98 protein-coding genes and 1 pseudogene (2 of these 99 running past the window's edge) are annotated in these 115,343 nt (G+C 68.6%); 70 read left to right on the forward strand and 29 right to left on the reverse strand.

The genetic code is table 11. The features are described from left to right. A protein-coding gene (locus R2707_01780) for a diguanylate cyclase (GenBank protein MEZ5243799.1) crosses the window boundary here: on the reverse strand, window positions 1-1,269 show its 5' portion. Its footprint begins 438 nt before the window's first position; 1,269 of the gene's 1,707 nt are visible here — the first part of the coding sequence; it begins with the start codon at window positions 1,267-1,269; its stop codon lies off the left edge, out of view. A 337-nt stretch (window positions 1,270-1,606) separates the two neighbouring features. Here R2707_01780 and lpdA point away from each other — a divergent pair, with 337 nt between their 5' ends. From lpdA to R2707_01825, 9 genes and pseudogenes are all read left to right on the forward strand, one after another. Next, the gene (gene lpdA, locus R2707_01785) at window positions 1,607-3,043 is read left to right on the forward strand and encodes a dihydrolipoyl dehydrogenase (protein MEZ5243800.1); all 1,437 of its coding nucleotides are present in this window, start codon (window positions 1,607-1,609) and stop codon (window positions 3,041-3,043) included. Window positions 3,044-3,089: 46 nt separating this feature from the next. Next, window positions 3,090-4,520 (forward strand): annotated as a pseudogene (gene sucB, locus R2707_01790) (2-oxoglutarate dehydrogenase, E2 component, dihydrolipoamide succinyltransferase). Between the two features lie 19 nt (window positions 4,521-4,539). Next, a complete protein-coding gene (gene lipA / locus R2707_01795) occupies window positions 4,540-6,270 on the forward strand; it encodes a lipoyl synthase (GenBank protein ID MEZ5243801.1) in 1,731 nt (576 codons plus the stop codon). 10 nt (window positions 6,271-6,280) lie between these two features. Then, window positions 6,281-7,390: a Xaa-Pro peptidase family protein gene (locus R2707_01800; GenBank protein MEZ5243802.1), complete on the forward strand. Its 1,110-nt coding sequence runs from the start codon at window positions 6,281-6,283 to the stop codon at window positions 7,388-7,390. Next, a complete protein-coding gene (locus R2707_01805; GenBank protein ID MEZ5243803.1) occupies window positions 7,387-8,241 on the forward strand; it encodes a hypothetical protein in 855 nt (284 codons plus the stop codon). Before R2707_01800 ends, R2707_01805 begins: the two co-directional genes overlap by 4 nt. A gap of 54 nt (window positions 8,242-8,295) precedes the next feature. Then, window positions 8,296-9,234 carry a Ku protein gene (locus R2707_01810; GenBank protein MEZ5243804.1) on the forward strand — a complete coding sequence of 313 codons (939 nt, stop codon included), beginning with the start codon at window positions 8,296-8,298 and terminating at the stop codon, window positions 9,232-9,234. Between the two features lie 16 nt (window positions 9,235-9,250). Continuing rightward, window positions 9,251-10,156, forward strand: coding sequence for a non-homologous end-joining DNA ligase (ligD, locus tag R2707_01815; GenBank protein ID MEZ5243805.1), 906 nt, complete (start codon window positions 9,251-9,253; stop codon window positions 10,154-10,156). A 38-nt stretch (window positions 10,157-10,194) separates the two neighbouring features. Next, window positions 10,195-11,112, forward strand: a complete 918-nt coding sequence (locus R2707_01820) for an alpha/beta hydrolase (protein MEZ5243806.1) — start codon at window positions 10,195-10,197, stop codon at window positions 11,110-11,112. Between the two features lie 71 nt (window positions 11,113-11,183). After that, window positions 11,184-12,623, forward strand: a complete 1,440-nt coding sequence (locus R2707_01825) for a leucyl aminopeptidase (protein ID MEZ5243807.1) — start codon at window positions 11,184-11,186, stop codon at window positions 12,621-12,623. A gap of 64 nt (window positions 12,624-12,687) precedes the next feature. On the opposite strand, the gene R2707_01830 is transcribed toward R2707_01825, so the two are convergent. The 4 genes from R2707_01830 to R2707_01845 all read right to left on the reverse strand — a co-directional run bounded on the left by R2707_01830 (window position 12,688) and on the right by R2707_01845 (window position 15,233). Next, complete coding sequence (locus tag R2707_01830; protein MEZ5243808.1) at window positions 12,688-12,873, reverse strand: Flp family type IVb pilin; 186 nt, start codon at window positions 12,871-12,873, stop codon at window positions 12,688-12,690. Between the two features lie 125 nt (window positions 12,874-12,998). Further along, window positions 12,999-13,613 carry a hypothetical protein gene (locus tag R2707_01835; GenBank protein MEZ5243809.1) on the reverse strand — a complete coding sequence of 205 codons (615 nt, stop codon included), beginning with the start codon at window positions 13,611-13,613 and terminating at the stop codon, window positions 12,999-13,001. A gap of 49 nt (window positions 13,614-13,662) precedes the next feature. After that, window positions 13,663-13,932: a hypothetical protein gene (locus R2707_01840; protein MEZ5243810.1), complete on the reverse strand. Its 270-nt coding sequence runs from the start codon at window positions 13,930-13,932 to the stop codon at window positions 13,663-13,665. Beyond that, window positions 13,932-15,233, reverse strand: coding sequence for a hypothetical protein (locus tag R2707_01845; protein MEZ5243811.1), 1,302 nt, complete (start codon window positions 15,231-15,233; stop codon window positions 13,932-13,934). The genes R2707_01840 and R2707_01845 overlap by 1 nt, the downstream gene beginning before the upstream one ends. 175 nt (window positions 15,234-15,408) lie before the next feature. Here R2707_01845 and R2707_01850 point away from each other — a divergent pair, with 175 nt between their 5' ends. From R2707_01850 to rfbD, 8 genes are all read left to right on the forward strand, one after another. Continuing rightward, on the forward strand, window positions 15,409-16,176 hold the full coding sequence (locus R2707_01850; GenBank protein MEZ5243812.1) for a Sir2 family NAD-dependent protein deacetylase: 768 nt from the start codon (window positions 15,409-15,411) through the stop codon (window positions 16,174-16,176). A gap of 48 nt (window positions 16,177-16,224) precedes the next feature. Next, window positions 16,225-17,391, forward strand: a complete 1,167-nt coding sequence (gene moeB / locus R2707_01855) for a molybdopterin-synthase adenylyltransferase MoeB (GenBank protein MEZ5243813.1) — start codon at window positions 16,225-16,227, stop codon at window positions 17,389-17,391. 167 nt (window positions 17,392-17,558) lie between these two features. Then, complete coding sequence (locus tag R2707_01860; protein MEZ5243814.1) at window positions 17,559-18,785, forward strand: hypothetical protein; 1,227 nt, start codon at window positions 17,559-17,561, stop codon at window positions 18,783-18,785. Between the two features lie 404 nt (window positions 18,786-19,189). Further along, window positions 19,190-20,251 (forward strand): hypothetical protein, encoded by a 1,062-nt coding sequence (locus R2707_01865; GenBank protein MEZ5243815.1) that lies wholly within the window; start codon window positions 19,190-19,192, stop codon window positions 20,249-20,251. A 71-nt stretch (window positions 20,252-20,322) separates the two neighbouring features. Further along, window positions 20,323-21,426: a glucose-1-phosphate thymidylyltransferase gene (locus tag R2707_01870; GenBank protein MEZ5243816.1), complete on the forward strand. Its 1,104-nt coding sequence runs from the start codon at window positions 20,323-20,325 to the stop codon at window positions 21,424-21,426. A 53-nt stretch (window positions 21,427-21,479) separates the two neighbouring features. Continuing rightward, window positions 21,480-22,064 (forward strand): dTDP-4-dehydrorhamnose 3,5-epimerase family protein, encoded by a 585-nt coding sequence (locus tag R2707_01875; GenBank protein MEZ5243817.1) that lies wholly within the window; start codon window positions 21,480-21,482, stop codon window positions 22,062-22,064. Window positions 22,065-22,085: 21 nt separating this feature from the next. Beyond that, window positions 22,086-23,054 carry a dTDP-glucose 4,6-dehydratase gene (gene rfbB / locus R2707_01880; GenBank protein MEZ5243818.1) on the forward strand — a complete coding sequence of 323 codons (969 nt, stop codon included), beginning with the start codon at window positions 22,086-22,088 and terminating at the stop codon, window positions 23,052-23,054. A 13-nt stretch (window positions 23,055-23,067) separates the two neighbouring features. After that, a complete protein-coding gene (rfbD, locus tag R2707_01885) occupies window positions 23,068-23,904 on the forward strand; it encodes a dTDP-4-dehydrorhamnose reductase (GenBank protein ID MEZ5243819.1) in 837 nt (278 codons plus the stop codon). Here the strand turns inward: rfbD and R2707_01890 are convergent. Then, window positions 23,897-24,781, reverse strand: coding sequence for a hypothetical protein (locus R2707_01890; protein ID MEZ5243820.1), 885 nt, complete (start codon window positions 24,779-24,781; stop codon window positions 23,897-23,899). The two genes, rfbD and R2707_01890, sit on opposite strands and share 8 nt — an antisense overlap. Window positions 24,782-24,805: 24 nt before the next feature. On the opposite strand from R2707_01890, the gene R2707_01895 reads away from it, so the two are divergent. Beyond that, complete coding sequence (locus R2707_01895; protein MEZ5243821.1) at window positions 24,806-25,864, forward strand: hypothetical protein; 1,059 nt, start codon at window positions 24,806-24,808, stop codon at window positions 25,862-25,864. Here the strand turns inward: R2707_01895 and R2707_01900 are convergent. Together R2707_01900 and R2707_01905 are read right to left on the reverse strand one after the other, a co-directional pair. Then, window positions 25,847-27,748 (reverse strand): S-layer homology domain-containing protein, encoded by a 1,902-nt coding sequence (locus tag R2707_01900; GenBank protein ID MEZ5243822.1) that lies wholly within the window; start codon window positions 27,746-27,748, stop codon window positions 25,847-25,849. The genes R2707_01895 and R2707_01900 overlap by 18 nt on opposite strands. A 4-nt stretch (window positions 27,749-27,752) precedes the next feature. Then, the gene (locus tag R2707_01905) at window positions 27,753-29,741 is read right to left on the reverse strand and encodes a SpoIID/LytB domain-containing protein (protein MEZ5243823.1); all 1,989 of its coding nucleotides are present in this window, start codon (window positions 29,739-29,741) and stop codon (window positions 27,753-27,755) included. Between the two features lie 142 nt (window positions 29,742-29,883). On the opposite strand from R2707_01905, the gene R2707_01910 reads away from it, so the two are divergent. Continuing rightward, on the forward strand, window positions 29,884-31,785 hold the full coding sequence (locus R2707_01910; GenBank protein ID MEZ5243824.1) for a S8 family serine peptidase: 1,902 nt from the start codon (window positions 29,884-29,886) through the stop codon (window positions 31,783-31,785). Between the two features lie 8 nt (window positions 31,786-31,793). On the opposite strand, the gene R2707_01915 is transcribed toward R2707_01910, so the two are convergent. After that, entirely contained in the window at window positions 31,794-32,525 is a 732-nt protein-coding gene (locus R2707_01915; GenBank protein ID MEZ5243825.1) for a glycosyltransferase family 2 protein, read from the reverse strand. Window positions 32,526-32,563: 38 nt separating this feature from the next. On the opposite strand from R2707_01915, the gene R2707_01920 reads away from it, so the two are divergent. Genes R2707_01920 through R2707_01930 form a run of 3 tightly spaced genes read left to right on the forward strand, consistent with a single transcriptional unit; the run spans window position 32,564 to window position 36,037 of the window. Then, window positions 32,564-33,643 carry a polysaccharide pyruvyl transferase family protein gene (locus tag R2707_01920; GenBank protein ID MEZ5243826.1) on the forward strand — a complete coding sequence of 360 codons (1,080 nt, stop codon included), beginning with the start codon at window positions 32,564-32,566 and terminating at the stop codon, window positions 33,641-33,643. 34 nt (window positions 33,644-33,677) lie between these two features. Beyond that, the gene (locus R2707_01925) at window positions 33,678-35,048 is read left to right on the forward strand and encodes a sugar transferase (GenBank protein ID MEZ5243827.1); all 1,371 of its coding nucleotides are present in this window, start codon (window positions 33,678-33,680) and stop codon (window positions 35,046-35,048) included. Continuing rightward, window positions 35,045-36,037, forward strand: coding sequence for a glycosyltransferase family 2 protein (locus R2707_01930; GenBank protein MEZ5243828.1), 993 nt, complete (start codon window positions 35,045-35,047; stop codon window positions 36,035-36,037). The genes R2707_01925 and R2707_01930 overlap by 4 nt, the downstream gene beginning before the upstream one ends. Here R2707_01930 and R2707_01935 read toward each other — a convergent pair. Beyond that, on the reverse strand, window positions 36,021-36,785 hold the full coding sequence (locus R2707_01935; protein MEZ5243829.1) for an ABC transporter ATP-binding protein: 765 nt from the start codon (window positions 36,783-36,785) through the stop codon (window positions 36,021-36,023). The two genes, R2707_01930 and R2707_01935, sit on opposite strands and share 17 nt — an antisense overlap. Continuing rightward, window positions 36,782-37,603: an ABC transporter permease gene (locus R2707_01940; GenBank protein ID MEZ5243830.1), complete on the reverse strand. Its 822-nt coding sequence runs from the start codon at window positions 37,601-37,603 to the stop codon at window positions 36,782-36,784. The genes R2707_01935 and R2707_01940 overlap by 4 nt, the downstream gene beginning before the upstream one ends. A gap of 43 nt (window positions 37,604-37,646) precedes the next feature. Here R2707_01940 and R2707_01945 point away from each other — a divergent pair, with 43 nt between their 5' ends. Then, window positions 37,647-38,891 (forward strand): O-antigen ligase family protein, encoded by a 1,245-nt coding sequence (locus R2707_01945; GenBank protein ID MEZ5243831.1) that lies wholly within the window; start codon window positions 37,647-37,649, stop codon window positions 38,889-38,891. Here the strand turns inward: R2707_01945 and R2707_01950 are convergent. Genes R2707_01950 through R2707_01960 form a run of 3 tightly spaced genes read right to left on the reverse strand, consistent with a single transcriptional unit; the run spans window position 38,803 to window position 41,464 of the window. Further along, window positions 38,803-39,798: a glycosyltransferase gene (locus R2707_01950; protein MEZ5243832.1), complete on the reverse strand. Its 996-nt coding sequence runs from the start codon at window positions 39,796-39,798 to the stop codon at window positions 38,803-38,805. The genes R2707_01945 and R2707_01950 overlap by 89 nt on opposite strands. Next, window positions 39,795-40,067: a hypothetical protein gene (locus R2707_01955; GenBank protein ID MEZ5243833.1), complete on the reverse strand. Its 273-nt coding sequence runs from the start codon at window positions 40,065-40,067 to the stop codon at window positions 39,795-39,797. Before R2707_01955 ends, R2707_01950 begins: the two co-directional genes overlap by 4 nt. Before the next feature lie 14 nt (window positions 40,068-40,081). After that, on the reverse strand, window positions 40,082-41,464 hold the full coding sequence (locus tag R2707_01960; GenBank protein ID MEZ5243834.1) for a hypothetical protein: 1,383 nt from the start codon (window positions 41,462-41,464) through the stop codon (window positions 40,082-40,084). Window positions 41,465-41,495: 31 nt separating this feature from the next. Between R2707_01960 and R2707_01965 the strand changes: the two genes are divergently transcribed. From R2707_01965 to R2707_01980, 4 genes are read left to right on the forward strand one after another with little or no spacing between them, the layout of a single operon-like run. Beyond that, on the forward strand, window positions 41,496-44,192 hold the full coding sequence (locus tag R2707_01965) for a YfhO family protein (GenBank protein ID MEZ5243835.1): 2,697 nt from the start codon (window positions 41,496-41,498) through the stop codon (window positions 44,190-44,192). 9 nt (window positions 44,193-44,201) lie between these two features. Further along, window positions 44,202-45,167, forward strand: coding sequence for a methionine biosynthesis protein MetW (locus R2707_01970; GenBank protein MEZ5243836.1), 966 nt, complete (start codon window positions 44,202-44,204; stop codon window positions 45,165-45,167). A 32-nt stretch (window positions 45,168-45,199) separates the two neighbouring features. Then, window positions 45,200-47,398, forward strand: a complete 2,199-nt coding sequence (locus R2707_01975) for a glycosyltransferase (protein ID MEZ5243837.1) — start codon at window positions 45,200-45,202, stop codon at window positions 47,396-47,398. Then, entirely contained in the window at window positions 47,395-48,570 is a 1,176-nt protein-coding gene (locus tag R2707_01980) for a glycosyltransferase family 4 protein (GenBank protein MEZ5243838.1), read from the forward strand. Before R2707_01975 ends, R2707_01980 begins: the two co-directional genes overlap by 4 nt. Here R2707_01980 and R2707_01985 read toward each other — a convergent pair. Continuing rightward, on the reverse strand, window positions 48,563-49,486 hold the full coding sequence (locus R2707_01985; protein ID MEZ5243839.1) for a glycosyltransferase family 2 protein: 924 nt from the start codon (window positions 49,484-49,486) through the stop codon (window positions 48,563-48,565). The genes R2707_01980 and R2707_01985 overlap by 8 nt on opposite strands. A gap of 15 nt (window positions 49,487-49,501) precedes the next feature. On the opposite strand from R2707_01985, the gene R2707_01990 reads away from it, so the two are divergent. Together R2707_01990 and R2707_01995 are read left to right on the forward strand one after the other, a co-directional pair. Continuing rightward, on the forward strand, window positions 49,502-51,175 hold the full coding sequence (locus R2707_01990; GenBank protein ID MEZ5243840.1) for a hypothetical protein: 1,674 nt from the start codon (window positions 49,502-49,504) through the stop codon (window positions 51,173-51,175). An 84-nt stretch (window positions 51,176-51,259) separates the two neighbouring features. Further along, the gene (locus R2707_01995) at window positions 51,260-53,320 is read left to right on the forward strand and encodes an S-layer homology domain-containing protein (GenBank protein ID MEZ5243841.1); all 2,061 of its coding nucleotides are present in this window, start codon (window positions 51,260-51,262) and stop codon (window positions 53,318-53,320) included. A gap of 42 nt (window positions 53,321-53,362) precedes the next feature. Here the strand turns inward: R2707_01995 and R2707_02000 are convergent, their stop codons facing one another. The 3 genes from R2707_02000 to R2707_02010 are packed head-to-tail and all read right to left on the reverse strand — an operon-like array spanning window position 53,363 to window position 57,044. Continuing rightward, window positions 53,363-54,424, reverse strand: coding sequence for a glycosyltransferase family 1 protein (locus R2707_02000; protein ID MEZ5243842.1), 1,062 nt, complete (start codon window positions 54,422-54,424; stop codon window positions 53,363-53,365). 5 nt (window positions 54,425-54,429) lie between these two features. Next, window positions 54,430-55,512 (reverse strand): mannosyltransferase family protein, encoded by a 1,083-nt coding sequence (locus tag R2707_02005; protein ID MEZ5243843.1) that lies wholly within the window; start codon window positions 55,510-55,512, stop codon window positions 54,430-54,432. Next, window positions 55,509-57,044, reverse strand: a complete 1,536-nt coding sequence (locus R2707_02010; GenBank protein ID MEZ5243844.1) for a glycosyltransferase family 39 protein — start codon at window positions 57,042-57,044, stop codon at window positions 55,509-55,511. The genes R2707_02005 and R2707_02010 overlap by 4 nt, the downstream gene beginning before the upstream one ends. On the opposite strand from R2707_02010, the gene R2707_02015 reads away from it, so the two are divergent. Further along, on the forward strand, window positions 56,947-58,515 hold the full coding sequence (locus R2707_02015; protein MEZ5243845.1) for an FAD-dependent oxidoreductase: 1,569 nt from the start codon (window positions 56,947-56,949) through the stop codon (window positions 58,513-58,515). The genes R2707_02010 and R2707_02015 overlap by 98 nt on opposite strands. 50 nt (window positions 58,516-58,565) lie before the next feature. On the opposite strand, the gene R2707_02020 is transcribed toward R2707_02015, so the two are convergent. Both R2707_02020 and R2707_02025 read right to left on the reverse strand, forming a co-directional pair. Next, window positions 58,566-60,098 carry an acyl-CoA carboxylase subunit beta gene (locus R2707_02020; GenBank protein ID MEZ5243846.1) on the reverse strand — a complete coding sequence of 511 codons (1,533 nt, stop codon included), beginning with the start codon at window positions 60,096-60,098 and terminating at the stop codon, window positions 58,566-58,568. A gap of 34 nt (window positions 60,099-60,132) precedes the next feature. Then, window positions 60,133-61,887, reverse strand: a complete 1,755-nt coding sequence (locus R2707_02025) for an acetyl-CoA carboxylase biotin carboxylase subunit (protein ID MEZ5243847.1) — start codon at window positions 61,885-61,887, stop codon at window positions 60,133-60,135. Between the two features lie 18 nt (window positions 61,888-61,905). Here R2707_02025 and R2707_02030 point away from each other — a divergent pair, with 18 nt between their 5' ends. The 4 genes from R2707_02030 to R2707_02045 all read left to right on the forward strand — a co-directional run bounded on the left by R2707_02030 (window position 61,906) and on the right by R2707_02045 (window position 66,596). Further along, on the forward strand, window positions 61,906-62,688 hold the full coding sequence (locus R2707_02030; protein MEZ5243848.1) for a biotin--[acetyl-CoA-carboxylase] ligase: 783 nt from the start codon (window positions 61,906-61,908) through the stop codon (window positions 62,686-62,688). 41 nt (window positions 62,689-62,729) lie between these two features. Further along, on the forward strand, window positions 62,730-64,307 hold the full coding sequence (locus R2707_02035; GenBank protein MEZ5243849.1) for an LCP family protein: 1,578 nt from the start codon (window positions 62,730-62,732) through the stop codon (window positions 64,305-64,307). Window positions 64,308-64,374: 67 nt separating this feature from the next. Next, window positions 64,375-65,646: a UDP-glucose/GDP-mannose dehydrogenase family protein gene (locus tag R2707_02040; protein ID MEZ5243850.1), complete on the forward strand. Its 1,272-nt coding sequence runs from the start codon at window positions 64,375-64,377 to the stop codon at window positions 65,644-65,646. After that, on the forward strand, window positions 65,646-66,596 hold the full coding sequence (locus R2707_02045) for a UDP-glucuronic acid decarboxylase family protein (protein ID MEZ5243851.1): 951 nt from the start codon (window positions 65,646-65,648) through the stop codon (window positions 66,594-66,596). The genes R2707_02040 and R2707_02045 overlap by 1 nt, the downstream gene beginning before the upstream one ends. A gap of 36 nt (window positions 66,597-66,632) precedes the next feature. Here the strand turns inward: R2707_02045 and R2707_02050 are convergent, their stop codons facing one another. Then, window positions 66,633-67,592, reverse strand: a complete 960-nt coding sequence (locus R2707_02050) for a GDP-L-fucose synthase (protein MEZ5243852.1) — start codon at window positions 67,590-67,592, stop codon at window positions 66,633-66,635. Window positions 67,593-67,657: 65 nt separating this feature from the next. Between R2707_02050 and R2707_02055 the strand changes: the two genes are divergently transcribed. The 6 genes from R2707_02055 to galE are packed head-to-tail and all read left to right on the forward strand — an operon-like array spanning window position 67,658 to window position 74,052. Next, complete coding sequence (locus R2707_02055; GenBank protein ID MEZ5243853.1) at window positions 67,658-68,746, forward strand: glycosyltransferase family 1 protein; 1,089 nt, start codon at window positions 67,658-67,660, stop codon at window positions 68,744-68,746. Continuing rightward, the gene (locus tag R2707_02060) at window positions 68,743-69,843 is read left to right on the forward strand and encodes a glycosyltransferase family 1 protein (protein MEZ5243854.1); all 1,101 of its coding nucleotides are present in this window, start codon (window positions 68,743-68,745) and stop codon (window positions 69,841-69,843) included. Before R2707_02055 ends, R2707_02060 begins: the two co-directional genes overlap by 4 nt. Window positions 69,844-69,886: 43 nt before the next feature. Next, a complete protein-coding gene (locus R2707_02065) occupies window positions 69,887-71,113 on the forward strand; it encodes a glycosyltransferase family 4 protein (GenBank protein MEZ5243855.1) in 1,227 nt (408 codons plus the stop codon). 57 nt (window positions 71,114-71,170) lie between these two features. Further along, the gene (locus R2707_02070; GenBank protein ID MEZ5243856.1) at window positions 71,171-71,986 is read left to right on the forward strand and encodes a hypothetical protein; all 816 of its coding nucleotides are present in this window, start codon (window positions 71,171-71,173) and stop codon (window positions 71,984-71,986) included. A 51-nt stretch (window positions 71,987-72,037) separates the two neighbouring features. Beyond that, window positions 72,038-73,042: an NDP-sugar synthase gene (locus R2707_02075; GenBank protein MEZ5243857.1), complete on the forward strand. Its 1,005-nt coding sequence runs from the start codon at window positions 72,038-72,040 to the stop codon at window positions 73,040-73,042. After that, on the forward strand, window positions 73,042-74,052 hold the full coding sequence (gene galE / locus R2707_02080) for a UDP-glucose 4-epimerase GalE (protein ID MEZ5243858.1): 1,011 nt from the start codon (window positions 73,042-73,044) through the stop codon (window positions 74,050-74,052). Before R2707_02075 ends, galE begins: the two co-directional genes overlap by 1 nt. 31 nt (window positions 74,053-74,083) lie before the next feature. Here galE and cofE read toward each other — a convergent pair whose 3' ends face one another. The 4 genes from cofE to R2707_02100 form a co-directional block, all read right to left on the reverse strand. After that, window positions 74,084-74,785 carry a coenzyme F420-0:L-glutamate ligase gene (gene cofE / locus R2707_02085; protein MEZ5243859.1) on the reverse strand — a complete coding sequence of 234 codons (702 nt, stop codon included), beginning with the start codon at window positions 74,783-74,785 and terminating at the stop codon, window positions 74,084-74,086. After that, window positions 74,782-75,714 (reverse strand): 2-phospho-L-lactate transferase, encoded by a 933-nt coding sequence (gene cofD / locus R2707_02090; protein ID MEZ5243860.1) that lies wholly within the window; start codon window positions 75,712-75,714, stop codon window positions 74,782-74,784. Before cofD ends, cofE begins: the two co-directional genes overlap by 4 nt. Beyond that, window positions 75,714-76,694 (reverse strand): GDP-mannose 4,6-dehydratase, encoded by a 981-nt coding sequence (gene gmd, locus R2707_02095; GenBank protein ID MEZ5243861.1) that lies wholly within the window; start codon window positions 76,692-76,694, stop codon window positions 75,714-75,716. Before gmd ends, cofD begins: the two co-directional genes overlap by 1 nt. A gap of 83 nt (window positions 76,695-76,777) precedes the next feature. Then, window positions 76,778-77,689, reverse strand: a complete 912-nt coding sequence (locus R2707_02100; protein MEZ5243862.1) for a GDP-mannose 4,6-dehydratase — start codon at window positions 77,687-77,689, stop codon at window positions 76,778-76,780. 160 nt (window positions 77,690-77,849) lie between these two features. Here R2707_02100 and R2707_02105 point away from each other — a divergent pair, with 160 nt between their 5' ends. Continuing rightward, window positions 77,850-80,930 (forward strand): glycosyltransferase family 2 protein, encoded by a 3,081-nt coding sequence (locus R2707_02105; GenBank protein ID MEZ5243863.1) that lies wholly within the window; start codon window positions 77,850-77,852, stop codon window positions 80,928-80,930. Continuing rightward, complete coding sequence (locus R2707_02110) at window positions 80,927-82,378, forward strand: hypothetical protein (protein MEZ5243864.1); 1,452 nt, start codon at window positions 80,927-80,929, stop codon at window positions 82,376-82,378. Before R2707_02105 ends, R2707_02110 begins: the two co-directional genes overlap by 4 nt. Here the strand turns inward: R2707_02110 and R2707_02115 are convergent. Next, window positions 82,375-82,821 carry a thioredoxin family protein gene (locus R2707_02115; GenBank protein MEZ5243865.1) on the reverse strand — a complete coding sequence of 149 codons (447 nt, stop codon included), beginning with the start codon at window positions 82,819-82,821 and terminating at the stop codon, window positions 82,375-82,377. The genes R2707_02110 and R2707_02115 overlap by 4 nt on opposite strands. Window positions 82,822-82,823: 2 nt before the next feature. After that, window positions 82,824-84,752, reverse strand: a complete 1,929-nt coding sequence (gene ftsH / locus R2707_02120; GenBank protein ID MEZ5243866.1) for an ATP-dependent zinc metalloprotease FtsH — start codon at window positions 84,750-84,752, stop codon at window positions 82,824-82,826. Between the two features lie 82 nt (window positions 84,753-84,834). Between ftsH and R2707_02125 the strand changes: the two genes are divergently transcribed. The 26 genes from R2707_02125 to R2707_02250 all read left to right on the forward strand — a co-directional run bounded on the left by R2707_02125 (window position 84,835) and on the right by R2707_02250 (window position 111,371). Next, window positions 84,835-85,062: a DUF3499 family protein gene (locus tag R2707_02125; protein MEZ5243867.1), complete on the forward strand. Its 228-nt coding sequence runs from the start codon at window positions 84,835-84,837 to the stop codon at window positions 85,060-85,062. A gap of 17 nt (window positions 85,063-85,079) precedes the next feature. Continuing rightward, window positions 85,080-85,859, forward strand: a complete 780-nt coding sequence (locus R2707_02130) for a CPBP family intramembrane glutamic endopeptidase (protein MEZ5243868.1) — start codon at window positions 85,080-85,082, stop codon at window positions 85,857-85,859. A gap of 145 nt (window positions 85,860-86,004) precedes the next feature. Next, window positions 86,005-86,166: a hypothetical protein gene (locus tag R2707_02135; GenBank protein ID MEZ5243869.1), complete on the forward strand. Its 162-nt coding sequence runs from the start codon at window positions 86,005-86,007 to the stop codon at window positions 86,164-86,166. A gap of 70 nt (window positions 86,167-86,236) precedes the next feature. After that, window positions 86,237-89,413, forward strand: a complete 3,177-nt coding sequence (locus tag R2707_02140; protein MEZ5243870.1) for a hypothetical protein — start codon at window positions 86,237-86,239, stop codon at window positions 89,411-89,413. Then, window positions 89,410-90,585 carry a glycosyltransferase gene (locus tag R2707_02145; protein MEZ5243871.1) on the forward strand — a complete coding sequence of 392 codons (1,176 nt, stop codon included), beginning with the start codon at window positions 89,410-89,412 and terminating at the stop codon, window positions 90,583-90,585. Before R2707_02140 ends, R2707_02145 begins: the two co-directional genes overlap by 4 nt. Window positions 90,586-90,594: 9 nt before the next feature. Then, entirely contained in the window at window positions 90,595-91,872 is a 1,278-nt protein-coding gene (gene manB / locus R2707_02150) for a phosphomannomutase/phosphoglucomutase (GenBank protein ID MEZ5243872.1), read from the forward strand. Continuing rightward, entirely contained in the window at window positions 91,815-91,940 is a 126-nt protein-coding gene (locus tag R2707_02155; protein ID MEZ5243873.1) for a hypothetical protein, read from the forward strand. Before manB ends, R2707_02155 begins: the two co-directional genes overlap by 58 nt. Before the next feature lie 72 nt (window positions 91,941-92,012). Then, a complete protein-coding gene (locus tag R2707_02160) occupies window positions 92,013-92,252 on the forward strand; it encodes a Trm112 family protein (protein ID MEZ5243874.1) in 240 nt (79 codons plus the stop codon). Window positions 92,253-92,261: 9 nt separating this feature from the next. Next, complete coding sequence (locus tag R2707_02165; protein ID MEZ5243875.1) at window positions 92,262-93,206, forward strand: SIS domain-containing protein; 945 nt, start codon at window positions 92,262-92,264, stop codon at window positions 93,204-93,206. A gap of 4 nt (window positions 93,207-93,210) precedes the next feature. Continuing rightward, entirely contained in the window at window positions 93,211-94,380 is a 1,170-nt protein-coding gene (gene manA / locus R2707_02170; GenBank protein MEZ5243876.1) for a mannose-6-phosphate isomerase, class I, read from the forward strand. Window positions 94,381-94,502: 122 nt separating this feature from the next. Next, complete coding sequence (gene ahcY / locus R2707_02175; protein MEZ5243877.1) at window positions 94,503-95,948, forward strand: adenosylhomocysteinase; 1,446 nt, start codon at window positions 94,503-94,505, stop codon at window positions 95,946-95,948. A 70-nt stretch (window positions 95,949-96,018) separates the two neighbouring features. Further along, on the forward strand, window positions 96,019-96,900 hold the full coding sequence (locus tag R2707_02180) for a TIGR03620 family F420-dependent LLM class oxidoreductase (GenBank protein MEZ5243878.1): 882 nt from the start codon (window positions 96,019-96,021) through the stop codon (window positions 96,898-96,900). After that, the gene (locus R2707_02185; GenBank protein ID MEZ5243879.1) at window positions 96,897-97,730 is read left to right on the forward strand and encodes a crotonase/enoyl-CoA hydratase family protein; all 834 of its coding nucleotides are present in this window, start codon (window positions 96,897-96,899) and stop codon (window positions 97,728-97,730) included. Before R2707_02180 ends, R2707_02185 begins: the two co-directional genes overlap by 4 nt. 125 nt (window positions 97,731-97,855) lie before the next feature. Continuing rightward, window positions 97,856-98,752 (forward strand): SDR family NAD(P)-dependent oxidoreductase, encoded by an 897-nt coding sequence (locus tag R2707_02190; protein MEZ5243880.1) that lies wholly within the window; start codon window positions 97,856-97,858, stop codon window positions 98,750-98,752. Beyond that, window positions 98,749-99,762: an SDR family NAD(P)-dependent oxidoreductase gene (locus R2707_02195; protein ID MEZ5243881.1), complete on the forward strand. Its 1,014-nt coding sequence runs from the start codon at window positions 98,749-98,751 to the stop codon at window positions 99,760-99,762. The genes R2707_02190 and R2707_02195 overlap by 4 nt, the downstream gene beginning before the upstream one ends. A gap of 49 nt (window positions 99,763-99,811) precedes the next feature. Next, window positions 99,812-100,384, forward strand: a complete 573-nt coding sequence (locus R2707_02200; GenBank protein MEZ5243882.1) for a phosphoribosyltransferase family protein — start codon at window positions 99,812-99,814, stop codon at window positions 100,382-100,384. 2 nt (window positions 100,385-100,386) lie between these two features. Continuing rightward, window positions 100,387-100,968 (forward strand): ribosome-associated translation inhibitor RaiA, encoded by a 582-nt coding sequence (gene raiA / locus R2707_02205; GenBank protein MEZ5243883.1) that lies wholly within the window; start codon window positions 100,387-100,389, stop codon window positions 100,966-100,968. Between the two features lie 52 nt (window positions 100,969-101,020). Next, window positions 101,021-101,704: a response regulator transcription factor gene (locus tag R2707_02210; protein MEZ5243884.1), complete on the forward strand. Its 684-nt coding sequence runs from the start codon at window positions 101,021-101,023 to the stop codon at window positions 101,702-101,704. Between the two features lie 33 nt (window positions 101,705-101,737). Beyond that, window positions 101,738-104,455 (forward strand): preprotein translocase subunit SecA, encoded by a 2,718-nt coding sequence (secA, locus tag R2707_02215; GenBank protein MEZ5243885.1) that lies wholly within the window; start codon window positions 101,738-101,740, stop codon window positions 104,453-104,455. Window positions 104,456-104,510: 55 nt separating this feature from the next. Next, a complete protein-coding gene (gene prfB / locus R2707_02220; protein MEZ5243886.1) occupies window positions 104,511-105,623 on the forward strand; it encodes a peptide chain release factor 2 in 1,113 nt (370 codons plus the stop codon). 85 nt (window positions 105,624-105,708) lie between these two features. After that, on the forward strand, window positions 105,709-106,386 hold the full coding sequence (gene ftsE / locus R2707_02225; GenBank protein MEZ5243887.1) for a cell division ATP-binding protein FtsE: 678 nt from the start codon (window positions 105,709-105,711) through the stop codon (window positions 106,384-106,386). Between the two features lie 10 nt (window positions 106,387-106,396). Beyond that, window positions 106,397-107,290: a permease-like cell division protein FtsX gene (locus R2707_02230; GenBank protein ID MEZ5243888.1), complete on the forward strand. Its 894-nt coding sequence runs from the start codon at window positions 106,397-106,399 to the stop codon at window positions 107,288-107,290. Window positions 107,291-107,309: 19 nt separating this feature from the next. Next, window positions 107,310-108,188 carry an LLM class flavin-dependent oxidoreductase gene (locus R2707_02235; protein MEZ5243889.1) on the forward strand — a complete coding sequence of 293 codons (879 nt, stop codon included), beginning with the start codon at window positions 107,310-107,312 and terminating at the stop codon, window positions 108,186-108,188. A 30-nt stretch (window positions 108,189-108,218) separates the two neighbouring features. Next, window positions 108,219-109,457 (forward strand): acyl-CoA dehydrogenase family protein, encoded by a 1,239-nt coding sequence (locus R2707_02240; GenBank protein ID MEZ5243890.1) that lies wholly within the window; start codon window positions 108,219-108,221, stop codon window positions 109,455-109,457. 14 nt (window positions 109,458-109,471) lie between these two features. Then, window positions 109,472-110,524, forward strand: a complete 1,053-nt coding sequence (locus tag R2707_02245) for a phosphotransferase family protein (protein MEZ5243891.1) — start codon at window positions 109,472-109,474, stop codon at window positions 110,522-110,524. Window positions 110,525-110,582: 58 nt separating this feature from the next. After that, window positions 110,583-111,371: an alpha/beta fold hydrolase gene (locus tag R2707_02250; protein MEZ5243892.1), complete on the forward strand. Its 789-nt coding sequence runs from the start codon at window positions 110,583-110,585 to the stop codon at window positions 111,369-111,371. On the opposite strand, the gene R2707_02255 is transcribed toward R2707_02250, so the two are convergent. Then, window positions 111,361-112,788 carry an amidohydrolase family protein gene (locus R2707_02255; GenBank protein MEZ5243893.1) on the reverse strand — a complete coding sequence of 476 codons (1,428 nt, stop codon included), beginning with the start codon at window positions 112,786-112,788 and terminating at the stop codon, window positions 111,361-111,363. The two genes, R2707_02250 and R2707_02255, sit on opposite strands and share 11 nt — an antisense overlap. Before the next feature lie 8 nt (window positions 112,789-112,796). Next, the gene (locus R2707_02260) at window positions 112,797-113,828 is read right to left on the reverse strand and encodes a hypothetical protein (protein MEZ5243894.1); all 1,032 of its coding nucleotides are present in this window, start codon (window positions 113,826-113,828) and stop codon (window positions 112,797-112,799) included. 199 nt (window positions 113,829-114,027) lie between these two features. Between R2707_02260 and R2707_02265 the strand changes: the two genes are divergently transcribed. Next, the gene (locus tag R2707_02265) at window positions 114,028-114,897 is read left to right on the forward strand and encodes an SDR family oxidoreductase (protein ID MEZ5243895.1); all 870 of its coding nucleotides are present in this window, start codon (window positions 114,028-114,030) and stop codon (window positions 114,895-114,897) included. Then, on the forward strand, window positions 114,894-115,343 hold the 5' portion of the coding sequence (locus R2707_02270) for an NAD(P)-dependent oxidoreductase (protein ID MEZ5243896.1). Its footprint extends 441 nt past the window's final position; 450 of the gene's 891 nt are visible here — the first part of the coding sequence; it begins with the start codon at window positions 114,894-114,896; the stop codon falls past the right edge of the window. The genes R2707_02265 and R2707_02270 overlap by 4 nt, the downstream gene beginning before the upstream one ends.

Genomic DNA, 115,343 nt, shown 5'->3' on the forward strand with positions numbered 1-115,343 from the left:
GACGGGCGGACGGCTGAACACGTCGCGGAGCCGCTCCTCGAGGACCCGACGGTTGCCGAGGCCGGTGAGCGGATCGCGCAGGGCGAGTTCTTCGAACTCGGCGATGCGCTGTGCCTGTGTGACCGCTGCCGCGATGTGGGTGGCGACGAGCCGGAGCGTCGCGAGGTCGTCGTGGTCGAGGCTGCTGGATTCGGCTCTGGTGGTGGCGATCACGACGCCCCAGACGCTCTCGCCGATGTTGATCGGCCACGCGGCTTCCGAGCGCAACCCACGCTGGTACAGCGAGACGATGGAGGGATCGTCGGCGCGACCGTCCTCGGTGGAACGCACATAGCCCTGCCCGTCGAAGATCGTCTCGAGGCCGGGATGGTCGTCGGCGCCGTGGCGTTCCTCGGCGGGGAACCGTTCCTTGCCGGGACCGATGTCACCGACGTTGAGCAGGGTCTCGTATTCGGCGCGCTCGTGGTCGAGGCGGCCGATCGTCACCGTGGACGCCTGCAGGGCGCGTCGTGCCTGCTCGGCGATGACGAGCAGGACATCGGGCATGGAGTCCGCGGCGCGGACCGCGGCGCCGATCGACACCAGCGCTTCCACCGGGGAATCGCGTTCGGCGGGAACGAAGCGTTCGAGGCCGTCGAGCACGTCGTCGAGCTCGAGATCGGACTGGAGCGGGTTGCCGGAACTCAGCTCGAGGGTCGCGGCCGCGCCGAGGTCGGGATCGAGCGCCGAGCCGAGGAGTTCGTCGACGCGTCGTTGGCGAGCCGTCCAGTTGGGCGCTGCCCCCGGGGACGGATGGCCGACGAGCGTGGCGGCCAGGGCCAGCAGCCGGGCGGGCAACGGGATGTCGGGTCCGCGCATGCCGTGCGGGCCGCCGCTGCCGTCCCAGCGTTCGTATTGGTGCCGAACGGTCCGAGCCGTGCCGCCGAGCCCGTGGAGGCGGCTGAGGACGCTGGCCGACAGCACTGCGGATGCCGGATCGGGCACGATGTCGACGGTGCCGACCGGCCGAACGTGGGTCAACACGATCGAGATCTCGGCGAGCAGGGCGCCCGTGATCGCGTCGACACGATCGGAGACCGGTGCGCCGGCCGCGACGGCGAGGCGATCGACGAGGTGGGCGCGCAGTGCGGCGCGGCGCGCCGCGGGCGGGTCGAAGACCTCGAGGGAGCGACAGAGGGCCACGACACCGGCCCTCGCCGGGCGGCTCAGTGGACGGGCGCTCGCATCGGCGGTGCGGTCGGTGGCCTCGGACAGCGATTGTTGCTCCATCGGCGGCCCCGGCCTCCCTTCCCTCGCCTCAGTGCGTCCGGGATCATTTGTACCAGACCGCGACAGTCACGTTGCGTGTGCCAACACACCACTATACGTGACCCTTGGGATCCGGCGCCTCTTCGGCGCCCGGCCGGAAGGACCTGGGTCGAAACCGCGCCGCCCGGCCGCCATACTGGGGCGCGGCCGACGCCGCCGCAGCGACCGGAGTCAGCGACGATGAGCACCCGAAAACTGATCATCACCGCCCTGCTGACCGGATTGGTGATCCTGATCGCCGGAGCCGTGCAACTGGTCATGATCATGTCCTGAGCATCAGGGCCGGAGATCGCTATGGTTGACCTCGTTCTCACAGGAGGTGCTTCCGATCGACGGACAACATGATGTGATCGTGATCGGCGGCGGCCCCGGCGGCTACGCCGCAGCGCTGTACGGGGCAGGTATCGGCCTCGACGTCGGTCTGGTCGAGAAGGGCCTCATCGGCGGCACCTGTCTCCACGTCGGATGTATTCCGGCAAAGGAACTCCTCGAGACCGCCCACGTCTTTCGCACCGTGCAGGACGCCGCGGTGTTCGGCGTGAACTCCTCGGAGCCGACGGTCGACTGGTCGGTCACGATGACCCGCAAGCAGGCGATCATCGACCAGCTGGCGAGCGGCGTGACCGGCCTGCTCAAGGGTCGCAAGGTGACCCTCTACGACGGCGCCGGCTCGCTCGGCGCGAACCGCGAGGTTCGCATCACCGGTGGTGAGAGCGGCGATGTCACGCTCACCGGCCGCGCCGTGATCCTCGCGACGGGGTCGTTGCCGCGGACCATCCCCGGGTTCGAGGTCGACGGGGCGTTCGTGGTCACCTCCGACGAGGTGCTGTCGCTCGACGCACTGCCGGCTTCGGCCGCAGTCATCGGTGGTGGCGCCATCGGCTGCGAGTTCGCGTCGATGATGGGAGATCTCGGGGTCGACGTCACGATCCTCGAGGCGATGCCCCAGATCCTCGCGGGTTGCGACGCCGACGCGGCGAAGGTCGTCGAACGGTCGTTCAAGAAGCGTGGCATCACCGTCCGCACCGGGGTCAAGGTGCAGGGCCACACGCCGGATTCGGCCGGCGCCCATACGACCGTCGCGTTCGGTGAGGGCGAGACGCTCGACGTCGAGAAGGTCGTCGTGTCGGTTGGTCGTCGTCCGTTCGCCGACCTTCTCGGGCTCGAGGGCACCGGCGTCGTGGTCGACGAGCGGGGATTCGTCACCGTCGACGATCGCTGCCGTACCGGCGAGCCCGGTGTCTGGGCCGTCGGCGACCTGATCAACACCCCCCAACTCGCCCATGTCGCGTTCGCCGAAGGGATGCTCGCCATCCGCGACATCCTCGGCGAGTCGCCGGCACCGCTCGACCATCACGGCACACCGTGGTGCATCTACTGTCACCCGGAGGTCGCCTTTGCCGGCTACACCGAGGATTCGGCCAAGGCCGCCGGGTTCGACGTCGTGACCTCGTCGCACCGGTTCATCGGCAACGGCCGGGCCAAGATCGTCGGCGACACCGACGGCATCGTGAAGGTGATCGCCGAGCGGCGACCCGACGGTACCGGCGGGCGGATCCTGGGGGTCCACATGGTCGGTCCGTGGGTCACCGAGCAGCTCGGCCAGGGCTACCTCGCCGTCAACTGGGAAGCCACGGTCGACGAGGTGGCGGCGTTCATCCAGCCGCATCCGACGATGTCGGAACTCTTCGGCGAGACCGTCATGTCGCTGACGGGCCGCTCCCTGCACGGCTGATGCGACGAAACCCTACGATCAGCGAAGCGCTCGACGAGAACGGAATGAGGAACTGATGGCCGACGTCACCATGCCCCAATTGGGCGAGACGGTCACCGAAGGAACGATCACCCGCTGGTTCAAGCAGGTCGGCGACGCCGTCGCCATGGACGAGATCCTCTTCGAGATCTCGACCGACAAGGTCGACAGCGAGGTCCCGAGCCCGGTTGCGGGCGTCCTGAACGAGATCCTCGCCCAGGAGGGCGACGTGGTCGAGGTCGGTCAGGTCCTCGCCCGCATCGGCGATGCCGGCGACGCCTCCGCCGCCAGTGCACCCATCGTCGAACAGCCGGCGCCCGAGGCCTCCCCCTCCGTCGACACGGCACCGCCCCCGCCGCCCCCGCCGGCTCCGGCACCCGCGCCCGTGGCGCCGGCTCCCGAAGCGCCGGCTCCCGAGCCCGCCGTGGCCGAGACCCCGGCGCCGGCGGAGGCTGCTTCGGGAGAGGCAGAAGGCGACGCCGCTTCCGTCGTCTTGTCGCCTGTCGTGCGTCGACTGATCAACGACAACGGCCTCGACCCCGCCTCGATCGAGGGTTCGGGCATCGGAGGGCGCATCACCCGGGCCGATGTCGAGCGGGTGATCCTCGATGCCGGGAGCGCACCGGCCGCCGGCGAATCGACGACGACGACGCCGACACCGCCGCCGCCTCCGCCGCCGCCGGCCGCAGCCCCGGCGACCTCGGCTCCTGCGGCCGCTGCGGCCCCGGTGCCGGCAGTCGGATCACGCGATCAGGTCGTGCCGCTCAACAACATCCGCACCCGCACCGCCGAACACATGGTGATGTCCAAGCAGACGTCGCCCCATGTGCTCACAGCGATGGAGGTCGACTACGAGCGGGTCGAATACGTCCGTCGTGCCGTGAAGTCGGGATGGAAGGCCGAGGAGGGGTTCAGCCTCACCTATCTGCCGTTCATCGCCCGCGCCGTCGTCGACGCCTTGCGCGAGTACCCGCATCTCAACGCCAGCTTCGGTGGCGATCATCTGGTCGTGCACGACGAGGTCAACCTGGCGGTCGCGGTCGACATCGACTTCCAGGGCCTCCTTGCTCCGGTCGTGAAGGGGGCCGACGGGAAGCGGCTTCGCCAGATCGCGCGCGACATCGTCGATGTGGCCTCACGGGCCCGGACCAAGCAGTTGCGCCCCGACGAGTTGTCGGGAGGCACCTTCACCCTCACCAACGCGGGCCAGTACGGCACGATGATGCAGTTCCCGATCATCAACCAGCCCCAGGTCGCGATCCTGTCCACCGACGGGGTGCAGCGAAAGCCCGTGGTCGTCACCGACGAGTACGGCAACGAGTCGATCGCGATCCACTCGGTCGGTGTGCTGGCCATGGCCTGGGACCACCGAGCCTTCGATGGCGCCTATGCCGCGGCGTTCATGCACCGCGTGAAGGAGATCATCGAGACGCGCGACTGGGAGGCGGAGGTCCGCTGAGCCCGCCGACGGTGAGGTCGTGACCGTCGCCGACGCGGCGTTCCGGGTCCGGTGGCTCGGACGGGTCGCGTATCGAGATGCGCTCGCCCTCCAGCGTGCGCTCAACGTCGACCGCCACGATCACCTGCTCCTGCTCGAGCATCCCCACACGATCACCATGAGCCGGCGCACACCGGCCGAACACCTGTTGCTCGACACCGCCGCCGTCGAAGCGCTGGGGGCAGAGGTGATGGAGACCGACCGTGGGGGTGACATCACCTACCACGGCCCCGGCCAGCTCGTCGGGTATCCCATCCTCACCCTTCCCGGGCGGCGTGGTGGCGGCATGGCCGACACCGCCGCCTACGTCGAGGGGCTCGAACAGGTGCTCATCGACGTCCTGAGCGAGCTCGGGGTCACGGCGGCTCGCCTGCCCCGCTGTACCGGCGTGTGGATCGACGCCGACGGGCTCCGGCCCCGCAAGATCGCCGCGATCGGGGTACGCATCACGCGCGCTCGCACCATGCACGGGTTCGCCCTCAATGTCGATCCCGACATGGGTTGGTTCGAGCGCATCGTTCCGTGCGGGATCACCGACAAGGGCGTCACCTCACTGGCGGCCGAAGGGGTCGATGTGTCGATGCAGGACGTGACCGATCTCGTCGCCGCCGCGATGGCTCGCCGCTTCGCCCCCGACCGACCGGTCGACCGGGCCGATGTCGCGTGGCGGGTGGCGGACCGGGATCTGGCGCCGTTCACCCGCGGCGAGGGAGCCGGGACACCCGTCGGGCGCGAGGGCGTCGGTCATGGCGACGAGAGCTTCGAGGCGCGGGCCGACGGAACCTCGGTGCGTCTCCTCGGCCGCCTCGAGGAGGCCGGGGCGACGACGCACGACCCGGTTCGGCTGCGGGCCCGCAAGCCCGAGTGGATGCGGGTCCCGCTCGACACCGGTCCCGAGTACCGGCGCATCAAGGCGACGATGCGCGAACTCGATCTCGTCACGGTCTGCGAGGAGGCCGGGTGCCCCAACATCTCCGAGTGCTGGAACGACGGCACCGCCACGTTCATGATCCTCGGCGAGCGCTGCACGCGGGCCTGCGGGTTCTGCCTGGTCGACACCCGCAAGCCCGCGCCGGCCGACGACGACGAGCCGGCCCGGGTGGCCGAAGCCGTTGCCCGGATGGGGCTTCGTCACGCCGTGGTGACGATGGTGGCCCGCGACGACCTCGACGACGGCGGCGCGGCGGCGGTGGCGGCCACGGTCGCCGCGGTCCGTGAACGCAACCCGGACTGTCGCGTCGAGACGCTCGTCTCCGACCTGAAGGGCGACGACGCCGCCCTCGACCTGCTGTTCGCGGCAAGGCCCGACGTCGTCAACCACAACATCGAGACCGTCGCCCGCCTGCAACGGGCGGTCCGGCCCTCGGCCGGCTACGCCCGAAGCCTGTCGGTGCTCGCCCGGGCCAAGGCGGCCGGGCTCACGACCAAGTCGTCGATCATCGTCGGGATGGGGGAGACGAGTCCGGAGGTCGAGCAGACCCTGGCCGATCTCGCCGCGGTCGCGACCGACATCGTCACGATCGGCCAGTACCTGCGGCCGACCTCGCACCATCTCCCGGTCTCCCGCTGGTGGGAGCCCGCCCAGTTCGACGAGTGGAAGCGCGTCGGTGAGGCGATGGGCATCGGGCACGTGGAATCGTCGCCGCTGACCCGCTCGTCGTATCACGCGCACGACGCCGCGTCGGCCGTTGCCGGCGTCCGCACGCCGTAGCCTCGACGAGATGTTCGCCGAACGACTCAACCGGGCCCGTGCGCAGATGGCGGCCGACGGTGTCGATGTCCTGATGCTCTCCGTCGGTGCCGACCTGCCCTACTTCAGCGGCTACGAGGCCATGCCCCTCGAGCGGATCACCATGCTGGTGGTGCCCCGAGACGGTGCGGCCACGCTCGTGGTTCCCGCGCTGGAGGCACCGCGCGTGCGCGAGCAGCCGGGTGTGTTCACGATCGCTCCGTGGTCGGAGAGTCAGGACCCCATCGCCCTGATCGCCCGGCTGATGGGCCCGGCCGAAGTCGCGGCGGTGGGTGACCACATGTGGAGCGGCTTCCTCGTCGACCTGATCGGGGCGCGGCCCGACACCTCGTTCCGACGGGCGTCGACGATCACGAGCCCCATCCGATCCGTGAAGACCGCCGACGAGATCGCCCGGCTCCGCGCGGCGAGCGCGGCAGTCGACCGGATTGCGGCACGCCTGCAGGCCGGTGAGATCCCGCTGATCGGGCGAACCGAGGCCGAGGTGTCGGCCGAACTCGGTCGCCAGATCATCGACGAGGGTCACGACCGCGTGAACTTCGCGATCGTCGCAGCGGGCGAGAACGCGGCATCGCCGCACCACGAGGCCGGTCCGCGCGTCATCCGCGAGGGCGAAGGCGTTCTGTGCGACTTCGGCGGCACCATGGTCGGCGACGACGGCATCGGCTACTGCTCCGACATCACCCGCTGCGTGTGGGTGGGGGAGACGCCCGAGCGCGACTTCCTCGAGGCCTATGCCGTGCTCCACGAGGCACAGGCGGCGTCGGTTCGGGCCGCAACGGTCGGGACGCCGGCCCACGACGTCGACCGGGCCGGTCGCGAGAAGATCGAGGCTGCCGGGTTCGGCGCGTACTTCATCAACCGCACCGGCCACGGCATCGGGGTCGAGGCCCACGAAGACCCCTACATCGTCGAGGGCAATCTCGAACCGCTGGTCGCCGGCAACGCCTTCTCGATCGAGCCCGGCATCTACATGCCCGGGCGATGGGGGATGCGCCTCGAAGACATCGTGGTGGCGACCGACGCGGGCCCCGATCCACTCAATCTGGTCGATCACCACCTGGCGGTGGTGACCGCGTGATCCGCGTCGACGGGGCCACCGTGCTCGTCCAGTGGGCGGCCGGTGGCTGGCTCTTCCTGTGGGTCACCACGCGTCGACGCGAGGTCGGGCTCGGCTACGGCTGGCTCCAGCGGCTCGTGTTCCTGCTCCTGGCCGGCGGGTCGCTCGCCGCCGCGTTCGTCACCTCGCCGACCTGGACCCGAGAGATCGCCACGATCGCGTTCATCACGTCGGGGCTGATCACGCTGGGTCTCTCGGTCTCGCGTCGGCGTGCCGGCGTGGCCGGCCAGCGCGAGGTCGTGGAACGGCGAACCGCCCGGGTCGCGGACATGACCGGCATCGATCGGGAGGAGCAGCGTTTCGACAAGACCGCCGCGGAGTTCCCTCCGGCGCTCGACCTCGTCACCGCCGGCCTCGGACTCCTCGCGGTGCTCTTCGGCTCGATTGCGGCAGGGGATCCCGTCGCCCTGTCGATCTTCCGGGGCCTGACGAGCGCACTGTTCCTGGGCGTGGTGACCGACGCGATGCTGCTCGGCCACTGGTACCTCGTGCAGCCCGGACTCGCCCGGGCACCGATCCACGAGCTCGTCCGGTGGACGGGGATCCTCTGGGTGCCTGAGACGATCGCGATGCTCATCCCGACCGGCATGGTGTCGGTGCTCAACGGCGACATCGACGACGCGTACAACGGCCTGCTCGGGTGGTTCTGGGTCGCGTGCGTGGTGACGACCATCGGATTGGTGTTCGTCACCCGGGCGGCGCTCAAGGAACGCGAGTATTCCGCAGTGATGGCTGCGACGGGTCTGATGTATCTCGCGATCCTCACGGCGTTCGGCCAGGACCTCGTGGCCCGGATTCTCCTCGACACCTGATCGGGCCCGAACGGTGCTTGCCACTCCGACCTCCGGCGTGTGCACACTGGAGAGATGCCGAGAGCGATTTGGAACGGGTCGATCAGCTTCGGGCTGGTCAACATCCCGGTGAAGTTGTACAGCGCGGTGTCACGCAAGACCGTGCGCTTCAACCAGATCGACTCGGCTACGGGCGCGCGCGTGAAGCAGAAGCGCGTGTCGGCCGACGATGGCGAAGAGGTCCCCTACGAGCGCATCGTGAAGGGCTACGAACTCCCCTCGGGCGAGTATGTGCTCATCACCGACGAGGAGGTCGCAGCGCTCGATCCCGAGGCCGTCCGCACGATCGACATCGACGAGTTCGTCGACCTCGCCGACATCGACCCGATGTTCTACGACAACGCCTACCACCTGGTCCCCGACGAGCAGACGGCCAAGCCCTACAAGCTGCTGGCCACGGCGATGGAGGAGGCCGGCAAGGTCGGCATCTGCCATTTCGTCATGCGCTCGAAGCAGTACCTGGGCGCCGTTCGCCCGGTCGACGGTCGACTCGTGTTGTCGACGATGGTCTACGCCGACGAGATCGTCGACCCTGCCGAGATCGGCGGATTCGATCTGCTGGCCGACATCGCGATCGACGAGAAGGAGCAGGCGATGGCCGAGCAACTGATCGCCACGCTCGACGCGACCTTCGACCCGTCGCGTCACACCGACACCTATCGCGAGGCCGTCCTCGAGCTGATCGACCGCAAGGCCGCGGGGGAGAGCAGCGAAGATCTCGTCCCGGCACCGGCGCCGTCCTCCGACAAGGTGATCGATCTCATGGCTGCGCTCGAGGCCTCGGTCACGGCCGCGAAGAAGGCCCGGGGCCGGCACCCTGCGGCCGGCGGGGCCACCACGCCCTCGTCGCGTGCGAAGCGCGCCACGAAGGCGGCGAAGCGTCCGGCCAAGGCTGCGAAGAAGGCGGCGAAGCGTCCGGCCAAGAAGGCAGCGCGGGTCAAGAAGTCGGCCTGAGGGCGGGGTGCCTCCGATGGCGGAATCCGAGCGCGTCCATGTCGAGATCGACGGCCATCGCCTGGCGGTGAGCAATCTCGAAAAGGTCATGTACCCGATGGTGGGCTTCACGAAAGCCCAGGTCATCGACTACTTCGTCCGGATCGCGCCGGTGATGCTGCCCCACATCGGCGACCGCGGGATCACCCTGCGGCGTTGGCCCGACGGGGTGACGGAGAACTCGTTCTTCGAGAAGCGGTGTCCGTCGCACCGCCCGGGCTGGGTGGGGACGTGCCTCGGTCCCGGCGATCGCCGCGGGGGCATCGAGTACTGCCGCCTGGATTCGATCGCGGCGCTGGCATGGACCGCGAACCTGGCGGCGCTCGAGATCCACTCGCCGATGTCGCGCTGTGGTGACATCGACACGCCGACGATGCTCGTGTTCGACCTCGACCCCGGTGAGCCGGCGACGATCGTCGAATGCGCCCAGGTCGCTCTCGAGATCCGAGACGTGCTCGACAGCGTGGGCCTGCAGTGCTTCGCGAAGACCTCCGGGAGCAAGGGCATGCAGCTCTATGTCCCGCTCAACACCCCGCACGGGCACGAGCACGCGTCGGACTTCGCCCTCGCGGTCGCGCAACTGCTGGAGCAGAAGATGCCCGCGCTGGTGCTGTCGAACATGACGAGGAAGCTGCGCAAGGGGAAGGTGTTCATCGACTGGAGCCAGAACTCCCGACACAAGACGACCATTGCCCCGTATTCGTTGCGAGCCAAGGACCGTCCGACGGTGTCGACACCGATCACGTGGGACGAGGTCGCCGACGGCGCCGACGGCGAACCGCTCGGATTCGAGGCCGCCGAGGTGCTGGCACGCGTCGAGGAGCACGGCGACCTCTTCGCCGAGACCCTCACGCTCCAGCAGCAGCTCCCGGCCGGGGGCTGACCGGTGGCGCCGATACCGTGGGTCGCGGAGGTTCCTCGATGTTGAGCGTGCGGGCACGGATGATCAACGGTGTCCTCCGGGTGGCCCGCTGGGTCGGTGCGGACCGGAGGGCCGACGCGGCGCTCGCCGATCGGGCATCCCTCGATCGGCTGCTGCGGACGGTGCGCCGATTCGATGCGGTGGATCCGCCCCGGCGTCTCCGGCGGCGGTGGCGCCACGAGCAGCTCGCGGTGGCCGGTTCGGCGCTCCACCTGCTCGAGCGCGACGCCGGTGGTCCACGTCGGGTACTGCTCTACTTCCACGGCGGCGGCTACATGGTCGGTCCGGCGAAGATGCATTGGAAGGCCGCCGCCGAAGTCGCCAGGGGCGGCCGTGCCGATCTCGCTATGCTGATCTACCCGAAGACGCCGGAGCACGATCACCGGGCCACGATCGCGGCTGCGGTCGAGGCCTACGAACTCCTGGTCAGCCGCTACGGCAGCGACAACGTGGTGGTCGGCGGCGACTCCGCCGGCGGTGGCCTCGTGGCCACATTGCTGTCGGTGCTTCGCGAGCGTGGCGTCGACCAGCCCCGGGCGGCCATCCTCATCTCACCGTGGCTCGACGTCTCCATGTCCGACCCTGCGTCTCGGGCCCAGGCGGACACCGATCTGATGTTGACGATCGAGGGTGCGATCGCCGCCGGTCGCTACTACGCCGCCGACCGGGCGACGACCGATGCGCTGGTGTCACCTCGTTTCGCCGCGACGAGCGGGTTCGCCCCGATGCACCTGTTCGTGGGTACCGAGGAGATCTTCCTCGCGGACTGCCTGGGGTACGCAGAGAAGGCCCGGGCCAACGGTGATCCGGTGACGCTGCGTGTGATGGCGAAGGGGCAGCACGTTGCCGCGATCTTCTCGACGCCCGAGGGCCGGATCGCCCGGGCCCAGATGCTGGCCCTCATCGACTGGCCGTGAGCCGCCGTCACCCGCGGGTCGCCCGCGGCGCGTAGTCTGCCGCTGTTCGATCTCGTCCCGGGAGTCCACCCATGACCATCACGTTCCACGCCGTTCGCACGGTCCCCAAAGCGGCGAAGGCCGCGATCCGGGTCGTCACGACCGAGCAGGTCGAGGCGGGCATCGACGGTGTGCCGGGCAGCCAGCTGACGGCCGCCGGATTCGAAGGCAAGGCAGGGCAGACCCACACCTGGCCCGACGGCGAGCGTGTGATGGGCCTCGTCGGGGTGGGCGCGGCCGAGGAGCTCGACGCCGATGCCGTGCGCCGCGCCGGTGCCGCCATCGGTCGCGGGTTCGCTCGCCACACCCGAATCGGCGTCGACCTGCCCGAGGGCGAACTCCCGGCCACCGACGCCCGCCAGGCCCTTGTCGAGGGCGTGCGTCTGGGCGCCTACAAGTTCCTCACCTACAAGACCGATGCGAAGCCGACGAAGCTCGGTCGTGTCGATGTCGGCGGCGGGAGCGGCGCGCGCAACCAGGCGGCGCTGGATCTCGGATCCGCCATCGCCGACGGCCAGGTGCTCGCTCGCGACCTGGTCAACGAGCCGGGTGGCACGCTCACCGCGCCCGAGTTCGCCAAGCGGGCAGCCGCGATCGGCCGCGAGACCGGGTTGACGGTGAAGGTCTGGGACGAGGCCGCGATCAAGAAGGGGAAGCTGGGCGGGCTGCTGGGCGTGAACCGCGGCTCGGAGCTTCCGCCCCGCCTCGTGGAGTTGACCTACACGCCGAAGGGCAAGGCCACCGCAACCCTCGCGCTGGTGGGCAAGGGTCTCGTGTTCGATGCCGGTGGCCTGTCGATCAAGACGGGCGCCGGGATGATGACGATGAAGTGCGACATGGGCGGTGGCGCCGCCGTGATCGGCGCCATGAGCGTCATGTCCCGGATCGCACCGACCTGCCGGGTCCGCGCCTTCGTGCCGATGACCGACAACATGCTCGGTGGCGACGCCACCCGCCCGGGCGACGTGCTCACGATCCGCAACGGCAAGACGATCGAGGTGCTCAACACCGACGCCGAGGGGCGACTGATCCTCGCCGATGCCCTGTCGTTGGCCAGCGAGGCCAAGCCCGATGCGATCATCGACCTCGCGACCCTCACCGGTGCGTGCATGGTGGCCCTCGGACCGAAGATCGCAGGGCTCATGGGCAACAACGACGCCTGGATCGACCAGATCGAGGACGCCTCGGCATCGTCGGGGGAGCGGGTCTGGCATCTACCGCTGCCGAAGGACTACAAGAAGCAGTTCGAGTCGACCGTTGCCGACATGAAGAACATCGGCACGCCCTACGGCGGGGCGCTCACCGCGGGGTTGATCCTCAGCGAGTTCGTGGCCGACGGGATTCCCTGGGCCCACCTCGACATCGCCGGCCCGGCCTGGAGCGATGCCGACGAGGACGAGATCACCAAGGGCGGCACGGGCTTCGGTGTTCGCCTACTCGTCGATCTGGCGGCCAACTTCGCGAAGCCGTAGGCGCGCCGAAAACGCCGAACGGCGGCCCCCGAAGGAGCCGCCGTTCGATCAAGCTCTGGCTGGATCAGCCGATCGCCGAGTCGACCTCGGAGAACTTGCTCGAAGCCGACTCGCCGAGGGCGGTGACGGCAGCGATGCACACGACAGCGATCAGCGCGACGAGCAGCGCGTACTCGACGAGGCTGGCGCCACGCTCGTCATCGATGTGAGCGGTGATCCAGGCGGAAAGGAACTGGTAAGCGGTGGTCATTTTGGGTGGACTCCCCTGTTTGTAGATGTCACCACCACTTCGGCGGTGAACCGTCTCCATTCCTTCGGCACGCCCGAGACCGTTCCTTATGCATCTTTTGACCCAATTCGTGCGGGTCGGAGTGCTCAGGCCCCGGTCGTCTCGTGGTGTTGCGTCCACGCCCATCGAACCGCAGCTGCGGCGATCGCGGGGTGGAACCGCCACTGGCCGAGTTGGAGTTCGGCGTCGTCGAGGCCGTCGCCGCATTGCACCAGACCGAGCGCGAGGCGTCGGGCACGGCGTTCGATCGCGGCATGGTCACCGGCGTCGTGCGCCTCGAGGAACGCCTGATGGCGGCGCTGGAGCAGTGGTGGAAGGCGTGCCAGCTGGCCCCGGTTCAGCGGCGGGAGCCGTCGGCGGACGTCGAGCTGGCCCTCACCGACCGCGCGGGCTGCGTCGAACCGACAGGCACGGGCGATGCTGCGGGCGAGCGGGCTGTTTCGCCCGCCGTTGTGGCCCAGGCCCAGGGCACCGGCGGCGTCGCCCAGGTCGAGCACGAACCCGTTGGGGGAGCGGTCGAGCTCGTGGCGACAGTGGCGCAGCAGCCAGATCGTGCTGGGGCCGAGGATCCCGAGCCAGAACTGTTCGACATAGCCGGACCGGGGATCGTGACCGAGTCGGTCGACGATCGGATCGTCCCAGTTCCTGACATAGACCTGCTCGACCTGTGGGTCGGCCAGTGACATCGATTGGGCGGACATACGCAACTCCCTAGGCGTGAGAACACATCAGGGGAAGTTCGGATGTATTTCAGTCTGTTTCGAGTGTTTCTGTCAACTCGTCGTCGGGTTCGCTGACCGGGCTGGGCGACTTCGGTGCTCTGGCCGGCCCGAAGGTGGACCAGGCGGTGCCGATGACGATGCCGGCGACGAAGATCATGACCGGAGGCCAGGTGCCGAGGGCTGCCCACTTCTGGCCGATGGCGATCATCGCCAGACCGAGGCCGAACGGGATCCCGTAGAGGAAGCCTCGGATCGGGTGCTTCTTCGTGGTGGTGGGTGCGGTCGTGGTGGTGGTCATCAGACACCTCCCCAGGTCTTGGCCGGCCGGGCGTTGAAGAGCATGCCCACCGTCGAGAGGAAGACGAGGGCGACGCCGGGGGCGGTGAGCGGGATGCCGCCCTGGAAATCGACGAAGCCGGATCCGATGCAGAAGAACGGCAGGCCGTTGGGGACGGCACCGCTGGTGCCGTCGTCCTCACCGGTGCCGCTGTTCGGTGCCGAGATCTGACCGTTGATGGCCACGAGACCACTGATCTTGGCCGGACCGGGTAGGTCTTCGTTGAGGTTGACCGCGCCGAGGTTGCGGTTCTCGCCCGAGCGGTTCGGATCGCCGCCGGCGTCGATGTTGGCGCCGGTGAAGCCGAGGAAGTTCAGCTCGATGAACCAGTCGTGGTCGAGGGGGCCGGTGCCGTCGGGGACACCGCCGGCGAGGCCGGTGTAGATCACCGCACCGTCGACGTCGACCCGGAAGGGATTGTCGCTGGTGAAGATCGGCTCGATCGGGAGTTCCCCTTCGTCGAAGGGACCGTCCTTGAACCCCATGGGTGGACCGTCCTGGTCGAAGTCCCAGGCCACGTCGAGGGGTCGGCCGTCGCTGTCGTAGGACCAGGCCATGCCCATGCACGGCCCGCTGAGTTCCGAGCCGGAACCGCCGACCAGGCCGAGGTCGCTGCGGGCCCGCTCGATCTGGTTGATCGTGTGATCCATCGCGTCGCTGGTGGCGATCAGGACGATCCGGTTCGGATCGAGCGGATCGATGATCTGCTCGTTGTTCAGGTCTTCCGCCTCGAGGAGGTCCTGGTTGATCCGGTCGTCGGGTTGCTGGAGCAGATCGCGGACACCGGGTTCGCCGACGAGACGATCGAGGACCGTCCAGTCGGGGCCGACGTCGACGCCATCCTCGATCCGGCGGGGGATGTTGGGGAACGTGTCGGGGGCCTCGCCCTCGTCGGTCACGTCGGCGATGCTGGCGTAGACGTCGCTGAGGATGACACGGACCCGCTGACTCGAGAGCTGCTCGGGCAATGCACCGCCCTCGCCCTCGCAGCCGTCGCCCTCGGGCGTTCCCGCGGCGTCGGGGATGCCGTCGGGGACACCGGTGTTGGCGTCGTCATCCTTGTCGTCCCATTCGCAGGGCCGGTCATCGTCGTTGTCGGGGAGGCCGTCGCCGTCCCAGTCATCGCGCTGGCCGTCGCCGTCGGTGTCGACCGGTTGGAGCGACTCGTCCTGCGCGCCGGCGGTCGGTGCGAGAACGGCCATCACCAGCGCCGCGGTCAGACACGCCGCAATCGTTCCGAGCCCGTGTCGCGTCCATCTCATGACAACCCCCAAGAATCGCCTGCCACACCATCGTTTCCCCGACCACCGGGCTGCTGCGAGTCAAGCGATCGGGCGTCACCGGAACGTCATCGGCGGTGTCGGGCCTCATCTCTCGCGCTCGGCCGCCAATAGAGTTCGTCGTCATGAACAGTGTCGTCACGAATGCAGTGTCGTCATGAACAGTGGTGACCTCGAGCGGGCGCGGGCGCTCATCGACGACGCGGCCTCGGTGGCGGTGCTCACCGGCGCCGGTATCTCGACGGATTCCGGCATTCCCGACTTCCGCGGGCCACAGGGGCTGTGGACGAAGAACCCGTTGGCCGAGAAGGCCTCCAACATCCGCTACTACGTGGCCGATCCCGAGGTACGCCGGGCCAACTGGGCCGCCCGTGCCTCGGGTGAGCTGTGGGCCAACGTCGAGCCGAACATCGGACACCATGCGCTGGTGCATCTGGAGCGCCGCGGCAAACTCCACACCCTGATCACGCAGAACGTCGACGAGCTGCATCAACGGGCCGGGAACAGCCCGGAGCTCGTCGTCGAGGTCCATGGCACGACCCGCAAGGTCGCCTGCCTGTCGTGTGAGTACCGCGACAACATGGAGGAAGCCATCGTGAGGGTGCGGGCCGGCGACCCGGATCCCGCGTGTCCTCGATGTGGCGGTCTGCTCAAGTCGGCCACGGTGTCGTTCGGGCAGTCGCTCGACGCGGAGGATCTCCGCCGGTCCGAGGTGGCCGCCAACGAGGCCGAGGTCTTCGTGACCGTCGGCACGACCCTCGCCGTGTTCCCGATCAACGAGACGGTGAGGATCGCGAGGAATGCCGGGGCCGGGATCGTCATCGTCAACGACCAACCGACGGCCATGGACCATCTCGCCGACGTCGTCCTGCGGGCCCGGATCGCCGACGTGTTGCCGACGATCATGGGAATGCCCACGGCGTGACCGGGGTTGGGGCTGTTAATTCCCGACTAACTAGGTAGGCTTTCGGTCATGGCCAGTTTCCGTGAACTCCTCCAGCAGGCAAAGGCGTCGATCCACGAGGTCGACACCGAGGCCGGCGAAGCCCTCCTCGCCGAGGGCTACACACTCCTCGACGTGCGCGAACCCGACGAATACGAGCAGGGGGCCATCCCCGGTTCGATCCACATTCCGCGCGGCCAACTCGAGTCCAACATCGAGAACCGGGTACCCGACCGCGCCACGAAGCTCGTGGTGATGTGTGCGGGTGGCGTGCGTTCGGCATTCGCGGTCCAGACGCTCGAGCAGCTCGGGTACGAGCACACCGTGTCGATGGACGGCGGCTTCAACAAGTGGAAGGACGAGGGTCGCGAGTGGAAGCGTCCGCAGACCCTCACCCCCGATCAGCGCAACCGCTACCAGCGCCACCTGCTCGTGCCCGAGATCGGTGACGAGGGCCAGTTGAAGCTGCTCGACGCAAAGGTCCTTCTGTTGGGCGCCGGAGGGCTCGGCTCACCCGCCGCGCTCTACCTCGCCGCCGCCGGTGTCGGCACGATCGGCATCATCGACATGGACGTGGTCGACGAGTCGAATCTGCAACGCCAGATCCTGCACAACCTCGATCGCATCGGTGAGCGCAAGGTCGACTCGGCCAAGAAGACCCTCACCGGGCTCAACCCCGACGTCGACGTGGTCACCTACGACACCCGCCTCGGGGCCGACAACATCATGGACATCATCGCGGGCTACGACGTGATCATCGACGGTGCCGACAACTTCCCGAGCCGCTACCTGCTCAACGACGCCACCGTGAAGCTGGGGATTCCGGTCGTTCACGGTTCGATCTTCCGCTTCGAGGGACAGATCACGGTGTTCGATCCCCGCAACGGTCCGACGTATCGCGACATGCTGCCCGAGGCGCCGCCGGCCGAGTTCGCCCCGTCGTGCGCCGAAGCCGGAGTGCTCGGCGTGCTGCCGGGCATCGTCGGTTCGATCCAGGCGTTGGAAGCGCTGAAGCTGATCCTCGGCATCGGCGACGGGCTCAGCGGTCGGTTGATCGCGTTCGACGCGCTCGAGATGACGTTCCGCGAGTTCAAGCTGCGGGTCGATCCCGGCAACGAGGTGACGTGGGAGAACCGCGACCGGATCGAGATCACCGAACTCGACGGGCTCTGCATGCCGAGCTTCACACCGGCGTGATTGCAGCCGCGGGGGTCGCCGAGAACGGATTCCCGCACCGATAACCTCCCTGGGTCCCGTCGCCCCGACGGGACTCGGACCTGGAGCCTCCCATCACACGCCTGCTCGCGACCCTGCGTGACCGGAATCCGCTTCCGTACGGCACCGCCGCCATCGGGACCGGACTCGTGGTCAACGGCATCACGACCTATGCCTTCCTGGTCGTCGCCCGCCGCGCGCTCGGAGACGAGGCCTACGGCGGCCTCGCCGTTCTGTGGGGGTTGATCTACATCCTCGGCCCGGGACTCTTCCAGCCGCTCGAGCAGGAACTCGCCCGGGCGACCGCGAATCGGGCCGGCCGCGGGGAGGGGAGTGCCCCTGTTTTCCGTCAGGCGCTGCGGATCGGCTCGGTGCAGGTGGGGTTCGTGGTGGTCGGCGCGATCGTCGCGTGGCCGCTCGGGCTCGACCATCTGCTCGACGAACGCCTCGACCTGCTCCTGGCCCTGGTGGTGTCGATGGCGGCGTTCATGGTGGCCGAGTGCGTCCGTGGCGTGCTGTCGGGACGCCAGGAGTTCAACCGCTACAGCAGCTACTTCGCCGCCGAGGGCCTCAGTCGCGTGTTCCTGGCCGGCGCACTCGCGGCGATCGGCATCGAGGTCGTCGGCGCCTACGCCGTTTCCGTCGGTATCGCCTTCGCCGTGGCCACTGCTGTCGGTGTCGGCACCCTGCGCCCGTTCGTGAAGCCTGGTCCGCCTGCGCCGCTGAGCGAGCTGTCGCCGGCACTGGGTTGGCTGCTCGTCGCCGCGCTCGGCGAGGCGTTCATGCTCAATGTCGGGCCGGTCGCGTTGGAGATCGTCGGCCACGATCTCGGGGAGGAAGCCCCGGGCATCTTCCTGAACGGGCTCATCATCTCCCGGGTTCCGCTCTTCTTCTTCCAGGCGGTCAAGGCGGCGCTGCTCCCGAACCTGGCTCGCATGGCCGGCGAGAACGACCTCAACGGGTTCCGCGAGATCCAGCTCCGACTCGTGGGCGCGGTCATCGCCGTCGCCGCCGCGTCGGTGGTGGCGATGGCGGCGCTCGGACCGTGGTTGGTCGAGACACTCTTCGGCGACGCGATCGGCGCCCGCGACATGGCCCTGCTCTCGGCGAGCGGTGGCGGGCTCATGGTGATGTTGTCGCTGTCGCTCGGCCTCGTGGCCCTCGACCACGCCCAGCTCGCAGTGGCCGGATTCGTGGTCGGTGTCGCCACGTTCCCCGTCGCGCTGCTGTTCGCCGACGATCCGTTCCTGCGGGTCGAGGCCGCCCTGGTCGCGGCGGTCGTCGCGGGATCCCTGGTCACCGCGGTGCTGCTTCGCTACGAGTACTCGCTGCACATCCGATCGGGACGGATGCGCGTCCACAGCGCCACCGACTGAGGAGGCTCCGGCCGGGCACCGGTTCTGGCGGCCGACCGAACGGGGGAGTAGACAATCCTCGCCGTCTCGTCTCGGAGGACTCACGTGAAACGTCTGCTCGCTGTCATCTTTGCGCTCGCCCTGTTCGCTGCGGCGTGCGGTGACGACTCGTCGGGGTCCGGCACCGATTCGACCACGACGACGGCCCCGGCCGACGACAGCGCCGACAGCGCCGACCCGCCCGTCGACAGCGGCGACGACAGCGGCGACGACAGCGCCGATGTGCCGGACGTCGAGTTGTTCGACTCGTTCGCAGGTGTCTCGGCCACCGAGATCGACTTCGGGGTCGCGGCGATCGACGCGGAAGCCCTGATCCCCTTCGGCTACGACCTCGGCGTGGCGCCGGTCGAGGACATGTATGTCGCGTGGACGACGCACAGAACGCCCGCGGGGGTGTGCTCGGCCGCGACCTCGTGCCGCACACCCGCCTGTTCCTACCGATCGGGACCGAGGCGGCCGACGCGATCTGCACCGAGTTCGCCGAGGACATCGAAACGTTCGCGGTGATCGGCCAGTTCCTCGGCGATGCGCCATTGTGTGTGACGGAGCTCTATGGCCTGCCCTACATCGGCCACTTCGGGCTGAACGACAGTCGCGACGCGGCCTCCGAGGGTCGCTTCATCGCCACCGAGATGGCGAACAGCGCCCAGCGTTACGGCGGGGTCGCCGAGATGATCGCCCAGGGTGATCTCGACGGAAAGAAGGTCGCGCTCTGGTGGGACGCCCCCGTCGATGCCGAGTTCGCCGATCTCGTCCGGCCGTTGCTCGTCGATGCAGGTGTCGAGATCGTGGCCGAGGTCGAGGTCGGCGACTTCGGTCAGGATCAGATCGCGGCGGCCAGTGCAGCGGATCAGCGCATGGAGCGACTCACGTCGGCGGGCGCCGACTTCATCATCGCCCTGAGCAACATCGTCCCGGTGACCGAGGCGGCCGATCGAGCGAACTTCGGCGGTGTCATCGGCTTCACCAACGGTCAGGCCGCCGACCAGAACGTGTTCCCCGAGGCCGAGATCTCCGATGGCTCGACATTGCCGTCCCGTACCTTCGCGATCACCACCAGCAAGCCCACCCCGGAGCAGGCCCTTGCCGATCCCGGCGTCCAGCAGTGCATCGACGAGTACGACGCCGCCTACGACGAGCCCCTCGACCTCGAGTCGATCACGACGGTGCAGGCGTTCACCAACCACTGTCGGGCCTTCCGTTTGATGGTGTTGATCTTCGAGTCGGCCGGTGTCGACCTGAATCCCGAGACCTTCGTGACCGGCGCGGAGGCGCTGGGAACGTTCGATCTCCCGGCGATGGCCGATGCGTACCTCGGGCCCGACAGCCATGCCGCGGGCAGCCTGATCCGCCGCTACGAGTACGACCCGGATCTCGGATTCCACGTCCCCGTCGGCGACCCGATCCAGCCGGCCACCCCCAGCTGAACGGTGAATCGGTCGGAGTAGGCCGTCGCGCCTAGAGACAGCGCAGTGCGCCATCGGTACCCTTGTCTCCCGTGAAGGGTCTCATTCTCAGCGGTGGTGCCGGAACCCGGCTCCGCCCCATCACCCACACCAGCGCGAAGCAGCTGGTGCCCATCGCCAACAAGCCGATCCTGTTCTACGGGATCGAGGACATGGCGGCCGCGGGGATCGAAGAGATCGGCATCATCATCGCGCCGGCGACCGGCGACGAGATCCGTGAACACGTGGGCGACGGCTCGCAATTCGGGGTCAGGATCACCTGGATCGTGCAGGAGGAGCCGCTCGGTCTCGCCCATTGCGTCCTGATCGCCCGGGACTTCCTCGGCGACGACGACTTCGTCATGTATCTCGGCGACAACATGCTCGAGCAGGGCCTCACCGAGTTCGTCGAGGGCTTCGAGAACGCACGTAGTGCCGAGCCCCAGTTGGGGGTGGAGCACATCGCTCCTGCCGCCCAGATCCTGCTCGCCAAGGTCGAGAACCCCACCGCCTTCGGCGTGGCCGAGATCGGCCCCAATGGTGAGGTGCTCCAGCTCGTCGAGAAGCCCGAGGTGCCGCCGTCGGACCTGGCCCTCGTCGGCGTCTACCTCTTCGATTCCACGATCCACACCGCGGTCGCTTCGATCGAGCCCTCGCCCCGGGGCGAGCTCGAGATCACCGATGCCATCCAATGGCTGGTGACCAACGGCCATCGGGTCAACCACGAGGTGCTCGTCGGCTGGTGGATCGACACCGGCAAGAAGGATCCGCTCCTCGAGTGCAACCGGCTCGTGCTCGACATCCTCAAGCGCAACGTCGCCGGCGACGTCGACGACCGTTCGTCGATCGACGGTCGTGTGGTGATCGAGGCCGGCGCCACGATCATCAACTCCACGGTCCGCGGCCCGGCCATCATCGGTGCCGGCACGGTCGTCGAGGACAGCTATGTCGGCCCCTACAGCTCGATCGCCGTCGACTGCCGCATCACCCGCAGCGAGATCGACAACTCCGTGCTCCTGCGACGCAGTTCGGTGACCGACATCCCCCGCCTGACCGACTCGCTCGTCGGCCGCGACACCCAGATCACGAAGGGCGATGCCCGGCCTCGGGCGACCCGTGTGATGCTCGGTGATCACTGCCATGTCGAGATCGAGTAGCGCCCCCGTCCGTCGACCACGCATCCGCTGGCAACAAGAACCCTGGAGTATTCATGGCAACCGTGACGCCGAGTGACGTCATCGACGGCGTCTACATCGTCGAACCCGACATCCATCGTGATGAACGCGGGTACTTCATCGAGACGTACCGCCGCTCCTGGTTCCCGGGGCAACGCGAGATGATCCAGGGCAATCGAGGCGACCGCCAGGGCGGGGCGATCGTCGGTCTCCACTACCACCTGCACCAGAGCGACTACTGGTACTGCCCTTACGGCAAGGTCCGCGTGGTGTTGCACGACCTGCGCGAGGGCGGGCCGACCGACGGCGCCACGATCGTCTACGACCTCGGCGGTGACCCTCGATCCGACGACACAGGTGACACCCACATCCATCACGGCATCTACATCCCGCCGGGCGTCGCCCACGGGTTCGCCGCCCTCACGGACTGCACGCTGACCTATCTCGTCGACGGCTACTACAACCCCGCCGACGAACTCGGCGTGCTCTGGAACGACCCGGAGATCGGTGCCGACTGGGGCCTGGAGGATCCGATCCTCTCGGGTCGCGACCAGGCCAATCCGCTGCGGGCCGATCTTCCGGCCAACCGCCGCCCGTACCACTCGCTGCGCACGACCTGAGCGTCGGCAAGGAGCATCCCCATGAAACTCTTCGTCACCGGTGCGGCCGGGTTCATCGGCAGCAACTATGTCCGCCACGTGCTCGAGACCAGCGACGACGAGGTGGTCATCTACGACGCCCTGACCTACGCGGGCAACATGGCCTCGATCGAGGACGTGCTGGGCGCTCGGGTGTCGTTCGTCCACGGCGACATCTGTGATCGCGACGCCGTCGCTGCGGCGATGCAGGGCTGCGACCAGGTCGTGCACTTCGCGGCCGAGTCCCACGTCGACCGTTCGATCAGTGGACCCGACGCCTTCGTCCACACCAACTGCGACGGCACCAATGTGATGTGCGACGTCGCTCGTCAGCTCGAGGTCGACCGGTTCCTGCACGTGTCGACCGATGAGGTCTACGGCTCGGTCGAAGAGGGATCGTCGGTCGAGACCGACCCGCTGGAACCGCGGTCGCCCTACAGCGCGTCGAAGGCGGGATCGGATCTGATCGCGCTCAGCTACTTCACCACCTACGAGATGCCGGTCATCGTCACCCGGGCGTCGAACAACTACGGGCCCTACCAGTTCCCCGAGAAGGTCATCCCCCTCTTCACGACCAACCTGCTCGACGGGGGCACGGTGCCGCTCTACGGCGACGGGATGAACATTCGGGACTGGTTGTTCGTTGCCGACCACTGCTCGGGCGTCGACGTCGTACTGCGCAACGCCGAGCCCGGCCAGATCTACAACATCGGCGGCGGCAACGAGATCACCAATCGCGAGCTCACCGAACGACTGCTCGAGCTCTGCGGGCGCGACGAGTCGGCGATCGATCATGTCGAGGACCGACTCGGACACGACCGGCGCTACTCGATCGACTGCTCGAAGCTGAAGGCGATCGGTTGGGAGCCGGCCCAGGACTTCGCCGAGGGACTGGAGAAGACGGTTGCCTGGTATCGCGACAACCGGGCATGGTGGGAGCCGCTGAAAGCCAACACCCCGTCGGCTCGATGAGAGGGATGCGACGATGAAGATCCTGGTCACGGGGGCAAACGGTCAGCTCGGCACCGAGATCCAGCCGCTGCTGGAGCCACACGACGTCGTCGCGGTGGATCTTCCCGAGCTCGACATCACCGATCGGGCCCTCGTGCTCGGTGCGCTGCACGAGATCGGTCCCGACATCGTCATCAACTGTGCCGCCATCACCGCGGTCGACGACTGTGAGACCAAGGTCGACCTGGCCTATGCGGTCAACGCGCTCGCCGTACGTCATCTCGCCGAGGGTTGCCGACAGACCGGCGCCCACCTGGCGTCGGTGTCGACCGACTACGTGTTCGACGGGACGAAGACCGGCCCGTACCACGAATGGGATGATCCCTGCCCGGTGTCGGTCTACGGCCGATCGAAGCTCGCCGGCGAGATCGAGGCGGGCCCCGACGCAACGGTCGTGCGTACCGCCTGGGTGTGCGGCGAACACGGCCACAACATGGTGAAGACCATCCTGCGGTTGCTGGGAGAGCACGAGACGCTCACGTTCGTCGACGACCAGGTCGGTCACCCGACCTTCACCTCCGACCTGGCCCCGGTGTTGCGAGACCTCGCGTTGTCGAAGCGGCCCGGCCTGTTCCACGTCACCAACCAGGGTGCGGTGAGCTGGTTCGAGTTCGCCCGCGAAGTGGCCAAGGCCGCGGGCGCCGACCCGGCCCGGGTCAACCCCTGCTCCACCGAGGAGCTGGGGATGAACTATCCGGCCCCCCGTCCGGCCAACTCGGTCCTCGACAACATGGCGCTGCGCCTCTCGGGTCTTCCCGAGACGCGCGACTTCCGCGAGCCTCTCGGCGAGTTGGTGGCCCGCCTCACCTGACCGGTCGGGACGTCGCCGAGAGGATCAGGGCGGCGAGGGCGAGAAAGGCGAGCCAGACCACACGGTCGAGGCTGCCGAGCAGCACGCCGGTGTCGAACGGCAGACCGATGAGGGGCGACAACCCGGCGAGCAACGCCTCGCGCACGCCCAGACCGCCGGGGAAGAAGCCGATCGCGACGGTCAGCGCACCGGCGACCGAGAGCGCAACCGCCTGCGTCGGCTCGATCGAGACCCCGAGGGCGCTGACGGCCAGCCCGAGGCGCAGCGCGCTCACGCCGAGCCAGCCGGCCTCGACCGCGATGATGGTCGCCGCAAGGGTGGCCCGACCGGCCTCGGGAGCGTGCGAGCGGAACAGCATCGCGGCCGCGGCCGCGGCGCCGAGCCCTGCGAGCACGACGAGTCCGGCGAGCCATGGGCTGCCCTCGATCCCGATCGCGGCGCCGCCGACGAGTCCGGTGATCCCGAGCCAGGCGAGTCCGGGCACGGCCGATGCAGCGATGGCGTGCCCGTAGGTCGTGCCGTCCTCGGAGAGCGATCGGACGGTGACGAGGAGGGAGCCGGGCAGCGGGAGGAGGTTGGCGGCCGACGACACGACGGCGACATCGAGACTCCTCCGGGCCCCTGGATGCTGGCCGGCAACGCTCGCCGCGACCCGGAACTCGAGCGCCTTGAGCGCGAGGCTCGTCGGCGCGGCCACGACGAAGGCGACGACGATGGGCACCCACTCGATGTCGCCCGTTCGCAGCCCGCTCGACTGCCATGCCCACACCGAAGCGACGACCACGCCGCCTGCCGAGACCACCAGCAGGACCGTACGCAGGGTCGCCGGGAGCGGTTGCGCACGCTGGTCGAGGAGTCGGCGCAGCGCGGAGGGCATTCCGCGACGCTACCGTCGCCCGGGATGAAGGTGCTGATCGACGCGGTGCATCCCGCCGATGTGTGGACGCTGGGCGCGGTGGAGGACCGACTGGTCGCGAACGGCGAGGAGACCCTGTGGCTGTCGCGCCCCGGCAAGGACTCCGTCGTGGAGCTGATCGAGGCGCGGGGGCGTCCCCACGTGCGTGCGTCGACCGCAGGCACGTCGATGCTCGGTCTCGCCCGCGAGTTGCTCGTGCGTGATTGGCGGGCCCTTCGCACCGTGCGCCGGTTCCGGCCCGATGTGGTCCTGACCCGTTCGCCGGCCGGGGTGCACGCGGCACGGCTGACCCGAACGCCGGTCATGTACGACACCGACGACGGCCATGTCGCCGGCTTCCTCTACTACGTGGCGGGTCCGCTCGCGAACATCATCGCCAGCCCGACGGCGACCGAGAAGAGCTACGGCAAGCAGCACCGTCGCTACCAGGGCTACAAGGAACTCTTCTACCTCCACCCGTCGCGCTTCACCCCGGATCCGACGATCCGTGAAGAGCTGGGACTCGAGTCGGAGGAGCGGTTCCACGTGCTCCGGCTGACCGCGTTCACCGCAAGCCACGATGTCAGCGAGGCGGGGATGAGTCGAGGCCAGATCGACCGTGTCATCGAGATGATGTCGGCGACGGGCACGGTGTTGATCTCCTCGGAGGCGGAGCTGCCGGCGGACCTGGCCGACCGCCGGATTCGCTCGGCACATCATCGTTTCCATCACGTGCTCGCTGCGGCAGAACTCGTCGTGGGAGACAGCCAGACGGTGTGCTCGGAGGCCGGCGTGATCGGCACTCCGTCGTTGCGGTTCAACACCTGGGCCGGCCGCCACCCCTATCAGGTGGAGTTGGAGGAGCGTTGGGGACTGACGCGGGCCTTCCTCCTCACCGACGAGGCCGCCTTCTTCGCCGAGCTCGATCGGATGCTGCGCGATCCCGAGACCGTTCAGCAGCGTCACGACGAGGGGCGACAGCGCATGCTCGAGTGGTGCGGCGATCCGGTCGACGATCTGACCGCGTGGACCTACGAACTGGCGGGTCTAGAACTCGACCGATGACGGCGGATCGACGAGCGACCATGCTGCGGGGGTCGTCGCGAGTCGATAGAGGAACGTCGCCATCTCGCCGCGGCGGATCCGATCGAGCGGCGCGAAGCGCGTCGGCAACACGCCGGTGGTGATGCCGAGTTCGGCCATCCAGGTCACCGCGACCTCGTAGAACGCACCCGCCGGCACGTCGACGAACTTCGAGGGGGCGGTGGGGGCCGGTTCGCCGCACATACGCCACAGAAAGGTCGCCATCTGGCCGCGGGTGACGAACGCCGCGGGCTCGAACGTCGTGGGGGAGGTTCCGGTCGTGACACCCGCTTCGTAGAGCCAGTTCACCGCGTCTTCGTAGAAGGAGTCGGCGACGACGTCGTCGAACGGCGCGGGGCGGGAGAAGGCGGGCAGATCCATGAAGCGATGCAGGAACGTCGCCATCTGGCCCCGGGTCACGTGGTCCATCGGCTCGAAGAGTCCCGGCTGCGTGCCAGTGGTCAGGCCTCGCTTGCGAAGGAAGTAGACGCCGGGAGCGAAGAAGCGGGTCGGTTCGACGTCGATGAAGGTCGCGAACAGCGAGAGATCCATCAGATCGGCGGTGCGCCCGTCGCCGGCGGTCACCCGCACCACGATCGACGTGGTGTCGAGATCGATCGGCACCGTGTGGTCGAAGCCGTGGGCGGCGCCGGCGTCGGGATAGTCGGTGTCGAGTCCGTCGACCTCGAGATCGGCGCGAACGACGAGCGGCGTGCCCCCGTCGACGATGATCTCGATGTCCTGGGGTGCGGCCTGGTCGAAGCGGTCGATTGCCCAGCCGCGGCAGTGAACGTCGTCGAGTGTGTAGGTGGGGGTCATGTGGCCGAAGACGGGCACGAGTTCGGCGGCCGCGATCCGCACTTCGTCGATCCGCCCGTAGAGCGAGCTGCCCGGGCACGACGTCTGTTGGTTGTCACGGTGCCCGCTGACGTTGCGGACGTCGACGAACTCGCCGGGCTCCGCGAAGTCGCCGCCCGTCGATCGCACGAGCGTGTGGCCGAGCGGATCGACACCGTGGAGGCTGAGCTTCCAACCGATCAGCAGCCCGAGCGAGTCGATCACGGCATCGGGGACGGTTTCCTCGCTGAAGGTGCCGAGCACGGCCACTCCCACGCTCTCCGCGTTCAGGCCGGTGGTGTGGCCCGACGAGATGGGTTCGTAGAGGTCGGCTTCGCGGGCCTGCCAGATCCGTCCGAACCGGTCGACGACGAAGTTGTAGCCGATGTCGTCCCAGCCACGCGTCTGCATGTGGTAGCGCTGGATCCCGTTGAGCATGCTCGGCACGGCGGACTCGGCATAACCGTTGGGGTTGACGGTGTGATGGACGATGGCATGTCGGAGGCCGACGTCGGCCCGGCAGCCGAGGCCGAACACCGATGACGGAATCGCACAGTCGATCGTGTCGCGGCGGCCGACGTCGGTCCAGTTGCTGCGCTCGAGGATCTCGAGTCCGGGGATGGGCTCGACGACGGCGAGATCGGCGAGTCGGAGCGGTCGGTCCGGCGCCGCGATCTCGTGGACACGAAGGTCGTTCGCTCCCACGTTGGTGATCCAGAAGGCCTCCGCGCCGGGAACGATCACCGCCGGTCCGTGCAACCGGCCGGTGGGGTCGTCGGGGCCGTGGCCGTGGTCGGATTCGACATCGATGAGGTCGCCCCAGACGCCGCGCACGAGCGGGCGAACCGTCACGCCCGGGTGGTCGGTTCCCGTCCAGCTCAGTGAGAACCCGGTGAGGCCCTCGGTCTCGAGCACCATCCCCGCCCCCACAGGCGTGCCGGTCGCTGCGGCGGAACGAACGAAGGCCGGTAGGAGACCGATCGCCGGAACGGCGGCGGCGGCCTGGAGGATCCGTCGGCGCGGGATCACCTGGTCACCGCATCGCCAACGGGAGCTCGACGCCGTCGGCAAATGCGTCGGGGGCTGCGGCGAGGCGCCAGAGGAACGTGGCGATCTGGGCACGGGTGAGGAGCGCATCGGGGGAGAAGGTCGTCGGCGTCGTGCCGGTCGTGATGCCCCACTCCACCATCCAACGGACCGCGTCGGTGTAGTACCTGCCGCTCGGCACGTCGGTGAACGACAGCGACGCCGACGACTCCGGGCTGCCGGCGAAGCGCCAGAGGAAGGCGGCCGCCTGGCCCCGGGTGACCGTACCCTCGGGGGAGAAGCGGCCCGGCGAGGTCCCGGTGGTGATGCCGGTCTCCTTCATCCACGCGACGGCGTCCTCGTAGAAGCTGCCGGTCACGAGATCACCGAAGCCGTGGGGTTCGGTCGGCGCCGGCTCGCCGGCAAAGCGCCAGATGAACGTCGCCAGCTGCGCACGCGTGTTGCTGACGCCGGCGCCGAAGTTCGTCGGTGAGAGACCTGTGGTGATGCCCTCGGTGGTCATCCACTGGACGGGCTCGTAGAAGAAGTCACCGAAGCGGACGTCGGCGAACGGCATGATGTCGCGCAGTTGGAAGTTCGACGAGCGGAGCGGATCGCACCCCGGGGTGGCTTGGCAGCCGACCTTGAGCGCATTGTAGAAGCGTTCGCCGTAGGGGTCGTCGCCGCTGCCGTCGCCGTCTCGATCGACAACGACCGTCTTTTCGGTTCCCACGATCGTCACCGTTGCGAAGTTGACCCGCCCGGAGGCGGGTACGTCGTCGATCCGGATGTTGCGGACCGTGCCGACCTGGAGCTGGTCGCCGACCGAGGGATAGGAGAGGTGGTACTCGTTGAGCCAGCGACTCACGTCGCTGACGGAGTAGACGACCTCGCGGGGGGCGTAGGGGTTCGCATCGTTGCCGTCGAAGGAATCGGGGCGGGCCACGAGATACGGACGCGTCGTCCCGCTCGCCCACACATCGGGCGGTTCGGCCGTCGCCCCTCCGTTGGAGGCCGAATAGAACGTCTCGGCGATCGCCCCGCCGTGGACGACGACCTCGCCCGCAGTGCCGGTCACGCCGTTGCACCAGTTGCCACAGCCGTCGAGTTCGACGCCGTAGCCGACGTAGTACTGGTCGTTGGTGCTGTTCTCGACGTCCCACGCCGTCCCGTTGCCGGCCCGGCGGATGATCGCCGACGCGGCATAGCTACGGGCAGCGACGGCCTGCGCCTTCTGGGCCTCGACCGGCCACGACGTGGGGATCTCTGCGATGCCGCGGAGGTACTGCTCCAGATCGACACCGGCGTGGATGACGCAGAACGTGGTACCGGTTCCGCAGCCACCGCCGAGCGTCGACGGACGCAGGACGATCTTGCCGCCGGCATACGCGCCCGCCACGGTCCCACCGCGGGGCATGCCGACGTTGGTGCCGCCCTCGGACTGCTCGACGACGGCGTGGGTACCGCCGATCACGCGGAACGAGAGCACGCCGCTGCAGGACGCGTTGCAGAGTTCGATCAGCACCGGGTCGCCGTTCCCGTCGAGGATGACCTCGCCGTTCTCGTCGCGGTCGCGAACCGTCGCGCTCCACACCCCACCGGTCTGGGTGGCGGTGACCGGCTCGGTCGCCGTTGCGGAGAACCCGCCGTCGGCCGTGATCTCGACCTTCCAGCCTGGCTGGGGCGCCCCGCCGGTCCACGGTCGGGAGATCGCCACCATGCTCCGCTTCTCGAGCAGCACGTCGACGTCGTCGACGCCGAAGCCGCCCGCGGTACCGATGGCGGTGTTCGGATAATAGAAGTCGAGGATCTCGTCGTAGGTGTGTCCGGCCTGGGCCCGGCCCAGCGCCCCGTATTGGGACATGCCGATGCCGTGACCGAAACCACCACCGTAGAACGTGATGGTCGGCTCGTCCGCGGCCGCGGGCGAAGTGCCGAACGCGACCATGGTGACGAGCACCGCGAGAAAGAGGCGACGGAGCTGAAGAGTGATCATCGATAGACCCATCGGCGGACCGCCCGCTCGAGGACAGTGCAAACCTAGAAGAATCTCGGCTGCTGTGTCGGTCACCGCGCGGTTTTGCCCTCCCGGCGCGAAGTAGCGTCAGATCGGGCCCGCCGATGCCGAAGGGAACTGTGTGCGTCTCCCGCTCCCGCTGATCGTCGTCGCCGCCCTCCTGGGCCCACTGTCCGGTGTGGGGGGCGCGCAGGAGGGTGTGGTCGATGCGGGGCCCGCCGCCGAACCGGTCGTCGTCGAGGAGCGCGTCCCGATGCTCGTCGAACTGGTCGACATGGGGGTGCCCGGCGACGCCCCGGCGATCGCCGCGCTGCTCGATCTGGCACACGAAGGGATCCAGTCGACCGGCGTCGTGGGTGAGCTGGACCTGATGGCGGCCGATGTGAGTCCCGAGGGGCTCGCCGCGTTGCAGTCGTCGAGTGCGGTCGAAGCGGTGCGACCCGCCCGCCAGGACCTTCAGCTGCTGCTCGACGAGAGTGCGGCGACCATCGGCGCGGCCGAACTGCATGCCAGGGGACTGACCGGCGAAGGGAGGGTCGTGGCGGTGATCGACAGTGGGGTCGATGTCGATCACCCGGCGCTCGTCGGGTCGGTCGTCGCCCAGGGCTGCTTTCTCGACGGGGTGCCCACGTTCTCGAACCAGCCTGCGGTCAGCGTGACGGAACTGTGCGAGAACGGGACTCGCAACGACACCTCGGCCGAGCCCTGCGTCACCATCCCGCAGAGCTGCACCCACGGGACGGCGGTGGCCGGGGTCGTCACGGGCGACGACGAGACCTACACCGGCATCGCCCCGGACGCCGGGATCATCGCGCTGCGGGTCGGCGCCGTCGTCGAGGGGCTGGCCGACGAGGGTGACCCGGAGTTCCCCTATCGCACCTACATCCCCGAGGCCGGTGTCCTGGCTGCCCTCGAAGCCGTCTACTCGCTGCGCGACACCTACGACATCGCGGCCGTGAACCTGAGCCTCGGAGGTCCGCCCGGCGACTGCGTGAGTGCTGCATGGGAGGACATCGTCGATCGGCTGGCCGGCGCCGGGATCGCAGTGGTCGCGGCGAGCGGCAACCAGGGGTGGGCCGGTTCGCTCACCTTCCCGGCCTGTCTGGCCGGCGTGGTGTCGGTCGGTGCATCGACGAGCGACGGCGAGGTCGCCCCGTTCTCGAACACCGGTCCCGACCTCGACCTCCTCGCGCCGGGGAGCCCGATCACCACGACTGCCCTCACCAGCCATGACCCGTCGGGCTTCGCGACCCAGCAGGGAACGTCGTTCTCGTCGCCCCACGTCGCTGCGGCATTCGCGCTGGTCGACTCGAGCCTGCCGAGCGGGTGGTCCGTCGAGCGGGTCCGCAACCTCCTGCGAGTGTCGGGTTCGATGATCGAACGGCCCACGCCCAGCCCGTTCGATCGCGACCCTCGCTATCCCGAGCTCCGTCTGGCGTCGCTCGTCGACTTCGAACCGTTCGGCGACGCCGATGAGGGGTACTGGGTCGAGGCTGCCGACTGGGCGAAGGCGACCGGCGTGTCGACGGGCATCGGCGGCAACCGATTCGACCCGGACGGCGCGCTGACCCGGGCACAGGCAGTGACCTTCCTCTGGCGTTTCATGGGTGCGCCGGACGCGGGCACGGCCTCGGGGTTCGCCGACGTCGCGGCGGACCAGTGGTACGCCGCCGCGGTGACATGGGCCGCGGCGACGGGCGTCACGACCGGCACGGCTCCCGGCGTGTTCTCGCCCGATGCACCGGTCAGCCGTGGCCAGCTCGCGACCTTCATGTGGCGCACGGCCGGTCAACCGCCGCCGTCGATCGGGTCGGGATTCCGCGATGTCGCCGCCGGCGCGTTCTACGACACTGCGGTCGACTGGATGGCCGAGCACGGTCTGACGACCGGCACGACGGCGTCCACGTTCTCACCCGACGACGAGGTCACACGGGCCCAGATGGTGACCTTCGAATTCCGCCTCGCCGATGCCGGCGACGCGTGGATCGGTGCCGTGGCGCCGCCCGAACTCGCACTCTTCTGAACGATCGCTCAGCCCCGGAGGTGGCTGGGCCGATTCCGTCGGGTCTCCAACCCGTACTTCACGATGCAACGGACGGCGGCGACGCCGTCGCGCCAGTTGATCTTCTTGCCCTCGGCATAGGTACGACCCGAATAGGAGATTCCCACCTCCCACACCCGCCAACCGCCGGCGGCCACCTTGGCGGTCATCTCGGGCTCGATCCCGAAGCGGTCCTCCTTCAGATCGAGCGAGGTCACGACCTCGGTGCGGAAGGCCTTGAAGCAGGTCTCCATGTCGGTGAGGTTGAGGTCGGTGAACATGTTGGACAGCAGCGTGAGTGCCCGGTTGCCGACGGAGTGCCAGAAGTACAGCACGCGGCGGGGGCGACCCGATTGGAATCTGCTGCCGTAGACGACATCGGCCACGTCGTTGAGCAATGGCTCGAGCACGAGGTCGTAGTCGACCGGGTCGTATTCGAGGTCGGCATCCTGGACGATGACGAACTCACTGCGGGCTTCCTGGAATCCCCGACGGATCGCCGCCCCCTTGCCCTGGTTCTCGGGCTGGAGGAGCACTCGTACACGCTCGTCGTCGAACGACGCCAGGAGGTCTCGGGTGCCGTCGGTGGATCCGTCGTCGACGATCAGCAACTCGGCCGTATGGGGGCTTGCCAGGACCCGCTTCACGATTTCGCCGATGGTTGCCGACTCGTTGTAGCACGGCATCACGACCGAGAGTCGGGGTTGGGTGGTGCTCGCCATGGTCCGAGAACGTTACCAGGAGGGGTAGCGTCCGCGGAGTGCCCGGCACGCTTTCACCCGACAATGACCGACCCCGGATTCTCGTCTCCGGCTGGGCCGGCGCGGGCAATGTCGGCGACGAGCTGCTCACCCGTGCCGTCGTCACCCGTCTCCGAGGTCTCGGGGCCGATCCGGTGGTGGCATCGCAGGATCCCGAGGCGACCGCAGTGCTCCACGGGGTCGAGGCGGTGGCGTGGGGGCCACGCGGTCGACGGGTCCTCGACCGTCTCGACGGCGTGTGTCTCGGTCCCGGTGGAATCCTGCAGGATTCGTCGAGTCTGTGGAGCCTTCCTGCCCACCTCTCGGTGGTGCTGCTCGCGGTTCGACGCGGGCTCCCCGTGGCTGCGATCGGCATCGGGGCCGAGCCGCTTCGGCGTCGCTCCTCGGCGTGGCTGTTGCGTCGGGCCCTGGGCTCGGCGGAGATCATCGCCCGCGACGAGGCCTCGTCGGCCGCGCTGGCGATGGTGGGGCTCACCGCCCGCACGGGGGCCGATGTCGTGTTCGGTCTCGATCTGCCGACCCCGTCGCCGACCGGTGAGATCGTCGTGAGCATGGGCGGCGCCGTCCGTCCCGGCCTCGTCAAACCGGCGGCTCGGCGGATCGAGCCTCCGCCCCTGACCGAGATCGCTGCGGCGATCGATTCGTTGGCGGCGCGGCTCGACGCCCCGGTTGTGCTCACCCGGTTCCGCGGGGGCAGGGATGCCGACGCCGCCGCTGATCTGCGTGCACTCCTGCGTTGTCGCGCAAACCTCGTTCCGCCCGACGTCGACGAGCATGTGCGGCGCGTGTGCGGTGCCCGTCTCGTGGTCAGCTCCCGCTACCACCCGGTGGTCCTCGCGGCGCGTGCGGGTGTTCCCGCCGTGGTGATCTCGACACAGGCCAAGGTGCGTTCACTCGTCGCCCAGATCGACCGATCGTGGGTGCACCTCGTCGATTCGTGGGCGGCGGTCGGCGACCTGGAACCGCCGTCACCTCCGGACGAGGGCGTGGTCGTCGCGGGGCTCCACGAGGCCCACGAGGCGCTCGCGGCGCTGGTGGCCCACGCGTCTGCCGCTCGCGCCGAACGGTCCCTCGGTTAGCATCCAGCAAGCCTGTCCGAGGGCCGAGACGTCGATGCAGACACAACGAACCCCTACACAGACGCTGCCGCACACCGGCGAGGCGCCCGTGATCCGCCGGTTGCGGCGCCACGGCTTCCGCTACCTCCACGTCGTCGACGCGCTCACCCTCTTCGGCTTGATGATCGCGATCACGATCGCCCGCTTCGGACTGGACTGGCCCACCTACGCACGCTCCTACTATCTGGTGGGTTTCGCGGTGGCCACGGCCATCCACATGACCATCTACTACTTCGGCGGGATGTACGAATACGAGCAGCGCCTCGGGCTGCCGCCCTGGTTGCCGAAGGTCTCGCTGCTGACGTCGACCGCCGTGCTCGCCAGCGCAGCCGTCGGTCTCGCCGCCGAGCGTTACCTCATGCCCCGCGGCAACCTGGTAGCGCTGCTCGGTCTCGCGACCGTTGCGGTGACGCTGAACCGTTGGGTTGCCCGCCGGCTCCGCTCACGACGTTTCGGCACGTCGCGCATTCTCCTCGTCGGCAACCCCGACGACATCGAGCTGGCCCGAGCGCACCTCGCCGACTCGGGCGGTGATGCGCAGGTCGTCGGCCAGACCGCGGTGGCCGAGGGGCTGCTCGAACAGGTGACACGAGTCGGCGCCACCGATGTCCTGCTGCTCAGCGGCGACTCGCTCGATCTCGTGTATCCCCACCCACTCGAGGCACTGGCCAATCGCAAGGTCGGCGTGTTCTACCGGATCTCGCCCTCCGACACGCTGCTCGGCCTCCAGCGCAGTCGTCAGATCGCCGGCATGCCGTTCGTGGCGCTCCGCGCCCACGCAGTGCCGGGTTATCGACTCCGCCTCAAGCGCCTGCTCGAACTCGTCGTCCTGGTGCTGCTGTCGCCGGTGCTGGTGGTGCTCGTTCCCGCGGTGGCGCTCTATGTTCGCCTCCGGGTCGGCCGGGGGATCCTCTTCCGGCAGGAACGGGTCGGCCGCGACGCCGAGCGGTTCATGATGGTGAAGTTCCGGTCGATGCGCCTCGATGCGGAGGAGACGAGTGGGGCAGTGCTCGCCGACGCCGACGATCCTCGCGTGGTGCCCGGAATGCGGTGGCTGCGCGAAAGTCGTCTCGACGAACTCCCCCAGCTCTGGAACGTGCTCAAGGGGGAGATGTCGATCGTGGGCCCGCGTCCCGAGCGACCGGAGTTCGTGGCCGCCCTGGAGGAACTGATCCCCGGCTACGGGCGCCGCCACGACCTTCCCCCCGGTATCACCGGATTGGCCCAGATCCGTGGCCATTATCAGACCGACCCCGGCTACAAGCTCGGTCATGACCTCCAGTACGTCGTGAACTGGTCGCCGGTGCTCGATCTCCAGATCATGGCGGAGACGATCCTCGTGATGCTCCGCCGGTCCGCCCGATGAGCGGCGACCTCAACGATGATGTGCTGCCTGCGGTCGACGTCATCGTCCCTGCGCTCGATGCGGCGGCGACACTCGATGCCTGCCTCGACGCGGTGCTCGACCAGGACTACGGCGGGCCGATCGCGGTGACCGTCGCGGTGGGGCCGGGCCGCGACGCCACCTGGGAGATCGCCGAGGCGCGCGCGGCTGCGGATCCGCGCGTCGTGGTCGTCGCCAACCCGACGGGGAGGACGCCGGTGGGACTCAACCTCGCCGCAGCGAAGGGATCGGCGCCGATCGTGGCGCGCGTCGACGCCCAGAGCATCCTCCCGCCCCGCTATCTCAAGCGGGCGGTCGAGACCCTCCGGCGCACAGGAGCCGCCAATGTCGGCGGGGTGCAACATCCCGTGGGCGACAACGGCCTGCAGCGGGTCATCGCCGTCGGCATGTGTTCGCCCTTCGGCGCAGGCCCCGCCCGGTTCCGACGCGATGGCTACGAAGGGCCGACCGACACCGTCTACCTCGGGGTGTTCCGTCGAGACGCGCTCGAGGCCGTCGGACTGTTCGACGAGACGCTCGACCGCAATCAGGACTACGAGCTCAACTGGCGCCTGCGCGACGCCGGACACCAGGTGTGGCTCGATCCGACGCTCGTTGTCAGCTATCGGCCCCGCGCCACCTTCGGACGTCTGGCCTCCCAGTACTACCAGTACGGCGCGTGGAAGCGCCACGTGCTGTGGCGCAACCCCCGTTCGCTCCAACCCCGCCAGACGGTGGCACCATTGCTCGTGATCGGCCTCATCGTGTCGGCCGTCGAACTGCTGCGGGGACGGGCTCGGGGATTCCTTCTCCCCGGCGCCTACACCGGGGCCGCGCTGGTGGTGGCCCGCGATTCCCGCGGCTCGTTGCCCCGCAAGTCCGACCGCTACCTGCTGATGGCGGTGTTCGCGACCATGCACGTCGCGTGGGGGGTCGGATTCCTCTTCGGTCGCGTCAATCGTGGGTCGTGAGTCTGTTGTCGCCCTTGTTGACGTGATCGAGGTATGCCTCGATGACCTCGTCGGGTTCGCCGACCATCATCAGCCGCCCGTGGTCGAGCCAGCCGAGCGTGTCGCACAGATCGGCCATCAGCTGGGTGTTGTGTGACACCAGCACGATGGTGGTGCCGCCGGCCCGCAGCTTGTTCATGTGGGCCATGCAACGGCGCTGGAACTCTTCGTCGCCGACCGCGATGACCTCGTCGACGAGGAGCAGTTCGGGATCGACATTGACGGCGACGGCGAAGCCGAGGCGGACGTACATGCCGCTCGAGTAGATCTTCACGGGCTCGTCGATGAACTCGCCGATACCGCTGAACTCGATGATCTCGTCCATCGACGCCGCCATCTGCTTGCGGCTGAGACCGAGCATGGCACCGTTGAGGTAGACGTTCTCGCGGCCCGTGAGATCGGGGTGGAAGCCCGACCCGAGCTCCAGCAGGGCCGACAGACGCCCTTCCGACTCGATCGTCCCGGTGGTCGGACGATGGATGCCGGCCATCAATCGCAGCAGGGTGGACTTGCCGCTGCCGTTGTGGCCGATCAGACCGAAGAACGATCCGGGGGGAATGTCGAGGTCGATGTCTCGAAGTACCCAGAAGTCGTCGGCGTCGGAGGTCTTGCCGATCCGGAGCACCGCCTCCTTGATCGAGCTCGGGCGGTTCCGCTCGAGGCGGAACTTCTTCGACACTCCGTGCACCTGAATCGAGCCGACGGTCATGGTTCCTCGCTGATGGCCATGCTCTGATCGCGGAAGTACACCCAGCCGATCGAGAAGGTGACGACGCCCCACGCCGTGGCGGCGAGGAGCCGGTTCCACTGGGGAACCTCCAGGAAATACATGGCGTCGCGGGCGATCTCGACGAACAGCGACGGTGGGTTCCACACGATCAGCGTCCGGACCAGGTCGGGCACCTCGTCGCGGTTCAGGAGGTCCTCGGTGAACACGATCGGGACGGTGAAGAAGGCGACGTTGAGGAGGATGCCGACCAGGTACTGCACATCTCGGTAACGGGCGTTGAAGACGGAGACGATGAAGCCGATGCCGAGCCCGAACAGGAGGGCCAGCGCCAGCGCCATGGGCAGGAACACGGCGGTCCACGAGAGGTTCGCCATCACGGCCATGATGGCGAGGAGCACGACTGCCTCGAGCAGGGTCTGGACGGTGTTCGCGGCGGCGCCACCGAGCAGGGCGGTCTCGGTGGGGAAGTAGATCTTCTTGCGGAGATCGCTCACCCCGATCAGCCAGCCCATGGAGCCGTTGACGACCCCGGTGAACAGGCTCCAGACGATCAATCCCGTGAAGAGATAGAGCCCGAAGTTCTCGGCATTGCCGTTGTCGGTGAGCGGGGCCTCGGCGCCGTAGACCACGCCGAACACGAAGCCGTAGACCAGCACCGTGGTGAGGGGGTTCATGAACGACCAGAACCATCCGAGCAGGCTGCGCTTGTAGCGGGCCTTCGATTCGCGCTCGGCGAAGTGGTAGATCAGCGACACGCTCTTGCGCATCGACGGAGTGAGCGTGAGGGACATGGCCATGACCGGTCGGATCCTACCGATTCGGCGTCGGTACGATGGAACGATGCATCTCAGCCCGGCCCGCACCCTGCTCGTGGCCTGTGGTGTGCTCATCCTCACGAACGGCCCGGTTTTCCTCGTGGCGAACCGCATGCTGGAACAGCCGCGGAGTTGGGAGGAGCCCTTCACGAGGGCGGTGTTCATGTCCGTGGCGATCGTCGCGGTCGGCGCCGTGGTGCTCGATCGGTTCCGGGTCGACGGTGCGCGGCTCGTGGTTCCGAACCCCGTCGCCGCGGTGGCGATCGTCTGGTTCCTCGTGTGGATGGTGGCATCGAGCGCGTGGAGCCTCACGCCGGAACTGACGCGGGGGCGGTCGCTCGTCTATGTCGGTCTCGCGGCGTTCGCCTGGATCATCGCCGACCTCGAGTTCGCGGCCTTCCGGCGCGCGCTGGCGCTCGCGGCGGGAGTGGCCGTCGGCGCGAGCCTCGCGGCCGTCGTGTTCTCCGACTCGATCGGGATGGATGTCAACGACGACTGGCGTGGGATCTACACGAACCGGAATTCCCTGGCCCCGGTCGCCGCCATTGCGGTGATCGTCGGCGTCGGCATCGTGTTCGAGTCCCGCGGGGCGCGGCGCGTGGCGGCCGGCGCGCTGGTCCTGCTCGCGGCGGTCGTGCTGGCCGGCAGTGGGAGCCGAACGGCATGGCTCGCCCTGCTCATCGCCATGGGGGCGGCGTTCGTGGTGGTCGGTGCCCGCGTCGGCGGTGCGCGTTTCGGAGCGCGGGTGCGCAGCGGCATCCTCGCCGGAGGTGTCGTCGGGGCGGTCATCGCCCTGGCCGTTCTGTCCCGGCTCTGGGGCGACTCGACCTTCGCCCAGCGCCGCACGATCTGGAGCCTGGTCCGCGATCGCATTGCCGAGCGCCCGTTGCAGGGCTTCGGCTGGTTCAATGTCTGGAGCGACGCCGACTTCGTCTCCGAGCACTACCTGCTGACGCGGGGGAGCGCCCACGGGAGCTTCTTCGAAGTGTGGCTCGGGCTGGGCCTGGTGGGGCTGATCCCGTTCGTCGTGATCGTCGGTCTGGCGCTCCACGGCACCATCACCGACGCGTGGCGGCGACCGTCGGTCGAGACATGGACGTGGCTGGCGCTGGTGTCGTTCCTCGTGATGGAGAACCTCACCGAGAGCTTCGTGCTGTGGTTCTCCTACAACCTTGTCCTGCTCATGGCCGCCGCGCTGCGCGTCGGTTGCGCACGGCGCTCGAGGCCCGAGCCGCGAACGCCCGCGCCCAGTGAACCGGCGACCGTGTGAGTTGATCGAGCGCGGCCTGCGCTGCGGTCAGATCAGCCTCGTGGCGGCTGCGGTCACCGGTCACGAAGTGGGTGCCGGCCAGCCGGCGGGCATCACCGGCCGGCAACAACACCGGGGTCGCCGACAGGCGGTCGATCACCATCGCGTGGGCCTTCTCCCAGGTCGCGACCGATTCGGCGCTGTCGGCGTTGCCGGCATCGAGGCGGCGGTACAGCGACGTCGCCCTCGGGATCGAGACCACCCCGACCGCCATGGCCGCCCGCATCAGGAAGTCCCAGTCCTCGTAGACCGGAAGGTCGTCGCAGAAGCGGAGACGGAGGGGGTCGATCACCCCTCGTGGGTAGGCGAGGGCGCAGATCGGGGTGAGGTTGAGGCTCATGTGGGCCAACAGGTCGAAACGGTCGGGAAACGGTCGTTCGACATCGCCGACGGGGCTGACGGGTTCTGTGCCTCCCGCCGTCGTCCAGTCCTGGCTCTCGGTGACGGCCCGGAGGATGACACCGGGCTCGGCGACCGCGGCGTCGGCGAATGCCTGCAACCAATCGTCGTAGGCGAGGTCGTCATCGTCGAGGAAGCAGAAATGGGAGCCGTTGACGTGTTCGAGCCCGACATTGAGCGGATGGGCGCGGCCACCGCCGCTGACGGTCACGATGCTGAGACGATCGCTCAGCCGCTCGGCCACGGACGCTCGCACGGCATCGGCGACGTCGGGTGGACCGTGCACCACCACGACCACGTCGAAGTCACGAAAGGTTTGCGCCGCGAGCGAGTCGAGCGCCTCGGCGAGAGAAACGGGGCGGGTCCCCATGGTTCGTACGACGACCGTGAAGGAGACGGACGGCTCCGCGGACGGAAGGACCTCGGCCTGGCCGTAGGCACGCAGCAGATCGTCGAGGGGGGCGCTCACGACGCCCCCGGAAGGCGTCGGCGAGCAGCCCGCGCCAGCCGCACCAGCGGGTTACGCCCGAGTTCCTCGTGCAGCGCGGCGTTGGCGAGGTCGAGCTCGTGCTCACGGCGCTCGAGCTCGGCGATCCGATCACGAAGGACCTCGGTACGGCCGTTGGACGCGAGGAGGCTCTCGCGGAGGCGGAGGATCTCGGTACGTAGGACGATCGGATCGTCGCTGCCGATCGGATCGGGCTCGTCGGCCACCGGCAGGTCGTCGAATACGGACACGTCGAGACGATACGTCAGCCGTTGCCCGACGCGGGTCGTCCGCGGTGCACCCGGGACTGCAGTCGGGGTCGGCGCAGCTGCGTCGGTGGGGGAGTGTCGCCCGGTCGCGGTTCGAGGTGGTCGGCGTTGCGAGCCAGGTCGTGGGGGTCGTCGGGGCGCAGATACGCGGGGTGGTACCAGGGGTCGAGGATCTCGCCCCATCGATCGATCCAGCGGTCCCATTCGGTGGCGGTGATGACCGGCTCGCGGCTGAGGGTCTCGTGATGGACCAGGGTCGCTGCGGGCTCGACGACGATCCGACCGATGGCGCGTTGCACTCGCACGCACAGGTCGACGTCGTTGAACGACAGCGGGAACGAGGTCGACAGGCCCCCGACGGCGAGATAGTCGGCGCGCCGCATCATCAGGCAGCCACCCGTGACGGCGGCGACCTCGCGCGCGACCAGGCCGCCGTGAGGGGCCGTGTCGGCGAGCTTCCAGCCCACGAAGGGGTGCAGTGGCCGGGCGTCGTCGATCACGATGCCGGCGTGCTGCACCGTGCCGTCGGGGTAGGTGAGGAGCGCGCCCACCGCCCCGACGGTCGCGTCGGTGAGATGCAGCGCCATACGGTCGACGAACGACGATCCCGCGGGCTCGGTGTCGTCGTTGAGCAGCAGCACGTGGGTCGCCCGCGAGTGGAGGACGCCGAGGTTGACCGCCTCGGAGAAGTTGAACGGGCCCGCCGGTCGGCGGACGATCCGGCACCCGGGCGTTTCGAGCGTCGACGGATCGCCACGGAACTCGTCGCCGACCACGAACACGAGCCCCATGCGGTCGGGCAACGGGCCGAGCCGCTCCCGTAGACGAATGGCGGCGACCGTGCCGTCGCCGAGCACCGTGCCCGCCGTCGGGACGATGATGTCGACCTCGGGGGCGAACTCGTCGTTCGCGTGCAGACGGTGGTCGCTGTCGAGTGCGGCGGGGATCGCCAGTGCGGCGAGGTGCGCCTCGATGTCGGCGGGATCGGGGCCGGACGGCAGCGAGGCGTGCCGGGTCAGCACAGTGGTGAAATGGACCACATCGGCCCGCTCGCGCACCAACCGGAACGCGAGGTCGGACGCCGCCGCGGAGGTGTCGTGGGCTCGCAGCCAACCGGCGCGGACCGCGACGGGAGCCGCTGCGACCGGATCGGCGAGCAGCCGGGTCGGACTCCACGCCGTGCGTCGATGCACGCGCCCGGCGATGACCAGGTCGCCGTACCAGGCATCGGCCGGATCGTCGGTGGCGAGCTCGACCAGGGCGTCGACACCCGGCCGGTCGAGCGTCGCGTCGTCGGGCAGCGCGATGACGAGATCGTCGTCGGGGATCGACGGATCGAGTGGCGCGGGATCGAGCGGAACCGGGTGGAGAGCGACCATGGGCTGTCAGCGAAGCTAGCGTCCGCAGACGATGGCACCGGTTCCGACGTCTCGCCGCCTCATGATGGCCGTCGCCATCGGTGTCGTCGCGTTCGCGTTCTGGCCGGCCCTGTTCGCCGGCGGCAGCCTGGTATCGGCCGACATCGTGGCGACGAGTCCGCCCTTCGAGTCCTACCAGCCGGCGTCGTTCTCGCTGGAGAACGGTCCCGGCGATCCCATCAACATCCACGCCCATTGGGCGAGCCTGGCCGACGACATCAGGGGCGGCGACTTCTCCTGGTGGAATCCCGAGCTCGCCGCCGGCCAGCCGACGATGAAGGCCGGTGCGCCAGTCTTCGACCTGCCCTACCTCGTGGCGCCCGACTGGTACGCACCGGGTCTGGTCGCCGCGATCCGGGCCCTGGTGGCGATCGGCCTGGCCTTCGGATTCCTGCGGTCGCACGAACTGCACCGGTTGTCGGCGCTGGTCGGAGGGATCGCCTTCGGTCTCTCCGGGTTCATGGTCGGCTGGATGAACTGGCCTCACAGCTCGGTGGCGGCTCTCGCTCCGGGGTTGCTGTGGGCGATCGAGCGGCTGATCCGCGATCCGAGACCCTGGCGTGCGGTTCCCCTCGGAGCGGTCGTCGCACTCATGGTGTGGTCGAACTTCCCGTCGGTGTTGATCTACGTGATCCTCGGCGCCACCGCCTACGCCGCGATCCGCATCGTCGACGAGACACGACGGGCCGGAACCCCGCGATGGGTGCTCCCCCGCGGCGCGGTGGCGGTCGTCGCGGTCGTGATCGCCGGGCTCCTGGCCGGGCCCCACCTTCTCGGCTTCGCCGACTACATGGACTGGGCCGATACCAGCCATCGGGTCGGCAATCCCGACGACTCCTCTGCGGGTGTCGCCTACCTCATGACCTCGGTCGCCCCAGCGATCTGGGGGAGCGACGCGGTGGGCCCCGCGTGGTTCGGCGAAGGCAACTGGGTCGAGTTCAACGCCCACGTCGGCGCGTCCGTGCTGCTGTTGGCCGTGTTCGGCCTGGTCAGCGGCATCCGCTCGGGCCGCGGTCGTCGCCGTTCGTTCGCCCTGGCGGTGGTGACCATCGCCGCTCTGGGGGTGGTGATCGCGTATCTGGGTGGCCCGGTCGCCGTGCTGTTCGGTGACCTCACCGGTTCGCAGGGCGGGCTCATGACCAGGGCGAAGGTCCTCTGGAGCATCGGCGTCGCGTTCGGTGCGGCGCTCGGTGTCGAGCGCCTGCTCGACGACAGGCAGGCCGGCGCCGGGCGCGATCTCGTCGCGACGGGGGTGGTGCTCGTCATCGGCAGCCTGGTCATGGTCCCGTCCGTTCTGGACTGGCTCGACGCAGCGCGCGGAGCGGGCGTGCTGCGCGAGACACTGGCGGTGTCGACCGTGCCCATCGTGGCGGCGCTCGCGACGGTGCTCCTCGTCGTCGCCCGCGTGCGGGGGCGGGCGTCCGCCGGCGCGGCCGGGTGGGCGATGGTGATCGTGGTCGGCACGGAGCTGCTCAGCTTCGCCATGCCGGTGCCGACCATCGTCTCGCGAGAGGAGCGGCTCGTCGCAACCCCGGCGCACGACGAGGTCGTCCAACTCCTGGCCCCCGGCGAGCGTCTCGCCGGCGAAGGCCGCACGTTCTTCCCGTCGACGACTCAGCTGTTCGGGATCGACGACGCTCGGGGTCAGTTGCTCAAGTCACCGGGCTACCAGGAGTTGCTGCGCGCCCTCGATCCCGCCATGTTGCGCCGCGACGGCGGCGGCACCCCGACCTACCCCAACGTGCCCGAGGGCATCGATCCGACCTCACCGGTGTGGGATGCACTCGGCGTGGGGGTGTGGGCGCAGTTCCCCGATGCGGTGCCGGCGGGCATCATCGACGAGCCGCCGCCGGCGTCGGGCGTCGCGGACCCCTCGGTGCAGGCGCTCCACGGCGCGACGGTGGTGCCCGACGGTGGCCTTCGGGCGGTGCTGATCCGCGTCGCGCCCTACGTCGGGGGCTTCGTCGACGTGGTCGTGGAAACCGACGACGGAGCGGTTCCGTTCCAACGTTGGGTCGAGCCGGAGGATGCCGGTCTTCTCGCCGTGGCGATCCTGGGCGAGCATCTCCGCCCCGGATCGACGGTCGACATCTCCGTCACCGCGCCGGCCGGAACCCTCCTGGTCGACCTCGCAGCCGATGGATCGGTCGCTATGGGCACGGTCGCCGGCGGCGATGGTCTCGAACTCGTGCGTACCGGCGACGTCCTCCTCTTCGATCGTCCGGTCGAGCCGGTTCGCCTGGTCGACCATGTCGTCGTCGAGCCGGAGGCGAAGGCTGCCGCCGCGCGTGTGGCTGCGGGGGACCATGTCGTCGATCGCGACGTGGGGCTTCCCGCCACCGGCGGCGGGACCTCGGAACTGCAGGTGCGATCCGTCGACTACGACCGCGACCGGATCACCGCGCAGGTGGTATCGGATCGTCCGGCGCTGTTGATCGTGTCGACGGCCCACTATCCGGGCTGGACGGCCAGCGTCGACGGTGCGGTCGCTGACGTCGTCGTCGCCGATGCCGCGTTCCTCGGCGTCGTGGTCGGCCCGGGTGAACACGAGGTCGTGTTGGCGTTCCGGCCCGACCACCTCGGCGTGAGCGCATGGATGCTGGTCATCGGCAGCGTGGTGGCGCTGGCGCTGCTGCTCGACGCCCGTCGGCGAGGAGACCTCCGCTCGTGGCCCCGGTCGGCCGGGTAGCTTCGGCCCGTGCCCGATTCCGATTCGCCCACGCCGTCACCAGCCGACCACGACGACCATTTCGCGGCCCGGATCCAGGCCGAGGTCATGGCTGCGGCCGAACGTCGACGTCGCGAGGACGTGCACCTCGCTCGTGTCGAACGGGAGATCGAACGCGTCTGGGCCGACGTTGCCCCGCCCGGCGCCGCGGGTCCGGCCGAGGAACTCCTGCTCGACCGGATCGACCGGTTGTCGCTGATCGACGTCGACGCGCCCGTCGGCGAACGTCCCGGCATCAAGCAGGTCAAGGGGGCGATTCGCAAGGGCACCTACTGGTACCTGCGCTACATGAGCGATCAGCTCAACGCCCTGCACAACGTCCACGCCCGGCTGTTGCGGCGGATGGACGAGCGTCTCGCCGCGGTCGAGGCTGCGGTCGGACTCGACCCCCGGGTCGATTCCCTGGTCGGCCCGGCGATGCCGCCGAGTGCCGCGATCGGCGAGCTCCTGGCGTCCCGTCTCGCCGATTCCCCCGGGCCCACGGTCGTCGCTGCATGCGGTACTGGTGACTGTGTCGGCGCGCTGCAGTCCGCCGGGGTCGCGTCGTTCGGGATCGACACCGACGCCGATGCCGTTCTGCGTGGGATCGACGCGGGCCTCGACCTGCGCGTGGGCGACGCGGCGAGAGAACTGGCGTCGCTCGAGACGGGCACGCTCGGTGCGGTGGTGATCGGTGGCGCGCTCCAACGAGGGACCGTCTCGACCCTGCTGTCGTTGCTCGACGTGGCGGTCGCCGCCGTCCGCACCGGCGGATCGGTGGTGGTGGTACCCGAAGACCGGGCGACCCGAACGGGTGTCGACGCCGAGCTGCTCGTCGACCGGTCGCTGTCTGCCGCAGCGTGGGGACGGGCGATGACCGCCGCCGGTCTCACTGTCGAGATGCTCGACCACGACCAGGTCGGTGTCGACACGGTCGTGATCGCCCGCTGCCCGTGACCCGACGTCCCATCGTCCACCAGTTCACTGCGGTGCTCGCCGGCCGCGACGCAGTCGGTCAGCACACGCTGGCCGTCGACGATCTGTTGCGTGACATGGGCGCCGACACCGAGATCTTCGCTGCTCATGTGCACCCCGAGGTGCGTGACCGCGGCCGTGACTTCCGTGAGCACGCAACCGGTCCGGCCCCGGACCTGATCATCTACCAGACGTCGATCGGGTCGCCGGTCGGCGACTACGTGATGTCGCGTCCTGAGCCGCTGGTGCTCAACTATCACAACATGACACCGGCGGAGTTCTTCGACCCGTGGGAGCCGGCGGTCGCCGCCGAACTCGATCACGGTCGGCGCCAGCTCGTCCGCCTCGCCCGCCGGGCCGAACATGCGATCGCGGTGTCGCAGTACAACGCCGACGAGCTCCTGGCGTTGGGGATGGATCCCTCGTCGGTGTCGGTGTCGCCGGTGTTGTTCGTGCCGTTGTGGGAGAAGGTACGGGTGTCTGACCCCCGTACTTTCTCGGGTGTGGGTGGGGTGGGGGGTTCTGGGGTGTCGTCGTCGGTGACGATGTTGTTTGTGGGGCGGTTGTCGCCGAACAAGTGTCAGCAGGATTTGGTTGGGGTGTTGGCGGGGGTTGTGGCGTTGGGGGTTGATGCGCGTTTGGTGTTGGTGGGTGGGGTGTCGTCGTCGGGTTTTGTGGATGCGGTGGTGGGGTTGGCGGAGGGGTTGGGGGTGTTGGATCGGTTGGTGGTGGCGGGTTCGGTGTCGGAGGCGGAGTTGGTGGGTTTTACGAGTCGGCGGATGTGTTTGTTTCGGTGTCGGAGCATGAGGGGTTTTGTGTTCCGGTGGTGGAGGCGTTGGGGTTTGGGGTGCCGGTGGTGGCGTTTGGGGCGGCGGCGGTGCCGGAGACGTTGGGTGGGGCGGGGTTGGTTGTGGGTGGTGGTGGTGTGGAGAAGTCGGTGGGTGTGGTGGTGGAGGCGGTGGTGCGGGTGTTGTCCGATGGGGTGGTGCGTGAGGGTTGGTGTCGCGGGGTCGTGTGCGGGCGGTGGAGTTGGGGTTGGCGGCGTCGACGGCGCGTATGCGGGCGACACTGCAACCACTCCTCGACCGGGCGGTCCCATGACAGGCCCCGGTCCTCGGCGTCGAGTCGATCTGGTACTGCCGGAGTTGCACGAGCGCGATGCGACGAGCACCCACGCCCGCTTGTTGCGCGACATCCTCCAGGCCGACGGACACCGAGTTCGGTTCGTGGTGGAGCGCCCGACGACCACCGGCGAGGCCGTCACGCTGCTCGACCGGTGGAAGGCCGACGCCGATCTGACGATCCTGCAGCATTCGATCGGGTCGTTGGCGGCGAGCGAGATCGCCCGCCGGAGGATCCCGGTCGTCGTGAACTACCACAACATCACGCCGCCCGAGTTCGTCGAGCCGTGGCAGCCCGAGCAGATCCAGGGTCTGCGATGGGGGCGTGAACAATTGTGGGAGCTGCGGCCCTTCGCCTGCGGCGCCATCGCCGACAGCGACTACAACGCCCGCGAGCTGCGAGAGGTCGGCTACGAGTCGGTGTCGGTGTCGCCGGTGTTGTTCGTGCCGTTGTGGGAGAAGGTACGGGTGTCTGACCCCCGTACTTTCTCGGGTGTGGGTGGGGTGGGGGGTTCTGGGGTGTCGTCGTCGGTGACGATGTTGTTTGTGGGGCGGTTGTCGCCGAACAAGTGTCAGCAGGATTTGGTTGGGGTGTTGGCGGGGGTTGTGGCGTTGGGGGTTGATGCGCGTTTGGTGTTGGTGGGTGGGGTGTCGTCGTCGGGTTTTGTGGATGCGGTGGTGGGGTTGGCGGAGGGGTTGGGGGTGTTGGATCGGTTGGTGGTGGCGGGTTCGGTGTCGGAGGCGGAGTTGGTGGGGTTTTACGAGTCGGCGGATGTGTTTGTTTCGGTGTCGGAGCATGAGGGGTTTTGTGTTCCGGTGGTGGAGGCGTTGGGGTTTGGGGTGCCGGTGGTGGCGTTTGGGGCGGCGGCGGTGCCGGAGACGTTGGGTGGGGCGGGGTTGGTTGTGGGTGGTGGTGGTGTGGAGAAGTCGGTGGGTGTGGTGGTGGAGGCGGTGGTGCGGGTGTTGTCCGATGGGGTGGTGCGTGAGGGGTTGGTGTCGCGGGGTCGTGTGCGGGCGGTGGAGTTGGGGTTGGCGGCGTCGACGGCGCGTATGCGGGCGACACTGCAACCACTCCTCGAAGGCACGCCATGAGCACCCCGGTCACGTTCGTGACGCCCCGCTACGGGGCCGAGGTGCTCGGTGGTGCCGAGGCGGGCGCCCGATTGCTGGCCACGCGGCTCGCGGCCGACGGACGCCGGGTGGGCGTCATCACCTCGTGTGCGACGTCGATGCAGACCTGGGCCGACGACTTCGCGCCGGGCGAGACGGTCGAGGACGGGGTCCGGGTCGTCCGCTGTCGCGTCGATCGTGAGCGCGCTCCGGGCTTCGACGCCGTGAGCGACCGAATCCTCCCCCGCGGACGCGAGGTCGAACTCGCCGAGGCCCTCGACTGGATCGACCAGCAGGGACCTACCAGCGCGGCGTTGATCGACGCGGTGGCGTCGGTCGACGAGGGCGTGCTCGTGTTCTATCCGTACCTGTACCACCCCACGGTGCGCGGCCTTCCGGCGGCGAGGGTGCCGACGATCCTGTATCCGGCCGCCCATCGGGAGCTGCCGCTCGAGTTGGCGGTGTTCGACGACGTCTTCGCCGACGTCGGGGGCATCGCACTGCAGACCAGGGCCGAGCAGTCGCTCGTCCACGCGCGGTTCCCGGCCACCATCACCTCACCACAGGCGCTCGTCGGCCTTCCGGTCGAGATGGCGGAGGTGCCCGATCCCGATGCTGCCCGCGCCGCACTCGGACTGGGCGACGAACCGTTCGTGTTGTGTCTCGGCCGGATCGACCGGGGCAAGGGGACCCACGACCTCGTGGAACGCTTCGCCCGGTTCCGTGCCGCCCGCGGCTCGGGTCGCCTCGTGCTCGCGGGGCCGGTCGCCGAGCCGCCACCGTCGGTTGACGGCGTCATCTGTCTCGGTCCGATCGACGAGGAGCACAAGTTCGGGCTGATCGCAGCGGCCGACGTGCTCATCAATCCGTCGTTCTACGAGGCCTTCTCGCTCGTCATCCTCGAGGCGTGGCTCGCCGGTACCCCGGTACTGGTCAACGGTTGGTGCGCCCCGATGGTCGAGCACTGCACCAATTCCGGCGGTGGGCTCCACTACACGGGGGCCGCCGACTTCGATCTCGCCCTCGCTCGGCTGCTGGATGATCCCCTCGCGAGATCGCGGTTGGCGACGGCCGGCGGGGCCTACGTGCGGCGCAGCTACGGCTGGCCGGCGGTGCGCACCCGGCTCGACGGCCTGATCGAGCGGATCAGCTGAGCTCTTCGGTCACGTCGCCCGGCAGCACGGAGCGGGGTGGTCGGGCAACCCGCACGACGAGGTCGGCCAGCAGGCCGATCACCAGGACCTGGAGCAGTGCGAATCCGAGCAGGAGGGTGTTGGCCGCCGGCCGAAAATCCTTGTCGACCAGGTCGTAGCCGAGCTTGCCCACGAACACGAAGCCCAGGACGGTGGCGATCGGGAGCACGACTCGCAGCGGGTCATAGGAGAGGATCATCCGGATGACCTGGAGGGCGTAGCGGCGAGTGTCGGCGAGCCAGTGGAACTTGGAGGTGCCGGCTCGCTCCGCGTAGTCGATCGGGGTGAAGGTGACCGAGTAGCCGTTCATCAGGAACGCCATGGTGATCGTCGTGACGCACGAGAAGCCGGCCGGGAGTTGGTGCGTGTACTGGAGCGCGACGTCACGACGGAAGGCACGAAAGCCGCTGTTCAGATCGGGGATGTCGGTCTTGGTGAGGTACGACGCCAGGCGGCGGATGACCCACTTGGCCGGTACCCGGAGGAGCTTCAGGGTGCCCTGTTCGCTGGTGCGGGCCCCCACGATGTGGTCGTCGTCGCCGAGTTTCGCGACCAGTTCGGGGATCTCGTCGTTCGGATAGCTCATGTCGGCGTCGGACCACACCACGACGCGCCCGCGGGCGGCCTCGGTGCCGATTCGCCGGGCCGTTCCGGCGCCCCGGTTGCGGGCCGAACGCAGCACTCGCACGTGGGGACGGCCGACGCCGATCTCGGCGGAACCGTCGGTCGAACCGTCGTCCACCAGGACCAGTTCCCATGAGTAGGGTGAGGCGTCCATGGAGCTGCTGATGCGGTCGATCTCGTCGGCGAGATGCCCGACCTCGTTGTGAACGGGAAGAACGATGCTGACGTCGAGCGTCGATTCGGTGGCGACCACGGGCTGAGCCTAGGCGTGCGACGGCTGCCTCTGTGGGTCCTGCTCGGGATGGTGCTGCTGCAGCCGACACCGCACCGGGTCGGCCGGACCGTGGCCGGTGACCTCGGGGACTCGATGTTCCTGACCTGGACGTTGAAGTGGGGAGCACGAGCCCTCACGACCGACCCGCTCGGCGTGTTCGACGCCAACATCTTCCACCCCGAGCCCGAAACGCTTGCGTTGTCCGACCCGATGCTGTCGCTCGCTCCCGTCTTCGGCGCGCTCGAGTGGATCACCGGCGACTCGATCGTCGCGCTCAACCTCGTCATGTTCGGACTGTTCGTCGGTGCGCTGGCGGCCGCCCACGCGTTGGCGATGCGGATCTTCGGCCGGGGCGACGTGGCCCTCGTCGTCGCCGTCGTCGCCTGCTGCAACAGCTACGTGTTCGGCCAGCAGAACCATCCGCAGCTGCAGACCTTCGGCTTCGTGTCGCTCTCGTTCCTCCTCTTGTTGCGGGCGCTCGACCGGCGGCGGGCCCGCGACGGGGTCTGGCTGGGTCTGGCGATCGTCGCCATGACCCTCGCCAACGTCTACTACGGGTTGATCTGGCTGCTGAGCGCGCTCGTCGTGGTGGCGGTCCTGTGGCTCCGGGGGTCGCTGCCGGCGCTCCGCGAGCTCGTGCGTCCCGCCGTGCCGGCGATGGCGATCGGCGCGGCGCTGCTCGGCCCGGTGGCCGCCATCTATCGATCCGTCGACGAACGCAACGGGCTCGCCCGCGCCTATGAGCCCCAGAACTCACTGCTGCCGACCGACCTGCTCACGCCCCAGCGCGACAACTGGCTGTGGGGGAACGCGCTCGATGGCATCAGCAGCGCAGGCAAGGCCGGGGAGCACGCCTACTTCCCGGGATTCGTCGCGATGGCGCTGGCAGCGTTGGGTCTGTGGATCTGCTGGCGTCTGGTCCGACGTGGCGCCGATGTCGTGCGGACCGGAATCCGGGTCGATGAGTTGGTGGCGTTGGTCACCGCCGGCGCAATCGCCGCGGTCTTCGCACTCGGTCCCTCCCCGGGCGGCGTCAAGGGACCGTTCCGCCTGTTGCACCGATTCGTCCCCGGTTTCGACGGCATCCGGGTCACCTCCCGCTTCGCCGTCATCTCGTTCGTGGCCGCGGCGCTGCTCGTCGGACTGGCCGCCCAGTACCTCATCGATCGGACGCCCCGGGGCCGAGCCGTCCTCATCGCCCCGCTGATCGCCGTGCTCGTCATCGCCGAGGTGGGCGGACCGATGGCGCGGGTCGAGGTCCCCGAGGGCGATCGGCTGCTGGTCTACGAAGCGCTCGCCGACATGGACGAGGGCGTCGTGCTCGAGTTGCCCATCCGTCTCCCGTCCGACGGTGTCGCGTGGGCATTCGTGGAAGCGCCGAGGATGTATCACGCCACCACCGACTGGAACGATCGGATCAATGGCTACTCCGGCAGCGTGCCCCGCGGGTTCGAGGCGACGGCGCAGACGTTGCAGACGTGGCCGTCGACCGATGCCGAGCGGTTGAGCGACGAGCTGGAGATCGTGTACGTGATCCTGCACGGCGGCATCGAGCAGGGCACGCCGGCGTTCACCGAGGCGGAGCTCGCGACATTGGTCGAGGAGGCGGAGGCTGCGGGGCACACCGTGGCGCCGTTCGGTGAGGACTGGCTCGTGGTACGACGCTGAGGCGCGAGGGTGCGGTGACCGAAGTCCCTGGTCCGTTCTGCCTATTGTGTTCAGGCGCGGTCGGGTCGATCCGATTGAAGAGCCATGGTTCGCCGTTTTCTTGTCGCCTCCACCGCATTCGCGCTCGTCGCGGCTCTGCTGGCGGCATCGCCGGCCTCGGCCTCCATCGCCCCCTATTCGAAGGACTGGGCCCTCCTGCTCGATGGCTGGAATCGGAGTTCCGCGCCCGTCATCGCCGACATCGACGCCGACAACCAGAACGAGATCGTCTTCGGCCATCAGGACGGCACACTGCGGGCCTACGAGGGTGATGGCACCCTGAAATGGGCGACCGCCGCCGTTCCGTCGATCGGTCCCGGCTGCAACGGCCAGAGCGGGGCATCGGCCATCGACTCGAGCCCCGCCGTGGCCGACATCGACGAAGACGGCACCCCCGAGGTGATCGTCGGCGTCGGCTCCACCTGGGCGGCGAACCAGAACGGCGGGGTCATCGCGTTCAACGGCAGGACCGGTGCCAGGGAGTGGGGGACCGCCGTCGGTCGAGACACCGGCAACGTCTGGGCCAACTCGGGTTCGCTCGACGGCTGGTGCGAGGGCGTGTTCTCCACGCCGGCCATCGGCGACGTCGACGGCGACGGGCATCTCGACGTGGTGTTCGCCGGCTTCGACTTCAACATCTGGGCCGTGAACCGCTTCGGGACCCCGCTGAGTGGTTTCCCCTTCAACAACGACGACTCGGTCTGGTCGTCGGCCGCGCTGTTCGACATCGATGGCGACGACGACATGGAGATCTTCATCGGTGGCGACAGCACGCCGGGCGGCTACTACGACCACCTCGGCGGCGTGTTCCGGGCACTCGACTGGACGCCGGGTGGGGTCGTCAACCTCTGGAACGCCGAGGCCAACGAGGTCTTCCACTCGTCGCCGGCGATCGGCGACATCGACAACGACGGCGTCCCCGAGGCCGTCATCGCCACCGGCAACAACTGGCACACCGAATGCGGCAACGGCCACCCCCAGTGCCGCGCCGGCGACGGCAGCGACCATTCGCGCGTCTTCGCCTTCCACCTCCACGACGGGTCGGCCGTCCCCGGATTCCCCGTCAGCACCGGTGGCACGGTGATCGGTTCACCGGCCCTCGGTGACCTCGACGGCGACGGCGGTCTCGAGGTCGTCATCGGATCGGAGGACAACTACGTCTACGCCTGGAACGGCGACGGCACGCTCGACTGGAAGGTCCGGCCGACGTTCAACCATCTCGGCACCGGCCGCATGCAGGGCTCACCGATCATCGCCGACCTCGACGGCGACGGTGGACAGGACGTCGCCATCGGCGGCGACAAGGGCCTTGCCGTGCTCGACGGCCTCAACGGCGCATCCCTCGAAGAGGGGCTGCCGTGGCAGGACACGATGAGTCGCTGGTCGCACGAATCCGCACCTGCGGTCGGCGTGATCGACGGCTCGCGCCACATCGTCTTCACCTCGTTCGACACTCCGAGCGTGCGCACCCGTCTCGCCGCCTACGAACTGCCGAGCACGTCGGCCGATGATGCCTGGCCCATGTTGCGTCGCAATGCCATGCGGCAGGGAAGCGCCGAGACGGCCGCCTGCGGCTTCTCGGTGAGCGGAACGTTCTGTGACGTCGCTGCGTCGGCCTACTACGCCGAGGCGGTCGCCTGGATGGTCGACGAGGGCATCACCACCGGTCTGTCCGACCTCCTCTACGGGCCGAACGTCAACCTCAGTCGGGCCCAGATGGTCACGTTCCTGTGGCGTCAGGCCGGCTCACCGACGGGAATCGCCGGCCACGGCTTCTGGGACGTCCCGGCGGGTGCCTACTACGGCGACGCGGTGTCATGGGCCAAGGCGGAGGGCATCACGACAGGAACCTCGGCGACGACGTTCTCCCCGAACCAGGACGTCACACGCGCTCAACTCGTCACCCTGCTGTGGCGCCTCGAGGGTGGACCTGCCGCACCGGCGGCCGGTTTCGTCGACGTCCCCGTCGGCCGGTACTTCTCGACTGCGGTCGCGTGGGCCAAGCAGCAGGACATCACGACCGGCACCTCGCCGACCACCTTTGCCCCCGAGAACGCCGTGACCCGCGGCCAGGCGGCCGCCTTCCTCTACCGTCACGCCGTCTGAGGCGACCCGGCTCCTCGTCCGGTGCGCCAGAGGCCCGGACCGCTATGACCGCGCGACGTCGGCGTAGATGTCGACCATGCCGGCGGCTGCGTCGGCCCATGTGTGGGCAGTAATCCGGGCGCGGAGCTCCGAGGTGACGGCGCTCGGGTGCTCGACGGCGGCGACGACCGCATGGGCGAACGCGTCGTCGTCGCCCGGTGCGAGCAACTCGACCGCGTCCCCGACCAGCTCCGGTAGCGCACCGACCGCGGTGGCGACGACGGGCGTGCCGATCGACAGTGCTTCGAGGGGCGGCAGCGCGAACCCTTCGTAGCGCGACGGCCACAGCAGCGCCTCGGCGCCGGCGACGAGCGCAGCCCGGTGGTGGTCGCTCACCCGGGGAAGACGGACGATGCGGCCAGGGGAGTGGCGGGCGGTCGCGGCATCGATCCGCGGGGCATCGTTGCCATCGGGTCCGGCGATCACGAGGCGGACGTCGTCGGGCAGCTCGTGCAGGGCCTCGATCGCGGCGACGACGTTCTTGCGCTTCTCGGTACGCCCGAGGACCAGGACGTAGCGGCCGCCGGCGAGACGTCGTCCTTCTTCGGCATCGCCACCCACGAGGGGTGCGACGGCGTGGTGGACGAGCCGGACGCGATCCCCGGCAAGGGCGAACTCGGCGAGCGCCTCCTGCCGTACGAGTTCGGACGACGTGTGCAGCGTGGCGCCGCGCCGCACGGCGTTGCGGATGGCACCGGCCATCGCCGCAACGGCAGGCTCGCACCACTCGGGGTGGATGACGGGCGTCATGTCCTGCAGCGAGATGACGCTGTCGGGTCGCGGCGGGGCCAGGAAGTTCGTTCCGTGCACGACGTCGGCGGTGCCACACACGAGTCGGCCCGGGGGCATGTCGAGGTGGGCCCAACCCCGGATGGCGAGTGATGCCGGGACGCGGGAGCGCCGCACCGACACCTCGGCCGTCGGCGGAGTCCCTCTGGCGGTGAGGAGCCAGCCGTGCACCGCGACGTCGTCGCGGTCCGTGAGCGCGTCGAGCAGGCCTCGGGTGACCTGGTGGATACCGGTGGGTGAACCGATCAGCGGCGTCAGGTCCAGCGCGACGCGCAACCGCGTCACGGGACGTAGACCCCGTTGAGTGCAAGCGTGGTGACGATGGTGAGCGCGACGGCCGACGCCGTCGGGAGCCAGCGGTCGAGACGTTGGTTCCTGCTGATCATCGCCGCCGCGATCACCAGCGGGAACACACTCAGGGCGTATCGCTCCATCGAGTTCAGGTTGTCGGCTGCGACGAGCATCAGCGTCGACGGGATCGTGTAGACCCACAGGTCGACCGAGAGCTTGCGCACCACGTGGACGGCGAGTCCGATGAGGATCAGGGCGGCCAGGCTGTGGAACAGCTCGCCTTGGTCGCCGCCCAACCCGTCGATCAGTCCGCGCACGAGACGGCTCACGGGTTCGGTGACCTCGCCCCGCAGCTCTCGCTGCGCGTCGATGGGTGCCCGCCAGCCGCCCTGTTCCCGTTCCGCCCACACGAGAAACGTCAGGGTGCCGAGCGGTGCGGATGCGACACCGAGCAGGGCAACGGGCGATCGACGGTCGGTCTGCCAAGCTCGCACCGCCGCCGGGAACGCCAGCAGCCCGGCGACCGGACGAGTGAGGCCGGCGAGGAACCCGAGAAGCGCCGTCGCCCCCCACCGCCGGGACCGCGCCGTGAGGAAGAATCCCATGGCGAGGCACAGGTAGAGCGATTCGCTGTAGCCCAGTACGAGCACGAAGGCGGGCGGGAAGAGGGCGAAGAGTCTGACGGTGCGGCGGGCGGTCGCGTGGTCGCCGGTCTCCTGGACCGTGAGGCGATGGAGGAACATCCCGGCGACGAGCGCGAGGACATTGGAGAGCACGACGAGTGCGATGTCGGGTCGATCGCCGATCATTCCGAAGAATCGGCCCATCAGCGGCCACAACGGGAAGAACCGGACGCCACCCCGCAGCGCCGGAGAGTCGTAACCGTCGAGGGCCAGATCGCGGTACCAGGTCCCGTCCCAGGGTATGAGCCCGTCGTCGATCGGGGAGAAGGCCGGCGGTGGTTCGAGCCGGTCGAGAATCGCCCAGGTGGCGATGTAGGCCGTCGCCACATACAGGCGCGCTTCGGTCCACGAGGTCAGCGAGGCGATGAAGTCGCGTCTCCACCCCTTCATGACAGCGGCTCGTAGCGAGTGAGCAGCATCGGTTCGAACACCGACGCCGGCGCGATGACCTGGTTGGCACGGTGGGTGCGGTTCAGCGAGTCGATGATGGCTTCGCAGCGGTTGCCGAGGCTCCGGTAGCCGAGCCCGGCGACGAGCCAGATGTCGTTGCCGGCCGCCGCGGCTTCGAGGCGAGCCAGGTAGTCCTCCGGCGATGTCGCGTCGATCACGTCGGCATAGTCCTGCCAGTCGATCAGGGTGCCGTCGCCGCGGGGATAGGCGATCGTCTCGAGTTCGGCGGTCAGAGAGCGGATCGTGGCCGGCCCCAGCTGGTCCGGACAGAAGGCGACCACGTCGCCCGGTTGGTGGTCTCGGTCGATCGCGGCGGCGACCTCGCCGGCCTGGGTGCGGTCGCGGCGTGCCTCGTCGACTCCGATCGCCAGGCCGAACAGCACGACGAGCGCCACGGCGATGGTTCCGGCTCGCCCAGGGATGAGTGTCAGGCCCCGCGCCGCGAGCAGGAGGAGGAAGGGGACGACGACTGCGGCGTAGCGGCTCTCGAATGCTCCGGCAGTCAGGAGGGCGACGGCGCCCCCGATCGCCAGTGTGAGCACCACTGCCAGCGCAGCGATGGTCAGCGGCCCTCGGGAGAAGCGCAGCACGATGCCGTCGGGCCGGCTTGCTCCCCATGTGCCGAGGACGACGAGCACGAGCAACACGATGCCGAGGAGTTCACCCTCGAAACGGTTGTTGCCCCCGACGGCCTGCATCGACTCGATCACGACCTCTGCCGGACGGGCCCGGTCGGCCCACGGCGTGCCGGTCGAGCCCAGCTGCTCCAAGAAGACGCCGAGCCACACGACGAGCGTTGCGGCGCCGGCGGCGATGGCACCGCCGAGGCGGAGCACGAGACCACGGCGCTCGGGCTCAACGAGGTATGTCGCTGCGAGCATCGTGAACGCTGCGCCGATCAGCCAGAACGACCAATAGTGGGTGTGCACCAGCGCGGCGGTCGCCAGCGCGACCAACGCCAGCCGTCTCGGGTTCGGCTCGTCGATTGCCCGCTCGACGGCGAGCCACCCGCAGGCCACGAGGAACGACAGCAGTGCGTACATGCGCGCTTCGGTGCCGTAGCGCAGCAGGAACGGCGAGGTCAGAGCGACGAGGGCGGCGACGGCCGCGAGGTGCGGGGAACGTCGCCGGCCGAGGGCCCACGCCACCGGCACGGTTGCGAGGGAGAAGGCCCCCGACAGTGCCCGCACCGCGCCGTTCGAGTCGCCGAAGAGGTCCATCCACCAGCCGAGCAGCAGGTAGTAGAGGCTCGGATGACCGTCGTGGCGAAGCGCGTCGACCATGTCGCCGAACCCGAGCCTCGCGATGTTGACCGACAACGCCTCGTCGAGCCACAGGGGTGACGGCGCGACGACGCGCAGCACGACCCCTCCGATGAGGGCGACAGCGGCGAGTCCGAGTCCGGCTCCCCGCCACCGCCATGGTGGGGTCGTGTCGTCTTGCCCGTGGGTTGCGGGAGCGGCGGTGGCCACGAGAGGCGAATCTAGCGGGAAGTGTTCGCCGGGCCGCGATGCTGTTCCCCGCCACCGGACGACTGCAGCTCCCCGTTGCACGGCGGCCGGGCCGGTAACCTCGGCGGCGATGCCAACTCGAATCGTGATCATCGGCGGCGGTCCTGCCGGAAACTCGTGCGCCACCACGGCGGCTCGTCTGGGGGCCGACGTGACCCTCATCGAGCGTGACGTGATCGGCGGTGCCGCCCACCTCAACGACTGCATTCCCTCGAAGGCGATGATCGCAACGGGCAATGCCCGACAGTTCGTGCGCCGCGCCGGGCGGATGGGGCTCGGCGAGGTCGGCTCAGAGGTCGATCTCGAGCATCTCGCCCTGCGTCTGCGCACGATCGAGGGACGCCTCGAGTCGCAGGTCCGCTCCCTGCTGGCCAGCCAACACGTCAACCTGATCCACGGCTCCGGCACGATCATCGACGAACACACGGTCCGTTCGGTCTCCGACCAGGGCACCTTCGATCACCAGGCCGACATCATCGTGTTGGCCACGGGTAGCCGTCCCCGCATCCCCGACTGGGCGCCCATCGACGGTGACCGGATCATGACCACGCGCGACGCGTATCCGCCGAAGTCGCTCCCGAGCCATGCCATCGTGATCGGTTCGGGTGTCACGGGTGTGGAATTCGTCCACCTGTTCGAGTCGATGGGGTGCGAGGTCACGCTCGTCGTGAGCCGCCAGCAGGTGCTGCCGGGCAAGGACGCCGAGGTCGCCGCGGCCCTGGAGGAGGACTTCCTGCGGCGTGGTGTGCGCCTCTTCAAGGGTGCTCGGGCAATCGGGATCGATCGCGACGGCGACGACGTGATCGTCAACTGCGACGATGGGCGGATCGCCCGGGGCTCCCACGTGCTCCTCGCGATCGGTTCGATTCCCAACAGCGAAGAACTCGGCCTCGCCAACGCCGGTGTCGAAGTCGACGGCGGCTACGTCCCGGTCGACATGAACCTGGTGTCGAACGTTCCCCACATCTACGCCGCCGGCGACCTGTCGGGTCGACTGCCACTGTCGTCGGTCGCCTCCATGCAGGGCCGCAAGATCGCCGAACACGCCATGGGTGCCCTACACCCGGAGCGGAGCCGGCTCATCGACTACGACAAGGCGGCATCGGCGATCTTCACGGAGCCCGAAATCGCCGATGTCGGGCTGGCAGAGGCCGATGCATTCTCCGAGGGTCGCAAGGTGCGCGTGACGAAGGTTCCCTTCGCGTCGGCTGCGAAGGCCCTCATCAACGACGACTCGCGCGGCTTCGTCAAGATCGTGTCCGACCCTGCGACGGGTGTGGTCCTCGGTGGATCGATCGTGGGCCGCCATGCCGCCGAGCTGATCTCGGTGCTCGCTGTCGCAGTGACCAACGGCCTCACGGTGAGCGACATCCACGAGAGCCTGCTCGTGCACCCGACTCTGGCCGAAGCCCTCAGCGAAGCGGCGGAATGACCCTCGTAGCAGGTGTAGCGGGTGTCTGACACCGGTGCGGCGGGTGGTTCCTACACGGGGGGGACGCCGTGGCGTCGACGGCTGAAGGTGCGGTCCTTCGATGCGGCGAGTGAGAGGCGGGCGATGAGTTCGCTGCGCAGGTCCTCGGGTTCGACGATGTCGTCGATGACCAGGTCGGATGCGAGCCGGAGCAGGTCCACGTCCTCGTTGAACTCGTCGCGGCGCTCGGCGATGAACGCCGCTCGTTCCGCCTCGTCGTCGATCGCCGCGATCTGATTCGCGAACACGGCGTTGACGGCGGCTTCGGCCCCCATCACGGCGATCTCGGCCGAAGGCAGGGCGATGCAGGCGTCGGGACCGAACGCGGGCCCGCACATCGCATAGAGGCCGGCGCCGTAGGCCTTGCGCAGGATCACACTCACCGTCGGGACCGTCGCTTCCGACACAGCGGTGATCATCTTGGCGCCGTGGCGGATGATGCCCTGGCGCTCGACCTCCGTACCGATCATGAATCCGGGCACGTCGGCGAGATAGATCAGCGGCACGTTGTAGGCATCGCACATCCAGATGAAGCGGGCCGCCTTGTCGGCCGAGTCGACGAACAGCACGCCGCCGTTGGCGGCCGGATTGTTCGCCACGATGCCGACGGTGTTGCCGCCGAGCCGGGCCAACCCGATGACGAGCTCCGGAGCGAAGAGGGGCTTGATCTCGAAGAAGGTGTCGGTGTCGACGATGGCGTCGATCACCGTGCGGACGTCGTAGCCCGCCTTGCCGTCGACGGGCAGGAGGTCGGCGGTGAACGGCCGGAGTGGGCCGGTCGACCGGGTCGGGGGCGGGGGCTCCTCCCAGGAGGTCGGGAGATACGAGAAGAACGCACGGGCGGACTCGATCGCGTCGGCATCGTCGACACACAGGTTGTCGCCGCAACCGGAGACGGTGGCGTGCATGCGGGCACCGCCCATCTCTTCGAGCGTGACGTGCTCGTTGATGACCTCTTCGGCCATGCGTGGAGAACCCAGGTACATCGAGGCGTTCTTCTCGACCATGAACACGACATCGCAGAACGACGGGATGTAGGCGCCGCCGGCGGCCGACGGACCGAACAGGCAGCAGATCTGCGGTACCCGCCCCGACAGGGCAACCTGGTTGTGGAAGATACGACCCGCGCCGCGACGGCCGGGGAAGAGCTGCACCTGATCGGTGATCCGGGCGCCGGCCGAATCGACGAACCAGAAGATCGGGAGATCGGATGTCAACGCCTTCTCGGTGAGGCGGACGATCTTCTCGACGGTGCGGGCGCCCCACGACCCGGCCTTGACGGTGGGGTCGTTGGCCATGACCAGCGCCGGTCGGCCGTCGACCAGACCCTGGCCGGTGACGACGCCGTCGGCGGGGAGTCCGTCGGCGAGGGCGTTGGCGAGACGACCGTCCTCCACGAAGGTCCCGGGATCGAACAGCAGCTCGATGCGGGCCCGGACGTGGAGCTTGTCGTCACGCGCGAGGCGGGCCGCGGCGCGGTCGTCGACGGTGGTGGTCGCGTCGCGCGCGGCGTCGAGGCGAGCGCGGATGGATTCGTCAGGCACGGGCCAAGTCTGGCCCAAGCGGGCGGGGTTCGGGTTACTCGATGACGGCGACGATGTCGCCGCCGCCCACGGAGTCGCCCACGGCGACCCGGATCTCCTTGATGGTGCCGGCTTTCTCGGCGCCGACGTTGTTCTCCATCTTCATGGCTTCGAGCACGACGATCGGATCGCCGACCGCCACCTCGTCGCCGACTTCGACGACGATCTTGACGATGGTGCCCTGCATCGGCACGGCGACCTCGCCCGATCCGGCGCCGCCGCCACCGCCGCCTCCACCCCCGGAGCGGCGGGCACGCGGTGCGCCTCCGCCACCGGCGGCCGGTGCGGATTCGGGGACCCACATCGAGACGGAGAAGCGCTTGCCGTTGACCTCGACATCGAGGTCCCGCTTGACCTTGGGCGCGTCGTCGGCGTCGGCGGACGCAGCCGGGGTCGCACCCACGCCGGAGAGATCCAGGACCTCTTCGACCCACTTGGTCGAGTGCTCGTTGGCGACGAAGTCGGGATGCTCGAGGATGGCGACATCGGCCGGGATCGTGGTCGCCACGCCCTCGACAACGAGCTCGCGCAGGGCCCGCAGCGCCCGGTTGATCGCGACGTCGCGGTCTCGGCCCCACACGATGAGCTTGCCGATGAGGTTGTCGTAGAACTGGCTGATCTCGTCACCCGACTCGTAGCCGGTGTCGAAGCGGGTCCCGAAGCCGTCGGGTGTCTTCAGCGTGGTGATCGGGCCGGGGGAGGGAAGGAAGGCGCCGCCGGCAGGATCCTCGGCGTTGATGCGGATCTCGATCGCGTGGCCGCGGACCTCGATGTCGTCCTGGGTGAACGGCAGCGGCTCGCCCGAGGCGATGCGCAGCTGCTGCTCGACGAGGTCGACGCCGGTGATCATCTCGCTGGCCGGATGCTCGACCTGGAGGCGGGTGTTCATCTCGAGATAGTGGAAGCCGCCATCCTCGTAGAGGAACTCGACGGTGCCGGCGTTGACATAGTCGCAGCCCTTCGCGACGGCCACGGCTGCCTCACCCATCGCCGCGATGATGTCGTCGGGGATGCCCGCCGCCGGTGCCTCCTCGATGAGCTTCTGGTGGCGCCGCTGCGCCGAACAGTCGCGGGTGCCGAGATACACGCAGTTGCCGTGGCTGTCGGCGAGGATCTGCACCTCGACGTGGCGGGGCTTGGTGAGGTAGCGCTCCATGTAGCACTCGTCGCGCCCGAAGTAGGAGAGCGCCTCGCGCCGAGCCGAGTCGAGCTGGTCGGCGGCCTCTTCGGCGTTGCGGACGACCTTCATTCCCCGTCCGCCGCCGCCGTAGGCCGCCTTGATCGCGACGGGCCAGCCGTGCTCCTCGCCGAACGCGATGACCGTGGCCGCGTCGGTGAGGATGTCGGTCGAGCCGGGGACCCCGTGCACGCCGACCTTCTCGGCCGCTTCGCGAGCGGAGATCTTGTCGCCCATCACCTCGATGGCCTCGGGCCGTGGACCGATGAAGGTCACGCCCCGGTCGGTGATGGCCCGGGCGAAGTCGGCGTTCTCCGAGAAGAACCCGTAGCCCGGGTGCACCGCGTCGGCACCGCTCTTCTCGATGGCGTCGAGAATGGCCTCGGTGTCGAGATACGACTCGGCGGCGGTCTGGCCGCCGAGTGCGTAGGCCTCGTCGGCGAGGCGCACGTGGAGCGCCTCGCGGTCGAGTTCGGAGTACACGGCAACGGTGGCGACGCCGAGTTCGCGGCAGGCGCGAATGACTCGGACGGCGATCTCACCGCGGTTGGCGATCAATACCTTGTTGAACACGTGCTAATGGTTAGTCGAATGGACCCCTCTGATGCGACATCTGCCGACGGCTTTCTGCCGCTGAGTTCCGCGACCGCGAAGGCGGTCGGCCCCGGGCCGCTGCGACATGTCGCCTCGACCGGGTCGACCAACACCGATCTGGCCGACGAGGCACGCGCCGGCGACTCGTCCGGCACGGTGCTCGTGACAGATCACCAGACCGCCGGGCGGGGCCGCCTCGACCGGGTCTGGGAGGACGTCCCCGGCGACGCGCTCCTCGTGAGCTTCCGCATCCCGACCCCGGCCACGGGGGCCGGTGGCGTGGTGCGGGCGCTCGGCGCCGCGGCCCGGGCCGCCGTCGACGGACTCTGTCGTGACCGCGTGTTGGCCAAGTGGCCGAACGATCTCGTGGTGGTCGACGGAGCCGCGCCGGGAAAGCTCGCCGGCCTGCTGGCCGAGTTCGTCGGGGGCGACACCCCCTGCGTCGTGGTCGGCATCGGGATCAACATCCGCCCGGTGGCCGATCTGCCGGGGGCGACGTCGATGGTCGAGTGTGGGGGGCCCGACGACCGTGATCGGGTGCTGGCGGCGCTGCTGGAGGAGCTCGGACCCCGGCTCGCCGACGGTTCGGGTGTGCTCGACGATCTCCGCACGCATTCGGCCACGATCGGTTCCCGGGTGCGGGTCGAGATGCCCGACGGGATCGAGCTGCGGGGCGATGCCGTCGACCTGACCGCCGACGGCGAACTGGTCGTACAGAGCGACGACGGGGTCGACCATGTGGTGTCGACGGGCGACGTGGTGCATCTCCGGAGTGCGTGACCGCCCTCGAAACGGGCGAATGCTCCACTAACCTCCGCCCGATGTCCTCGTCCGGCACCGTCGTCGTTCGGCGCACGTGGCCACAACGTCTCGTGATCCTCTGCTCCCTCGGTATCATCGCCGCGGCCATCGGCGCGTCGTGGTTCCTCAACGACGTCTACGAGTCGTTCACCGACCTCGGACGTGTCGAGTTCGCGGCCGATGTCCTCATCACCGACACCGACCCGGGCGAGCCGGTCAACTTCCTCCTGATCGGGGAGGACAGCGCCGAGGGGCTCGACCCCGACGACCCGGCCGGTTTCGCGCGTGAGGTCGATCCGCGTGGGTTCCAGGCCGACAGCATCACCATCTTGCGGGTGAACCCCACGACCGGACAGGCCTGGGTGCTGTCGCTCCCGCGTGATCTGCTGGTCGATGTCCGAGGGACGGAACGCAAGATCAACTCGTTGCTCCTGGTGGAGGGGCACGAGCTCCTCGTCGAGACGATCACAGCGAACTTCGGGATCACGATCAACCACTTCATGTCGCTCGACTTCCTCGGTTTCCGCGAGGTCGTCGACGAACTCGGCGGCATCCCGGTGTGGTTCGCGCATCCGGCCCGCGACTACAAGCCGTCGACCGGCGAGAACCCGAGTGGTCTCAACATCACGACGGCCGGGTGCCATGTGCTCGACGGCGAGCAGTCGCTGCAGTACGTGCGCTCACGCTTCTACCAGGAGCTGATCGACGGAGACTGGACGACCGTGGGCAACTCCGATTTCGGTCGCGTCGAACGCCAGCAGGATTTCCTGGTGCTCGCGCTGGAACGGGCCATCGACCGGGGCGCGCGCAATCCGACCCAGCTCGCGTCGCTCATCGCCGCAGGCGCGTCGAGCCTCGTGCTCGATGCCGAACTCACCGTCGCCGAGCTGATCGACGTCGGCGAGGCGTTCAGCAACTTCAATCCCGAGAACCTCGACCGCTACAGCATCGAGGTCAGCACGATCTTCGACGGGTCCACCTATGTCGGTGAGCGGGCGATCGAGGGGCGCAACGACGAGATCTTCGCGATCTTCAGGGGCGACGCCGACCTGCGTAGTGCGAGCGACGTCGCCTTCGAGCTCTACGGAACCGATCAGTCCGAGACCGAGCGCATCGCGGTCGAGCTCGGCGCCCAGGGCTTCACGATCGGACGTACGTTCACGGTCGACCGGGCCGAGACCGGCAACGTGGTCGTGTATCCGACGGGGGAGCGGGCAGCGGCCGAGACGGTCGCCCGCTACCTGCTGCCGATTCCGCGTCTGGTGGAAGACCCGGGCGCTGCGGGCCTGTCGGTCGTCCTCGGCACCGAACACGAGCAGGTGCTGATCTTCTATCCCCATGACGTGCCGACCATGCGCGCCGCGGTCGCCGCGCAGGGCGACGGTCCGGTGCCGTCGCTCGACGGCGCGACCGAGATCGGCACCACGAGCACGTCGGGCACCCTCCCGACCACGACGAGCGCTCCCGAGTCGACCACCACGACGAGCACCCCCGAGTCGACCACCACGACGACCACCATCCCCACCGACGAGCCGGCCGCACCCACGACGACCGGCGGGATCATCGGCCGACCGCCCGAAGGCCAGTCCTGCAGCTAGTCGGCTCGTACACTCACAAAGGGCCGGGATTCGGCCGATTCGAGCGGAAGAACTCGAAGGAGCGTCAATGACGAGCAAGATCGCAGTAATCGGCACCGGCTATGTCGGCCTCACGACCGGCGCGTGCTTCGCCCACCTGGGCCACGACGTGATCTGCGCCGATGTCGTCCCGGAGAAGGTCGAGCGCCTGCGCAACGGCGATGTCCCGATCCACGAGGCGGGTCTCACCGAACTCGTCCAGGAGGGCATCGACACCGGGAGGCTCAGCTTCGTTCTCGGGGCCGAGAACGCCGTCGGCGACGCCGAGTTCATCTACCTGTGCGTTCCGACGCCGCAATCGGCCGACGGTTCCGCCGATCTGAGCTACCTCCAGTCGGCCGCAGCCGAGATCAGCGCGCACCTCCAGCCGGGCGCGATCGTGGTCAACAAGTCCACGGTGCCCGTCGGATCCACCCGGCTGGTGGAGCAGGCCATGAAGCGGGCCGACATCCCCGTCGTGTCGAATCCCGAGTTCCTTCGCGAAGGCACCGCCGTCGACGACTTCCTGAATCCCGACCGTGTGGTGATCGGGGCCGACGACCAGGCGGCAGCCGGGCGTGTGGCCGCGTTGTACCTCGGTGTGCGGGCTCCGGTGATGGTCACCGATCCCGCATCGGCCGAGACCTGCAAGTACGCGGCCAACGCCTTCCTGGCCACGAAGCTGTCGTTCACCAACGCCATCGCCGCCGTGTGCGAAGCCGTGGGCGCCGACGTCAACGACGTGCTGCTCGGCATGGGCTACGACCACCGGATCGGTCACGAGTTCCTCCGACCCGGCCCCGGCTGGGGCGGTTCGTGCTTCCCCAAGGACAGCCGGGCGATCATCTCGATCGCCGAGGACGCGGGCTACGACTTCGCGCTGATGCGTGGCGTCGTCACCGTGAACGACGAGCAATTCGATCGGATCGTGCGCAAGGTCGGTTCGGTCACGCCGCTCGACGGCGCCCGCATCGCGCTGCTCGGACTCGCCTTCAAGGCGGGAACCGACGACACCCGTGAATCACCGGCGCTGGCCGTGGCCCGTCGACTCATCGCCGCCGGTGCCACGGTCCGCGGCTACGACCCGGCCGTGAAGGAGGTCGACATCGACGGCCTCGAAGTGGTCGACGACGCCTACGCCGCGTGCGAGAACGCGAACGCGCTCGTCATCGCGACCGAGTGGGACGACTTCAAGTGGCTCGATCTCGACAAGATCGCCGCCAGCATGGCCGAGAAGCACATCGTCGACGCGCGCAACCTGCTCGACCGTGGCGCCGTCAAGCGCCGCGGCTTCTCCTACCAGGGTGTGGGGCGCAACTGATGGCGCGTGTCGTGGTGACCGGCGGTGCCGGTTTCCTCGGTTCGCATCTGTGTGACCGCCTCGCCGAGCGCGGCGATCAGGTCGTCTGCATCGACAGCCTGGTGACCGGCAACCTCGACAACATCGCTCACCTGGTCGACACGCCCGGGTTCGAGTTCATCGAGCACGACGTGTCGAACTACGTCCATGTCGACGGCGAGGTCGACGCCGTCCTGCACTTCGCGAGCCCGGCGTCACCGATCGACTACCTGGAGATGCCGATCCAGACCCTGAAGGTCGGCTCGCTCGGCACCCACAACACCCTCGGCCTGGCGAAGGCGAAGGACGCGACGTTCTTCATCGCGTCGACCTCCGAGGTCTACGGCGACCCCCACGAGCACCCGCAGCGCGAGACCTACTGGGGCAATGTCAACCCGGTCGGGCCGCGCGGTGTCTACGACGAGGCGAAGCGCTTCGCCGAGGCGATGACGATGGCCTACCACCGCTATCACGACCTCGACACCCGCATCGTGCGCATCTTCAACACATATGGGCCGAAGATGCGGACCAACGACGGGCGGGTGGTCTCGAACTTCATCGTGCAGGCCCTCAACGGCGAGAACCTCACCATCTACGGCGACGGTTCCCAGACCCGCAGCTTCTGCTACGTCGACGACGAGGTACGGGGCCTGATCGCCCTCCTCGACTCGAACGAGCACGACCCCGTCAACATCGGCAACCCGAGCGAGTTCACCGTGGCGGAGCTCGCCGAGATCGTGGTCGACGTGGTCAACTCCGCGTCCGAGGTGGAGTACCACCCGCTGCCCGTCGACGATCCGACCCAGCGCCGACCCGACATCACCCGAGCCAAGGAGCTGTTGGGCTGGGAGCCGGTGGTCGAGTTGCGCGAGGGCATCGAACGCACCGCGGCGTACTTCGCCCGCGTGCTCGCCGACACCGCGTCGGCCTAGACGAGAGGGCCTGATCCGGCTCGGACGGGCCCGGACCTAGTTGCGACGGGACTCGGCGAGCTCGCGGTTGGCCTCGAACCATTCGATCGTCGCCGCGAGGCCCTCCCGGAAGTCGGTCTCGGCGACGAAGCCGAACAGCTCCCGTGCGCGCGTCGCGTCGACACAGCGACGCGGTTGACCGTCGGGCTTGGACCCGTCCCAGCGGATGCGGCCCTGGAAGCCGGTGAGTTCGGCCACGATCTCGACGAGCTCCTTGATCAGGAGTTCGCGATCGGCCCCGAGGTTGACGGGCTCGGCGCCGTCGTAGAGCTCGGCGGCCTTCACGATGCCGTCGGCTGCATCGTCGACATAGAGGAACTCGCGCGATGCCGACCCGGTGCCCCACACCTCGATCTCCTCGGCGCCCTCCTCGCGGGCGAGCACGCACTTGCGGATCAGTGCGGGAATGACGTGGGAGACGTCGGGATGGAACTTGTCGCCCGGCCCGTAGAGGTTGGTCGGCATCAGGTAGATGCCGCACTGGTCGTATTGCTGACGGTTGGCCTGGAGATGGGTGAGTTGGGCGAGCTTCGCGATGCCGTAGGGCGCGTTGGTCTCCTCGGGGTATCCCGTCCACAGCGAGCTCTCGTGGAAGGGCACGGGCGTGTGCTTCGGGTAGGAGCAGATGGTTCCCACCACCACGGTCTTCGCCACACCGGCCACGCGGGCAGCCTCGATCACGTTGGTGCCGAGCAGGAGATTGTCGAGATAGAGCGTCGCCGGGTTCGCCATGTTGGCGCCGATGCCGCCGACGCGGGCAGCCAGATGGATCACGCAGTCGGGGCGGGTCGCAGCCACCGCGGCGTCGGCCGCGGCGCGGTCGGTGAAGTCGACATCGGTGCTGCTCGGGGTGTGGATGTCGGTCACGCCGCGGGCTCGAAGCGCTGCCTGGACCGCCTGGCCGAGAAATCCGGTGCCGCCGGTGATGAGGATTCGCTGTTGTTCGAACGCAGCCATCCCGGAAGCGTACTTGCGTGTGGCGCGCCACGAACGGTCGTCGCCGTGACAGACTCCCGGCCGTGATGCCTCGTGTCGCCGCCGTCGTCGAACAGTGCTGGCATCGGGTGCCGGGCGGGACGGCGACGTCGACGGTGCGCACGCTCGACGCGATCGCTCGTCGCGGGAACTGGGACGTCGTCGGGGTCGCCGCCCACCATCGCGAGTCGCCGTCGACCCTCGCGACGCCGACCATCCCGGTCGTGCAGCTTCCCCTCGGGCGTCGCGTCCTGTACGAGTCGTGGCATCGGTTCCGTCGTCCGGCCCTCGGACGGTGGGTCGGGCCGGTCGACGTGGTCCACGCCACCGGCGGCGTCGTCCCCCCGCCGGGGCGCGCCGCGCTGGCGGTGACGGTCCACGACCTCGCCTTCCTGCACCGGCCGGAGCACTTCACCCGCCACGGTGTGTCCTTCATGACCCGCAGCTTCGATCTGGCCCGGGCCACCGCGGGGGTGATCATGGTGCCATCGCAGGTCACGGCGGACGACTGCGCCGCGCACGGGGTCGCCCCGGACCGGATCGTCGTCGTGCCGTGGGGTGTCGCCCCGGCGGAGGTGACCGACCCGGACCGCGAGCGCGTGCGTCGCACCTACGGCCTGCCGGACACCTTCGTGCTCTGGGTGGGAAGTGCGGAGCCTCGCAAGAACCTGCCGGCGCTGGTGGAGGCGGTCCGCCGTGTCGACGGCGAGGTGCCGCTCGTGCTCGCGGGTCCTGCCGGATGGGGGATCGACGTCGAAGAGATCGTCGCTCCCACCCATGTCCGCCACATCGGGCAGGTGCCCGCCGACGATCTGGCGGTGCTGTTCGACCTCGCCTCGGTGTTCGCGCTCCCGAGCCTGCTCGAGGGGTTCGGGATGCCGGTGCTCGAGGCCATGGCGCAGGGGACGGCGGTGGTGACGAGCGCCGGTACCTCGACCGAGGAGATCGTCGGCGATGCCGGAGTGGTCGTCGACCCGACCGACGTCGACGCGTTGGCTGCGGCCATCGGGGATCTGCTCGGCGACGACCGACGCCGCGCACAGGTCGCGCAGGCCGGCCGACGGCGTGCCGAGTCGATGACGTGGGACAGGACCGCCGAGCGCACCGAGGCCGCCTACGAGCGGGCGCGGGGATGATCCGGGTCGCGGCGAATCTCGCCTGGCTGGTGCCCGGTCGGGTCGGGGGAAGTGAGGAATACACGATTCGGCTGCTGTCGGCGGTCATCGCCGCCGCGCCGGCCGACATCGACCTGCGCGTGATCGGGGCGCCGGCACTCTTCGCCGCCCACCCGGGGTTGCGGGCCGCCGAGTGCGTGACGTTGCGCGGCCCACAGACGATGCGACCCTGGCGGATCGCGTCGGAATCGACCATCGTCCACCGGGCCACCCGTGACGCCGACGTCGTCCATCACTTCGGCGGACGGGTACCGGCGCGGAACCACGGCAACGACATCGTCACCATCCACGACCTCCAGCCGCTCCAGATGCCGGAGAACTTCTCCGCCGTCAAGCGGCACTACCTCGGTTTCGTGCTTCCCCGGTCGGTGCGGGCGGCCCGCATGGTGCTGACGCCGTCGGAGTGGGTCGCGTCGACCGTGGTCGAACTGCTCGGCGCCGACCCGGCGGATGTACGGCCCGTGTCGTCGACATGGGACGCCGCCGACCACATCGAGGCGAACGCCGCGGAGGTCGACGGGCTCGGCGACGGTGCGGTCGTGCTCTATCCGGCCGTGACCCACCCGCACAAGCGTCACGAACTCCTGCTCGCAGCCATGGAGCGGCTCGCTGGGCTCGACGACGACGTCACGCTGGTGCTGACCGGGGGTACCGGGCGGGCGGAGGCGGCCGTGCAGGCTGCGATCGAGCGGTCGCCGGTTCGGGTGGTTCGGCCCGGGCGCGTGTCGGCGGCACGTCTGCGGGGCCTCTATCGCCAGGCCGACGTCCTCGCCTTTCCGTCCGCCTACGAAGGATTCGGCTTGCCGGTGTTGGAGGCGATGCGGGCCGGCGTTCCGGTGGTGGCGTCCAACGCCACCGCACTGCCCGAGGTGATCGGCGACACGGGCCTGCTGGTCGACGGGGCGGACCCGGACCGTTGGGCCGAGGCGATCGTCGCCTCGTTGCACGGGGGCGCCGATGTCGAGGCCCGGGTGGCGCGGGCCCGAGCCCGCGCCGAGCACTGGAGCCCGAAGGCGGCCGCCGAGCGGTTGATCGACGCGTGGCGAGCGGTGAGCTGACGGTCGTCGACTCGCCCCCGCTCGTTGTGCGAGGCTGCCGCCCGTGCGAATCCTGGTGATCTGCCCCCACTTCGAGCCCGACGTGGCTCCGACGGGCGTGGTCATCAGCGAGATCGCCCACCGTCTGGCCGATGCCGGCCACGAGCTCGAGATCGTGACGTCGCTTCCCTGGTACACGTCACACGCCATCGAGCCGGGATGGGCGGGTCGCCTCGTACGCCGCGAGACCACACCGTGGGGTCGCATCACCCGCGTCCATCCGTTCCCCACCGACAAGCGCAACATCCCGGCCCGGGCCGCCGGATTCGCCGGGTTCACGGTGCTGGCGGGCATCTTCTCGCTGTTCCAACGCCGCCGACCCGATGTCGTGCTGGCCATGTCGCCGCCGTTGACACTCGGACTCGCCGGGTGGGTGGCGGCCCGGGCGCGACGGGCGCCGTTCGTCTTCAACATCCAGGACGTGTTCCCCGATGTCGCCGTCGAGGTCGGGGCGATCTCGAGCCCGAGGGTGATCCGAGTGTTGCGCTGGCTCGAACGGTTCATCTATCGGCGGGCCGACGCGGTCACCGTCCTGTCGGATGACCTGCGCGACAACGTCGAGGAGAAGCTCGCCGGAAGAGGTGGCACCGAGGTGCGGGTCATCCCGAACTTCGTCGACACGGCCCGGATCGTGCCGGGTCCGCGGGCCAACGGGTATCGCGACGAGTTCGGTCTCGGTGATCGCACGGTCGTCATGTACGCGGGCAATCTCGGATTCAGCCAGCCCCTCGGTCTCATGATCGACGCGGCGCGCGCCCTGCGGCACCGTGACGACCTCCTGTTCGTGATCAACGGGGGCGGTTCGACGCGTCCCGGGCTCGAGGAGGACGCGGCCGACCTCGACAACGTCCGGTTCGTCGATCTCCAGCCTGTCGAGCGACTCCCCGAGGTGCTGGCCGCCGGTGACATCCACGTGATCGCCTTGCGGCGCGGTCTCGGTCGCTCGTCGGTCCCCTCGAAGCTGTACTCGATCCTGGCGGCCGCACGCCCGGTGCTCGCTGCGGTCGACGACGGCACCGAGGTCGTGCGCGTCGTCCGGTCGATCGACGCCGGGGTGGCCGTGGAGCCCGAGGACCCCGCCGCGTTCGCGGCCGCCGTCGAGATGCTCGCCGCCGCCGATCGCGTGGGAATGGGGGAGCGGGGTCGGGCCTTCGTCGAGGAGTGGGTTTCGCCGGCCGGTGTCGCCGCCGCCTACGTCGAACTGTTCGACGACCTCCGCCACGGCCGCTGAACGAATCCCACAGGGTGCGCGCAGTAGTGGTCGGCCCGACCGCTAGCGTGGTCGCTCGTGGGTAAGGCAAGTTCTTCCAAGAAGGTCCAACGAGCAGCGCGAGCGGCTGCCTCTTCGCGCGGTGTCGGCGAGAAGCGTGAGCGCGGGTTCCCGCTGCTGGTGCTGGCCGTCGTCGTCCTCGGCATCGGTCTCGTTCTCGCCGCTCGGTCGTCTCGTGAGGAGCAGGTCGCCCCGTTCCGCAGTGATCACTGGCATTCGGCCTACGAGGTCTACGACTGCGGCACGGTGCGCAGCGCCATCCAGACCCAGACCGACCCCGACGGCATCCACACCCATGCCGACGGCCTCATCCACATCCATCCGTTCAACAGCAGTGCGACCGGAACCGATGCACGCCTCGGCGTCTATTTCGACTCCTCCGGTCTCGTGGTCACCGAGGACGTGATCGACGCCACGGGCTCGTTCGATGCCGACTTCGTGCCGATCGACAACTCGACCGGCTGTGACGGTGCCGACAGCGAGATCGTGGTCACCCGGTGGACGGTCGACGGTCCCGACGGTGTGGAGATGGAGACGACCTACCGCTCCGACTTCGCCGACATCCGATTCCTGGGCGAACGCGAAGCGTTCACCATCGCGAAGGTCCCCGTGGGCGAGGATGCCCCGGCACCGTCGGCGGAAGTGCTCGCCCAGCTCGACCTGAGCACCGGCACGACCAACCTGGAGAGTGAAGACCTCGGCCTGCCCGACCCCGAGGTCGACGCGACCGACGACTCGACGACCACCACCACCACGACGACCACCGAGGCTCCCGCCGACGATGCCGAGGCCACCGACAGTGGCGACACGGGCTCTTCGTCGAACAGCGAGTGATCGGCGTCTCGCCCCGGAAGTGAGGCGGCGAACGACCGTGGAGGAGCGGTGATGAAGGCAGTCGTACTCGTCGGTGGTTTCGGCACCCGCCTGCGCCCACTCACCCTCACCACACCCAAGCAGATGCTGCCGGTCATCGACCGGCCGATGCTCGAGCACGTGATCCGAGGCCTGGGTCGCCACGGCGTCGACGAGGTCACGCTGTCGCTCGGGTACAAAGAAGACGTGTTCCGCGAGGCGTATCCCGACGCGACGTGCGCTGGCGTCGCCGTGCGCTACGCCGTCGAGCCGGAACCGCTCGACACAGCCGGTGCCGTGCGGTTCGCGGCGCAGGCAGCCAGGATCGACGAGACGTTCATCGTCGTCAACGGCGACGTCTTCACCGACCTCGATGTCGGCGCGCTGTGGGCCCGTCATCACGAGGTCGGCGCGGAGGGCACCATCGCCCTGACCCCGGTCGACGATCCGTCGCGCTATGGCGTGGTGCCGACCGACGACGCGGGCCGGGTTCTCGGCTTCGTCGAGAAGCCGCCTCCCGGTGAGGCGCCGACCAATTGGATCAACGCGGGGACCTATGTGCTCGAGCCGAGTGTGCTCGAACGGATCGCCCCCGACCGCCGGGTGTCGATCGAACGCGAGACCTTCCCGGCCATCGTCGCCGACGGCGGCCTCTGGGCGGTGCAGTCCGAGGCCTACTGGGTCGACGCGGGCACACCGCTGACCTACCTGCAGGTCCAGATGGACCTCCTCGACGGGGTGCGCGGCGAGAAGGTCCGCGGGGTCGCGGCCGGTGCGTCCGTGGCGGCCGGGGCGACGGTCGAGCACTCGGTGGTCATGGACGGCGCATCGATCGCCGACGGCGCCGTCGTGCGCAACGCGGTGGTGTCGACCGGTGCCGCGGTCGGCGCCGACGCCGTGATCGACGGATCGATCATCGGTCCCCGGGCGGTGGTGGGCGAGCGGGCGGAGATCACCGGCCTGTCGATGATCGGCGCCGACGTCACCGTCGATGCCGGTGCCACCCTCACCGGCGCAAGGGTGCCGGAGAGCGACTGATGGCCACTCTCGTCACGGGCGGGGCCGGCTACATCGGATCGCATACCGCCGTCGCGCTCCACGAGGCGGGCCGCGATGTCGTCGTGATCGACAACCTCTCGCACGCCTCTGTCAAGGCCATCGATGCGGTGCGGTCCCTCACCACACCGGACCTCGTGTTCGTCGAGGGTGATCTCCTCGACACCGAGACCCTCGACCGGGTCTTCTCGACCCACGACATCGACGAGGTCGTGCACTTCGCCGCGTACAAGGCGGTGGGGGAGTCGGTGGAGAAGCCCCTCGACTACTACCGCAACAATCTGGGCTCGACGATCAACCTCGCCGATGCGATGGCGGCACACGGAGTCGGCCGCCTGGTGTTCTCCTCGTCGTGCACCGTCTACGGACAGCCGGAGGAGAATCCCGTCACCGAGGCGGCCCCGACGGGTGCGGAGAGCCCCTACGGCTGGACCAAGTACATGAGCGAGCAGATTCTCGCCGACGCGGCCCGTGCGCTGCCGATCGATGTGGTGCTCCTGCGCTATTTCAACCCGGTCGGCGCCCATCCGAGCGGTTCGATCGGCGAGGACCCCACGGGGATTCCCAACAATCTGGTGCCGTTCGTGATGCAGGTCGCCGTCGGACGTCTCGACAAGGTGCGGGTGTTCGGCGCCGACTATCCCACCCGCGACGGCTCGGGCGTGCGCGACTACATCCACGTGATGGATCTGGCCGAGGCCCACGTCGCCGCGCTCGATGCGCTCGCCGGTGGGCTCCGCGGGGCAACGCCGGTCAACATCGGCACGGGTGTCGGCAACAGTGTGCTCGAAGTGATCGAAGCGGCGGGAGCAGCGGTGGGTACGCCGATCCCCTACGAGATCGTCGAGCGGCGCCCGGGCGACATCGCCGAGACCTGGGCCGCGACCGAGCGAGCCGCCGAACTCCTCGGATGGCGGGCGACGCGCGGCCTCGACGAGATGTTGCGCGATCACTGGCGATGGCAGTCCAACAATCCGAACGGCTACGTCTAGCCCGACCCGGGCGGCGATCGGAAGGGTGGCGCTACCGGAAGAGGTCGTCGGCCGGATCGCGGACGATCTCGTCGACGACACTTCCGGGCCGGAACCACTCGGGCGGAAGTCCTCGGACGATCGCGACGGCGATGCCCTCCGCCTTGCCCATGACGAGATCAGCGGCCGATGCGATCTCGTCGACCACGCCGACCTCGGTGACCATGAGCTCGCGCCCGAGGGCGTCGGTGGTGCCGCGCAGATCGACGATCGCGCCGATGCCGGCGCAGCCGATCGCCACGTCGGTGACCCCACGGCGCCAGGGGCGACCGAAGGTGTCGCTGACGATGATCGCCACGTCGAGTCCGGCTCGGGCCTTGAGGCGGTCCTTGATCCCTCGGGCCGAGCGGTCGCTGTCGACGGGCAGGAGCGCCGCCTGACCACGCTCGACGTTGGACAGGTCGATCCCGGCGTTGGCGCAGACGAAGCCATGGTGGGTCTGGGAGATGATGAGCTCGCCCCGGCGGCGCAGCACGCGTACCGATTCGCGTTCGACGAGAGGCTTGTGCGACAGCGGATCGTCGGGGTCGATGTCGACCAGCCGGTTCTCGGCCTTCGAGACGACCTTCTGGGTGATCACCAGGCAGTCGCCGTCGAGCACCTCGGTGTCGGCCGCGATGATCAGATCGGCGAGGTCGTCGCCGGGGCGCACCTCGCCGATGCCGGTGATCGGGATGATCTCGAGCGATGTCATGGGGTTGCTCCTGCCTCGTGGCACGCGCGGGCGAGGGCCGCGGCGACGCCGGGCTCGGACATGATCGTCGGCATGGCGATGGCGCGCATGCCGACGTCTTCGATCTCGTCGACGAGGTGGGCGTCGACCTCGTCGATCACGAGCGTGGCCGCGAGGTCTCGATAGCGGCGAGCGACGCCTACGACGGTCGCCTCCTCGCCGAGCTCGCGCAGCATCCGGTCGGCCGGTCCCTTGAGCGCCTTGCCGCCGATGATCGGCGACACCGCGACATTGTGGGATCGGCGGGCCGTGACCGCGTCGGCGACTCCCGGGACGGCGAGCACCGGACCGATCGAGACGATCGGGTTGCTCGGCGCGATGACCAGCGTCGCCGCGTCGGTGATGGCCCGGAGGGCCTCGGCCGTCGGGACGGCATCGTCGGCCCCCGCGAACCGCACGGACCGAACCTCGACATCGTGTTGGAGGCGCACGAAGTACTCCTGGAAACCGATCTCCGTGCCATCGGCCAGCGTGACCCGGGTCTCCATGGGGTCGTCGGTGACGGGCAGCAGACGGCACCGGAGCCCCCATGCCTCGGTGATCTCCCGGGTGACCTCGGTGAGCGACACACCCGCGGCGAGTCGTCCGGTGCGGTACAGGTGGGTTCCGAGGTCGCGGTCGCCGAGACCGAACCAGTTCGGGCCGCCGTAGCGGCCGAGCTCGGCCATCGCCTGCCACGACTCGTCGACGAGGCCCCAGCCCCGTTCCGGATCGATGGCCCCCGCGAGGGTGTAGGTGCAGGTGTCGAGATCGGGCGAGATCCGAAGCCCGTGCATCGTCACGTCGTCACCGACGTTGACGATCGCAATTACCTCCGACGGCTCGAAGGCCTCCAGCGCACCACGGAGATACCGGGCGGCTCCGACGCCGCCGGCCAGCACGGTGTGCATCACGCGAGGCCGCGAAGGCGTCCTTCGAGAAGGTCGAGATCGGCATCGACCATCATGCGGACCAGATCGGCGAACGAGGTCTCGGGGACCCAGCCGAGCTCGTCGGCCGCCTTCGACGCGTCGCCGACCAGCAGGTCGACCTCGGCCGGACGCATGAACGTCTCGTCGATGACGACATGGTCCTCCCAGTTCAGATCGACGTGGGAGAAGGCCAGCTCACAGAACTCACGGACCGAATGCGTCTCGCCCGTGCAGATGACGTAGTCCTCCGGTGTGTCGCGCTGCAGCATCCGCCACATGGCATCGACATAGTCGCCCGCGAATCCCCAGTCCCGCTTCGCGTCGAGGTTGCCGAGGCGCAACTCGTCGATCCTGCCGAGCTTGATCTGGGCGACCGCATGGCTGATCTTGCGGGTCACGAACTCCATGCCGCGGCGGGGCGATTCGTGGTTGAACAGGATGCCCGACGTTCCGTGCAGGCCGTAGCTCTCGCGATAGTTCACGGTGATCCAGTGCCCGTAGACCTTGGCGACCCCGTAGGGGCTGCGGGGGTGGAAGGGGGTCGACTCGGTCTGGGGGACCTCCTGGACCTTGCCGAACATCTCCGAGGAACTGGCCTGGTAGAACCGGATCTCGGGGTCGACGAGGCGGATGGCGTCGAGGAGCCGGGTCACGCCGAGCGCGGTGGTCTCGCCCGTCAGGACCGGCTGACCGAACGATGTCTGCACGAACGACTGGGCGGCGAGGTTGTAGACCTCCACCGGCCGGTACGTCCGCAGAATCTCGATCATCGAGACCTCGTCGAGCAGGTCGCCGGGAACGAACCGGATCCGGTCCTGGATGTGGGCGATCCGTTCGAAGTTGACGGTGCTCGATCGGCGAACCATGCCGATCACCTCGTACTCCTTTTCGAGCAGGAACTCCGCGAGATAGGAGCCGTCCTGTCCGGTGATGCCGGTGATGAGTGCGCGCTTGGCCACGTTGGTCCTTGCTGGTTTCGAGAGATCTGGTTTCGAGAGAGCTGGTTTCGAGAGAACGGGATTCGAGAGAACTGGTACTGCGGTCAGGTGATCAGGGGACGTTCGACGCCCTCGGGGTGAGTGCGCCAGAAGTGCAGGAGATCAGCGAGTGTGGTCCGGATGTCGATCTCGGGGGACCAACCCGTGGCCTGCCGGAGTTTCGAGAAATCACCGCGGAGCACCTTGAGGTCGACCGGGCGGAAGAGGTCGGGATCGGCGACCAGCTCCATCTCGCGTCCCGAGATCGAGATCAGCAGCTCGGCGAGCTCACGGATCGGTCGGTCGACACCCGAACAGACGTGGTAGACCTCGCCGGCGTCGCCATCGGTCATCAGGAGCCGATAGGCCCGGACCACGTCGCGGACGTCGGTGAAGTCGCGTCGGGCCTCGAGATTGCCCACGCGAACGACGGTCTCGCCGCTGCGCTCGTTGTCGACGATCCGGCTGGCGATGGCGCTGGCGACGAACTTGTCGTTCTGCCCGGGGCCGAGATGGTTGAAGCTGCGAGCCCGAACGACCTCGAGTCCGTGCGCGAGGCCGGCGGTCAGACACATGATGTCGGCCGAGGCCTTGCTCGCACCGTATGGGCTGACCGGACGAACCGGTTGGTCCTCGGTCAGTGGCAGGTCGGCATCGGCCACCGGTCCGTAGATGTCGGCGCTGGTGACGGCCAGGACGCGACGCACGCCGGCCGCGACCGCGGCATCGAGCACGTTGAGCGTGCCCTCGACGTTGACCCGGAGGGTGGGAATCGGATCGGCCCATGATCCGCCGACATCGGCCTGGGCCGCGAGGTGGTAGACGACGTCGGGTCGATGGCGGGCAACGCTCTCCGCGAGGCGCTCGCGTTCGGTGATGTCGACCGCCGACTCGACGACATCGTCTCCGCACGCCCGAAGGTGAGTGACGAGGTGGGTCCCAACGAAACCGTTGGCCCCCGTGACCAGGGCGCGCATCTCAGGCGGCGCCAATGGAAGAGGGAAGGGCGCGAGTCGCCAGGCAGCCGGGCATCGGCGATGACTCTACGGCTGGGTCGCGGGTGTCTCAACCCGCGCCGGTCGGAACCCGTTCGTGGTGGTCCCGCCGCGCGACGGTGGGGCGGTAGCCTCGCCGATCGTGGCCGACACACCCGACTCCTCGCCTCGCGACGCAACCCCTTCGGTGGTTGCCGTCGTTGTCGCCCACGACCCCGGCGACTGGTTCGAGGAGACGCTCGAGAGCCTCGCGACCCAGGACTACGGCCGCTTGTCGGTGCTGGTCGTCGATGCAGGCAGCACGGGAACTCTCGACAGTCGCGTCCACGCCGCCCTTCCGGGAGCGTCGGTGGTCGATGCGGGCGACACCGTCGGTTTCTCCCAAGCGGCCAACGCGATCCTCGACACCGACATCGACCCGGCGTTTCTCCTGCTCTGCCACGACGATGTGGCCCTCGCACCCGACGCAGTGCGGCAGCTGGTCGTCGAATCCCTGCGGTCCAACGCGGGAGTGGCCGGGCCCAAGCTCGTGGATTGGTATCGCACCGATCGTCTCCAGCATGTCGGCTACAGCGTCGATCGATTCGCGGTCGCGGCCGACATCGTCGATCCCGGAGAGCTCGATCAGGAGCAGCACGACGCCGTCGCCGACGTCTTCGCGCTCCCGTCGGCGTGCATGCTGGTCCGCACCGGTCTGTTTCGCTCGCTCGGCGGCTTCGACCCCGGCATCCCCTACCGGGGTGAGGACATCGACCTGTGTTGGCGAGCGCACCTGCTCGGGGCACGGGTGCTCGTCGTACCCGACGCCCGGGTCCGTCACCGCGAGGACCTCTACGGTCGGACCGGGGTCGACGACATCCGCCGAACAAGGGCGCGAAACCAACTCCGAACCGTGCTCGTCACCGGGAGCCGGCTCTCGTTGCTCCTGACGTTGCCGATGCTCGCACTGCTCTCGCTGGGCGAGGCCGGTCTCGCGCTGCTCACCGGTCGCATCTCACATGTGCGAGACGTGTTGTCCTCCTGGCTCTGGAACATCCGTCGTCTCGGCGAGGTGCGGTCGCGACGGCGGGCGCTGCGACCCCTCATCCGGGCCCGTCACGGCGACGTTCGGGCGATGCAGGAAGGTGGCAGCGTTCGGATCAACGCGTTCGTGCGGGGACAGATCGGCCGGCGGACCAACGACCAGCAGATCCGCACGGTCATGCGCACGGGTACGGCCCGGATCGCCGCGCTGAGCGCCGCAATCGTCGTGCTGTTCGTGCTGTTCGGCAGTCGCACCCTCATCTCCGACGGTGTCCCCGCGGTGGGTGATTTCCTCGGGTTCGGGGGCTCATCGGGCGATCTGGTCGGGGAGTGGTGGAGCGGGTGGCGCCATCGCGACCTCGGGAGTCCGGGCACCCCCCGTAGCGGGGTGGTGCCCATCGCGGTCCTGACCTGGCTGTCGGGAGGGGCCGCCGGACTCGTTCGTCTGGCGTGGATTCTCGGGCCGGTGCTCGCGGGTCTCCTCGGTGCCTGGCGGATGCTCGTCGTCACCGGTTCGCGGCGGGCTCAGACCGGCGCCCTGCTCGCGTACGCGGTGGTGCCGCTCCCGTGGGTGGCGATCGAATCGGCCTCGATCGCCGGTCTCTACGGCTACGCGGTGGCGCCGTGGGTACTGGCCGCGTTGTTGCACGGAGAGGCGACATCGCCGTTCCGTAGCGTCGCCGGCCCGTGGAAGTCGGCGGTCGGCACGGCCGCCGGTCTCGGCGTGTCGCTCGGGGTCGCGACCCTGTTCGACCCCGCAGTGGTGGTGGTCGTCGTCCCGAGCCTCGCCGGGATCCTCCTCGCGGCGCTGCTGACGGGGCGCATGAACGGTCTCGTCCGCCTGTTCGCCGTCACGGTGATGGGCGCGGTCGTCGCTGCGGCGATGGCGCTTCCCCAGGTACTCGACCAGCTGTCGACCGGTGTTTCCTGGGCACCGTTCGCCGACGGTCGGAGCGGCGGTGCCACCGATCTCGCGCTCGGCGACATCGTCGCCTTCGCGGTCGGCACCGCCGACGCATCCCCGCTGACCTACCTGCTGGCCGTGCCGCTGGCCCTGGCGGTGCTCGTCGGCCGTTCGTGGCGCTTCACGCTCGCGGCACGGGGCTGGATGGTCGCCCTGGCGTCGTGGGCGCTGGTCTGGGCGGCGTCGTGGGGGGTGCTCCCGTTCGGGCTGCCCGATCCCGCCCTGCTGCTCGCCCCCGCGGCTGCCGGTGTCGCGCTCGCCACGGGTGCGGCCGTTGCCGTCGCCGAGCACGACATGCGTCGAGCCGGGTTCGGTTGGCGCCAGGCGTTGCTCCCGATGGCGATCCTGGGCGCCTTCCTCGCGTCCATCCCGACCCTCGCGCTCGCCGAGAGCGGACGCTGGGATCTTCCGCGCGGCGACTTCAGCGATGCCCTTCCCTTCGCCGATCCCGCCGACAGTGGGAGCTATCGGGTGTTGTGGATCGCCGCTCCGGAGAACATCCCGGGAGGTGGTCGTTCATTGACCGACACGCTGGCCTGGTCGACGAGCTTCGACGGATTGCCGATCGTGGCCGATGCGGGACCGGCCGCCGACGAGGGCGCCGCCGCCCTCGTCCCCGCGTTGCTCGGGTCGGCGTTCGACGGCGAGACGATGCGACTCGGTCGAACCCTCGGCGGCTTGGGCATCCGCTACATCGTGGTGCTCGATCGTCTCGCGCCGGCACCGTTCAGTACCACCGGACGCGAGGTCGACCCACTCGTTGCGGAGTCCTTCGCCCGTCAACTCGATCTGCGACGTGTCGAGGGGATCAACACCGCCATGGCGCTCTATGTCAACACCGAGTGGAGCAGTGTGCGCGCCGCCGCGAGCGTGGGGTTCGATGACGGGCGCGAGAACGTCGCCGATCTGGCCGCCGCGCCGCTCGTCGGCACCGTGGGTGTGCTCAGCGGCCGCGACACCGAGGTCAGCGGCCTCGTCCCCGAGGGCACCGAGATCTACCTGGCTCAGAGCCCCGACACGGGTTGGAAGTTGCAGGTCGAGGGTGACCGCACGGGCCGTCGGCGGAGTCTGGGCTGGGCGACCGCCTTCCTGCCCGACCGGGGCGGTGAAGCGTTGCTCAGCTACGACACCCCGGTGTGGCGCCAAGCGGCCCTGCTCTTCCAGGCGTTCGCGTTCGTGCTCGCCTTCGTGGTGGTGGCCCGTCTTCGGCTCGGTGGCCGTCGGAGTGTCCGATGAGGCTCGCCCGGATCCTCGTCGTCGGCGTGGTGGTGGCATCGCTCGTCACCGGGTTCGTCGTCGATGGCAACGAGCGCCCCACCGCCGAGGTGGTGGAGCCCAGGATGAGTTCGGTGCCGACGGTCGAACCCAACGGGATCTGGTTCTGCCCGGGTGGATCCGGACCCGGGGGCATCGCCGATGTCGGACTCGAGCTCGTCAATGTGGGTTCGACGCCGGCCGCGGCACTCGTCTCGGGCATTCGCGCGGGCTCCGGTGTGGATGCCCGAGAGTCAGAGGAGATCGTCGAGGTCGGCGAGCGTCGGCTGGTCCGGCTCGCCGACCTCGTCACCGAGTCGGACTGGATGGGAGCGGTCGTCGAGGTCCAGTCGGGCGAACTGGTCGTGGAGCAGACCTATGTCGGCGCGGCCGCGGCCGCCGGCGATTCGATCGGGGTCGACCGAGCGCCGTGCCATTCCCGGACGTCGACGACCTGGGTGGTCGCGTCGGGGGCGACCCGTACCGGTTCCGAGTTCGGTGAGCAGATGGCGCTGTTGGTGCTCAACCCGTTCCTCGACGATGCGGTGCTCGACATCGTCTTCGACGCCGATGTGGGTGTGCAGTCCGTCACCGGAATCGTGGTGCCGGCCCGTCGGGTCGTCGCGATCGACATCACCGAGGAGGTCACCATCGCGGGCCGCGTGAGTGCGGTCATCGACGTCGTCGCCGGTCGCGTGGCCGTCTCACGAATCCAGGTCGTCCAGAGCGAGACCCTCGCCGGGCTCGCCGTGACCCCGGCGAGCGCCGACATCGCGCCGGTCTGGTTCCTCCCGGTGGTGCACCGGGGCAGCCGGGACGACACGATCACGGTGGTGAATCCGTCGCGAACCGAGACGGCGGACGTCGATCTGGAGATCGTCACCGACGGCGACGTCGTGTTCGATCCCGTGCTGCTGACCATCCGCCCCGGTCGTGGGGTGCAGATCCCGCTGGCCGACGAGACCCGACTCGACGGTGTCGAGTCGATGTCGATCGTCGCCCGATCCCTCACCGGTCTTCCGGTTGCGGTCATGAGCGAGAGCTCCCTTCCGCTGGGTGACGGTCGGGTGACGAACTACTCGGCGACCGTCGGAGCCGACTCGGCTGCGGTGCGCTGGGTCGCCCCGCTCGAGAACGACGCCGGTGGCATCGTGATCTACAACCCGTCGGCCACCGGTATCGCCAACGTGACGGCGTCGGTCCTGATCGGCGGCGAGACCCGGACCATCGCCGACATCGAGATCGCTCCGCTCCGTCGAGCCGTGATCGCATCCGAGGACCTGCTCGTCGACGGTGGCGCCGAGGAGCGTCCGATCGCCGTGATCGAGTCGTCGGAACCGGTCGTGGTCGGGCGCGAGCTGGTCGATGTCTCGCTCCACGTGCAGCTGGTGGCGATGATCAGCGGCGCCGAGGCGGTGCCGCTCGGCTAGATCTCGCCGGTGTGGCAGTCGGGCGGGACCGACCCTGGTTCACGGACCTCGGCGACGGCGGCCCACAGGTCGGTGGCGGTGGTGGGTCCGAGGAAGGCCCGCTTGACCTCCCCGGTGGCATCACAGATGACGAGCGTCGGAACGGCGTCGATCCTGTAGCGATCGTGGAGTGCCTTCTCGGCCCCCACTTCGAGTTCGACCACCGCGACCTGATCGCTCTCGAGGTGCCGGGCCCGCTCCCACACTCCCCGACAGGTGTCGCAGGTGGCCGACGTGAAGACGGCGACGAGCCAGGGCGCATCCGGTCGTGAGAAGTCGTTGCGGTCGAGGTGGCGCGGGATGTGATGGGTGTTGGCCGCAGGGGCCGCAGCCGAGCGTCCGAGCAGCGCCGCGATGAACCCGGCGATCGCCACACCACCGAGCACCAGGAGGACCCGGTCCATGCTCAGTTGTCGTCGAGTCCGGCGACCTCGGCCGGCTGTGCCTCGGGCTCGGCCACCAGGGGTCCGGCCTTCGACACGTCGATGAGGCGCGAGACCTCGGCGCCCGAGATGGTCTCGTGTTCGAGCAGCGCCCGGGCGATCAGATCGAGGCCGTTGCGGTACTCGACGAGCAGCTCACGACAGCCGTCCTCGGCCTGGATCAGGATTCGGCGGACCTCGTCGTCGACGAGTCGGGCGGTGTCGGGGGAGTGCGACCGGGACTGCATCATGTCTTCGCCGAGGAAGACCGGACCGCCATCGGAGAGCGACATCGGCCCGACGGCCTCGCTCATGCCCCATTCGGTGACCATGCGACGAGCGATGTTGGTCGCCTGCTGGAGATCGTTGGCCGCGCCGGACGAGTACTCATCGAAGACGAGCGACTCGGCCACGCGGCCGCCCATCGCCATGACCATGCGTTGCTCGGCCTCGGTCTTGTCCATCGTGTGGCGATCCTCGGCGGGCAGGGTCATCGTGACACCGAGGGCCATGCCCGTCGGGATGATGGTCACCTTGTGGACCGGATCGTGGCCTTCCTGCACGGCGGCGCACAGGGCGTGCCCGGCCTCGTGGTAGGCGGTGCGCTCGAGGTCTTCTTGGCTCTGCACCATCGACTGGCGCTCGATGCCGAGAAGGACGCGGTCGCGGGCGGCATCGAAGTCGGCGGCGGTCACGGTGTCGCCACCACGGCGCACGGCGAAGAGGGCGGCTTCGTTGACGAGGTTGGCGAGATCGGCGCCCGACATGCCGGGTGCGCCGCGGGCGATGACGTTGACGTCGACGTCGTCGGCGGTGTGCTTGCCCTTGAGGTGAACCGCCAGGATCTTCTTGCGGTCCTCGAGCTCGGGCAGCGGCACGATCACCTGACGATCGAAGCGACCCGGACGCAGCAGCGCCGGGTCGAGAATGTCGGGCCGATTGGTGGCCGCCATCATCACGATGCCCTCGGTCGCCTCGAAGCCGTCCATCTCGGCCAACATCTGGTTGAGCGTCTGCTCACGTTCGTCGTGGCCGCCGCCGAGACCGGCGCCGCGCTTGCGGCCGATGGAGTCGATCTCGTCGATGAAGATGATCGCCTTGCCCAACTTGCGGGCCGAGTCGAACAGGTCGCGGACGCGGCTGGCGCCGACCCCCACGAACATCTCCATGAAGTCCGAACCGGTGACGGACAGGAACGGCACCCCGGCCTCGCCGGCGACCGCCTTGGCGATGAGGGTCTTGCCGGTGCCCGGCGGCCCGACGAGCAGGACGCCCTTGGGGATGCGGGCCCCGATCTCGGCGAAACGGTCGGGGTGCTTCAGGAAGTCGACGACCTCGGTGATCTCCCGTTTCACGCCCTCGTAGCCGGCGACATCGTCGAAGGTCGTGCCGGGCCGCTCGGTGGAGTAGGTCTTCGCCTTGCTGCGACCGATCGACATGATGTTGCCCATCTGCCCCTGGGCCCGTCGCTGCATCCAGACGAAGAAGAGGATGATGAGACCGATGGGGAGCAGCAGCGGGAGGATCGACATCCAGAAGCTGGGCTGCGGCGTCTTGAACTCGAGGGTGGTCAGGTCGCGGATGAGCGCGCTGTCCTCGTCGGGGAGGGGAATCGGTCCGACCGTGTGGAAATCGCCGGTCGCGGTCGTGAAATCGATGCCACCGTCGTTGTTGTCGTAGACGGCATCGGTGACATCGCCACGATTGACCTGCTCGAGGAAGAACGAGTAGTCGACCGACTCGCGGTCGTCTCCGGGCAGCAGCACGCTGACCGCAAGGATCGCGAGGACCGAACCCAAGAGGATCCACACGGCGTAGCGCGACCAACCGTTGGCGTCGGAACGCGCGCCGCCTCCCGGCTTCTCGTTCTTACGAGGCGGTGGCGGAGGGGGCGGAGGAGGGTTGGACGCCATGAGTAGAGGGTAGACCTGTGACGGGTCCGAGCGGTCGCAGAGATCCCCGTCCCTGGATTGATCGGCAACTACCATGCCGCTTGTGAATCGACGCTGTGCCCGACCCGGCTGTGGCCGCCCGGCCACCACCACGCTCTCCTACGCCTACGCCCAACGGGCGGTGTGGCTCGACGACCTGCACGCCGAGGACTCGCCGGCGAATCACGACCTGTGTGCCCCCCATGCGGACCGTACGCAGCCACCCAAGGGGTGGGATCTTCGCGACCGTCGGACGCTCGCGACGGTGCACCGCCTGCGCTACGCCGGATAGTGGCGGCACCGTCGACGGTGCCGGCCCCCAGCTGGCGCGTGGTCCTCGCGGTCGTCGCGCTCGGCACCGGCTTCGTCCTCGGGCAATTGATCGGAGGCGGCATCGTCATCGGTGGGGGCTGGGACTTCGACGTCTCCGCCGCGCTCGGCAGCGACCTCGGTCGTGTCGCCGGTCAGTTCGGGCAGGGACTCGTGCCGGATCACAACCGCATCCCGATGCTGGTGTTGTTGGCGGTGAACGCGCCGTTGTGGGTCGGCTTCATCGGTGTGCCCTGGCTGGCGTCTCGCTTCCGCGGCCTCGATTGGCGCCGCGACCTGGGATGGGGGATGCGTCCCGTCGACCTCGGCGCCGGCCTCGCGGTCGGCATCGTCACGCAGGTGGCGCTCGTCCCCCTGCTCTACTGGCCGCTCGGCCGCGTCGTCGACCAACAAGAACTCGAGGAGCCGGCCAGGAACCTCATCGCGCTCGCCAACAGTCCGATCGACGTGGCTGCGCTCGTCGTGATGGTCGTGATCGGTGCGCCCCTGGCCGAGGAGATCGTGTTTCGCGGCCTGCTGTTCCGAGGCATCTTCGACATGGAGCGCGCCGGCCGGTTCGCGCTCGTCACCGCGGTCGCCGCATCGTCGGCGATCTTCGCCGCCTCGCATCTCCAGCTGCTCCAGTTCCCCGGGCTCTTCGTGATCGGCGCCGTCGCCGCGCTCGGCCTGCACCGCACCGGTCGCCTCGGGACGGCGATCTGGATCCATGTCGGATTCAACGCCACCGCCGTGGTCGGCGTTTTGCGAGAGATCTACTGAGCGCGTCGGAATCGACCACGCAACGTGCAATTTTCCCCACATATGCCTCACACCGTCACTCTCCGCGCCGAAGGAGGAGCGAAGGACGACGTGGGGAATGATGCAGATGTCGAGTTCGGAATGCCCTGGGTGCAGCGCACCGCTCGTGCAGATCACGATCAATGTCGGCGCGGGGGAGCGAACCCTGTGCAGCTGTGCGAAGTGCGATCGGCGATGGTGGCAGGTCGACGGCCGCCTGACCAACCTCGATGGCGTGATCCGCGATCTCGGCGAACCGCAGGCGCCGCGGGCCCGCTTCCGTCGCTGACGGACCCCCGTAGCGACCGCAGGGTACCCGTCACCGGAAGACCCGCCGTCGGTGGCACGATAGGGGCGCCATGACCACCTCAAGCCCCGCGCGGTCCGATCCGCCGCGCCGCCGCCTCGACGGCCGCGCCGCTGCGACGGCCGGCATCGTCGCGTTCGTCACCCTCTATCTGGTGTGGACGATGTCGCCGTGGGCGTGGTTCGTCGACTCGACCCCGACGGGGGGCGACATGGGTGCCCATGTCTGGGCCCCGAAGTTCCTGCGGGAAGAGCTGTTGCCCAATTTCCGGCTGTCCGGCTGGTCGCCCGATTGGTACGCCGGATTCCCGGCATTCACCTTCTACATGATCATCCCGTCGCTCGCGATCGTGATGGTCAACGTCGGGATCGAGTTCTCGCTCGGGCCGCTCCAGGTCGACAGCGACTTCTACGCCTTCGTCGGGCTGGTACTCGCCGTGGGCGAGCTCACCCGGCGGCGCGGCCTCGACCCCGCCGCACGGATCCTGAGCATGGCGGGGGCCGGCGCGCTGAGCATCGCGCTGTCGTGGCGGTGGGACGGCCAGCTCCGCGATCCCGAGAGCATCCTCCCGTGGTCGCCCATCGACCCGTTCACCTACAACGACGCGTCGATGGATCTCGCCGTCTCCGGCATCCTCCTGCCCCTCGCGGTCGGCTCCTTGGTCCACCACCTCGCTCGCGCACGGGGCCGGTGGCGAGGGGTCATCACCGCCCTCGCCGTGATCGCCTGCATCCTCGTGGTGCCGATTCCCTACGGCGTGGCGATGAAGATGGTGGCGATCTCGGGCATCGTGACCCTCCCGCTGGCCGCCTATGCGGCGGGGCGACTCGGCGGGTTGGCCTTCCCCGGACCCGCCCTGCTGTCGGTGATGACGCTCCCGTTCCTCTTCGACCGCTCGTACAACATCTACGGCGGCAACGTCATGTCGACGATGGCGGGGGAGTTCGCCTTCTCGATGGGGCTCTCGATCGCCGTTCTCTACATCGGTTTCGCGTCGCGAGGGATGCAGACCGGTCGCAACCGTGTGCTGGCCGGCGGCCTGCTGGCGCTGGCCGGCCTCACGCACCTCTTCGCGGCGTTCTTCGGGCTCGTCGTGACGGCCAGCCTCCTTCTGCTGCGACCGGGTCGGCGCGAGATCTCGTGGTTGCTGGTCGCGGGGCCGATCGCCGGCCTGCTGTCGGCGTTCTGGGTACTGCCCTTCTACTGGAACTCCAAGTACCTCAACGACATGGGTTGGGGGAAGGAACGCGACTACGTCAAGGCACTGTGGTCGCGCAGCGGCAACTTCGGCGGGCAGACCTTCCTCGACAACCAACTCCCGCTCCAGGTGTTCATCGCCCTCGCGCTGATCGGCGCGGTCATCTGCGGAATACGCCGCGTGCGGCTCGGGATGGCGTTGACGTTGACGGCCGGCATCTTCGCCGTCATCTTCCTACTGCTTCCCGAGGGACGCCTCTGGAACGTGCGGATCCTGCCCTTCTACTACCTCTCGGTCTACCTGCTCGCCGGCATCGCGCTCTCGGAGATCTTCCGGCTGGTCGCCGACTACCTGCGCAACCCCGACGACATCCGTCACGATCGGCCGACCGCGATGGCGGCGGCGCCGGCGGCGCTGGCGACGATCGTGATCATCACGGCGCTGGCCTTCCCACTCCGGTCGTTCCCCACCGGATCCCTCTACGTCGACGACGGCAACACCGAGTTCGGGCTCGACTGGTTGGGTGGTCTCGGCACCAGCCAGCTCAACCTCGGACCAGGATGGATGCGCTACAACTTCACCGGCTACGAGGCGCGTCCTACTGCGGAGGAGTATCGCAACCTCGTGGCCACCATGGACGAGGTCGGGCGCGAGTTCGGTTGCGGCCAGTCATTGTGGGAGTACGACGGCGATCGCCTCGGCGGCTACGGCACGCCGATGGCCCCGATGCTCCTCCCGCACTGGACCGACGGTTGCATCGGTTCGATGGAGGGTCTCTACTTCGAGGCCTCGGCCACCACGCCCTACCACTTCCTCCTGCAGTCCGAGCTCTCGGCGGGCCCCTCACGGGCGATGCGCGACATGCCGTACTCGTCGCTCGATGTCGCCAAGGGGGTCGAAGGACTGCGGACGATGGGTGTGCGCTACTACCTGGCGGCGACCGAAGCCGCCATCGCCCAGGCCCGCGCCCTCGACGACATCACGGAGATCGCGACGAGCGGCCCGTGGGTCATCTTCATGATCGACGGCCAGTCCGTCGTGGAGGGGCTCGATCATCTCCCGGTGGTCGTCGACGGCGTCGACGCCGGCGGCGAGGACTGGCTCATCCCGACCGTGGCCTGGTGGGAGAGCGGACACGAGACCCCGCTGGTCGCTGCCGACGGCCCGAGCGACTGGCCCCGCTCGTCGCTCGACGACATCGACGACGAGGGCTTTCTCGCCGCGCTCGACGCCGACGACCGTGTGGTCGAGATGCGCAGACTCGCGGAGATCTCCGATGAATGGCTGCCGAGCGTCGACTCCGAGGTCGCCCAGGTCTCCAACGTCGAGGTCGACACCATGGCCATTCGTTTCGAGGTCGATCAGATCGGTCTGCCGGTGCTCGTGCGGACGAGCTACTTCCCGAACTGGGACGTCGCCGGTGCCGAGGGTCCCTACCGTGTCGCCCCGAACCTCATGGTCGTGATCCCGACCGATACCGAGGTCGAGCTGACCTACGGACGCTCGGGCATCGAATTGGTCGGTATGGGTCTGACCCTCATCGGATTGGTCTTCGCGTTCGTCAGTCGCCGTTTCCGGCGCGTCGAACGCGACGGCGGCGCGGCGCTGTGGGACCTGACCGGCTTCGACGAGGTCCTGCCGTCGCAGGTCGCCGTGCTCGACGGCGTCCGCGACGGGACGATCGATCGGACCGAGTTCGCGCGGATCTCCGGCGAGGTCGCCGCCGTCGAGCGATCCGGTCTCCTCGCGCTCGGGTCCTCGTTCATGCTCGTCGGATGGTCGCTCCTGCTCTTCGTCATCGCCGTGCTCGGCGTCGACGGACTCGTCCCCGGCGGCGACAAGCTCGCGGCGTCGGTGGTGGTGTTCGGGCCGGCCGTCGTCGGCGTCGTCGTGTTGCTGTTCGCGGCGATCCCGCGGTTGGCACGCACGACGCTCCTGCGAGCAAATGCGCTCGGCCCGGCGCGGATTCTGCTCGACGTGGTCGACTCCTCCGCCGCGGCGCCACCGCCAGAGGACGTCGATTCCCGGTGACCGTGGGCGACCGCGTCCCGCTCCCGAGTCGATTCGCACTCGTCGGCCTCGCGGCCACGGTCGTCGACTACGGGCTCGCGGTGGGGCTCTCCGAGGCGGGAATGCCCCGGGTCGTGGCCGACCTCGTCGCACTCGTGATCGCATCGGTCGCGTCGCTCACCCTCCATTCGCGGGTGACGCTCAGGGGCGACCAGCTCGATCGCTGGATCCGTCAACCACCCGTCTTCTTCACGGTCGCGCTCGTGGCCGGCGCCGTCGACATGGCGGTGTTCGTCTCCCTCGACTCGCTGCGTCCGGCCGTGGCCAAGCTCGCCGCACTCGCGCTCGCGGCGCTGATCCGAGCCTTCGCCCACCGCCTCGTGTTGTTCCGGGCGGTTCGCCGAGAACAGGACCAGCCGGCCCCACGCCCGGACCCGCCGGGCTCGCTGCGACTCAGCGTCGTGGTGCCGGCCTTCCGGGAGGAATCCCGGATCGCCGACACGGTCCGGCGCATCCGGGCCGACCTGGCCGAACTCGACCGAACCGACGATCTCGAGATCGTCGTCGTCGACGACGGCTCGCCCGACGCGACCGCCGATCGCGCCAGGGCGGCCGGAGCGGATCAGGTGGTGGTCCAGCCCCGAAATCGCGGCAAAGGGGCTGCGGTGCGAGTCGGTGTGGCCGCGGCGACCGGCCGCACGATCGCGTTCACCGATGCCGACCTTGCCTACGCGCCGGTGCAGATCCTGGCGATGCTCGATGCCGTCGAAGGCGGGTGGGACGTCGTCATCGGCAATCGGCACGACAACGAGTCGGCCACGCTCGTCGGCACCTCGGCGCTGCGCTCGTTCGGCAGCCGTGCCGTCAACATGGCCACCAGTCTCCTGCTGCTCGGCAACTATCGAGACACCCAGTGCGGCTGCAAGGCGTTCCGATCCGATGTCGGCAAGGCGTTGCTCGGTGCGGGTCGGGTCGACGGGTTCGCGTTCGACATCGAGATGCTCCATCTCGTCGAGCGCTACGGCTTCTCGCTCAAGGAAGTGCCTGTCGAAGTGGTCAACAGCGACACCTCGACGGTGCGGGCCGTACGCGACGGGATCGGGGTCGGACTCGACATCCTGCGAATCCGTCGCCTGGCCGCTCGCGGCAGCTATCCGGAGGGCATCGACTCCACCATCCCGACCCGAAAGTAGATTCGTGACGTGACGACCGACTTCGACGCGATTTTCAAGGCCTACGACGTGCGGGGCACCGTCCCCGACCAATTCGACGCCGACGGCGCCCGGGCCATCGGTGGAGCATTCGCCCGCTTCGTCGCCGGCCACGGCGCGACGTCCATCGTGGTGGGACGCGACATGCGTCCCGACGGTGAGGAGTTCGTCGCCGCGTTCGGCGAGGGCGTGATGGATCACGGCGTCGATGTCGTCGACGCCGGCCTCTGCGCCACCGACATGATGTACTACGCGTCCGGGGTGCTCGACATGCCGGGCGCGGTCTTCACCGCGTCGCACAATCCGGCGGGCTACAACGGCATCAAGATGTGTCTCGCGAAGGCCGCGCCGATCGGCTCGGAAAGCGGTCTCGACCTCATCAAGGAGATGGCCAAGGCGGGCCCCGAGCCGACGCCGACCCGGGGCACGCGCATCGAGCGCGACATGCTCGAGGGCTATGTCGCCCACGTCCACTCGTTCGTCGACCTCGACGCCCTGAAACCGCTGAAGGTCGTGGCCGACACCGCCAACGGCATGGGGGGCCTGGTTGTCCCGGCGGTCATGGCCGGCCTGCCCTTCCAACTCGACCACATGTACCCCGAGCTCGACGGCACGTTCCCGAACCATCCTGCCGATCCGATCCAGCCGGAGAACCAGAAGGACCTGATGGCGCGCGTGCTCGCAACGGGCGCCGACATCGGGCTCGCCTTCGACGGCGACGCCGACCGGGTCTTCCTCGTCGACGAGACGGCCCGCGCCATCTCCGGCTCGCTCACGACCGCGCTGGTCGCCCGCTCGATTCTCGCCCGTGATCCGGGCGCGACCGTCATCTACAACCTGATCTGTTCGAAGACCGTGCCCGAGGTGATCGAGGAAGGCGGTGGCATCGCCGTTCGCACCCGGGTCGGCCACTCCTTCATCAAGCAGGTCATGGCCGAGACCGGCGCGGTGTTCGGCGGCGAACACTCGGGCCACTACTACTTCCGGGAGAACTTCCGGGCCGACAGCGGGCTGATCGCCGCCCTCGTCGTCCTCGAAGCGCTCAGCAACCACCCGGCCGGTCTCGCCGACCTGGTGTCGACGCTCGACCGCTACGCGGCGTCGGGCGAGATCAACACGAAGGTCGACGACGCCGCGGCGGTGATCGAACGCGCGTTGCCGGCGCCTACCCCGACGCCGACCAGGACCGCCTCGACGGCCTCACCGTCGACATGGGCGACTGGTGGTTCAACCTTCGCGCCTCCAACACCGAACCCCTGCTGCGGTTGAACCTCGAGGCCGCGACCGCCGACGACGTGGCGGCCCGTGTCGAGGAGGTCCGGTCGCACTTCGGCTGACCCGTTGGGCCCGGTTGCTGATTGACTGGGTGGATTCCGTTCCCCTGGAGGAACCCGAATGACTGAGAAACGATGACCCTCGACTCCCGCCTCCTCGAGATCCTTGCCTGCCCGGTCGACAAGGGTCCGCTGTTCTACTTCGCCGACGAGAACGCCCTCTACAACCCGCGGCTGAAGAAGCGCTACCGCGTCCACGAGGGCGACATCCCGGTCATGCTCCCCGACGAGGCCGACGACGTCGACGACGCCGAGCACGCCCGACTCATCGCCAAGGCAGAGGCCGACGGAGTGGCGCCGACCTTCGAGGCGTAAGCGTCGCTCATGTCCGCCGAAGAACTGCTCGATGCACTTCGTCACCTGCCCGATCAGGTGCGCGACGCCGCCGTCGCGGCCGCCGACGTCGATGATCTGCCCAGCCGCGACGGCATTGCCAACGTCGCGATCCTGGGGGTCGGAGGTGGTCGTGTCGCCGCCGACGTGATCGAGGCGATCTGCGAGATCAGGGGATCGGTCCCCATCGTTGCGACCGGTGCCCGCTGTCCGGGCTGGGTCGACGACTCGACGCTCGCCATCGCGCTGTCGCCCTCCGGCGACGATGCGACGGTCGCCGGTGTCCGTCGGGCCAGGGAGGCGGGTGCGCGGGTCGTCGCCGTCACCTCGGGTGGTCCGCTGCGCGAGGCGTGCACCGAGTGGGGCGTGCCGATCGTTCCGGTCGATCCCGAGGCCGGGCCTGCGGCGGGTCTCGGCGTGTCGATCGTGCCGGTGCTGGTTCTCCTCGAGCGTCTGGGGCTCGCCCACGGCATGAGTCCGGCCATCTCGGGTGTCGCCACCCAACTCGAGGCCCGCCACGCCGCGCTCGATCACGACCTCGCGCCGATCGAGGCGCTCGCGTCGGTGCTCCCCGGCCGGGTCGCGATCGTCACCGGCGCCGGTGCGATGGGAAAGCATGCGTCTCGCCGTTGGGTGCAGGAGATCGATCGGGTCGGTGGCGTGGCCGCGGTCCGCCGTCGACTCCCGACCGGACCGGTCGACGTGGCGACCGGCGTGCGCCTGTCGGAGGCGACGAAACGCGGTGCGGTGGTCATCGTCCTGCGCCACGACTTCGAGCCCGAGGGGCTCGACGGCGGGGTCGAACTCCTGAACGACGCTTTCGACGAGATCCACACGTTCGTGGCCGAGGGTGACGGCCCGCTCGCCCAACTCCTCGATCTGGTTCTTCTGGCCGACGCGGTGGCGGCGGCACTGGTGCGCCGCACCGGCGGGTAGCGCCGTGCAGCTCATCGAGGGTGTCCTGCGCGACTACGCCTGGGGGTCGACGACGGCGATTCCTGAACTGCTCGGGCTTCCCGCCACGGCCACACCCGTTGCCGAGGTGTGGTTCGGGGCGCACCCGAGCGGCCCGGCACTGGTCGGCCCAGACGCCACGCCGCTCGACGTCGTGGTCGGACGCGACCCGACCGCAGCGCTCGGTGCCGCCGCCGACTTCGATACGCTCCCGTTCCTGCTGAAGGTGATCGCCGCGGCCGAGCCGCTGTCACTACAGGTTCACCCGTCGACGGCGCAGGCCCGGGCCGGGTTCGCCCGGGAGGAGGCAGCGGGTGTCGCGATCGACGCTCCCGACCGCTCGTTTCGCGATCGCGCCCACAAGCCCGAGATGATCTGTGCGTTGACCGAGTTCGACGCCCTCTGCGGTGTGCGCGAGCCGGAGACGACGCTCGAGGTCCTGGCATCGATCGAGGCGCAGGAGCTCGACACCGTGCGCTCGATGATCCGGGCCGATCCGACCCCGGCGGGGTTCTCACGTCTGCTCGAGTGGCTGCTGACGCTCGACCACGCCGCCGCCGGTGCACTGGTCGAATCGGTGGTGGGCGCCTGTCGCGACCGCGGCGAGGGTCCCCACGCAGCGGAGCGGGCGATGGCGGCCGACCTCGGGGAGCGCTATCCGGGCGACCCTGCGGTGGTGATCGCGCTCCTCCTCAACCTCGTGACCCTCCGGCCGGGCGAGGCCCTTTTCCTGGGTTCGGGCAACCTCCACGCCTATCTTCGAGGCAGCGGCGTCGAGATCATGGCCAGCAGCGACAACGTCCTTCGTGGTGGCCTCACGGCGAAACACGTCGATGTCGCGGCGTTGATCGAGGTCGTCGACGCGGCGCCGGTCGAACCCCGTGTCCAGCGTCCTCCCGTGGTCGACGGCGTGGCGCGCTACGACAGCCCTGTCCCCGAGTTCTCCCTGGAGCGGATCGAGCTCGACGGCACGCTGACCCTCGACGAGGGCCCGGCCATCCTGCTGTGCACCGCCGGCCACGCGACCTGTGGCGCACACACGCTCGACCGGGGCGCGGCGCTGTGGATCCCGGCCGCCGATGGCCCGGTCGAGTTGCATGGGTGGGGCACGATGTTTCGCGCCGGGCTCGGCCCTCGAGGCGTCACCGACGGGTAGGGCGTCCGACTCATGCCCCTCGGGCGCTCCGGCCCGTACACTCGTGTGCTGCGGGCCGTTCCGAGATGGTGTCAGCTGACCCCGGCCTGCTCTCGATTCGACGATGAAAGAGGAGCGCCCGCGTGGCACTGACAGCTGATGACTACAAGGTCGCGGACCTGAGCCTGGCCGAGTTCGGCCGCAAGGAGATCCGCCTGGCCGAGCACGAGATGCCGGGTCTCATGGCCCTGCGGGGCAAGTACGCCGACGAGCAACCGCTCAAGGGCGCTCGCATCGCCGGGTCGCTCCACATGACCGTCCAGACCGCAGTGTTGATCGAGACCCTCGTCGCCCTCGGCGCCGACGTGCGTTGGGTGAGCTGCAACATCTTCTCCACCCAGGATCACGCGGCCGCGGCGGTTGCCGTCGGCCCGACCGGAACACCCGAGAAGCTCGAGGGCACGCCGGTGTTCGCCTGGAAGGGTGAGACGCTGGAGGAGTACTGGTGGGCGACCGAGCAGCTGTTCCACTGGCCCGACGGTGGCGGACCCAACCTGATCCTCGACGATGGTGGCGACGCCACCATGCTCGTCCACAAGGGGCTCGAATACGAAAAGGCCGGGGTGATCCCGGACACCGAGGAGGATGACTCCGAGGAGTGGGGCGTGTTCCTCGACCGCCTGCGCGACATCGCGAATCGCCACGGCGAGTTCTTCACCAAGATCGCCCCCGGCATCCGTGGTGTCTCCGAGGAGACGACGACCGGCGTGCACCGCCTCTACCAGATGATGGAGACCGGCGACCTGCTGTTCCCCGCCATCAATGTCAACGACTCCGTCACCAAGTCGAAGTTCGACAACCTCTACGGCTGTCGTCATTCGCTGATCGACGGCATCAATCGCGCCGTCGACGTGATGATCGGTGGCAAGGTCGCCGTGGTCTGCGGATTCGGCGACGTGGGCAAGGGGTGCGCGGAGTCGTTGGCCGGCCAGGGCGCCCGGGTCATCGTCACCGAGGTCGACCCGATCTGCGCGCTCCAGGCCGCCATGACCGGCTACGAGGTCAACACGCTCGAAGCCGTCATCGACACCGCCGACATCTTCATCACCACCACCGGCAACAAGGACATCATCCTCGCCGGCCACATGGCGAAGATGAAGCACCAGGCCATCGTGGGCAACATCGGCCACTTCGACAACGAGATCGACATGGCCGGTCTGCTCAAGATGTCCGACGTCCGTCGCGTCAACATCAAGCCGCAGGTCGACGAGTTCGTCTTCCCCGACGGGCACTCGGTCATCGTGCTCTCGGAAGGTCGGTTGCTGAACCTCGGCAACGCCACCGGCCACCCGAGCTTCGTGATGTCGTGCTCGTTCACCAACCAGGTGCTCGCCCAGATGGAGCTCCACGCCAACGCCGACTCGATCGAGTTGGGCGTGCACGTGCTGCCCAAGACGCTCGACGAGGAAGTGGCCCGTCTCCATCTCGACGCACTCGGCGTGAAACTGACCAAGCTGACCGACTCCCAGGCCGAATACCTCGGGATCCCCGCCGAAGGCCCCTACAAGCCGGACCACTACCGCTACTGATTCCCTTGATCTCTGACCGCCGAGTCGCGCAATGCGCGACTCGGCGGTCAGAGATCGTAGGTTTCGGGGTATGACTGCATGTGACAGGGGAGTGTGGCTGGCGCCCGAGGGGCTGACCGGCGAGCAGATCCGGGCCCTCGGCCCCCGACTCGAGGGGCTCGGCTACTCGACCCTGTGGGTCGGCGAGACGTTCGGGCGTGATCCGTTCGCCCAGCTCGCCGCCATCGGCGCGGCGACGTCGACCCTCGGCCTGGCGACGGGGATCGCCAACATCTACAACCGGCATCCCGGTGTGATGCTGCAAGGCGCCAACACCGTGGCGGAGCAGACCGGTGGACGAATGACACTCGGTCTCGGCGTGTCGAGCCCCGCGATCGTCAACAAGGTCCGCGGCATCGAGTACGACAAGCCGCTCTCGTTCCTGCGCACCTACCTCGATGCGATGGACGAGGCGCTCTACACGTCGGTGCCTCCGGCCGACCCGGTGCCGCGTGTGCTGGCGGCCCTCGGCCCGAAGATGCTCGAGCTGGCAGCGACGCGTACGGCCGGTGCCCACCCGTACAACACCACCCCCGACCACACCGCGATGGCGCGCGAGGTGATGGGGCCTGACGCCGGACTCTTCGTCGAGCAGAAGGTGATGCTCACCGACGACGCCGGACTGGCCCGCACGACCGGGGCCAAGGTGCTGAAGTTCTACTCGCGGGCGCCCGGCTACCGGAATGCGTGGTTGGCGATGGGATTCTCCGAGGAGGACATCGACGGCCTCAGCGAGAAGCTGGTCGACGGCCTCATCGCATGGGGCGATGTCGACCGGATCGAGGCCCGACTGGCCGAACACGCCGACGCCGGCGCGACCCACGTCTGCATTCATCCGTTGCACCCCGAACAGGGGCAGGGGGCCGTCGACGACGATGTGCTCGCCGCCCTCGCTCCGGGAGCCGCGTCGTGAGCGAGCGGGTGACGATCGACGTCGTTGCCGGCGTGGCCGATGTGCGGATGGACCGCGGCGACAAGATGAACGCGATGGACGGAAAGATGTTCGCCGCCCTCGTGGAGGCCGCCGACGAGCTCGCCACGGACACTGCGGTGCGCGCCGTGGTCTTGTCGGGCAACGGACCGTCATTCTGCGCCGGACTCGACTTCTCCGGCTTCCAGGCGATGGCCGGCGGCAGTGACGACGGTGGCGAAGAAGGGGCAACGAGCACCGGCTCGATCGGTCGGCTCGAGACCGGCCGCGCCCATGTCACGCATCTCGCTCAGCAGGCCGTCTGGGGCTGGCACGAGCTACCGGTGCCGGTGATCGCGGCCGTCCATGGGGTCGCGTTCGGCGCCGGCTGCCAGCTCGCGGTGGGGGCCGACATCCGCTTAGTCTCCCCGGACGTGCGGATGTCGGTGCTCGAGATCCGGTGGGGCCTGAGCCCCGACATGACCATCACGTCGCTGCTGCCGGCGCTCATCGGCGCCGATCGGGCCAAGGAGCTGATCTGGACCGGTCGAGAGGTCAACGGCCCCGAGGCGGTCGAGATCGGGCTCGCCACGCACGTCGCCGACGATCCCCACGCGGCGGCGATGGAGCTGGCCGCCACCCTCGCGTCGAAGAGTCCGGACGCCGTGCGGGCCGGAAAGCGCCTGGTCAACCGGGCTGTCGGCCTCGACCTGAACGCCCAGTTCCAGGCCGAACGCGACGAGATCGGCGCGCTGATCGGCTCGCCCAACCAGGTCGAGTCCGTGCAGGCATTCTTCGAGAAGCGTCCCCCCGTCTACATCGACCCCGACTGAGCCGACATCACCCTCGGTCGCAGGGAGCGCGCCGGGTCCGGTCGATGCGGTGGTCGCCTTCGGGGTGGGCCACTGTCGGACTCTATGATGCGGGCGTTGTCGACCGCACGACCAGGGGGCCGAGAGTGGACGAGATTGCAGGGAAGGTCGCCGTCGTCACCGGCGGCGCCAGCGGCATCGGCCGGGCGACGGCGATCGCGCTGGCGACCGAGGGCGCCCGGGTGGTGGTCGCCGACATCGAGCAGCCACCGCTCGACGAGGTGGTCGCCCAGATCGAGGCTGCCGGCGGTGAGGCGATCGGCGTGATCTGTGATGTCTCGTCATGGGATTCGGTCGAGTCGCTCCGGAACCGCTGTGCCGAGGCGTTCGGTCCGGCCGACATCGTCATGAACAACGCCGGAGTCGCGGGCGGGGGACCGATCTCGATGATCGAACTGTCGGCGTGGGAGTGGACACTCGGTGTCAACCTCTGGGGAGTGATCTACGGCGTGAAGGCCTTCCTCCCGGCGATGCTCGAACGGGGGAGCGGACACATCGTCAACACGGCGTCGATCGCCGGACATCTCACCTCGACGGGGATGGGCGCCTACAACACCTCGAAACACGCGGTCTCCGGTTTCACCGAGACGCTGCAACAGGAGATGCTCGAGGGAAACACCGGCGTGGGGGTCACCTGTCTCTGCCCGGGGTTCGTCGCGACCAACATCGTCTCGAGCGAACGGAACCGTCCGGAGCGATTCCGCGAGGGCGGGCCCGACCTCGAGACCGATGAGGGGGCCGGGAGCGGTGCGCTGGGCGATTCGGCGTCCGCGATCGCCGACGCCTATGCGGCCCAGATGGCCCCCGAGGTCGTCGCTGCCCAGGTTCTGCACGCGATCAGGGACAACCAGTTCTGGTTGTTCACCGACGCGCTGGCCGACGATCTCATCCGGGCGCGTCACGCCGACATCGAGACGCGCTCGACACCGGGCCACCGGTCGCACCTCATCGAGTTGATGTTCGCTCCCGGGGCCGAGTCGTGAAGGTCCTGGTCACCGGGGCCACGGGTTTCGTCGGAAGTCATGTCGTCCGGCGGCTCCTCGCCGACGGGCACGAGATCCGGGCACTGGCCCGCACGCCGAGCAAGGTCAGGCCGCTCATGTTCCAGATGGGCGTCGACACCGATGACATCGAGGTCGTCGCGGGCGACATCACCGACCGGGCCTCGGTTCGGGCCGCGGTCGACGGGTGCGATGCCGTGGTCCACACGGCGGCGGTGGTTGCGACGAGTCCTGCCGCCGAGGCGGAGATGGAGCGGGTCAATCTGGTCGGCGCCACCAATGTGCTGGGCGAAGCCGTCGACGCCGGTTGTGACCCGATCGTGCACGTGTCGTCGGTCGCCGCGCTGTTCCCGTTCGAGACCGACGTGGTGACCGCGGATCATCCGGTCAGGGGTCTCGGCGCCTACGGGCGGACGAAGGCGGCATGCGAGCGCTTGGCCCGTAGCTACCAGGACGACGGCCTCCCCGTCGTCACCATCTATCCGTCCGGGATCATGGGGCCCGACGACTGGAACGAGTCGATCAATCTGGCGTCGTACAAGGTGTGGCTCGAGAAGGGGCTCCCGAAGTCCAAGGGCTTCAGCGGGAGCTATGTCGACGTGCGGGATCTCGCCGAGATCATGGCCGCATCGATGCATCCCGGTCGTGGTCCGCATCGGCTGCTGGCCATGGGTACCTATCTGAGTTCCGACGATCTCGAGGGCGTCATCGCCGAGGTGCTCGGGTCGGCCAAGAGCTTCCCGCTGCCGCGCCCGATCTTCTGGGTTTGGGGAAAGCTGGGCGACGTCGCGAAGCGGATCGGCATCGATCTGGTCGTCACGAGCGAGGGCTACGACTACATGTTCAACTCGCGACCTGGCGACGACTCGGCCACGACCGAGGTGACGGGAGTGGAGTTCCGCCCGATCGCCGACACCTTCCGCGAGACATTCGTCTGGATGTACGAGGCCGGCCACATCGACGCGAAACACCTGGGCAACCTGCTCGGTTGAGGTGGTCCACGCGGCGCCCGGTGTCACACCGGCGTCGTAGCTTGCGGACATGGACGACCACGCAGTGCTCGATCTCGGTGCCGGACTCGCTGTTGTCGCGGTCTGGGCCCACAGCGGTGCGGCCGCCGATCTCGTGAGAGAGCTCAAGTACGGTCGCGCCACCACGGTGGTGACCGAGTTGGCGGAGGCGATGGTGGCGGTCGCTCCCTCGGCCGACCTCGTGAGTTGGGTGCCGGCGTCGCCGGCCCGTCGCCGACAGCGCGGCTTCGACCAGGGCGAGTTGTTGGCCCGCGCCGTCGCCCGGCGTCTCGGCATGCCGGTCCGCAGGGCGTTGCGACGTGTCGACGACGAGCCGCAGACATCGCGCGGGCGCGAGGGGCGCTTGCTCGGCCCCCGGTTCGGAGCTGCCGGCCGACGCATGCGGTTCGGTCCGACCGTGCTGTTGATCGACGACGTGGTGACCACCGGTTCCACCTTGCGGGCCGCGGCCGCGGTCCTGCGCGATCACGGCGCCGGTCAGGTGCGGGGATTGGCCGCCACCCATGCCGTCGCGTCGCCGGTGTCTGCGGATGCACCCGCTGCCGTCTACCATCTGGCCACAACCAGACCAACCGGAGGTTAAGAATGGATGTCTCCATCAGTGCGCGGCATGTGACCATCACGCCGAGACTGGAGGAGGTGATCCAGGAGAAGATCGGCGAACTCGATCGGTACCTGGTGGATCTCGAGTCTGCTCAGGTCCACTTCGACGAGGCCCGCAATCCTCGCATCTCCGACAAGTTGTTCTGCGAGATCCATCTGAAGGGCGGTGGGCACCATCTCCGCACCAAGGTCGATGCGCCCGACCCCTTCACCGCGATCGACCTCGCCGAAGCGAAACTCGAGCGTCAGATCCGCAAGCTGCGGACCAAGATCCAGCGACGCCAACACGGCACCGGCGAGTCGTTGCGTGCGGCTGCCGACGATGCGGCTGCCGTGGCGGTGGCGGTTGCCGAACCGGAGCAGCCGGACGACGACGACGTGATGCCCTCGATCGTGCGGACGAAGCGCTTCCATCTGGCTCCGCTCGATCCGATCGAGGCCGTCGAGAAGATGGAGGAGCTCGGTCACGGGTTCTTCTTCTTCATCAATCGTGAGACCAGTCGCAGCGCGGTGGTCTACATGCGCGACGATGGCGATGTCGGGCTGATCGACGAAGCCGACTGACCCGCCGATCGGGCCCCTTCAGACCCGGCGCCCCGCAGCCGACAGGAAGGGCATGCCCGGTCGGCCCGATGATCTCCGTGTCCTCGTGGTCGATGACCATGCGCTCTTTCGTCGCGGCTTGGTGATGGAACTCGACGCCGCCCCGGACCTCGAGGTGATCGCCGAGGCCTCCGACGGGATCGAAGCCGTCGACGCCGCTGTGTCGTTGGCTCCCGATGTGGTCCTGATGGACGTGCGCATGCCGGGGATGGACGGGATCGAGGCGACCCGTCGGATCGTCGAGGCGGCACCGTCGACCCGGGTGCTGATGCTGAGCGTTTCCGACGAGACCGACGATCTGCTGGAGGCCGTCAAGGCCGGCGCCGCCGGCTATCTGCTCAAGGAGACGTCGATCACCGACATTGCCGCGTCGGCCCGTCAGGTGGCGCGGGGCCACAGCTTCGTGTCGCCGTCGTTGGCGGGTCGCCTCCTCGAGGAGTTCGCCGTGCTCGCCCGCAGGGTCGACGCCGCACCCTACGAGTCCGCCGGTCCTGCCCACGGGGTGCTCACCTCGCGAGAGGTCGCCGTGCTCGAAGCGATGGCCGACGGAGCGGACAACGACGCGATCGCCGAGGCCACCGGGTTGACGAACCATGCGGTGCGCAACCATGTCCGCAACATCCTCGAGAAGCTGCACCTGGCCTCGCGGACCGAAGCGGTCCTCTACGCAGTTCGGAGTCGGCTGATCGACCCCTGATGCCCGCGGCGGGTGGGTAGAGTTGCGCAAGTCATGAGCATCTTCGATCGAGTTCTGCGCAGCGGCGAAGGCCGAAAGCTGAAGGCCCTTCAGGCCCTGGTCCCCGACATCAACGCCCTCGAGCCGGAGATGCAGGCGCTGAGCGACGAACAGTTGCAGGCGAAGACCGCAGAGTTCCGCAACCGGCTCGACAACGGCGAGGAACCCGACGATCTGCTGATCGAATCGTTCGCCGTCGTCCGTGAGGCCGCGTCGCGGGTTCTGGGCCAGCGACACTACGACGTCCAGCTCGTCGGCGGCGCGGCGCTGCACCTCGGCTGGGTCGCGGAGATGAAGACGGGCGAGGGCAAGACCCTCACCTCGACGCTCCCGATCTATCTCAACGGGGTCACCGGCAAGGGTGTCCACGTCGTCACGGTCAACGACTATCTGGCCAGTCGCGACGCCGAATGGATGGGTCAGGTCCATCGCTGGATGGGGCTCGACGTCGGGCTGATCATTCCCGGCAACCGTGACGCCGCGTTCAAGCGTGCGCAATACGCCTGCGACATCACCTACGGCACCAACAACGAGTTCGGCTTCGACTATCTGCGCGACAACATGGCGATGTCGCGCGAGAAGCAGGTGCAGCGAGGCCATCACTACTGCATCGTCGACGAGATCGACTCCATCCTGATCGACGAGGCGCGAACGCCGCTGATCATCTCGGGTCGGGTTGCGGATGCGGCCAAGCTCTATGTCAAGTTCGCGTCGATCGCCCGGGGTCTGCAGCGCGACGTGCACTACGAGGTCGACGAGGAGAAGCGGACCGTCGCGCCGCTCGAGGCCGGTATCCATGCCGTCGAACGGGCGCTCGGTGTCGAGAACCTCTACGACCAGGTGTCGGCCAACCTCGTGCACCAGCTCCAGGCCGCCCTGCGGGCCAAGGAGCTCTACAAGCGCGACAAGGACTACATCATCGAGGCCGGAGAGGTGAAGATCGTCGACGAGTTCACCGGCCGTGTGCTCGACGGTCGCCGCTGGTCCGACGGCCTGCATCAGGCGGTCGAGGCGAAGGAGGGAGTGGCGATCAAGGAGGAGAACCAGACCCTCGCCACTATCACCCTGCAGAACTACTACCGGCTCTACGACCGCCTCGCCGGCATGACCGGTACCGCCGAGACCGAAGCGTCGGAGTTCGTGAGCACCTACGGGCTCCACGTGATCCCGGTGCCCACCCATCGCCCGCTGGCCCGTGTCGACGAAGGCGACCTGATCTACAAGACCGAGGACGCCAAGTTCGCAGCATGCGTCGACGACTTGGCGGCGAAGCACGAGATCGGCCAGCCGGTGCTCGTCGGCACGGTGTCGGTCGAGAAGTCCGAGAAGCTCTCACGCGAGCTCGAGAAGCGGGGCATCCCCCACGAGGTCCTCAACGCGAAGCAGCACACCCGTGAGGCCGAGGTCGTCGCCCAAGCGGGCCGCCTCGGGTCGATCACGGTCGCCACCAACATGGCCGGTCGTGGTGTCGACATCTTGCTGGGTGGCAACCCCGAGGGTCTCGCCGAGCGTGACGTGCGCGCCGAAGGTCTCGAGTTGCACAGCGAGGAGGGTCAGGCCCGCTACGCGGAGCGTCTCGCCGCCCACACGGCGACCACCGAGGCCGAGAAGCAGAAGGTCCTCGACCTCGGCGGCCTCTATGTGCTCGGCACCGAACGTCACGAGAGCCGCCGCATCGACAATCAGCTGCGGGGCCGCTCGGGTCGCCAGGGCGATCCCGGTGCGAGCCGGTTCTATCTCTCGCTCGAAGACGAGCTCATGCGGCTCTTCGCCACGGGGGCGATGAACTGGGTGATGGATCGGGCTCTGCCCGACGACGTGCCGATCGAGGCGAAGATGGTCACGAAGGCCATCGAGCGCGCCCAGAACACCGTCGAGGCGCGCAACGCCGAGACTCGCAAGAACGTCCTCAAGTACGACGAGGTGATGAACGAGCAGCGCAAGGTCATCTACAAGCGTCGCGGACAGATCCTCGATGGCGCCGACCTGCGCGACGAAGCGCTCGAGTACCTCCAGGACGCCATCGAGGGCGCTGTCGCCACCTATTGCGTCAGCGAGATCATCGAGGAATGGGATCTGGAGGGACTGGCGACCGAGATCAGCACCCTCTGGCCCGGCGAGGTCTCGGCGGCCGAACTCGCTTCGTGTCGAACGATCGAACAGCTCGAGGATCTGCTCTGGGAGATCGGTGGTTCGCACTACGAACAGCGTGAGGCAGAGCTGAGCCCCGACGTCATGCGTCAGGTCGAGCGCCAGGTCATGCTGCGCATCATCGATCAGCGCTGGCGGGAACACCTCAAGGAGATGGATCTCCTGCGCGAGGGCATCCACCTGCGGGCGATGGGCCAACGGGATCCGGCCACCGAATGGCAGCGCGAGGGCTTCGACATGTTCGGTCAGATGATGACCGGTATCGCCCAGGACTTCGTCAAGTACGTGATGCACGTCCAGGTCGCGGTCCAGAACACGCCGGCCGACGACCAGCAGGAGCTGGCCGGTGTCACCGAGCAGAAGCAGGAAGCGGGCGCCGGCACGAAGAGCTCCGCCATCCCGACCGCGGGCGCGCCGCCGGCCGTCAAGCCCGCCGAGGCACCGAGCAAGACGCCGGTCGTGAAGTCGGACCTCGAGAAGGTCGGGCGTAACGAGCCCTGCCCCTGCGGCAGCGGCAAGAAGTACAAGGCGTGTCACGGCCGTCCCGGCGGGTCCGAGTAGCTTCGACCATCAGGTTCCGTGCCGGGGTCGTTCCCGTCCGAACCGACGACACATCATGCAGGACTTCACCGAACAACTCGCCGCGATCCGTACCCGCCTCGTCGAGGCCTCCGGCTACCTTCGCGTTGCCGAACTCGAGCAACGCCAACCCCAGCTCGAAGCGGAGGCGTCGCGGCCCGACCTCTGGGACGACCAGGAGAGGGCGCGCGCCGTCACATCGGAGCTCGCGTCGGTCAACGAGGACCTCGACCTCTATCACCGACTGTCCGGGGAGCTCGACGACGTCGAGACGTTGCACGAGATGGCCCGTGAGGAGGATGACGCGTCCCTCGAGGGCGAGATCGCCGAGGCGGCCGCCGCGTTGGAGACACAACTCGACGGGCTCGAGATGCGCTCGCTGTTCACCGGTGAGTTCGACGAGCGCGACGCCGTGTGCCAGATCAAGTCGGGTGAGGGCGGCACCGATGCGCAGGACTGGGCCGAGATGCTCATGCGGATGTACAACCGCTGGGCCGATCGTCGCGGGTTCGACGTCGAGATCACTGCGGTGTCCGAGGGCACCGAGGCCGGCCTCAACAATGTCGAGTTCATCCTGAAGGGACGCCACGCCTACGGCCTCATGCAGGCCGAACACGGCGTGCATCGCCTGGTGCGGATCTCGCCGTTCAACAACGAAGGGAAGCGGCAGACGGCATTCGCCGCGGTGCAGGTTGCGCCGTTCTTCGAGGAGGTCTCCTCCGAGATCGAGATCGACGAGAAGGAGCTGCGCATCGACACCTACCGCTCCTCGGGCGCCGGCGGTCAGCACGTCAACGTGACCGACTCGGCGGTGCGCATCACCCACCTGCCCACGGGCCTGGTCACCAGCTGCCAGAACGAGCGCAGCCAGCACCAGAACAAGGACCGCGCCATGCAGATGATGGCGTCGAAGCTCCTCGATCTCGAGCGCAAGAAGCGCGACGACGAGATCGCCGGCATCACCGGTGAGCAGCAGAACGTGGGCTTCGGCAGCCAGATCCGCAGCTATGTGATGCAGCCGTACCAGATGGTCAAGGACCTGCGGACCGAGCACGAGACGGCCCAGGTCGATGTGGTCCTCGGCGGTGACGTCGAACCGTTCATGGAGGCGTGGCTGCGATGGACCCGCGCCAGGGCCGAGTCGCAGTAGTGACGAGGAGCGAGGTGCCACAGTTTCGACGCCCGTCGCTGATAGCTTCTGGCGTTCGGGCGACCCACTTCTCCCCAGGATCGGCATGATCAAACTCGAGAACGTGACCAAGGTCTACAAGGGCGACGTCGTCGCCGTTCGTGATGCCACGGTCGACATCGCAAAGGGCGAGTTCGTCTTCCTCGTGGGCCAGTCGGGCTCGGGCAAGTCGACCTTCATCCGTCTCCTCAACCGCGAGGAGACGCCCGAGCACGGCACCATCTTCGTGGCGGGCAAGGACATCAGCAGCCTCGGCTCCTGGAAGGTTCCCTACCTGCGCCGCAACATCGGCTACATCTTCCAGGACTTCAAGCTCCTGCCCAAGAAGACCGTCGCCGAGAACGTCGCGTTCGCACTCGAAGTGATCGGTAAGCCACGGGCCGTGATCCGCAAGCAGGTCCCCGCCATCCTCGAACTGGTCGGTCTGTCGCAGAAGATCGACAACTACCCCTCGGAGCTGTCGGGCGGCGAGCAGCAGCGCGTCTCGATCGCGCGCGCCTTCGTCAACCGTCCGCTGATCCTGCTCGCCGACGAGCCCACCGGCAACCTCGACCCGCAGACCTCGGTGGGCATCATGAAGCTGCTCGACCGGATCAATCGCACGGGCACCACTGTTGTCATGGCCACTCACGACCGCGGCATCGTCGACACGATGCGTCGCCGCGTGATCGAACTCGACCGAGGGGTGATCGTGCGCGATCAGGCCCGCGGCGTCTACGAGTAGGGGGGCGGTCATGGCCATCAGCCCCGTCTACGCACTGCGAGAAACCGGCCAGAACCTGGTTCGCAACTTCATGCTGTCGTTCGCCACGATCATCACCATCGGTGTGTCGCTGTGGCTGTTCGGTGGCTTCTTCCTCTTCAACTACGCGGTCGACAACGCGACCGCCCGGTGGGAAGGCGGCATCGAGTTCGTGGTCTGGATGGACCCGGACGCGTCGCCCGAACAGGACGCCAACATCCGCGACAGCCTCGACAATCCGGGAATCGAGAGCTTCACCTATGTCGACCAGGAGGCGACCTACGAGGAGTTCCGCGACCTGTTCGCCGACGTGCCCGAGATGCTCGACGTGGTCACCCCCGACAAGTTGCCGCCGTCGTATCGCGTGGTGCCGGCCAATCCCGACGCCGATGTCGTGCAGGAACTCGTCACCCAGTTCGACGGTCGGCCCGGTGTGCGCGATGTCGTCTCGGCCGACAAGACCATCCGTCAGATCCAGCGCACGGCCGACGACGTGAGCCGCGTCTTCCTGATCGGTTCGATCTTCCTGCTCGTGGCGGCGACGCTGCTGATCCTCACCAATGTCGTGAGCGCGATCCGCAGCCGCGGCGCAGAGATCGAGATCATGAAGGTGGTCGGGGCGACCAACTGGTTCATCCGCATCCCGTTCATGCTCGAGGGCCTCTCCCAGGCCGTCCTCGGCGCGTTGGGTGCGTGGGTCGGTCTCTATTTCCTCAACACCCAGGTGATCGAGGGACTCGGCGACGCCGACTCCCTCGAGCTCATGCAGGGTCTGCGGGTGTCCGACAGCGAGTACCTGTCGACGAGCCTGCTGGTCCTCGCAATCGCCGTGGTGGTCTCGGGTATCGGATCGATGGTCGCCGTCACCCGCTACCTCGACGCCTGAGGCCGCGATGGATCTCTCCATGACACTGCCGACCATGGCCTCGGGCCTGGATCGCGGCCTGATGAACGACTGGTGTGCGGCGCTCGACGAGGGACCGTTTCGCAGCCTGGCGGTGGGCGAGCGGATCGCCTTCGACAATCTCGAGATGCACACGACGCTGTCGTATGCGGCCGCCCGCACCGAGCGGATTCGCATCGCTCCGACGCTCGTGATCCTGCCGATGCATCCGGTGGCGCTCATGGCGAAGAAGCTCGCATCGCTCGACGTGCTGTCGGGTGGACGGGTCGACGTGGTCGTCGGCGTCGGCGGACGCGACCAGGACTATCGATGCGCGGAGCGGCCGTTCGGACGACGGCACCAGACGCTCGACGATCAGGTGGCCGAGCTCCGCCGACTCTGGAGCGGCGGAGCCCCCCACGAGGGCGCGCCGGCCGTGGGCCCTGCGCCGGTGCAGCCCGGCGGTCCGCCGATCTACGCCAGCGCGATGGGCCCCCTGTCGACGGCTCGGGCCGCCGCATGGGCCGACGGCAACATGGGCTTCACGCTCTCGCCCGGTACCGACGACCACGAGGGGTCGTTCCAGGCGATACGCGACGCGTGGGCGGCGGCCGGACGAACCGACGCACCGAGATTGAGTACCAGCTTCTGGTACTCGCTCGATGCCGACGCGGGGTCGGCGCTGCGTGACTACGCCTACCGCTATCTGTCGGTCTTCGGGCATGACGGCGCGGAGATGATGGCCGGTATGGCCACCGCCGCCGGGATCGACGAAGTCGTCGAGGGTCTCCGGCGCCTGGAGGCGGCGGGCTGCGACGAGGTGTATCTCGTCCCGACGTCGACGGACCCGGCGCAGCTCACGGAGATTGCCGCTCTCGCCATTGAAGTGAACGCTCGCTAACGTCGGGTTCCCCGATCAGGAGCGAGCGGCATGGCCATCGATTTCACCCTCAGCCCCGAACACGAGGCGATCCGCGATCGCGTCCGGGTCTTCATCGACGACGTCGTGAAGCCGGCCGAGGAAGCCATCGAGGGTCATGGCGGCGCAGAGCCGCTGGACGGCCGGGAGCGGCTGGAGATGCTCATCGGTCTCCGCCGGAAAGCGCACGCCGAGGGTCTGTGGCTGCCGCACATGCCCGAGGAATGGGGCGGCATGGGACTGGGACATGTCGCGCTGGCGATGGTCCAGGCCGAAGCGGCGAAGTCGTACTACGGGCCGTGGGTCCTCAACTGTCAGGCTCCCGACGAGGGCAACATGCACACGCTGCTGCACTGGGCGACCCCGCAGCAGGCGGAGAAGTACCTCCGGCCGCTGTGCGAGGGCACCGTCTGGTCGTGCTTCGCGATGACCGAGCCCGAGGTCGCCGGGTCCGATCCGACGCTGATCCGAACCACCGGCTACCAGGACGGCGAGGAGTGGGTGCTCAACGGCCACAAGTGGTTCATCTCCAACGCCCATCGCGCGAACTTCGCGATCCTCGTCGCCCGCACCGAGGACGACCCCGACCTCCCGCAGGCGGCGAACACCGCGTTCCTGGTCGACCTGCCGAGCGAGGGTTGGAACGAGGTGCGTCAGATCGAGACGATGCACGGCGGCACGGGGCACTCCGAGATCCTGATCGAGGACCTTCGGGTTCACGAGAGCCAGATGCTGGGCGGACGGGGTCAGGGCCACATGCTCGGTCAGTATCGGCTCGGCCCGGCCCGCTTGGCCCACTGCATGCGCTGGATCGCCCAGGCCGAGACCGCCCTCGACATGATGGTGGCCCGCTCGCTCGATCGGTACAGCCACGGTTCGATCCTCGCGGAGAAGCAGGGCATCCAGTGGATGATCGCCGATTCGGCGATGGAGCTCTACCAGTGCAAGTTGATGGTGCTCCACGCGGCATCGAAGATCGATGCCGGCGACGACTTCAAGTCCGAGGTCTCCATGGCGAAGCACTTCGTGGCGAACTCGCTCAACCGGATCATCGACCGTTCCATCCAGGTCCACGGTGCGCTCGGCTACTCGACCGACACGCCGCTCGCCCACATGTACCAACACGCCCGCTGGGCGCGCTTCGCCGACGGCGCCGACGAGGTCCACCAGATGCGCATAGCCCAGCGCACGATCGCCGCCTACAAGGATCACGGTACGACCCGGGCCGCGACCGGCGACCTCCCGGTCTGAGCGCGGCCGGCGACATGGAGGAGCGGGAGAATCCGGTCGATCCCTCGGTGGTCGATGTCGAGGTGTTGTGCGACTGGATGGACGGGCAGGGCCTCGGCACCGGCCCGCTACGCGACGTGACCCCGCTGGCCGGCGGCACCCAGAATCTGCTGCTGCGGTTCGTGCGCGATGGACGGCCCTACGTCCTGCGGCGACCACCGGAGCACAAGCGCAAGAACAGCGACGAGACGATGCGGCGAGAGGCGAGGGTGCTGGCCGGCCTGGCCGGGAGCGACGTCCCTCATCCGGCACTGATCGCGGCAGAGCCCGACGAGTCGGTGCTCGGCGCGGCCTTCTATCTGATGGAACCCGTCGACGGATTCACGCCGACGACCGGCCTCCCGGCGTTGCACGCCGCGGACCCGTCGATTCGACGGGGGATGGGCTTCGCGCTGGTCGATGCGGCCTCGGCGCTCGGCCGGATCGACCATGTCGACGTCGGCCTCGCCGACTTCGGCAAGCCGGACGGATATCTCGAGCGTCAGGTGCCGCGCTGGCGATCGCAGCTCGACTCGTACCGCGATCTCGGCGGTTCCTGGGCGCCGGAGATCCCGCATCTCGAAGCGGTGGGCGACTGGCTCGAGGCGAACCGGCCGACCACCTTCGTACCCGGGATCATCCACGGCGACTATCACCTCGGCAACGTCATGTATCGCCACGACGGTCCCGAGCTCGCCGCCGTCGTCGACTGGGAGCTCGCCACCATCGGCGACCCCCTCATCGACCTGGGCCTCATCATGGCGTTCTGGCCGGAGGCGGGCGGTCAACCCACCGCGGTGAGCGTCGTGCCCTGGGACGGCTTCCCGAGCATCGACGAGATGGTCGCCCGCTACGCCGAGGGGTCGGCCCGTGACCTCGATGCGATCGGGTGGTATGGCGTGCTCGCCTGCTACAAGACCGGCATCATCTTGGAGGGCACCCACGCGCGGGCCCAGGCCGGTAAGGCACCGTCGTCGTTCGGCGACCTGCTCCATGCCACGACGGTCGGGCTCTTCCACAAGGCCGACCTCCTCATTCGACGTATGTGAGGGCGCCGCGGGGGCGGCGCCGTCCGATGGGGTACGGTGGCCAACAGGAGGCGCAGGCATGGAGCTCCGGCGGGAGGCTCGTGCGGGCGGTCATCGGGTCAGCTACCTGGTCGATGGCGAAGGTCCGCTCATCGTGATGATCCCGGCTCGGCTGCAATCGGCCGAGTTCTGGAACTCGCTGGGCTATGCCGCGTCGGTCCTCGACAGCCACCGGGTGATCACGGTCGACAAGCTCGGACACGGGCAGAGCGACGGGCCCACCGATCCCGCCGCGTACGAGCCCGAGGCGCTCGTCCGTCAGCTGGTCGCCGTCATCGAACAGGAGACCGAGGAACCGTGCTGTCTCTGGGGCTACGGCTATGGCGCGGAGATCGCACTGTCGACGGCCCGTCGGCGCCCGGAGCTCGTTTCCGGGTTGGTGCTGGGAGGGCTCTACCTCGGCGACTATGCGTCCGGGATGAGCGCCAGTGGTGGCGACCTGGCGGGCATGACCGAGCGTTGCGCGCGTGCGCTCGACGACGGGAACTGGTCGGCCTATTTCGACGCCTTGCCGGTGGCGATTCCCGAAGACCTCCGGGTCGTGTTCGCCGCCGACAACGACGCTGCTGCGCACGCCGCACTGACCCGGGCCGATGCCCTGCGGGCCCGCGGCTTTCTCAAGCCGACCGTGCCGACCTTCGTCTACTGGGCGGACGGTGAGCCGTTCGCGGTCCACAACGCGCGCCGCGCCGAGCGGCTTCCCGTCGAGTACGCAGTGATCGCCGGCTCCTATGCCGACGGATTCCTACGAGCGGATCAGGTCTCGGTGGCGGTCAAGCGGTTCCTGTCGACGATCGTCAGGGACTGACGGTCCTCGCGGCATCCTCCACCGTCGTGCCGGTGAAGAACTCGGGGTTGCCGGCTCGGAACAGCCTCACCGGGTCGTCGAACACGAAGGCGCGGAAGTCGTCGTGGTCGAGAAGGCCCTTCTCGACGAGTTCGAACGCCTCCGGGAGGACGCCGGTGAAGTCGGGGACGTCCCAGTGGCCGATGTCGCTTGCGAAGATGGCGCGGAGTCGCACGCCGCCCGGCACGAGATGACGCTGGTAGGCCAGCGCGTTCATCGGATCGTCGGCCTCGCAGCCGAAGTAGAAGCGGTCGCGGAACAGCTCGATGATGTCGTCGGCCGCGGTGATGCCACTCTCGGCCCACTCGTCGATGCTGTCGATCTCTTCGTCGGGATCGGAGAGCATCATGAGCGCGTAGTCGAGGCGGTCGAGCCGTCCGGTCACGTCGGGCGCGCCCCGCTCGGTCAGCAACCGTGTGAGCTCGTCGCGGTCGAGGGCCGCGGGGTTGTAGTGCTCGATCGCTTCGCCGTTGCGCTTCTCGTAGTGACCGAGGGCATCGCCGAGGAAGTTGGCGGCCCAGGCGACACCACCCTCGAGGAACGCCCAGCGAAGCTCGGGGAAGCGCATCGGTGCTCCGCCGATGAGCAACGACCGGAGACCGGCCTCGCCCGCCGCCGCGAAGTTGCCGATGTGATTGTGGACGTAGTTGGTCCGAGACGCCCGCGAGCCCCATCCCTGTGCGCTCGCGTGGAAGGTCGGGCACACGCCGAGTTCCTCGCACCGCCGCCACACCGGGTCGTAGTCGTACTCGCTGTCGTGGCCGACGCCGTTGATGTAGCGGGCCGAGCGGTGGCCCTCCGCCCCCGGCAGCGGTCGGGGGATGACCCCGGCCATCATGATCGCCTTCAAGCCCAGCTCGCCCACCGCGTGGTCGAGCTCGGCGATGGCCTCCTCAGGGGTGAACATCGGGATCGAGGCGACAGGGACGAGACGGTCGGTGAAGTCGTCGTGGGCCTGGGCCATGTAGATGTTGAACGCCCTGGCCATCGCCTGGCGCAACTCGTCGTCGGCGAACGCGGTGACGGTGAGGCCGTAGGTCGGGTAGAGCAGGGCGACATCGATGCCCAGCTGATCGAGTCGGTCGTGGAGCAGGCTCGGCAGCATCGCCGTGGCCCGATCGAGGGTGTTGCGGGCGGGGACACCCCACCATGCGTTCCTCGTCACGCCGGCTTGGCGGCGCAGCTCGTTGGGCACGCCTCGGATCGCGACCGACGACATGACCATCTGGTCGAAGCGGACGGCGACGTCCTCTCCGGCGATGTCGACGACGAGGTCGCGGACCCATGGGAGATACTCGATGACGTGGCCGTCCGTGTCGATGACGGGATGGTCGAGCTGTGCGCGGATGCGCCGGACGTCGGCCGACGGTTCGTACATGGGAGGTCCTATTCCGGCAGGAGGGTGTGGACACGGACGGGCTGGTCGAAGCCCTTGAGCATGCGTCTTCCCGCCGGTTCGGTGCGCACATGGGCAGCCGTAGCGTCGTCGACGAGCACCTCGCCGGGCACCGCGGCATCGGTGAGTCTCGAGGCGAGGTTGACCACCGGGCCGAAGTAGTCGCCGTGGATGCTGATGAGATCGCCGAACGCGAGGCCACCGCGCGGGATCACGGACTCGTCGGTGAGGGAGTCGCTCATGCCCGATACGAAGCGAGCGGCGTCGGCTGGACGCTCGGCGACGAACATGACCTCGTCGCCGATGAGCTTGACGATCCGAGTCCGGCAATCGTGTGCGAGTTCGTGGGCGCGGCGTTCGAATGACTTCACGAGTTCGACGAGCTCCGGGATCGGGAGTTCCTGACTCAAACCGGTGAAGCCCACGAGGTCGAGGAATCCGATCGTCAGCGTCACCAGCTCGCGCTGCTCGAAGTGCTGTGTGCGGCGATTGCTGTCCGTTGCCTGGCGCAGATGGTGTCGGAACGCGACCGGGAGCTGATCGCTGAGGGAAAGCCCGAGTTCGGCCGACACCACATTGAGACGAGCGTTCTCGACCACGTTCGCGGTTCGGCGTTCCGGACCCTGCACGTGGTTCGCCACTCCGGCCTCGGCGATCGTGGCGAGTGCGGTGCCGACAACGTGCAGGATCTCCTGGCCCTCGTTGTCGGTGAGCACACCGGAGATCGCTTCTCGCAGGAATGCGGCGAACTCGACGTCGCGCTCGCCGAACCGGATCTCGTCGACGGAGTCGGTCGTGATGCCCACGTGTCGGAAGCCCTCGGCGACCTCATCGACGGGCTGGCCGATCCGCTCGGACACTTCGCGAAGCGTGTAGACGTCGCCCCTTGCGAAAACGACGTCGGACGCCATCGCCGCGGCATGGTCGAGCGAGTCGGGGACGTCGGCGGCGTCGACCCCGAGCCCGGCCAGGATCTCGACGATCTGGGCCCGCTCTCCCGCTGCCTCGTGCCGATCGTTCACGAGTGGGCACGGTAGTCGGTCCCCGCCGAACAGGGGAGGCCCGACCCCTCACACACGACGTTCGATCGCCGATGGAGCAGCAACAACCCCTCCAGGTTGATTGCGCCGCCGGTTCCGTCCACACGGGCCGGCGGCGCATCGCGTTCCGGGGCACCCGCTCAGATCGCCAGACGGACCACGTTTGGGCTGTACTCGTGAGATGAGCTGGGACATCGAAGGCAAACGGGTGCTCGTCACGGGCGGCACCACCGGAATCGGTCGAGCGACCGTCGATGCCCTGGCGGGGCTCGGAGCCGAGGTGATCTTCACCGCCCGCAACGCGTCGCAGGGCGACGAGATCGTGGCGGAGGTGTCGTCGGCGACCGGCAACGAGCGGATCTCGCACCGCCGCCTCGACCTCGACGATCTGTCCGCAGTGCGGGCCTTCGGCGCGACATTCCGTGACGAGTTCGATCGTCTCGACGTCCTCGTCAACAATGCCGGCGTCGTGCTGACCGAGCGGCGGCAGACGGCCGACGGGTTCGAGTTCACGTTCGGCGTGAACCATCTCGGCCATTTCCAGCTCGTCAACGAGTTGCTGCCGCTACTGGAAGCCTCTGCGCCGGCCCGGATCGTGATCGTCGCGAGTGATGCGCACCGCTTCACCAAGGGGTTGGACTTCGACGACCTGCAATCCGGCAAGGGGCGTTTCGGCGCGGCGAAGGGGATGGCGGTGTACTCCCGGTCGAAGCTGGCCAACATGTTGCACACCCGCGAGCTGGCCCGCCGCCTCGACCCTGCGAAGGTGACGGCCAACTGTCTGCATCCCGGAGCGGTGCGCACCCGGCTCGGTCGTGATGACGAGGGCACGCGTCTGAGCGAGTTGGTGTGGCCGCTGATGAGCCGCTTCTTCCTCACGCCGGAGGAGGGAGCCCGCACGTCGGTGTGGGCGGCCACGGATCCAGGCCTCGAAGGGGTGACCGGGCAGTACTTCTCCAAGTCGGCGATCGCGAAGCCGAAGAAGTCGGCGCTCGACGATGTCGCCGCGGCACGGCTCTGGGCCGTCTCCGAGGAGTTGGTCGCCCGATGAGCCGCATCCTGATCACCGGTGCCACCGGTCGGGTCGCGGGCGTGGTCGCCCGCGAGCTGGCGGTCGAGCACGACATCGTGGCGCTGGCCCGGTTCACCGATCCGGCGGCCCGGGAACGGCTCGAGGGATTCGGCGTCGAGTGCGTCACCGCCGACATGGCCGGTGATCTCGACGCGGTGCCCGACGACGCCGAGATCCTCATGAACTTCGCGGTGTCCTTCTCGCCGAAGTGGGACAGCGCGCTCGCCGTCAACGCCGAAGCGCTCGGTCATCTCGTCGACCGCCTCCCGAGGCTCGAGCGGCTGCTGCACTGCTCCACGATGGGCGTCTACGCGCTGTCGGCCGACGTGCACGGCGAGGACGCGCCGCTCGGTGATTCGAACCAGAACATGATGCCGACCTACAGCATCAGCAAGATCGCCGGCGAGGTGATGGCCCGCTACCTC

The organism is Acidimicrobiales bacterium (assembly GCA_041394245.1).
In the GTDB taxonomy this organism is placed as follows: Bacteria; Actinomycetota; Acidimicrobiia; order Acidimicrobiales; family Aldehydirespiratoraceae; genus JAJRXC01.

What these genes read in the sequence shown, in the direction of transcription:
- R2707_01800 (MEZ5243802.1), top strand. Translation starts at nt 6,281, where the DNA reads ATGTTCGCCGAACGACTCAACCGGGCCCGTGCGCAGATGGCGGCCGAC.
- R2707_01810 (MEZ5243804.1), top strand. Translation starts at nt 8,296, where the DNA reads ATGCCGAGAGCGATTTGGAACGGGTCGATCAGCTTCGGGCTGGTCAAC.
- ligD (MEZ5243805.1), top strand. Translation starts at nt 9,251, where the DNA reads ATGGCGGAATCCGAGCGCGTCCATGTCGAGATCGACGGCCATCGCCTG.
- R2707_01820 (MEZ5243806.1), top strand. Translation starts at nt 10,195, where the DNA reads ATGTTGAGCGTGCGGGCACGGATGATCAACGGTGTCCTCCGGGTGGCC.
- R2707_01825 (MEZ5243807.1), top strand. Translation starts at nt 11,184, where the DNA reads ATGACCATCACGTTCCACGCCGTTCGCACGGTCCCCAAAGCGGCGAAG.
- R2707_01830 (MEZ5243808.1), bottom strand. Translation starts at nt 12,873, where the DNA reads ATGACCACCGCTTACCAGTTCCTTTCCGCCTGGATCACCGCTCACATC.
- R2707_01835 (MEZ5243809.1), bottom strand. Translation starts at nt 13,613, where the DNA reads ATGTCCGCCCAATCGATGTCACTGGCCGACCCACAGGTCGAGCAGGTC.
- R2707_01840 (MEZ5243810.1), bottom strand. Translation starts at nt 13,932, where the DNA reads ATGACCACCACCACGACCGCACCCACCACCACGAAGAAGCACCCGATC.
- R2707_01845 (MEZ5243811.1), bottom strand. Translation starts at nt 15,233, where the DNA reads ATGAGATGGACGCGACACGGGCTCGGAACGATTGCGGCGTGTCTGACC.
- R2707_01850 (MEZ5243812.1), top strand. Translation starts at nt 15,409, where the DNA reads ATGAACAGTGGTGACCTCGAGCGGGCGCGGGCGCTCATCGACGACGCG.
- moeB (MEZ5243813.1), top strand. Translation starts at nt 16,225, where the DNA reads ATGGCCAGTTTCCGTGAACTCCTCCAGCAGGCAAAGGCGTCGATCCAC.
- R2707_01875 (MEZ5243817.1), top strand. Translation starts at nt 21,480, where the DNA reads ATGGCAACCGTGACGCCGAGTGACGTCATCGACGGCGTCTACATCGTC.
- rfbB (MEZ5243818.1), top strand. Translation starts at nt 22,086, where the DNA reads ATGAAACTCTTCGTCACCGGTGCGGCCGGGTTCATCGGCAGCAACTAT.
- rfbD (MEZ5243819.1), top strand. Translation starts at nt 23,068, where the DNA reads ATGAAGATCCTGGTCACGGGGGCAAACGGTCAGCTCGGCACCGAGATC.
- R2707_01890 (MEZ5243820.1), bottom strand. Translation starts at nt 24,781, where the DNA reads ATGCCCTCCGCGCTGCGCCGACTCCTCGACCAGCGTGCGCAACCGCTC.
- R2707_01895 (MEZ5243821.1), top strand. Translation starts at nt 24,806, where the DNA reads ATGAAGGTGCTGATCGACGCGGTGCATCCCGCCGATGTGTGGACGCTG.
- R2707_01905 (MEZ5243823.1), bottom strand. Translation starts at nt 29,741, where the DNA reads ATGATCACTCTTCAGCTCCGTCGCCTCTTTCTCGCGGTGCTCGTCACC.
- R2707_01915 (MEZ5243825.1), bottom strand. Translation starts at nt 32,525, where the DNA reads ATGGCGAGCACCACCCAACCCCGACTCTCGGTCGTGATGCCGTGCTAC.
- R2707_01925 (MEZ5243827.1), top strand. Translation starts at nt 33,678, where the DNA reads ATGCAGACACAACGAACCCCTACACAGACGCTGCCGCACACCGGCGAG.
- R2707_01930 (MEZ5243828.1), top strand. Translation starts at nt 35,045, where the DNA reads ATGAGCGGCGACCTCAACGATGATGTGCTGCCTGCGGTCGACGTCATC.
- R2707_01935 (MEZ5243829.1), bottom strand. Translation starts at nt 36,785, where the DNA reads ATGACCGTCGGCTCGATTCAGGTGCACGGAGTGTCGAAGAAGTTCCGC.
- R2707_01940 (MEZ5243830.1), bottom strand. Translation starts at nt 37,603, where the DNA reads ATGGCCATGTCCCTCACGCTCACTCCGTCGATGCGCAAGAGCGTGTCG.
- R2707_01945 (MEZ5243831.1), top strand. Translation starts at nt 37,647, where the DNA reads ATGCATCTCAGCCCGGCCCGCACCCTGCTCGTGGCCTGTGGTGTGCTC.
- R2707_01960 (MEZ5243834.1), bottom strand. Translation starts at nt 41,464, where the DNA reads ATGGTCGCTCTCCACCCGGTTCCGCTCGATCCCGCGCCACTCGATCCG.
- R2707_01965 (MEZ5243835.1), top strand. Translation starts at nt 41,496, where the DNA reads ATGGCACCGGTTCCGACGTCTCGCCGCCTCATGATGGCCGTCGCCATC.
- R2707_01980 (MEZ5243838.1), top strand. Translation starts at nt 47,395, where the DNA reads ATGAGCACCCCGGTCACGTTCGTGACGCCCCGCTACGGGGCCGAGGTG.
- R2707_01995 (MEZ5243841.1), top strand. Translation starts at nt 51,260, where the DNA reads ATGGTTCGCCGTTTTCTTGTCGCCTCCACCGCATTCGCGCTCGTCGCG.
- R2707_02005 (MEZ5243843.1), bottom strand. Translation starts at nt 55,512, where the DNA reads ATGAAGGGGTGGAGACGCGACTTCATCGCCTCGCTGACCTCGTGGACC.
- R2707_02015 (MEZ5243845.1), top strand. Translation starts at nt 56,947, where the DNA reads ATGAGGGCGACAGCGGCGAGTCCGAGTCCGGCTCCCCGCCACCGCCAT.
- R2707_02030 (MEZ5243848.1), top strand. Translation starts at nt 61,906, where the DNA reads ATGGACCCCTCTGATGCGACATCTGCCGACGGCTTTCTGCCGCTGAGT.
- R2707_02035 (MEZ5243849.1), top strand. Translation starts at nt 62,730, where the DNA reads ATGTCCTCGTCCGGCACCGTCGTCGTTCGGCGCACGTGGCCACAACGT.
- R2707_02040 (MEZ5243850.1), top strand. Translation starts at nt 64,375, where the DNA reads ATGACGAGCAAGATCGCAGTAATCGGCACCGGCTATGTCGGCCTCACG.
- R2707_02045 (MEZ5243851.1), top strand. Translation starts at nt 65,646, where the DNA reads ATGGCGCGTGTCGTGGTGACCGGCGGTGCCGGTTTCCTCGGTTCGCAT.
- R2707_02050 (MEZ5243852.1), bottom strand. Translation starts at nt 67,592, where the DNA reads ATGGCTGCGTTCGAACAACAGCGAATCCTCATCACCGGCGGCACCGGA.
- R2707_02055 (MEZ5243853.1), top strand. Translation starts at nt 67,658, where the DNA reads ATGCCTCGTGTCGCCGCCGTCGTCGAACAGTGCTGGCATCGGGTGCCG.
- R2707_02060 (MEZ5243854.1), top strand. Translation starts at nt 68,743, where the DNA reads ATGATCCGGGTCGCGGCGAATCTCGCCTGGCTGGTGCCCGGTCGGGTC.
- R2707_02075 (MEZ5243857.1), top strand. Translation starts at nt 72,038, where the DNA reads ATGAAGGCAGTCGTACTCGTCGGTGGTTTCGGCACCCGCCTGCGCCCA.
- galE (MEZ5243858.1), top strand. Translation starts at nt 73,042, where the DNA reads ATGGCCACTCTCGTCACGGGCGGGGCCGGCTACATCGGATCGCATACC.
- cofE (MEZ5243859.1), bottom strand. Translation starts at nt 74,785, where the DNA reads ATGACATCGCTCGAGATCATCCCGATCACCGGCATCGGCGAGGTGCGC.
- cofD (MEZ5243860.1), bottom strand. Translation starts at nt 75,714, where the DNA reads ATGCACACCGTGCTGGCCGGCGGCGTCGGAGCCGCCCGGTATCTCCGT.
- R2707_02100 (MEZ5243862.1), bottom strand. Translation starts at nt 77,689, where the DNA reads ATGCGCGCCCTGGTCACGGGGGCCAACGGTTTCGTTGGGACCCACCTC.
- R2707_02110 (MEZ5243864.1), top strand. Translation starts at nt 80,927, where the DNA reads ATGAGGCTCGCCCGGATCCTCGTCGTCGGCGTGGTGGTGGCATCGCTC.
- R2707_02115 (MEZ5243865.1), bottom strand. Translation starts at nt 82,821, where the DNA reads ATGGACCGGGTCCTCCTGGTGCTCGGTGGTGTGGCGATCGCCGGGTTC.
- ftsH (MEZ5243866.1), bottom strand. Translation starts at nt 84,752, where the DNA reads ATGGCGTCCAACCCTCCTCCGCCCCCTCCGCCACCGCCTCGTAAGAAC.
- R2707_02140 (MEZ5243870.1), top strand. Translation starts at nt 86,237, where the DNA reads ATGACCACCTCAAGCCCCGCGCGGTCCGATCCGCCGCGCCGCCGCCTC.
- R2707_02155 (MEZ5243873.1), top strand. Translation starts at nt 91,815, where the DNA reads ATGGGCGACTGGTGGTTCAACCTTCGCGCCTCCAACACCGAACCCCTG.
- R2707_02160 (MEZ5243874.1), top strand. Translation starts at nt 92,013, where the DNA reads ATGACCCTCGACTCCCGCCTCCTCGAGATCCTTGCCTGCCCGGTCGAC.
- R2707_02165 (MEZ5243875.1), top strand. Translation starts at nt 92,262, where the DNA reads ATGTCCGCCGAAGAACTGCTCGATGCACTTCGTCACCTGCCCGATCAG.
- R2707_02180 (MEZ5243878.1), top strand. Translation starts at nt 96,019, where the DNA reads ATGACTGCATGTGACAGGGGAGTGTGGCTGGCGCCCGAGGGGCTGACC.
- R2707_02200 (MEZ5243882.1), top strand. Translation starts at nt 99,812, where the DNA reads ATGGACGACCACGCAGTGCTCGATCTCGGTGCCGGACTCGCTGTTGTC.
- raiA (MEZ5243883.1), top strand. Translation starts at nt 100,387, where the DNA reads ATGGATGTCTCCATCAGTGCGCGGCATGTGACCATCACGCCGAGACTG.
- R2707_02210 (MEZ5243884.1), top strand. Translation starts at nt 101,021, where the DNA reads ATGCCCGGTCGGCCCGATGATCTCCGTGTCCTCGTGGTCGATGACCAT.
- secA (MEZ5243885.1), top strand. Translation starts at nt 101,738, where the DNA reads ATGAGCATCTTCGATCGAGTTCTGCGCAGCGGCGAAGGCCGAAAGCTG.
- prfB (MEZ5243886.1), top strand. Translation starts at nt 104,511, where the DNA reads ATGCAGGACTTCACCGAACAACTCGCCGCGATCCGTACCCGCCTCGTC.
- ftsE (MEZ5243887.1), top strand. Translation starts at nt 105,709, where the DNA reads ATGATCAAACTCGAGAACGTGACCAAGGTCTACAAGGGCGACGTCGTC.
- R2707_02230 (MEZ5243888.1), top strand. Translation starts at nt 106,397, where the DNA reads ATGGCCATCAGCCCCGTCTACGCACTGCGAGAAACCGGCCAGAACCTG.
- R2707_02235 (MEZ5243889.1), top strand. Translation starts at nt 107,310, where the DNA reads ATGACACTGCCGACCATGGCCTCGGGCCTGGATCGCGGCCTGATGAAC.
- R2707_02240 (MEZ5243890.1), top strand. Translation starts at nt 108,219, where the DNA reads ATGGCCATCGATTTCACCCTCAGCCCCGAACACGAGGCGATCCGCGAT.
- R2707_02245 (MEZ5243891.1), top strand. Translation starts at nt 109,472, where the DNA reads ATGGAGGAGCGGGAGAATCCGGTCGATCCCTCGGTGGTCGATGTCGAG.
- R2707_02250 (MEZ5243892.1), top strand. Translation starts at nt 110,583, where the DNA reads ATGGAGCTCCGGCGGGAGGCTCGTGCGGGCGGTCATCGGGTCAGCTAC.
- R2707_02255 (MEZ5243893.1), bottom strand. Translation starts at nt 112,788, where the DNA reads ATGTACGAACCGTCGGCCGACGTCCGGCGCATCCGCGCACAGCTCGAC.
- R2707_02265 (MEZ5243895.1), top strand. Translation starts at nt 114,028, where the DNA reads ATGAGCTGGGACATCGAAGGCAAACGGGTGCTCGTCACGGGCGGCACC.